93 protein-coding genes and 2 pseudogenes (1 of these 95 running past the window's edge) are annotated in these 115,343 nt (G+C 61.7%); 52 read left to right on the forward strand and 43 right to left on the reverse strand.

What is annotated here, in order from left to right; all coding sequences use genetic code 11:
* Nucleotides 1-206 precede the first annotated feature (206 nt).
* Together AC1D06_RS09885 and AC1D06_RS09890 are read left to right on the forward strand one after the other, a co-directional pair.
* Nucleotides 207-1,820 carry an ABC transporter substrate-binding protein gene (locus AC1D06_RS09885; protein WP_477882351.1) on the forward strand — a complete coding sequence of 538 codons (1,614 nt, stop codon included), beginning with the start codon at nt 207-209 and terminating at the stop codon, nt 1,818-1,820.
* Nucleotides 1,817-2,692, forward strand: a complete 876-nt coding sequence (locus AC1D06_RS09890) for an alpha/beta hydrolase fold domain-containing protein (RefSeq protein ID WP_477882353.1) — start codon at nt 1,817-1,819, stop codon at nt 2,690-2,692. Before AC1D06_RS09885 ends, AC1D06_RS09890 begins: the two co-directional genes overlap by 4 nt.
* Nucleotides 2,693-2,838: 146 nt before the next feature.
* Here AC1D06_RS09890 and AC1D06_RS09895 read toward each other — a convergent pair whose 3' ends face one another.
* From AC1D06_RS09895 to AC1D06_RS09935, 9 genes and pseudogenes are all read right to left on the reverse strand, one after another.
* Nucleotides 2,839-4,614, reverse strand: a complete 1,776-nt coding sequence (locus AC1D06_RS09895) for an adenylate/guanylate cyclase domain-containing protein (RefSeq protein WP_477986075.1) — start codon at nt 4,612-4,614, stop codon at nt 2,839-2,841.
* 202 nt (nt 4,615-4,816) lie between these two features.
* Complete coding sequence (locus tag AC1D06_RS09900; RefSeq protein ID WP_477986076.1) at nt 4,817-5,941, reverse strand: class II histone deacetylase; 1,125 nt, start codon at nt 5,939-5,941, stop codon at nt 4,817-4,819.
* A gap of 169 nt (nt 5,942-6,110) precedes the next feature.
* Nucleotides 6,111-6,920, reverse strand: coding sequence for a 3-methyl-2-oxobutanoate hydroxymethyltransferase (locus AC1D06_RS09905; RefSeq protein WP_477986077.1), 810 nt, complete (start codon nt 6,918-6,920; stop codon nt 6,111-6,113).
* Nucleotides 6,921-6,931: 11 nt separating this feature from the next.
* Nucleotides 6,932-7,714 carry a TIM barrel protein gene (locus AC1D06_RS09910; protein WP_477986078.1) on the reverse strand — a complete coding sequence of 261 codons (783 nt, stop codon included), beginning with the start codon at nt 7,712-7,714 and terminating at the stop codon, nt 6,932-6,934.
* Nucleotides 7,715-7,719: 5 nt separating this feature from the next.
* Nucleotides 7,720-8,031: a MocE family 2Fe-2S type ferredoxin gene (locus AC1D06_RS09915; protein ID WP_477986079.1), complete on the reverse strand. Its 312-nt coding sequence runs from the start codon at nt 8,029-8,031 to the stop codon at nt 7,720-7,722.
* A 287-nt stretch (nt 8,032-8,318) separates the two neighbouring features.
* Nucleotides 8,319-9,130: pseudogene (locus AC1D06_RS09920) on the reverse strand (ATP-binding cassette domain-containing protein).
* A pseudogene (locus AC1D06_RS09925) lies at nt 9,127-9,777 on the reverse strand (ABC transporter permease); the annotation flags it as partial. The pseudogenes AC1D06_RS09925 and AC1D06_RS09920, both read right to left, overlap by 4 nt.
* Before the next feature lie 213 nt (nt 9,778-9,990).
* Nucleotides 9,991-11,355, reverse strand: coding sequence for a sensor histidine kinase (locus AC1D06_RS09930; RefSeq protein ID WP_477986080.1), 1,365 nt, complete (start codon nt 11,353-11,355; stop codon nt 9,991-9,993).
* Entirely contained in the window at nt 11,355-12,044 is a 690-nt protein-coding gene (locus tag AC1D06_RS09935) for a response regulator (RefSeq protein ID WP_477882363.1), read from the reverse strand. Before AC1D06_RS09935 ends, AC1D06_RS09930 begins: the two co-directional genes overlap by 1 nt.
* Before the next feature lie 194 nt (nt 12,045-12,238).
* On the opposite strand from AC1D06_RS09935, the gene AC1D06_RS09940 reads away from it, so the two are divergent.
* The 4 genes from AC1D06_RS09940 (at nt 12,239) to AC1D06_RS09955 (ending at nt 18,492) form a co-directional block, all read left to right on the forward strand.
* Nucleotides 12,239-13,648 carry an efflux transporter outer membrane subunit gene (locus tag AC1D06_RS09940; RefSeq protein ID WP_477986081.1) on the forward strand — a complete coding sequence of 470 codons (1,410 nt, stop codon included), beginning with the start codon at nt 12,239-12,241 and terminating at the stop codon, nt 13,646-13,648.
* A complete protein-coding gene (locus tag AC1D06_RS09945) occupies nt 13,645-14,736 on the forward strand; it encodes an efflux RND transporter periplasmic adaptor subunit (protein ID WP_477986082.1) in 1,092 nt (363 codons plus the stop codon). The genes AC1D06_RS09940 and AC1D06_RS09945 overlap by 4 nt, the downstream gene beginning before the upstream one ends.
* Nucleotides 14,733-17,816, forward strand: a complete 3,084-nt coding sequence (locus tag AC1D06_RS09950; protein ID WP_477986083.1) for an efflux RND transporter permease subunit — start codon at nt 14,733-14,735, stop codon at nt 17,814-17,816. The genes AC1D06_RS09945 and AC1D06_RS09950 overlap by 4 nt, the downstream gene beginning before the upstream one ends.
* 91 nt (nt 17,817-17,907) lie before the next feature.
* Nucleotides 17,908-18,492, forward strand: a complete 585-nt coding sequence (locus AC1D06_RS09955) for a TetR/AcrR family transcriptional regulator (protein WP_477986084.1) — start codon at nt 17,908-17,910, stop codon at nt 18,490-18,492.
* 45 nt (nt 18,493-18,537) lie between these two features.
* Here AC1D06_RS09955 and AC1D06_RS09960 read toward each other — a convergent pair whose 3' ends face one another.
* Complete coding sequence (locus tag AC1D06_RS09960; RefSeq protein ID WP_477986085.1) at nt 18,538-19,695, reverse strand: LLM class flavin-dependent oxidoreductase; 1,158 nt, start codon at nt 19,693-19,695, stop codon at nt 18,538-18,540.
* A 105-nt stretch (nt 19,696-19,800) separates the two neighbouring features.
* Here AC1D06_RS09960 and AC1D06_RS09965 point away from each other — a divergent pair, with 105 nt between their 5' ends.
* Nucleotides 19,801-20,505, forward strand: a complete 705-nt coding sequence (locus tag AC1D06_RS09965) for a GntR family transcriptional regulator (protein ID WP_477986173.1) — start codon at nt 19,801-19,803, stop codon at nt 20,503-20,505.
* Nucleotides 20,506-20,515: 10 nt separating this feature from the next.
* Complete coding sequence (locus AC1D06_RS09970) at nt 20,516-21,628, forward strand: Gfo/Idh/MocA family protein (protein WP_477986086.1); 1,113 nt, start codon at nt 20,516-20,518, stop codon at nt 21,626-21,628.
* A gap of 17 nt (nt 21,629-21,645) precedes the next feature.
* Here AC1D06_RS09970 and AC1D06_RS09975 read toward each other — a convergent pair whose 3' ends face one another.
* Nucleotides 21,646-22,725, reverse strand: a complete 1,080-nt coding sequence (locus AC1D06_RS09975; RefSeq protein ID WP_477986087.1) for a LacI family DNA-binding transcriptional regulator — start codon at nt 22,723-22,725, stop codon at nt 21,646-21,648.
* A gap of 137 nt (nt 22,726-22,862) precedes the next feature.
* On the opposite strand from AC1D06_RS09975, the gene bglB reads away from it, so the two are divergent.
* The 8 genes from bglB to AC1D06_RS10015 all read left to right on the forward strand — a co-directional run bounded on the left by bglB (nt 22,863) and on the right by AC1D06_RS10015 (nt 32,682).
* Entirely contained in the window at nt 22,863-23,963 is a 1,101-nt protein-coding gene (gene bglB, locus AC1D06_RS09980; RefSeq protein ID WP_477986088.1) for a beta-galactosidase BglB, read from the forward strand.
* Between the two features lies 1 nt (nt 23,964).
* Nucleotides 23,965-24,795, forward strand: a complete 831-nt coding sequence (kduI, locus tag AC1D06_RS09985; RefSeq protein ID WP_477986089.1) for a 5-dehydro-4-deoxy-D-glucuronate isomerase — start codon at nt 23,965-23,967, stop codon at nt 24,793-24,795.
* An 8-nt stretch (nt 24,796-24,803) separates the two neighbouring features.
* Nucleotides 24,804-27,308: a hypothetical protein gene (locus tag AC1D06_RS09990; protein ID WP_477986180.1), complete on the forward strand. Its 2,505-nt coding sequence runs from the start codon at nt 24,804-24,806 to the stop codon at nt 27,306-27,308.
* 69 nt (nt 27,309-27,377) lie between these two features.
* Nucleotides 27,378-28,643: an ABC transporter substrate-binding protein gene (locus AC1D06_RS09995; RefSeq protein WP_477882382.1), complete on the forward strand. Its 1,266-nt coding sequence runs from the start codon at nt 27,378-27,380 to the stop codon at nt 28,641-28,643.
* A 103-nt stretch (nt 28,644-28,746) separates the two neighbouring features.
* The gene (locus AC1D06_RS10000) at nt 28,747-29,730 is read left to right on the forward strand and encodes a carbohydrate ABC transporter permease (RefSeq protein WP_477882459.1); all 984 of its coding nucleotides are present in this window, start codon (nt 28,747-28,749) and stop codon (nt 29,728-29,730) included.
* On the forward strand, nt 29,730-30,782 hold the full coding sequence (locus AC1D06_RS10005; protein ID WP_477882384.1) for a carbohydrate ABC transporter permease: 1,053 nt from the start codon (nt 29,730-29,732) through the stop codon (nt 30,780-30,782). The genes AC1D06_RS10000 and AC1D06_RS10005 overlap by 1 nt, the downstream gene beginning before the upstream one ends.
* A 10-nt stretch (nt 30,783-30,792) precedes the next feature.
* A complete protein-coding gene (locus AC1D06_RS10010) occupies nt 30,793-31,881 on the forward strand; it encodes an ABC transporter ATP-binding protein (protein ID WP_477986090.1) in 1,089 nt (362 codons plus the stop codon).
* Between the two features lie 18 nt (nt 31,882-31,899).
* Entirely contained in the window at nt 31,900-32,682 is a 783-nt protein-coding gene (locus AC1D06_RS10015; protein WP_477986091.1) for an SDR family oxidoreductase, read from the forward strand.
* Nucleotides 32,683-32,734: 52 nt separating this feature from the next.
* Here AC1D06_RS10015 and AC1D06_RS10020 read toward each other — a convergent pair whose 3' ends face one another.
* The 3 genes from AC1D06_RS10020 to AC1D06_RS10030 form a co-directional block, all read right to left on the reverse strand.
* A complete protein-coding gene (locus AC1D06_RS10020; RefSeq protein WP_477986092.1) occupies nt 32,735-35,161 on the reverse strand; it encodes a hypothetical protein in 2,427 nt (808 codons plus the stop codon).
* Between the two features lie 203 nt (nt 35,162-35,364).
* Entirely contained in the window at nt 35,365-36,507 is a 1,143-nt protein-coding gene (locus AC1D06_RS10025; protein ID WP_477986093.1) for an NAD(P)/FAD-dependent oxidoreductase, read from the reverse strand.
* Nucleotides 36,508-36,588: 81 nt separating this feature from the next.
* Entirely contained in the window at nt 36,589-37,254 is a 666-nt protein-coding gene (locus AC1D06_RS10030) for a peroxiredoxin (RefSeq protein WP_477986094.1), read from the reverse strand.
* Nucleotides 37,255-37,608: 354 nt separating this feature from the next.
* Here AC1D06_RS10030 and AC1D06_RS10035 point away from each other — a divergent pair, with 354 nt between their 5' ends.
* Nucleotides 37,609-39,330 carry a BTAD domain-containing putative transcriptional regulator gene (locus AC1D06_RS10035; protein ID WP_477986095.1) on the forward strand — a complete coding sequence of 574 codons (1,722 nt, stop codon included), beginning with the start codon at nt 37,609-37,611 and terminating at the stop codon, nt 39,328-39,330.
* A 54-nt stretch (nt 39,331-39,384) separates the two neighbouring features.
* Here AC1D06_RS10035 and AC1D06_RS10040 read toward each other — a convergent pair whose 3' ends face one another.
* Nucleotides 39,385-40,293, reverse strand: a complete 909-nt coding sequence (locus AC1D06_RS10040; protein WP_477882394.1) for a LysR family transcriptional regulator — start codon at nt 40,291-40,293, stop codon at nt 39,385-39,387.
* A gap of 80 nt (nt 40,294-40,373) precedes the next feature.
* Between AC1D06_RS10040 and AC1D06_RS10045 the strand changes: the two genes are divergently transcribed.
* A complete protein-coding gene (locus AC1D06_RS10045; RefSeq protein ID WP_477882396.1) occupies nt 40,374-40,895 on the forward strand; it encodes a hypothetical protein in 522 nt (173 codons plus the stop codon).
* Nucleotides 40,896-41,142: 247 nt separating this feature from the next.
* Here AC1D06_RS10045 and AC1D06_RS10050 read toward each other — a convergent pair whose 3' ends face one another.
* Nucleotides 41,143-41,577 carry a hypothetical protein gene (locus AC1D06_RS10050; protein WP_477986175.1) on the reverse strand — a complete coding sequence of 145 codons (435 nt, stop codon included), beginning with the start codon at nt 41,575-41,577 and terminating at the stop codon, nt 41,143-41,145.
* A gap of 282 nt (nt 41,578-41,859) precedes the next feature.
* Here AC1D06_RS10050 and nanR point away from each other — a divergent pair, with 282 nt between their 5' ends.
* The 9 genes from nanR to AC1D06_RS10095 all read left to right on the forward strand — a co-directional run bounded on the left by nanR (nt 41,860) and on the right by AC1D06_RS10095 (nt 55,040).
* Complete coding sequence (nanR, locus tag AC1D06_RS10055; RefSeq protein ID WP_477986096.1) at nt 41,860-42,600, forward strand: transcriptional regulator NanR; 741 nt, start codon at nt 41,860-41,862, stop codon at nt 42,598-42,600.
* 49 nt (nt 42,601-42,649) lie between these two features.
* The gene (locus AC1D06_RS10060) at nt 42,650-43,942 is read left to right on the forward strand and encodes a ribulose-bisphosphate carboxylase large subunit family protein (RefSeq protein ID WP_477986097.1); all 1,293 of its coding nucleotides are present in this window, start codon (nt 42,650-42,652) and stop codon (nt 43,940-43,942) included.
* A gap of 52 nt (nt 43,943-43,994) precedes the next feature.
* Nucleotides 43,995-44,840: a phosphogluconate dehydrogenase C-terminal domain-containing protein gene (locus AC1D06_RS10065; RefSeq protein ID WP_477986098.1), complete on the forward strand. Its 846-nt coding sequence runs from the start codon at nt 43,995-43,997 to the stop codon at nt 44,838-44,840.
* Nucleotides 44,824-45,723 carry a sugar phosphate isomerase/epimerase family protein gene (locus AC1D06_RS10070; RefSeq protein ID WP_477986099.1) on the forward strand — a complete coding sequence of 300 codons (900 nt, stop codon included), beginning with the start codon at nt 44,824-44,826 and terminating at the stop codon, nt 45,721-45,723. Before AC1D06_RS10065 ends, AC1D06_RS10070 begins: the two co-directional genes overlap by 17 nt.
* Nucleotides 45,724-45,801: 78 nt before the next feature.
* On the forward strand, nt 45,802-46,824 hold the full coding sequence (locus AC1D06_RS10075; RefSeq protein ID WP_477882404.1) for a substrate-binding domain-containing protein: 1,023 nt from the start codon (nt 45,802-45,804) through the stop codon (nt 46,822-46,824).
* A gap of 224 nt (nt 46,825-47,048) precedes the next feature.
* Nucleotides 47,049-49,490 (forward strand): ATP-binding cassette domain-containing protein, encoded by a 2,442-nt coding sequence (locus AC1D06_RS10080; protein WP_477986176.1) that lies wholly within the window; start codon nt 47,049-47,051, stop codon nt 49,488-49,490.
* Nucleotides 49,487-50,479, forward strand: a complete 993-nt coding sequence (locus tag AC1D06_RS10085) for an ABC transporter permease (protein ID WP_477986100.1) — start codon at nt 49,487-49,489, stop codon at nt 50,477-50,479. Before AC1D06_RS10080 ends, AC1D06_RS10085 begins: the two co-directional genes overlap by 4 nt.
* Before the next feature lie 275 nt (nt 50,480-50,754).
* The gene (locus tag AC1D06_RS10090; protein WP_477882408.1) at nt 50,755-51,873 is read left to right on the forward strand and encodes an efflux RND transporter periplasmic adaptor subunit; all 1,119 of its coding nucleotides are present in this window, start codon (nt 50,755-50,757) and stop codon (nt 51,871-51,873) included.
* The gene (locus AC1D06_RS10095; protein WP_477986101.1) at nt 51,870-55,040 is read left to right on the forward strand and encodes an efflux RND transporter permease subunit; all 3,171 of its coding nucleotides are present in this window, start codon (nt 51,870-51,872) and stop codon (nt 55,038-55,040) included. The genes AC1D06_RS10090 and AC1D06_RS10095 overlap by 4 nt, the downstream gene beginning before the upstream one ends.
* 18 nt (nt 55,041-55,058) lie before the next feature.
* Here AC1D06_RS10095 and AC1D06_RS10100 read toward each other — a convergent pair whose 3' ends face one another.
* A complete protein-coding gene (locus AC1D06_RS10100; RefSeq protein WP_477986102.1) occupies nt 55,059-55,709 on the reverse strand; it encodes a TetR/AcrR family transcriptional regulator in 651 nt (216 codons plus the stop codon).
* 223 nt (nt 55,710-55,932) lie between these two features.
* Between AC1D06_RS10100 and AC1D06_RS10105 the strand changes: the two genes are divergently transcribed.
* Both AC1D06_RS10105 and AC1D06_RS10110 read left to right on the forward strand, forming a co-directional pair.
* Nucleotides 55,933-57,135: an HlyD family secretion protein gene (locus AC1D06_RS10105; RefSeq protein ID WP_477986103.1), complete on the forward strand. Its 1,203-nt coding sequence runs from the start codon at nt 55,933-55,935 to the stop codon at nt 57,133-57,135.
* A gap of 39 nt (nt 57,136-57,174) precedes the next feature.
* Complete coding sequence (locus AC1D06_RS10110) at nt 57,175-58,773, forward strand: DHA2 family efflux MFS transporter permease subunit (protein ID WP_477986104.1); 1,599 nt, start codon at nt 57,175-57,177, stop codon at nt 58,771-58,773.
* A gap of 89 nt (nt 58,774-58,862) precedes the next feature.
* Here the strand turns inward: AC1D06_RS10110 and AC1D06_RS10115 are convergent, their stop codons facing one another.
* From AC1D06_RS10115 to melA, 7 genes are all read right to left on the reverse strand, one after another.
* Nucleotides 58,863-59,597, reverse strand: coding sequence for an SDR family oxidoreductase (locus AC1D06_RS10115; RefSeq protein WP_477986105.1), 735 nt, complete (start codon nt 59,595-59,597; stop codon nt 58,863-58,865).
* 3 nt (nt 59,598-59,600) lie between these two features.
* On the reverse strand, nt 59,601-60,377 hold the full coding sequence (locus tag AC1D06_RS10120) for a 2-keto-4-pentenoate hydratase (RefSeq protein WP_477986106.1): 777 nt from the start codon (nt 60,375-60,377) through the stop codon (nt 59,601-59,603).
* A gap of 216 nt (nt 60,378-60,593) precedes the next feature.
* Nucleotides 60,594-62,255, reverse strand: a complete 1,662-nt coding sequence (locus AC1D06_RS10125) for an ABC transporter ATP-binding protein (RefSeq protein WP_477986107.1) — start codon at nt 62,253-62,255, stop codon at nt 60,594-60,596.
* A 7-nt stretch (nt 62,256-62,262) separates the two neighbouring features.
* A complete protein-coding gene (locus AC1D06_RS10130) occupies nt 62,263-63,393 on the reverse strand; it encodes an ABC transporter permease (RefSeq protein WP_477882463.1) in 1,131 nt (376 codons plus the stop codon).
* 5 nt (nt 63,394-63,398) lie between these two features.
* On the reverse strand, nt 63,399-64,403 hold the full coding sequence (locus AC1D06_RS10135) for an ABC transporter permease (protein WP_477882420.1): 1,005 nt from the start codon (nt 64,401-64,403) through the stop codon (nt 63,399-63,401).
* 78 nt (nt 64,404-64,481) lie between these two features.
* Nucleotides 64,482-66,560, reverse strand: coding sequence for an ABC transporter substrate-binding protein (locus AC1D06_RS10140; protein ID WP_477986108.1), 2,079 nt, complete (start codon nt 66,558-66,560; stop codon nt 64,482-64,484).
* Between the two features lie 103 nt (nt 66,561-66,663).
* Entirely contained in the window at nt 66,664-68,121 is a 1,458-nt protein-coding gene (gene melA / locus AC1D06_RS10145) for an alpha-galactosidase (RefSeq protein WP_477986110.1), read from the reverse strand.
* Between the two features lie 190 nt (nt 68,122-68,311).
* Here melA and AC1D06_RS10150 point away from each other — a divergent pair, with 190 nt between their 5' ends.
* The 4 genes from AC1D06_RS10150 to AC1D06_RS10165 all read left to right on the forward strand — a co-directional run bounded on the left by AC1D06_RS10150 (nt 68,312) and on the right by AC1D06_RS10165 (nt 73,730).
* Nucleotides 68,312-69,187 (forward strand): AraC family ligand binding domain-containing protein, encoded by an 876-nt coding sequence (locus AC1D06_RS10150; RefSeq protein ID WP_477882424.1) that lies wholly within the window; start codon nt 68,312-68,314, stop codon nt 69,185-69,187.
* Nucleotides 69,188-69,215: 28 nt separating this feature from the next.
* The gene (gene xth, locus AC1D06_RS10155; protein ID WP_477986111.1) at nt 69,216-70,022 is read left to right on the forward strand and encodes an exodeoxyribonuclease III; all 807 of its coding nucleotides are present in this window, start codon (nt 69,216-69,218) and stop codon (nt 70,020-70,022) included.
* The gene (locus AC1D06_RS10160; protein ID WP_477986112.1) at nt 70,019-70,549 is read left to right on the forward strand and encodes a 3'-5' exonuclease; all 531 of its coding nucleotides are present in this window, start codon (nt 70,019-70,021) and stop codon (nt 70,547-70,549) included. Before xth ends, AC1D06_RS10160 begins: the two co-directional genes overlap by 4 nt.
* Before the next feature lie 241 nt (nt 70,550-70,790).
* The gene (locus tag AC1D06_RS10165; RefSeq protein WP_477986113.1) at nt 70,791-73,730 is read left to right on the forward strand and encodes a pre-peptidase C-terminal domain-containing protein; all 2,940 of its coding nucleotides are present in this window, start codon (nt 70,791-70,793) and stop codon (nt 73,728-73,730) included.
* Nucleotides 73,731-73,859: 129 nt separating this feature from the next.
* Here the strand turns inward: AC1D06_RS10165 and AC1D06_RS10170 are convergent, their stop codons facing one another.
* Entirely contained in the window at nt 73,860-75,329 is a 1,470-nt protein-coding gene (locus AC1D06_RS10170; RefSeq protein ID WP_477882430.1) for a xylulokinase, read from the reverse strand.
* 162 nt (nt 75,330-75,491) lie between these two features.
* Here AC1D06_RS10170 and AC1D06_RS10175 point away from each other — a divergent pair, with 162 nt between their 5' ends.
* From AC1D06_RS10175 to AC1D06_RS10200, 6 genes are all read left to right on the forward strand, one after another.
* Nucleotides 75,492-76,418 carry a substrate-binding domain-containing protein gene (locus AC1D06_RS10175; protein WP_477986114.1) on the forward strand — a complete coding sequence of 309 codons (927 nt, stop codon included), beginning with the start codon at nt 75,492-75,494 and terminating at the stop codon, nt 76,416-76,418.
* A gap of 210 nt (nt 76,419-76,628) precedes the next feature.
* Nucleotides 76,629-78,152 carry a sugar ABC transporter ATP-binding protein gene (locus AC1D06_RS10180; RefSeq protein WP_477986115.1) on the forward strand — a complete coding sequence of 508 codons (1,524 nt, stop codon included), beginning with the start codon at nt 76,629-76,631 and terminating at the stop codon, nt 78,150-78,152.
* Nucleotides 78,153-78,162: 10 nt separating this feature from the next.
* Nucleotides 78,163-79,128, forward strand: coding sequence for an ABC transporter permease (locus AC1D06_RS10185; protein ID WP_477986116.1), 966 nt, complete (start codon nt 78,163-78,165; stop codon nt 79,126-79,128).
* 190 nt (nt 79,129-79,318) lie between these two features.
* A complete protein-coding gene (locus AC1D06_RS10190; RefSeq protein WP_477986117.1) occupies nt 79,319-79,891 on the forward strand; it encodes a DUF4142 domain-containing protein in 573 nt (190 codons plus the stop codon).
* A gap of 16 nt (nt 79,892-79,907) precedes the next feature.
* A complete protein-coding gene (locus AC1D06_RS10195) occupies nt 79,908-80,837 on the forward strand; it encodes an NADP-dependent oxidoreductase (RefSeq protein WP_477986119.1) in 930 nt (309 codons plus the stop codon).
* 567 nt (nt 80,838-81,404) lie between these two features.
* Entirely contained in the window at nt 81,405-83,501 is a 2,097-nt protein-coding gene (locus AC1D06_RS10200; RefSeq protein WP_477986120.1) for a catalase, read from the forward strand.
* Between the two features lie 86 nt (nt 83,502-83,587).
* Here AC1D06_RS10200 and AC1D06_RS10205 read toward each other — a convergent pair whose 3' ends face one another.
* Nucleotides 83,588-84,928, reverse strand: a complete 1,341-nt coding sequence (locus tag AC1D06_RS10205) for a PQQ-dependent sugar dehydrogenase (protein ID WP_477986177.1) — start codon at nt 84,926-84,928, stop codon at nt 83,588-83,590.
* Between the two features lie 11 nt (nt 84,929-84,939).
* Nucleotides 84,940-85,401, reverse strand: a complete 462-nt coding sequence (locus tag AC1D06_RS10210; protein ID WP_477882444.1) for a DUF2231 domain-containing protein — start codon at nt 85,399-85,401, stop codon at nt 84,940-84,942.
* Between the two features lie 272 nt (nt 85,402-85,673).
* Here AC1D06_RS10210 and AC1D06_RS10215 point away from each other — a divergent pair, with 272 nt between their 5' ends.
* The gene (locus AC1D06_RS10215; protein ID WP_477882445.1) at nt 85,674-86,639 is read left to right on the forward strand and encodes an HWE histidine kinase domain-containing protein; all 966 of its coding nucleotides are present in this window, start codon (nt 85,674-85,676) and stop codon (nt 86,637-86,639) included.
* A gap of 12 nt (nt 86,640-86,651) precedes the next feature.
* Here the strand turns inward: AC1D06_RS10215 and AC1D06_RS10220 are convergent, their stop codons facing one another.
* The 6 genes from AC1D06_RS10220 to AC1D06_RS10245 form a co-directional block, all read right to left on the reverse strand.
* A complete protein-coding gene (locus AC1D06_RS10220) occupies nt 86,652-88,412 on the reverse strand; it encodes an acyl-CoA dehydrogenase C-terminal domain-containing protein (protein ID WP_477986121.1) in 1,761 nt (586 codons plus the stop codon).
* Nucleotides 88,413-88,584: 172 nt separating this feature from the next.
* Nucleotides 88,585-89,367, reverse strand: coding sequence for an SDR family NAD(P)-dependent oxidoreductase (locus AC1D06_RS10225; RefSeq protein ID WP_477986122.1), 783 nt, complete (start codon nt 89,365-89,367; stop codon nt 88,585-88,587).
* A 111-nt stretch (nt 89,368-89,478) separates the two neighbouring features.
* On the reverse strand, nt 89,479-91,071 hold the full coding sequence (locus AC1D06_RS10230) for an ABC transporter ATP-binding protein (protein WP_477986124.1): 1,593 nt from the start codon (nt 91,069-91,071) through the stop codon (nt 89,479-89,481).
* 1 nt (nt 91,072) lies between these two features.
* On the reverse strand, nt 91,073-92,215 hold the full coding sequence (locus AC1D06_RS10235) for an ABC transporter permease (RefSeq protein WP_477986125.1): 1,143 nt from the start codon (nt 92,213-92,215) through the stop codon (nt 91,073-91,075).
* Nucleotides 92,208-93,131: an ABC transporter permease gene (locus AC1D06_RS10240; protein ID WP_477986126.1), complete on the reverse strand. Its 924-nt coding sequence runs from the start codon at nt 93,129-93,131 to the stop codon at nt 92,208-92,210. The genes AC1D06_RS10235 and AC1D06_RS10240 overlap by 8 nt, the downstream gene beginning before the upstream one ends.
* A gap of 104 nt (nt 93,132-93,235) precedes the next feature.
* A complete protein-coding gene (locus AC1D06_RS10245; RefSeq protein WP_477986127.1) occupies nt 93,236-94,837 on the reverse strand; it encodes a peptide ABC transporter substrate-binding protein in 1,602 nt (533 codons plus the stop codon).
* A 236-nt stretch (nt 94,838-95,073) separates the two neighbouring features.
* On the opposite strand from AC1D06_RS10245, the gene yghU reads away from it, so the two are divergent.
* Nucleotides 95,074-95,952, forward strand: a complete 879-nt coding sequence (yghU, locus tag AC1D06_RS10250) for a glutathione-dependent disulfide-bond oxidoreductase (protein ID WP_477877860.1) — start codon at nt 95,074-95,076, stop codon at nt 95,950-95,952.
* 66 nt (nt 95,953-96,018) lie between these two features.
* Here yghU and AC1D06_RS10255 read toward each other — a convergent pair whose 3' ends face one another.
* The 6 genes from AC1D06_RS10255 to AC1D06_RS10280 form a co-directional block, all read right to left on the reverse strand.
* Nucleotides 96,019-96,267 carry a DUF2188 domain-containing protein gene (locus AC1D06_RS10255; protein ID WP_477877859.1) on the reverse strand — a complete coding sequence of 83 codons (249 nt, stop codon included), beginning with the start codon at nt 96,265-96,267 and terminating at the stop codon, nt 96,019-96,021.
* Nucleotides 96,268-96,445: 178 nt separating this feature from the next.
* The gene (locus tag AC1D06_RS10260; protein WP_477986129.1) at nt 96,446-96,712 is read right to left on the reverse strand and encodes a hypothetical protein; all 267 of its coding nucleotides are present in this window, start codon (nt 96,710-96,712) and stop codon (nt 96,446-96,448) included.
* 56 nt (nt 96,713-96,768) lie between these two features.
* Nucleotides 96,769-98,049 (reverse strand): MFS transporter, encoded by a 1,281-nt coding sequence (locus AC1D06_RS10265; protein WP_477986130.1) that lies wholly within the window; start codon nt 98,047-98,049, stop codon nt 96,769-96,771.
* Nucleotides 98,050-98,083: 34 nt separating this feature from the next.
* Nucleotides 98,084-98,545 (reverse strand): MarR family winged helix-turn-helix transcriptional regulator, encoded by a 462-nt coding sequence (locus AC1D06_RS10270; RefSeq protein ID WP_477986132.1) that lies wholly within the window; start codon nt 98,543-98,545, stop codon nt 98,084-98,086.
* 106 nt (nt 98,546-98,651) lie between these two features.
* Nucleotides 98,652-99,545, reverse strand: coding sequence for an aldose 1-epimerase (locus AC1D06_RS10275; RefSeq protein WP_477986133.1), 894 nt, complete (start codon nt 99,543-99,545; stop codon nt 98,652-98,654).
* Between the two features lie 97 nt (nt 99,546-99,642).
* The gene (locus AC1D06_RS10280; RefSeq protein ID WP_477986134.1) at nt 99,643-100,113 is read right to left on the reverse strand and encodes an NUDIX hydrolase; all 471 of its coding nucleotides are present in this window, start codon (nt 100,111-100,113) and stop codon (nt 99,643-99,645) included.
* 118 nt (nt 100,114-100,231) lie between these two features.
* On the opposite strand from AC1D06_RS10280, the gene AC1D06_RS10285 reads away from it, so the two are divergent.
* A complete protein-coding gene (locus tag AC1D06_RS10285) occupies nt 100,232-101,416 on the forward strand; it encodes a winged helix-turn-helix domain-containing protein (protein WP_477986135.1) in 1,185 nt (394 codons plus the stop codon).
* Here the strand turns inward: AC1D06_RS10285 and AC1D06_RS10290 are convergent.
* The gene (locus AC1D06_RS10290; RefSeq protein WP_477986136.1) at nt 101,392-102,120 is read right to left on the reverse strand and encodes a glutathione S-transferase; all 729 of its coding nucleotides are present in this window, start codon (nt 102,118-102,120) and stop codon (nt 101,392-101,394) included. The two genes, AC1D06_RS10285 and AC1D06_RS10290, sit on opposite strands and share 25 nt — an antisense overlap.
* 94 nt (nt 102,121-102,214) lie before the next feature.
* Between AC1D06_RS10290 and AC1D06_RS10295 the strand changes: the two genes are divergently transcribed.
* Nucleotides 102,215-103,030, forward strand: coding sequence for an SDR family NAD(P)-dependent oxidoreductase (locus AC1D06_RS10295; RefSeq protein ID WP_477986137.1), 816 nt, complete (start codon nt 102,215-102,217; stop codon nt 103,028-103,030).
* A gap of 6 nt (nt 103,031-103,036) precedes the next feature.
* Here the strand turns inward: AC1D06_RS10295 and AC1D06_RS10300 are convergent, their stop codons facing one another.
* Both AC1D06_RS10300 and AC1D06_RS10305 read right to left on the reverse strand, forming a co-directional pair.
* A complete protein-coding gene (locus tag AC1D06_RS10300; protein WP_477986178.1) occupies nt 103,037-104,536 on the reverse strand; it encodes a malonate--CoA ligase in 1,500 nt (499 codons plus the stop codon).
* Nucleotides 104,537-105,003: 467 nt separating this feature from the next.
* Nucleotides 105,004-105,489, reverse strand: coding sequence for a hypothetical protein (locus AC1D06_RS10305; protein ID WP_477986138.1), 486 nt, complete (start codon nt 105,487-105,489; stop codon nt 105,004-105,006).
* 245 nt (nt 105,490-105,734) lie between these two features.
* Between AC1D06_RS10305 and AC1D06_RS10310 the strand changes: the two genes are divergently transcribed.
* Nucleotides 105,735-106,514: an SDR family oxidoreductase gene (locus tag AC1D06_RS10310; protein ID WP_477986139.1), complete on the forward strand. Its 780-nt coding sequence runs from the start codon at nt 105,735-105,737 to the stop codon at nt 106,512-106,514.
* A gap of 147 nt (nt 106,515-106,661) precedes the next feature.
* Entirely contained in the window at nt 106,662-108,155 is a 1,494-nt protein-coding gene (locus AC1D06_RS10315) for a sensor histidine kinase (protein WP_477986140.1), read from the forward strand.
* 25 nt (nt 108,156-108,180) lie between these two features.
* Here AC1D06_RS10315 and AC1D06_RS10320 read toward each other — a convergent pair whose 3' ends face one another.
* Entirely contained in the window at nt 108,181-108,900 is a 720-nt protein-coding gene (locus tag AC1D06_RS10320) for an SDR family oxidoreductase (protein ID WP_477986142.1), read from the reverse strand.
* Nucleotides 108,901-109,012: 112 nt separating this feature from the next.
* Here AC1D06_RS10320 and AC1D06_RS10325 point away from each other — a divergent pair, with 112 nt between their 5' ends.
* The 7 genes from AC1D06_RS10325 to AC1D06_RS10355 all read left to right on the forward strand — a co-directional run.
* The gene (locus tag AC1D06_RS10325) at nt 109,013-109,867 is read left to right on the forward strand and encodes a helix-turn-helix transcriptional regulator (RefSeq protein ID WP_477877845.1); all 855 of its coding nucleotides are present in this window, start codon (nt 109,013-109,015) and stop codon (nt 109,865-109,867) included.
* A gap of 202 nt (nt 109,868-110,069) precedes the next feature.
* Complete coding sequence (locus AC1D06_RS10330; protein ID WP_477877844.1) at nt 110,070-110,702, forward strand: TetR/AcrR family transcriptional regulator; 633 nt, start codon at nt 110,070-110,072, stop codon at nt 110,700-110,702.
* 290 nt (nt 110,703-110,992) lie between these two features.
* Nucleotides 110,993-112,318 (forward strand): ABC transporter substrate-binding protein, encoded by a 1,326-nt coding sequence (locus AC1D06_RS10335; protein WP_477986143.1) that lies wholly within the window; start codon nt 110,993-110,995, stop codon nt 112,316-112,318.
* A gap of 114 nt (nt 112,319-112,432) precedes the next feature.
* Nucleotides 112,433-113,401: a carbohydrate ABC transporter permease gene (locus AC1D06_RS10340; RefSeq protein ID WP_477986144.1), complete on the forward strand. Its 969-nt coding sequence runs from the start codon at nt 112,433-112,435 to the stop codon at nt 113,399-113,401.
* The gene (locus tag AC1D06_RS10345) at nt 113,398-114,351 is read left to right on the forward strand and encodes a carbohydrate ABC transporter permease (protein ID WP_477877841.1); all 954 of its coding nucleotides are present in this window, start codon (nt 113,398-113,400) and stop codon (nt 114,349-114,351) included. The genes AC1D06_RS10340 and AC1D06_RS10345 overlap by 4 nt, the downstream gene beginning before the upstream one ends.
* Nucleotides 114,348-114,563: a hypothetical protein gene (locus AC1D06_RS10350; protein WP_477986145.1), complete on the forward strand. Its 216-nt coding sequence runs from the start codon at nt 114,348-114,350 to the stop codon at nt 114,561-114,563. Before AC1D06_RS10345 ends, AC1D06_RS10350 begins: the two co-directional genes overlap by 4 nt.
* Before the next feature lies 1 nt (nt 114,564).
* Nucleotides 114,565-115,343 carry the 5' portion of an ABC transporter ATP-binding protein gene (locus AC1D06_RS10355; protein WP_477986146.1) on the forward strand. 319 nt of this gene lie beyond the right edge of the window, so 779 of the gene's 1,098 nt are visible here — the first part of the coding sequence; the start codon lies at nt 114,565-114,567; the stop codon falls past the right edge of the window.

A 115,343-nucleotide genomic window follows, 5' to 3' on the forward strand; every position in this document is an offset into this window, starting at 1 on the left:
CACTCTCCCCCCTTGTGGGGGAGATGTCCGGCAGGACAGAGGGGGGTGTGCCACAAGCGATTGTCCTGGTCTTCGAAACCAAACCCTGCACATTTTTCACCAAATCCTGCTCATTCGAGACTGGTCACCACTCGTAGGATGATCGCCGCGAAAGACCTGAAAACCGGGCGCTCGCAGGGGAACCAATCAACAGGATGGAGACGGAAATGGCCGATACCGAAAACAAGTCCGCATTATCGGAACTTAAGGCACATGCGCTTTCCGGAAGGATCAATCGCCGCGGCTTCATGCAGGGCGCGTTGGCTCTGGGGCTGGGGGTCACAGCCGCTTCGAGCCTCTGGACGCGTGAAGTCGCGGCGGCCACGCCGAAGAAGGGCGGCACCTTCCGCGTCGGCCTTGATGACGGCAACACGTCCGATACGCTCGATCCGACGACCTACAATTCGCGCTTCATGATCACCATGGCCCATACGCGCAACAATTTCCTCACCGAAATCGCCCCGGACAATACAGTGACCGGCGAACTGGCGGAAAGTCTGGAAGCGTCGAAGGATGCGAAGACCTGGACCTTAAAGCTGCGCAAGGGCGTGGAATTCCACAACGGCAAGACTTTCGATGCCAAGGATGCGGCGGCCTCGCTCAACCTGCATCGCGGCGCTCAGTCGAAATCCGCCGCCAAGCCGCTGCTGTCGGCCATCGACGAGATCAAGGTCGATGACAACAATACGCTGGTGCTGAAGCTCAAGCAGGGCAATGCCGACATTCCCTTTGCGCTGACCGACTATCATCTGATCATGCTGCCGCTCGGCAAGGACGGCAAGATAGATCCGCTCGACAATGCCGGCACCGGCGGCTATGTGCTCGACAGTTTCGAGCCGGGCGTGCGCGCAACGATGAAGCGTTTCGCCAATTACTGGAAGCCGGACAAGGCGCATTTCGACGAGGTCGATTTCACCGCCGCCAATGACGTCGTCGCCCGGCAATCGGCGCTGCAATCGACCACCTTCGATGCGATCATCGAATGCGACTACAACACCGTCGACCTGATGGCCCAGGACGATGGCATCAAGGTGGACGAGGTGCCGTCCGGCACGCATGTCGGCATGCCGATGTTCTGTGACGCCAAGCCGTTCAGCAATCTCGATCTCAGGATGGCCCTAAAGCTCGCCACCGACCGCGAGCAGCTGATGAAGCGGGTGCTGAAGGGCCATGGCTCTATCGGCAACGACCAGCCCATCGCGCCGACTATGCCCTTCTATGACGCCGGCCAGAAGCAGCGGCCCTACGATCCCGACCAGGCCCGCGCGCTGATCAAGAAGGCCGGCCTCGACGGCCTGACGATCCAGCTCTCGGCCGCCGACACCGTGATTACCGGCGCCACGGACATGGCGGTGCTGTTCGCCGAAATGGCCAAGAAGATCGGCGTCAATGTCGAGGTCAAGCGCGAGGTCAATGACAGCTACTGGAGTGACGTCTGGCTGAAGAAGCCGTTCTGCATGGCCGGCTGGGGCCAGCGTCCGACGCCGGATATCATCTTCTCGCTCGGCTATGCCAAGGGCGCCGATTGGAATGAATCGCATTTCGACAATGACCGCTTCAACAAGCTCCTGATCGAGGCGCGTGCCGAGATCGAAACCAAGAAGCGCGCGGAGATGTATGGCGAAATGCAGCGCATCGTCAGCGACAAGGGCGGCACGATCATCCCGTTCTTCCGCAACTGGATCTATGCGCGGCGCTCCAACGTCATGCATGGCGAAAAGCTGTCCGCCAGCTGGCCGCTCGACGGCGCCCGCGGCGCCGAGCGCTGGTGGTTCGCATGACATCGCGGGAGCCTCGGCGAGAGGGCGAACCCGCCGCGGCTCCGCCGGCGCTCGATTGGCTGAATGGCGATGTGGCGATGCTGCGACGTGAATACGAGCGACAGCGGGCCAAGCCGATGCCGGCGTGGGCGGCGTGGGTGGAGGTCGGTGGCGGGAGTGCTCGGGTGTTGGCGCATGCCGCGTCGGGGCAGGGCGATGCAGCCATCGTCTATTTCCACGGCGGCGGCTTCATCGTCGGCTCGCCGCTGACGCATGCGGACATCACCGTGGCGCTCTGCCGGGAGAGCGGCTTGTCGCTTTATTCGGTCGATTATCGCCTGGCACCCGATTTCGTCGCGCCGGCGCCGGTCGAGGATGGCGTGGCTGCCGTCGCGCATCTGGTGAGGATGGGCGTCGGAAAAATCATCCTGTGCGGCGACTCTGCCGGCGGCGCGATAGCGCTGGCGCTGGAGGCCAGCCTGCCACAGGCGCTGCGGTCCAATGTCATTGCGGTCTGCAGTTTCTACGGCGCCGATGGCCGGCTCGACAGCCCGTCTCTGCTCGCACGCGGAAATCGCGCCGATGGAACCGATGCGGCCTGCGTGGGGCGCTATTTCGCTCTTGCCAACGGCGGCGCGGCGCAGAACGTCTATTCCTCCGCCCACATCGCTCGGCCTTCATCCGTGCCGGTTTACCTGATGGCTGCGGCCGACGACCCCCTGCTGGACGATAGCCTTGAAATGGCAGCGGCGCTTCGGGCTTGTGGACGGACAGTCGTTATCGACGTGGTCGAGGGGGAGGGGCACGGCTTTTTGCACAATGTCGATGTGTCCGCCAAGCCCGCGGCCGCGATGAAGCGCGTCGCGGCCTGGATATCGGCTAGGGTACGGTGAGCGTGCGAGCCTGAGCGGAAGGCCGCCTGGAGAAAGCGGTCGGGCTGTGCCCGCGGAAATTTGCGCTTTGTTCAGGACGGCCAAAGGAGCGACATAACCGGGAATTGGTATCTCAATGCCGCGCCCGTTCGCCCCTGAGATACCATTCAGTCCGTAAGCCCGGCCTTCGCCACGCCCTCTCGTATCCTGTCTCCATATTCCTGGTTCCGAAACGGCAGGCGAGCCAGGTGCCCCTCGAATGAATATTTCGGGTTTACGTCTTTCAGCTCTTGCCACACGCGCCTGGCCTCGTCGACCTCACCGAGGTGACCCAGTGTGGCTGCCAGGAAGGCACGCGAAAGGTCGGTCTTCGGCGAAAGGTGGATCCGTTCGCGAAAGGCTGCTGCCGCCGCCTCGTATTGACCGGCCACCAGATAGGCCGAACCGAGGAAATGCAGGTATTGTTGAGAGAAACCCGGTTCCAGGCGCATGGCGCGCTCAATATCCGGGACCGCTTCCAATGGATGGCCCAGATAGACCAGGGCTAGACCGCGTGTTCCATAAGCAAGCGCATAGTTCGGATTGAGCTCCAGCGCCTTCTCCACCGCGGATCTGGCACCGTCCAGGTCTCGCTTCCAAATCGCAATGACGGCGGCGGCATAATGCGCATAGGGTTCGTTCGGTCCTTTTTCTATGGCTTGTGCTGCGAAATGAGCGGCCAGATCAAGGCCATCTGGCGTGTCGGCCCAACGGTTCTGGAAGTCGAGACAATAAGCCATGCCGAGCCCTGCATAAGGCTCCGCGTAGTTGGGATCGAAGTCGATCGCGCGCCTTAGGATTTCGACGATCTGAAGGAAGACGTCGCGATTCTTGGTCGATCCCAGCAACAGTTCACGTCCGCGCAGAAAGCAGTCATGCGCCTCGATATTGTTGGTGCGATTGACCGCCAGCAGCGCCTTTTCAGATGGCCGGAGCGTCACTTTGAGCGCCTGGACGATCTGAAGGGTCACCTCGTCCTGGACCGCGAATATATCCGTCATCTCGCGATCGTAGCGTTCGGCCCAAAGATGCCCGCCGCTTGTTGCATCGATCAGCTGGGCCGTGATGCGGACACGGTTTCCGGCGCGGCGGATCGATCCTTCGAGCACGAATGCGACCCCGAGATCGCGCCCCACGACCCGTAGATCGGGACTCTTGTGCTTGTAGGCAAAGCTCGAATTGCGTGCCACCACCAGCATTCCGGCAATCTTGGAAAGGTCGGTAATGATGTCCTCGGTGATGCCGTCCGAGAAATATTCCTGCTCGGGATCACCGCTCATATTGTCGAAGGGCAGAACCGCGATCGATGGCTGCGGCTTCGCGGCCGGCCTTGCACTGACCGGAGCTGCAGGCGGATCAGGGAGGGCAATGTTGGGGAAGAGGTTGACGTTATAGACCCGCACCGGCCGCTCGATGTTCTTCAGCGTCTGCTCACCGGTATCCTCGAATGTAAGCTCAAGCTTGTTGCCGACACTGTCCCTGACCGAGCCGGACACGGCAACGCCGCCTGGCTTGGCTACACTTTCGATCCGTGCCGCGATGTTGACGCCGTCGCCGAAGATGTCGTTGTCCTCGAAGATGATGTCACCGAGATTGATGCCGATGCGGAATTCGAGGCGCCGGTCCTCAGGCACATCGCGATTGCGCTCGCGCATTCCTTGCTGGATGTCGATGGCGCAGGCGACGGCATTGACGACGCTCGGGAACTCAACCAGCATGCCGTCACCGGTATGCTTGACGATCCTACCCTTGTGCTCGGCAATCTTGTGGTCCAGCAATTCGCGCCGATGGGCCTTGAATGCTGCAAGGGTGCCATTCTCGTCGACGCCCATGAGGCGGCTGTAGCCGACCACATCAGCCGCAAAGATGGCCGCCAAACGACGTTGCGTCACTCCCTTGGTCATAGCCGGATGCGTCCTGATCTATGCGGCTCTCTCCCCGAGCCAGAGCCCATGACAGTAGCAGAAACGAAATCCAGAACAATCATGGTCCGGATACGATTGCCATCCTGCTGGATCGGAGCAACGAAGACTCAAACCTGGCCGGTCAATTCTTCCGACCCAGGAGGGCGTTCATTGTTGCGACGGAGCATGGCAGTTTTCGTTCTTATAAACTTTGCCCGGCAAAGATCTCGGCCATCTTGTCGATAAGACCCGTCTGGTAGGCGGTGAAATCGGCATTGGGCTGCTGGAAATCGAGCCGCACTGCGAGCGGATCCGGCGCCGTAATCGACGAGCCGGCGAGCGTGGCGATGACGGCATGGCCGCAGAACGGCACATGCGCTTCGGAATAGCCGCCTTCGTGGACGAGCAGCAGCCGGCCGCCGCAGAGATCGTCGGCGGCCTGCATGGTCAGCCGGGTCATCTCGGCGAAGGTCTTCGACGATGCCATCATGCGCGACAGCGGATCGACGCCGGAGGCATCGAAGCCGCAGGCGACGACGATCATGTCGGGCTTGTAGGCGTGAAGAGCCGGCAGCACGATGCGCTCGAAGGCATGCAGGTAGCCGATATGGCCGGTACCGGGGATCATCGGGATATTGATATTGTGGCCTTCGCCACGGCCTGAGCCGCGATCCTCAACGTGGCCGGAATCGCGCGGATAGTTGTTTTCCTGGTGCAGCGAGATCGTCAGCACATCGGCGCGGTCATAGAAGATCGCTTCGGTGCCGTTGCCGTGGTGCACGTCCCAGTCGATGACGGCGATGCGTTCGGCGCGCTTTTCGGCGAAGGCGGCTTCGATGGCGATTGCGATATTGGCGAGCAGGCAGAAGCCCATCGGCTTGTCGGGGAGGCAATGATGGCCCGGCGGGCGCGACAGTGCATAGGCATTGCGCTGCCGGCCGGCAAGCACGCTGCGCATGGCCTCGGTCGCAAGCCCGGCCGAGATCGCCGCGATGTCATAGCCGCCGGGGCCGAAGGGCGTGCGCTCGCCGAGCTCGCCGCCCTTGCCGTCGGACAATTGCTTGAAGGCCTGCAGATAGGCGGCGGGATGCACCCGGCGCAGTTCTTCTTCGGTTGCCGGCGGCGCGGAGGAGACCGATAATTCCTGAATCAGGCCGGTGACATGCAGGAGGTTCTTCAGACGCCGCTTCGTCTCTGGATTTTCCGGCAGGCCGCCCGCGGCGAGTGGCTGCACCAGCCCGCCCACCGGCATCAGGAAGGCATAGCTGCCGCCGGAATGCCAAAAGCACTTTTCGTCCCACCAGAAGCCGGTGCTCGATGTCGTCATGGATGTCCTCCGCTTGCGCTATCGCCGGATGGCGTTCAGGCAGAGCTATCGATGCCGACATATTTGCGTTCGGTAAAGGCCTCCATGCGGCAACGTAAGCTGCCGAGCATGAGATGGGACGGTTCACGGTGCCGAAGGGAGGCCAGTGTTGGTCGGGGCAAGGCGCGCCTCAGCCCGTGACGCGCTTCCTGAAACTCTCGAACTCATCATCCGAAATCGGCACCACGTGTTGTGTCGCCGGATAGGCGCCGGTCTGGACGTCGGAGATGAATTCCTTGAACGCCGAGACGCGTTCCTGCTGCAGCCGCTCGAATTCAGCCGCGAAATTGCGATAGGTTTTCGCATGCCGGGGCTTGTGGCCGCGCGTGTGGCCGAGGACGTCTTCGGTGAACAGATATTGCGCGTCCGCGCCGGGGCCGGCGCCCATGCCGAGCATGATCAGCGGTGTCGACCTGGAAATCAGTTCGGCGACGCGGTCCGGCACGACTTCGAGCTCGGCGCCGAAGCAGCCGATCTTCTCCAGCCGCTTGACGTGATCCCAGACGGCCTTGGCGCTATCTGCGGTCTTGCCGACTGCCTTGAAGCCGCCGGTCCAGGTGTTTTGCGACGGGATCAGGCCGACATGGGCGACGACCGGTACGGCATTGTCGGCGAGCAGTTTCTGGATGTCGAGCGACGCGGCGCAATAGAAGCAGTCGCCGCCGATGGCCATGAAGTGGAAGGCCTCGCGCAAATAGTCGTCACCGGTTGCCAGCTTGCCGGCGGGGCCATAGGGCAGGCCCACCTGGACGAAGCATTTTCCCGCTGCCTCGCGCATTTCCGGACTAAAATAGCGGCCCTCGATGGAGAGCATGTCAATGCCCGCCGCATCGGCCGCATCGGCCTCCTCCAGCGTCCGCACGAACAGCATCGTGATTTTCTGGCCGCGCGCCTTCATCGCCCGGATGTCGGCCACGGTCGGCCGTCTGCTATTGCCCATATTCCTTCACCTCACACTGTAAATGCTGCACGAAAGGCTTCGAGAGCCTGTTCGGGATCGCCAGAGGCATAGGCCTCCATGGCGACCGGACCCGAATAGCCCATGGTCTTTAGTGCCTTGGCGACACCGTGCCAATTGACTTCGCCGGTTCCCGGCTCAAATCGGCCAGGCACGTCCGCGACCTGGATTTCGCCGATCCAGGGCAGGCATTTTTTGCACATTTCGATCAGGTTTCCTTCGCCGATCTGCACGTGATAGAGGTCGAGATTGAGCTGCAGGCGCGGATGGTCGATGCTGGAGACCAGAGCCAGCGTGTCCTCGGCGCGGCCGAATGGAACACCGGGATGGTCGACCAGGAGGTTGAGGTTTTCGAGCGCGAAGGTGACGTTTTCCTCTTCCGCCAGCTCGACGACCCGCAGAAGGGTGTCGCGCGCCTTGAGCCACATCACGCCGGTGGCGACCTCGATCGGCTGGACGGGCAGTCCGCGATCTCCGAGGCCAGTGCCATGCAGGTTGAGCCGCTGCACGCCGAGCCGTTTGCCGATCTGAGCCGTTTCGCGCGCGGTCCTGATCAGTTCGTCCGCCCCTTCGTCATCGATGAGGCGGCCCGTGAGATAGCCGTTCATGATGGTGAAGGTGGCGCCGGTGGCTTCGAGCTTGGCGATGTCATGCGCAGGCCAGTTCCACAGGCCGACGCCAAAACCCATGTCCTTCAGTTTGCTCGCGCGCCATTCGATCGGGCGGTCGCGCCAGAGCATTTCCGCGCAGGCGGCGAGAGAGAATTGTGCGGTCATAATGTTCAGATCTCGATGAAGACGCGGTCGTTCTCGACCTTGGTGGGATAGGTTTTCAGGTTGACGCAGACCGGCATGCGCACGGCCTCGCCCGTGCGATAATCGAACACGCCGTTATGCTTTGGGCATTCGATCGTATAGTCCATGACGAGGCCTTCGGCGAGATGTACTTTTTCATGCGTGCAGAGACCGTCGGTGCAGAAATAGGCGTCGTCGGGGCTGCGATAGACGCAGAATGTCCGGCCCTGGTGGTCGAAGCGGATCACCTCTTCCGTCTCGACATCATCGACCCCGCAGGCCTCTACCCATTGTGGCATGTCTCGCACTCTCTTCGTCGTTGTCGTTCATCTGTAGGGTGCGGCCCGGGCGGACCCGGGCCGCAACTTTGTCCGCCGTGGAGGTGACGGACTTCGGGAGCAGGGCGATCGCATGTGGGATAAAGACCCTCTCTGGCCTGCCGGCCATCTCCCCCACAAGGGGAGAAGACTTGCGGCACGCTCCTTGCCTCAATTGGAGCACGGCGGAGCCGCAGGTTAAGCCCCGCCTCCTTGTGGGGAGGGGTCTTTGAGTCATATGCGATAGAGCTGGCAATTCTCCACTTACGCTACATGGCAGCCTCAGCCGCTTCCGACTGCGCCACCATGTAGCCCTCAATTTCCTTCTCCAGTTCGGCCATCTGCTCGCCACCTGCCATCGGATCGGTGATCTCCTCTCGGCTTTTCTCGCCCTTGCGGAAATCGGCTGCCTTGGCGCCGCGGATCAGCACGGCGAAATGATCGCCGACGGTCAGCGCATGCACGACATTGTGGGTGATGAAGATCACCGCAATGCCCTTCTGCCGCGCCTGCAGGACGATCCGCAGCACATGCGCCGCCTCTTTCACGCCGAGCGCCGCTGTGGGTTCGTCGAGGATCAGCACATTGGCGCCGAAATGCACTGCGCGTGCGATCGCCAGCGCCTGGCGCTCGCCGCCGGAAAGGCCGCCGACCAGGCGGTCGCCATCATCGATGCGGGTGATGCCGAGTTCGCGCATTTCCTTGAGGGCGATCTCGTTGGCCCGCTTGCGATCGTAGACGGTGAATGGTCCGACCCGCCTTGTCGGTTCCGCGCCGACGAAGAACGAACGCCCGATGCTCATCAGAGGAAGGTGCCGCCGAACTGGTGGACGGTGGCGATCCCATGCTCGCTTGCTTCCCTGGGGCCTTCGAACTCGACTGCCTTGCCACCGACTTCCATAGTGCCCGAGGTCGGCTTGTGGACGCCGGAGAAGACCTTGATCAGCGTGCTCTTGCCGGCGCCATTGTCGCGGAGCAGGCAGAGGACTTCGCCGGCGTGGACATCGAGCGAAATGTCGTTGACATCGATCGGTCCGAAGGATTTGCAGACATTGGTCAGTTTGATGAGAGGCGTCTTCATCCGGGTATCCCCTTCTTGATCCGCGGCGCGTAACTCAGCGCCATGGTGCGGAATGTGTTGTTCATCAGCACGGCCGCCAGCAGCAGCACGCCGATGATCAGCGAGGCCCAGTTGGCGTCGAAGCCGGTGTAGAAAATGCCCTGATTGATGATCGAGAAGGTCAGCGTGCCCAGCACGATGCCGACGACCGAGCCATAGCCGCCGGTAAGCAGCACACCGCCGACGACAACCGCGATGATTGAATTGAAGATGAAGGACTGGCCGGCCGCCACCTGGGCGCTGTTATAGAGCAACGCCTGGGAGAGGCCGACGAAGGCGGAGCACAGACCGCTGCCGACGAACAGCCAGATCGTCAGGCGTTCGGTCGGAATGCCGGCATTGCGGGCGCTCACCTGATCGCCGCCCATGGCGAAAATCCAGTTGCCGAAGCGCGAGACGTTGAGAATGAAGCCGACGATCGCGATGGCTGCAATCCACCAGAAGATCGTCACCTGGAATTTTCCGCCGACGAACTGGCCGAGCAGCATTTTGGCAGCCGGCCCACCCTTGAGCGCAACGCTGGTGCTTCCGGCCAGGATGACCGACAGGCCAAGCGTCAGCCCGGCGACCGCGAAGAGTGTCGCCAGCGTCACGACGAACGACGGGACCCGGGGCGCGTTCATCCTCTTTCATCTCGGTGCCGAACGGCAAGTCGTAGCCGCCAGTGGTGTCGGCAGAGGCAATGCCGTGGCGAAAGACATAAGGCTGGCGGAAATGCTGATCCTGGCGAGGGTTCGGCCTCCGGAACAGGAACTCGCCTCGACATCCGTGCGCCTCAAGTCGTTGCTTGCAGCTTAGGCCTTTTTCAGGCGTAAGAACCGTCAGGCTCCGGCCTTTTCTGCGCTTCTGGAAAGATGCAGGCGCACCGTCAGGCCGCCATTGCGATTGCTTACCGCCGAGACGCTGCCGCCATGTGCCTCGATGGCGCGGCGGGTGATCGCCATTCCCAGGCCATGACCGCTGACGCTGTCACTCGCATTGAGGCGCGTGAACGGATCGAACAGGCGGTCGACATCCTCCGGCGCGACGAAAGGCCCGAGATTGTGTATGGAGATGTTCAGCGTATCGATGCCGAGCGTCTTTGCCTTGATGGAAATGACACTGCCTTCGTTGGAATATTTGACGGCGTTGCGAACCACGTTTTCGATGGCGCGGTAGATCAATTCACCATTCACCTCCATGACGAAGCTTTCCGCGCCCTCGAAATCGATCCTTATGTCGCGCGCTTCGGCTTCGAATGCGGCGTCATCGATGATGACAGCGACAAGATCGAGTATATCAACCGCTTGCCGCTCCATGATAAAATTGTCTGGCGTTCTGAGCCGTGCAAGGGTGAGAATCTGTTCGACCAGCCCGTCGAGCCGCTCGATCTCGCGCTCCATGCGCGGCAGCATGGCATCGAGCTTGGCGGGATTTTTCCGGACCAGACCAAGGGCGGCCTGCATGCGCGATAGCGGCGAGCGCAATTCGTGGGACACATCATGGAAGAGCTGCTTCTGGTTTTCCTGCAGTGCTTCCAGCTTGCCGGCGGTCACGTCGAAATCGTGGCCCAGCGCGGTTATGCCGTCATTCCACCAGCCCCGGCGGGAGCCGACGCGCGCGGTGAAATTGCCGCCCGCCAAGGCGCTTAGCCCAGAACGCAGGGCGATGACCGGACGCGCAAGATAGCGCGTCAACACATAAGCCGAGACGATGCTGGTCAGAAACATGGCGGCCGGCGGCAGCATTTCGGGCGCATAGCTTTCGATGAAGCTGAGCTGTAGCTCCGGCACTTCGACATGATAGCAACGTCTGTTCTTCGCGTCGAATATCATTCGCTGCGTCCGGTTCTCACCTCTGCAAGCCGCTTCATCCATGATCTCGGGAGCAGGCGTGATCGTCACCAGCATCGGCTCGCGCCGTTGTCCCGGTGGCCCGTCGCCGAAATCGCCGGGCGGTGACATGGACTTGCCGAGCGTCGGCTCACGCGGTTGCGCCAATGCCGCGACATAGGTGCGCGCCGTGACGATCTCGCCCCGGGCGATCAACAGGGAAACCGTGTCGAACGCCTGCCACCGCTGCGATTCGAGCATTCCTCCCTTCGGCGGCAGCACTTTGAGATAGCTGTTGGCAAGCGTGATGAAGGCGATTGCGGCAAAGATCGTCAGCCAGATAGCGGCGAAGAACTGCCAGAAAATCCGCCCCATCAGCGCTCCGTCACCAGTTGATAGCCCTGGCCGCGCACGGTCCTGATCCAGGACTGTCCGTCGGGCTGCAGGCCGAGCTTCTGGCGTATGCTGGAAATGTGGACATCGATGCGGCGATCGAAGGCCGCCAGCGGCTGGCCGAAGGCCCGCTTGGCCATGTCGCGCTTGGACACAAGCTGACCGGCGCTGCGCACCAGCACTTCCAGGATATTGAATTCGACGCCGGTCAGTTCCAGCGGCTGGTCCTTCCACTCGGCCGTGCGCGTGCCCGGATTGAGCGCCAGGTCGCCGCTCTTCAACGCGCCGGTCCCGCTGTCGGCCGAGTTGCGCTGGGTGCGTCGCAGAATGGCCCGCAATCGCGCCACCAGTTCGTCCGGCGTGCAGGGTTTCGAGACATAGTCATCGGCACCGAGATTGAGGCCGGTGATACGGTCGATATTGTCACCGCGCGCCGTCAGCATCAGCACCGGAATATCGCTCGTCTTACGAATTCGCTGCAGGATTTCGATGCCATTGAGTTTCGGCATCATGATGTCGAGGACGACGATGTCATATTGGCGCGACTGGACTTCCTCGACGCCGGCGCGGCCATCATTGATGGCCTGGGCATCGAATCCTTCGTCCACGAGATATTCGGACAGCAAGGATGTCAGCTCCACGTCATCGTCGATCAGCAGCACTTTCGTCATCGTATCCTTCTCCGGCCGGGCAGGCCGGCTTCGCCCCGATACACTCTTTAGTCAGGCCGTCGAGGGATTTTACTCAACTTTACACTTGCTTGACAGCACTTAACGCTCGCCAGCCTACATGACCACCATCAGCTTCAGTTTCAGCCCCTGATGGTGAAATGTTCTTTTGTTCTAAAACTCTCGGATGCCGGCCGATGAAGGCCGCTCTGACACTCGTTCTCTCGGCCGCACTGTGCAGTTGCGTTTCGATGCCGCGCGTCACGCCGGCGGAGCCCTATCTAGCTTCGCATTGGCAGGGCAGGCTTCCGCATGCCGGCAAGACGGCCAATCTGGTCGACTGGTGGTCCGGTTTCCACGATCCGGCGCTGACGAAACTGTTGGCGCTATCGCAGGTCAACAACACCTCGCTCGACGTGGCGATCGCCAATATCGATGCGGCGCGCGCCACCTATCAGTCCGAGACATCGAGCCTGTTTCCGTCGCTGACCGGCTCGGCCTCGGCGCTGCGGTCGGGCACGAATGCCAACACTGTGCAGAAGGTCGCCGCGTCGACGACGCGCTCGGGCGGGCTCGATGCCAGCTGGGAAGTCGATCTGTTCGGCAAGGCCAGGAACAATGTGAAGGCCGCCGATGCCAAGGTGACGGCACGGATTGCCGATTGGCATGACGCGCGCGTGTCGCTCGCCGCCGAAGTGGCCGACGACTACGTGCAATATCGCGCCTGCCGCCAGCTCGAAGCGACCTATCGCGACGAACTGGCATCGCAACAGCAGACAATCAAGGCAACAGAGCTCTCCGCCGTGACAGGGCTGAAATCAACGGCGGATTTGGCGCTTGTGCGGGCGAGTGCGGCGAGCTCATCCTCGTCCCTCACCGCACAGGCAGCCGAATGCGAAGTCCTGATCAAGTCGATGGCAGAATTGGCCGGTGGTGACGAGTTGCAGGTCCGCGATATCCTGAAAAGCGGTCCGCAGCGCATCCCTCAGCCGCGCAGCTTCTCGGTCCGCTCGGTGCCGGCCGATCTGCTGCGCCAGCGGCCCGACGTCTATTCGCTGGAGAAGGAAGTCGCGGCAAATGCGTTCGCGGCAGGGGCGGCCGAGGGCGATCTCTATCCCAGCCTGTCGGTTTCGGGATCGCTGACGCTCAACCACAACAGCCTGGCCGGCGCCAACCTGCCCTGGTCGTTCGGGCCGTCGCTGTCGGTGCCGCTCTTCGATGGCGGCCAGCGTCGTGCCGCCGTCAAACTGGCGAAGGCGGATTACGATCTGGCGGATGCGAATTACCGCGCCGGCGTGCTCTCGGCGGTCAAGGATGTCGAGACAGCCCTGGTGCATCTCGACAGTGCTCATCGGCAGCTATCCGACGCCGCCACGGCGGCGCGGGAATACAGGACCTATTTCCAGTCGGTCGATGAGAACTGGCGGGCCGGCGGTGCGAGCGTGCTTGACCGCGAGGAAGCGCGGCGGTCGGCCCAATCTGCCGAAATCACCCTGATCGGCCTGCGCCGCGACGCCGTCGAATATTGGATCGCGCTCTACAAGGCGCTGGGCGGCGGCTGGAGCGCGGACGACATCGCTGCTCCGTCGAAAGGAGAAAAAGGATGAACACCCCCAGGCGGACATTGACGGCGGTATCGATCGCAATGCTGTCCATCGCATTTTTCCCGTCCTATTCGTTGCCGGCGAATGAGCCGGTGGCGACGCCGGCACTGACGGTGAGCACCGTCAAGCCCGAGACGCTGGCCTGGGCGCAGTCGATCCCTGCGAGCGGCTGGCTTGCCGCCTGGCAGGAAGCATCGATCTCGGCCGAAGCCAGCCTGAAGATCGTCGATATCAGGGTCGAGGTCGGCTCGGTGGTCAAGAAGGGCGACGTGCTGGTGCAGTTGGAACAGGCCAGCGTGCTGGCCGACCTGCACAAGCAGGAAGCGGCTGTCGCGACGGCGCAGGCCAATCTCAAGCAAGCGGAGGCGAACGCCGCCCGTGCGCGAAAAGTCAACGGAACCGGTGCGCTCTCCCAACAGCAGATCAACGAATACCTGATCACTGAAGAAACGGCGACGGCTTCGCTTGCATCGGAAAATGCGGCACTCGAAAGCCAGCGCATCAAGCTCGACCAGACGACGATCCGTGCCGTCGACGATGGCGTCATCTCGTCCAGTTCCGCGACGCTGGGTGCAGTGACATCTTCGGGATCGGAACTCTTCCGCATGATCCGCCAGCAAAAGATCGAGTGGCAGGCGGAAATATCGGCCCGCTATATCAACAACATGCATCCCGGCCTGAAAGCGCGGATTGATGTGCCTGACGGCACGCATGTCTATGGCGTGGTGCGGCGCGTGGCGCCGACCGTCAGCAAGGATACGGGCAGGGCGGTCGTTTATGTCGAACTGCCTCCGTCCGACAGGCCCAAGGCCGGCTTCAATGTCAGCGGTGCGATCGAGCTCGACACGACATCGGCGCTGACCATCCCCGAAAGCGCCTTGGTCTTCAATGACGGCATGAGCTATGTCTTCACCGTCGCCAATGACGATCATGTCACGCGCCGCAAGGTTGAGATCGGCCGCCGCTGGGATGGCCGTGTGGAAGTGTTGTCGGGCGTTGCCGACGGCGCTGCGGTCGTCGCTGCCGGCGGCGCATTCCTTTCCGATGGATCGCTGGTCAAGGTAGTGCCGACCGAAGAGGCCGCGCAATGAATATTTCCGCCTTCTCGATCCGCAATCCGGTTCCCGCCATCCTGCTCTTCGTACTGCTGACAGTCTGCGGCCTGCTGGCCTTCTCGAAACTGTCGGTGCAGCAATTCCCCGATATGGACCTGCCGACGATCACCATCTCGGCCTCGCTCGAAGGAGCCGCGCCGTCGCAGCTGGAAACCGAGGTGGCGCGCAAGATCGAGGACAAGCTCGCCTCGCTGAGCCAACTTGATCACATCGCCACCACGATCACCGATGGCGCGGTGTCGATCAGTGTCTCCTTCGAGATCGGCAAGGATACCGAGGAGGCGCTGAGCGAAGTGCGCAATGCCGTCGACAGCGCCAGCCCGGATCTGCCGACGGACATGGCGACGCCGCAGGTGTCGAAGAAGTCCGTGCAGTCCACAGCGTTGCTTACCTATGTCATCCAGTCCGACAAGCTGGATGAAACCGAACTTTCCTGGTTTGTCGACAATGACCTCACCAAGGCCCTGCTCACGGTCAAGGGTGTGGGAGAAGTCGATAGAGCCGGTGGCGTCGATCGCGAAGTCCATGTGGATCTCTACCCCGTCCTCATGACGTCGCTCGGCGTCACCGCATCTGATATATCGACCGCGCTGAAGTCCGTGCAGATCGACGAATCCGGCGGCAAGGCCGATATCGGCGGCCGGCAGCAGACCATCCGCCTGCTGGGTGCCGTGTCGTCCGTCGACGAGATTTCGGCGCTGTCGATCCCGCTGTCCGGCGGTGTCAGCGTCCGTCTCGACCAGGTCGCCAAGGTCAGCGACACGATCGCGGATCGCACCTCGCTTGCGACCTTCGACGGCAAGCCGGTGATTGCGGTTCAGATCAAGCGGTCGAACGGTTTTTCCGACACCGGTGTGGTGAAGGACATCCGGACCGCGATGCTGAGCTTCCAGGCCGCCCATCCCGGCGTCACCGTTACCGAGGCCAGCAACACCGTGGCGCCGACCCAGTCGAACTACAATTCGTCGATGCACATGCTCTATGAGGGTGCATTGCTGGCGATCGTCGTCGTGTGGTTGTTTTTGCGCGACTGGCGCGCCACGGTGCTTTCGGCCGTCGCACTGCCGCTGTCGATCATCCCCACCTTCCTGGTGGTCTATTTCGCCGGTTTCAGCCTCAACACGATCTCGCTGCTGGCGCTGTCGCTGGTGGTCGGCATCCTTGTCGATGACGCGATCGTCGAGGTGGAGAATATCGCGCGGCACCTGCGCATGGGCAAGACGCCGATGCAGGCGGCGATGGAGGCGGCCGACGAGATCGGGCTGGCTGTGATCGCCACGACCTTCACCCTGGTTGCCGTTTTCCTTCCGACGGCCTTCATGAGCGGCATTCCGGGCCTGATCTTCCGCCAGTTCGGCGTCACCGCGGCCGTCGCAGTGGTCGCGTCGCTGATGGTCGCCCGTTTCCTGACGCCGATGATGGCGGCTTATTTCATGAAACCGAGGGATCATGTCGAGCGGGATGGCGCCGTGATGCGCCTCTATCTCAAACTCGTCCGCGCCTGCCTTAACCATCGCAAGCTGACGGTGTTGGGCGTCGTTCTCTTCCTTGCCGTGTCGCTGTCGGCGATCCCGCTGCTCAAGACCGGTTTTTTCCCGATGTCCGACAACGCGCAGACCAGTGTCACCATCACCTTGCAGCCCGGTAGCCAGCTCGCCGATACCGAGAAGGTGACGGCTGAGGCGACCGGCCTGATCAGCAAGGTCAAGGACGTCAGGCATGTCTTCGCCTCGATCGGCACCGCCTCGACCGGCGACCCGATGAATTCGTCGGAAACGGCCGATCCGACGACGGCGACGCTGACCGTCGACCTCACCTCCGTCGATGATCGCAGCCGCTCGCAAGCCGATGTCGAGGCCGATATCCGCAATGCGCTGTCGGCGATCCCCGGCATTCGCCTCGAAGTCGGCACCGGCTGCAACGGCACCAAGCTGCAGGTGACGCTCGCCAGCGACGATGCCGATGCGCTCGACCTCGCGGCCAGTTCGGTCGAGAAGGATCTGCGCAGCCTGAAGGGCGTCGGCAACATCACCTCCAGCGCCTCGCTACAGGCTCCGGAAATCCAGATCATTCCGGATTTCCAGCGAGCGGCGGCGATGGGCGTGACGTCGGAGGATATTGCCAAGGTCGTACGCATCGCCACCAATGGCGACTATTCGTCCTCGCTCTCCAAGCTCAATCTGCCTGAGCGGCAGATCGCCATCCGTGTCCGGCTGGAGCCGTCGGTGCGCAACAGCATCGACGCCCTGTCGCAGTTGCGCGTCACCGGAACGAAGGGCGCCGTGTCGCTGGGATCGATCGCCACGATCCGGATCGGCGGCAGCGCTTCGCAGATCGATCGCCTCGACCGCTACCGCAACGTCACGTTTTCCATCGAGCTGAACGGCCGCGCCTTGGGCGACGTGATGAGCGAGGTGCGGAGTCTCTCGTCCATCCGCAACCTGCCCGGCAATGTGCATCTGGTTGAACAAGGTGAATTGGAGCGCATGTCGGAACTGTTCTCCAGCTTCAGCATCGCCATGGGCATCGGCATATTCTGCATCTACGCCGTCCTCGTCCTGCTGTTTCATGATTTCCTCCAGCCTGCGACCATCCTGATGGCGCTGCCGTTGTCGCTGGGTGGTGCGCTGGCGCCGCTGGTGATGACCGGCACAGCCTTCTCGATGCCGGCGGTGATCGGCCTGCTGATGCTGATGGGCGTGGTGACCAAGAACTCCATCCTGCTGGTCGAATACGCGATCGTCGCCCGCAGGCGCGGCCTGAACCGGATTCCGGCGCTTGTCGATGCCTGCCACAAGCGAGCGCGGCCGATCATCATGACGACGATCGCCATGGGCGCCGGCATGCTGCCGGTGGCGCTCGGCTGGAGCGGCGGCGATGCAAGTTTCCGCGCGCCGATGGCGATCGTCGTCATCGGCGGGCTGATCACCTCGACCTTCCTCAGCCTGCTGGTGATCCCCGTCATCTTCACCTTCATCGATGATCTCGGGCAGATCATCGCCAGCCCTTTCCGAAGCAAGCCAAACGCGGAGGCAAGCCTTGTCACGTCGCATTGAACAAAATCAACAGCTGATATCTCTGGGGACCGGGATGATGAGAAGCTTCAACGCCATACCTCGACCAAGCGCGGGACGAGGCCGTCCGAAAGTGCGTTCCGATCAGGAGCAGATGGACATCGTCATCGCCGCAGCCATGGATATTTTCCTGAGGGTCGGCTTTGCCGCAATGCGGATGGATGACGTCTCGTCGGCCTGCACGATCTCCAAGCGGACGCTCTATCGTCTGTTTCCCAGCAAGCTCGATCTGTTCCGCTCACTGGTCGCTGCGCATGGCAAGAATTCGCTGGCCTTTGCCCGGGCAATCGAGGAGACATGCCTCGAGACCGCCCTGGTGAAGCTTTTGCGGGTCGATGTCGATCCCTGCACGGATTTGCCGCAAATGCGCTTCATCCGGCTGGCGCTCGCCGAGGCACATGTGGTTCCGGAACTCGAGGCGATCGTCAACGTGGACGGGTTCGAACGCGACAAGAAGCAGCTTGCCTTCTGGCTCACCGATTGGAAGGAGCGCGGCGCATCGCAGCTTGGCGACCCCTATGCCGCGGCATCGCTGCTGATCGACGTGCTCTACGCTTCAAGCCGTTTCTCGACCAACGGTGAAACACCGTCGCCTGCCGCCAACCGGAACGACTATCTCAGGGAATGCATCCGGTATTTCGTCAATGGAGTGAAATGAGCCGAAACCGGGCGACGCATCAACGCGCATCGCTGGCGCATTGCATCAGCGGCGCGGCCCATTCCCAAGCGGCGTTGCCGGCGTGTCGGCGGGCACGCGGCCATATTCGTATGGCAGCGAACAGGTTTTCAGCTGCGGCAGCACTTTGGTGCCGAAATGCTCGGCCTCGTCGAGATGCGGGTAGCCGGAGAGAATGAAGGCGCGGATGCCCATCTTGCGATAGGCCTGGAGTTCCGAAAGCACCTGGTCGGTCGAGCCGACGATGGCCGCGCCGCAGCCGGAACGGGCGCGGCCGATGCCGGTCCAGAGATGTGGTTCGATATAGCCGAACTGGTCGGCAAGGTCGCGGGCGCGGGCCTGGTGGGCGACGCCGAGCGAGATGGAATCGTGCGCCCGTTCGCGGATCATGCGCCCATATTCGTCATTGAGCTTAGAGACGAGGTGTTCGGCATAGTCCCGCGCCTCCTTCTCGGTGTCGCGGACGATCATATGGACGCGCAGGCCGTAGTCGAGCGTCCGGCCATGGGCGGCGGCGCGTTCATGGACGGCTTTCATCCGTTCGGCGAGCTGCTCTTTTGGTTCCGGCCACATCAGGTAGACGTCGCATTGCGCGCCGCAGAGCTCCAGCGCATCCGGCGAATAGCCGCCGAAATAGAGCAGCGGACCGCCATTCTGCTGATAGGGTTTTGCCGGGTCGGTCGAAACGCCCTCGAAGCGATAGACCTCGCCGTCGAAATCGATCGTGTCACGCGTCCAGGCCTGGCGCAGGATTTCGACCACTTCATGGCTGCGCCGATAGCGAAAGGCGCTGTCGGCGACCTCGCCGGGAAAGTCGGAGCTGATGACGTTGAGCGTCAGCCGGCCCTTCAGCATGTGGTCGAGCGTGGCGACCGTACGGGCCAGCATGATCGGCTGCATTTCGCCGCAGCGGATGGCGGCGAGCATGTTGATCTTTTCGGTCAGCGGCGCACAGGCGGCGACGAAGCTCAGCGTATCCTGACCCACCTGGTAGGAGGAGGGGCAAAGGATGTTGCGGAAGCCGAGTTTCTCAGCCCTTTTTGCGATGTCGGAACAATGCTCGAAGCTCGATCGCAGCCGGCCGTCGGGGACTGCCAGATATTCATAATCATCGGAACAGAGGGCGGCGAACCAGGACACTTCGGCGGCATCGAGATCGGCGGATGTTATCGGAACGACCGTCATGATCTTTCTCTCGGACTGAACTTTTCTCTTGCGTAACATCAAGTTTAATGTAGATCAATAGTGTATCAATTTTCGTTCCAGCGCCCTGGGAGGGCGCCGATGGACATGATCCAGACCGCCGGCAGCCTGCCGATCTACATCCAGATCGCCGAACTTTTGGTCCGCGACATCGCGGCCAACCGGCTGATCGGCGGGGAGCGGCTGCCGCCGGAGCGCGACATGGCGGTTGAACTTGGGATCGCGGTCGGGACGCTGAGAAAGGCGTTGGCGGAGCTGGGGAAGCGCGGTCTTCTGGAGCGTAGGCAGGGTTCCGGCAACTATGTCCGCGCCATCAGCGATCCCGAGAGCGTGTATGCCATGTTCCGGCTGGAACTGCTGGAAGGCGGGGGCCTGCCGACGGCGGGGATCGTGAGCGTCGATCGCTGCCCCAAGCCGCCCGATCTGCCGCAATTCGGCACATCCGGCGAGGCGCACCGCATCCGCCGCATCCGCTGGCTTTCCGGCAAGCCCGCGGCGCTGGAGGAAATCTGGCTCGATGCCGGTTATGCGGAGGCGCTGAAGGCGGAGGAATTGTCGGAGTCGCTCTACCTTTATTATCGCCAGAAGCTCGGCCTGTGGATCGTGCGGGCTGAGGATCGTATCGGGCTCGGCACGGTGCCGGACTGGACGCCTGCCGAATTCGGCATGGTGGCCGGCGCGCCTGTGCCGCATGTGCTGCGCATCAGCCAGGAACAGCATGGCGCCAAAGCCGAAGTGTCGCACACATGGTTCGATCCCGCGGTCGCCCGCTATGTGGCGCGTTTGAAATAGGTTTTGCAGGATGACGTTGACTTACGGTCTGATCGGTTGCGGCATGATGGGGCAGGAGCATTTGCGCAACATAGCGCTTCTCCCCAACGCGCGGGTTGCGGCGATCTACGAGCCGGATGCCGGCATGCGCGCGATTGCCGGAGAAATGGCGCCCGGCTCGATCATGGCAGGCTCGATTGCCGAAGTGCTGGCGGTCGATGCGGTCAATTGCCTGCTGATCGTCAGCCCCAACTACCTGCATCTGCAGCAGCTGGAAGAAATTGCCGCGATCCGACCGCTGCCGATCCTGGTGGAAAAGCCGCTGTTCACCGCGCCGGAGGATGCGCCGAGGCTCGCCGCCCTTCGTGCCGCCTATCCGGCGCCGATCTGGGTGGCGATGGAATACCGCTACATGCCGCCGGTGGCGCGGCTAGTTGAAGAGGCGGAGGCGCTGACAGGCGGCATCAAGATGCTGACCATCCGTGAGCATCGCTTTCCTTTTCTGGAAAAGGTCGGCGACTGGAACCGCCTCAATCGTAACACAGGCGGGACGCTGGTGGAGAAATGCTGCCATTTCTTCGACCTGATGCGCTTCATCCTCGAATCCGATCCGATGCGGGTGATGGCGTCGGGTGGGCAGTCGGTGAACCATCTGGACGAAGTCTATGGCGGCGAGCATTCCGATATCTGGGACAATGCTTATGTGATCGTCGATTTTGCCTCAGGCGCCAGGGCGATGCTGGAACTCTGCATGTTCGCCGAGGGCGCGCGCTACCAGGAGGAGATTTCTGCCGTCGGGCCGAAGGGCAAGATCGAGGCGCATGTGCCGGGGCCGGGCCGGTTCTGGCCTGATCATCTCGGCGCGCCGCCGGTGCCGCAGGTCATCGCTTCGCCACGCGATCCCAAGGGGCCGCGCCTGGTGGAAATCCCGGTTGATCCGGCACTGCTTGCCGCCGGCGATCACAATGGCTCGACGTTTTACCAGCATCAGCGCTTCCAGCGTGCGGCGCTCGGCAAGCAGGCGGTGGAAGTGACGCTCGAAGACGGCTGGTGGGCCGTTGCCATGGGCATGGCCGCCCAGCATTCGGCGATGACAGGCGAGGCCGTGCGTTTCGACAGCGTTCCCTACGGTGTGGTGCGGTGAAGTGGGGCGGCGAAAACCTATCGCTCTGGATCCCCTTTCGGAGAGGCCGGGGTGAGGGGCTTTGGCACAGCCGCCGTCGATTTTCGTTCGACGATATGACAGGCGAGTTCGATGCGGCGGGCGGGCGCGGCATTGCCGCTGACGGCGTCGAGCAGCAGGTCGAGCGCGGTCGCGCCGATCTCGCGCATCGGCACATGGATCGAGGACAGTGGCGGATGGTAGAAGGCGGCCTGTGGCAGGTCGTCCATGCCCATGACCGAGACGTCAGCCGGCACGTTGAAGCCGGCCTTCTGCACGCCCAGCATGGCGCCGGCGGCCAGGCTTTCGCCGGCCGCGAGCACGGCGGTGAAATCAAGTCCGCGCCTGGCGATGCGGCTCTCGATGGCGTCGGCGGCAAGCTCGGGCAGCCAATCCTCCACCTCCATCACCAGGTCGTCGATCTCGCCTGTGCGGCTTGCGACAAGCGCGTCGCGCCAGCCCTCGAAGCGCCGCTCGATGGTGCGGCGGCCGCGACGCATGAGGAAGAGGATGCGCTCATGACCGAGCGACTGCAGATATTCGGCGCCGATCCTGGCGCCGGAACGGTTGCAGGGGGTGACGCTCGACAGCCGCATCAGCGGATCGTCGCCATTGATCAGCACGACCGGTTTGCCGAAGTCGCGGCTGAGCGAGAGGACGCTTTCGTCGTCGAGCGTGAGGAAAAGAAAGCCGGCGATCGCATCGTCTGCCAGCGTTTCGCGCAGGCCTTCAATATCCCCCGGCATGCCGGAAACCGGCCGGGTGACGATCTCGATGTCGAGCGTTTCGGCGCGCTGGTACAGGCCTTCGAGAACCTGTGCTGTGAACTGGTTCCGGACATAGTCGATCATCGCCACGCTGCTTGCCGCGAGGATGATCTTCTGTCCGGCGACCGAAGTCGGGATGTTGTAATTCAAGGCTTTGGCGACCTCGGTGACCTGGGCACGGATTTCAGCGCGCACGCCCTTTTCACCGGCAAGCGCCCGCGACGCCGTGCTCATCGACACGCCGCAGCGCGCCGCGATGTCCTCCAGCCGCACTTTGCGGCTGGGTTTACCTCTCTTGCCAATCGTGCTCATGCGCGGCCCTTGCAAAGCATTGTTGCGCGAGACTGCAAGAAATTTTCATGTTGCGCAAGAAAATTCGTTGTGTCACCTGTCCTGCAAGACGCCCGACTGCAATAATCCGGGTGGCGAGACACGGGAGGAGACGGCTCATGAGTCCTAGCGGACGCGTCCTGCGCGAGCGCCTCGAACGGCTGGTCCAGGGCATGACCGAGCTCAGCCATGACGGCCGCTACAGCGAGCCCAATCTCGATGGCTCGGCAGGCGACTATATCAGCTTCAATTCGTGGGAATGGCCGCAAGGCGTCGGCCTCTACGGCCTGGTCAGGCTGTGGATGCTGAACCGCGATCCCGCGTTGAAGGGCCTGATCGAGCGCTGGTACGAGGGTCGTTTCGCCGCCGGCCTCCCAGTGCTGAACATCAATACGACCGCGCCGATGCTGGCACTGTCGCTTCTCTGGCGCGAAACCCGCGATCAACGCTGGCAGGGCGAACTCGACCGCTGGGCAAGCCGGGTGCTTGCCGAAATGCCGCGGACGCCGGAAGGCGGCATACCGCATATCGTTTCCGACAAGATCAACGACCGCGAACTCTGGGACGACACGCTGGTCATGGTCGGCCTGTTCCTTGCCTGCTATGGCGAGACGAGCGGTCGGCGCGAACTGGTCGACGAGGCCTGCCGGCAATTCCTGCTGCATGCCCGCTATCTCGCCGATCCGAAATCCGGCCTCTGGTTCCATGGCTGGACCTTTGACGGCCGGCATAATTTTGCCGAAGCGCTCTGGGGCCGCGGCAATGCCTGGATCACGCTCGGCATCCTCGACTTGATCGAGATCGCCAACATTCCCGCTGCGCTGCGCAATTTCCTTCTCGGCGTGCTCGAAACGCAGATCGAGGCGCTGCTGGCGCTGCAAGCGCCGTCGGGCGCATGGCACACGCTGCTCGACGATCCCCAGTCCTACGAGGAAATCTCGGCGACGGCGGGTTTCGGCTATGGGCTATTGAAAGCCGCGCGGCTGGGCATCGGGCCGGCGGGTTGCCACGCGGCGGGCATGCGGGCGCTTGCCGCCGTGCTTGCCAATGTCGACGACAATGGAACCGTCGCAAACGTGTCCTACGGTACCCGCATGGGTCACGACCTGCAATTCTACCGGGACATTCCGATCGAGCCGACCGGCTACGGCCAGGCGCTCGCCATCCTGTGCCTGACCGAAGCGCTCAAGCATACCGAAACCGAAGCGGAGGCTGCGTGATATGCGTGTCATCTACGGCGTTTCGCCCCACGACATCTCCAGTTTCGATACCGCCCGGTTGAGGGCCGAATTCCTGGTCGAAGACCTGTTCCGGCCCGGCCACATCGAATTCGCTTACACCCATGTTGACCGCATGATCGTCGGCGCCGCCACGCCGGCCGCAGAGCCACTTTCCTTCGGCGACGGCGTGGAGATCGGGACGCCGCTGTTCTTCACCGCGCGTGAAATGGGCGTGGCCAATCTCGGTGGCGCGGGCAAGATCACGATCGACGGCGAGACTTTTGCGGTTGCCAACAGCGATGTGCTCTATATCGGCCGCGGCGCGGAGAAGGTGACGCTTGCAAGCGATGATCCGGCCACACCGGCGCGCTTCTATATGAACTCGGTTCCGGCCGGTCGCGATATCCCGCATCGCCTGATCACGAAAGACGAGTCCAAGCCGCTCGACCTCGGCGAGGAGAAGCGTTCCAACAAGCGACGGCTGAGGATGTATATCCATCCAGAGGTTGCCCCGTCGTGCCTGCTGCTGATGGGCATTACCGATCTCGCGCTTGGCAGCGTCTGGAACACCATGCCGCCACACCTGCATGAGCGGCGCATGGAGGCCTATTGCTATTTCGATCTCGACGCGGCCGACCGGGTGATCCACCTGATGGGCCGCCCCGATGAGACCCGTAACCTGATCGTCGCCAATGGCGATGTGGTGATTTCGCCGGCCTGGTCCATCCATATGGGCGCCGGCACCGGACCTTACGCCTTCGTCTGGGGCATGACCGGCGAGAACCAGGCCTATAACGATGTCGATCCCGTGCCCGTGGCGAGCTTGAAATGAACACGCATATGAACCCTATATCCGCCAAGGACCATCTCAAGCGACCGCTGCCCGCCGGTGCGCCGATCACCTATTGGCAGCTCGGTGTGACGGCCGAGGCGCGCTATGACGTGCCCGACCAGCCGATGAAGGGCGAGATGGACCCGTTCTTCTTCCTGACCAAGCACAAGAATTTTATTCCGCATGAATATCCGTGCCGCACCGCCTTCGGCTTGGCGCGGCGTGGCAAGCGCCCTGAGATCGGTGGCAGCTTCGCATCGCATCGCTTCTGGCTGCCGTTCGGCTCGCCGCGGGTCGATCTCTCAGGCTTCTGGTTCCGCCCGACGGTGATCGGCACCTGGGCCAGGACCGAAGTCTTCGCGGATGACGCAGGCGAAGCCGTGCTGAAACTCGGCACTTGCGGCGGCGCGATCCTGTTCGTCAATGGCGTGGAAATCGGCTTCATGGCGGACTATGTCCGCAATCTCGAAGCCAAGCAGGATTTTGTCGTTTCGCTGAAGGCGGGGCTGAATGAAATCCTGGTCTTCTTCGATGATCTTGCCGAGCGCGACGCGCGCTACTTCTTCCAGATGGATTATGTGTCGGGGCCCGCTGCGGAGCAGGCGCTTGCCGTTCCCGTCTCGGCCGCGACCGCCGCAGGCATCGAGGCCGCGCTCGACGACATGCATTTCGAGAAGCCGGTCTACAGTTCGGGTGAGGCAGCGCTGGTCACAGCCGCCTCTCTTGCCGAACCTGCCGAGGCGACGGTGATCGTCGAGGGCGATTTCATGTCGCGCGAAGAGCCGATGCGGCTTTCGCTGACGCTCGCAGCCGGGGCAACACGGCTTTCCCTCGGCGACAGCTCTGCCTTGCCCTCAGACTTTCGGCATTTCCATGTCAGCCTCAGCGCCGGTGGATTTACCGCCTCGCGTGTCTTCGGTGTCGAGATCTGCCATGCCGAACGTCAGGGCGTCGCTGGCGCGGACCTCGCAACCCGCATCCGCGAGACGCTGGACGAAGTCGCCGAATTCGGCGAGCCCGACAATGTCATGGCGCTGGCCCGCCTGGCCTCGGGCCGGTCAGGCGAAAAAACCGATGCGATGATCGCGGCGACCTTGCCGACCATTGAGGACTGCCACGACTGCGCCGATTTCGCGCTCGTGCCACTGCTCTGGTGCCGCACCGCGTATGGCCGGAATATCGCGCCGGATGTGGTGGAGAAGATCGATCATGCGATCCTCTCTTATCGCTACTGGATGGACGAGCCGGGCAACGATGTTCAATGGTATTTTTCCGAAAACCATGCACTGCTCTTCCACACCGCCGCCTATCTTGCCGGCACACTGCATCCGGATGCGCGTTTCGTTCGCTCCGGCCGCAGCGGCCGCGAACAGTCGGCCACAGGCCTCGCACGGGTGCGCGTCTGGCTCGACCATTTCGACACGTGGGAAATGGYGGAGTTCAATTCCGCGCCCTATTTCCCCATCGATCTCAAGGGGTTGACAGCGCTTTTTGCACTGGCGCCTGATGCGGATGTGCGCCAAAGGGCACGGAAGGCGATCCTGCGGCTTGTGACGATCGTTGCGCGTTCCGCCCATCACGGCATCCTGACCGGCGCGCAGGGACGCTCCTACGAGCATACGCTGCGTGCGGCGGGCTCGCTGGAACTCTCCGGCATTGCCCGTCTGCTCTGGGGAAAAGGCAATTACGGCCGCCGCGTGCACGCGCTGCCGCAAATGGCGATCTGCCTGCGCGACCATGGGCTTGAAATCCCCGCCGAGCTTTCGGCAATTGCCGACTGGACATCGCCGGACGCGCAGGAATGGGTCTTCGCCCAGGGCGAAAATCGCATCGCCCGGCTCTATCACTACAAGACCGCCGGTTATGCCATCGGCACGGCGGCGCATTATCGCTGGAATGAATGGGGTTACCAGGAAACGGTCCTTCAGCTGCGGCTCGGCGCCAATGCCGATGCACAGGTCTGGATCAACCATCCGGGCGAGACGATCCATTCCGGCTATGGCCGTCCGTCCTATTGGGGCGGATCGGGCACGCTACCGAAGCTTTATCACTATCGCGGCCTGGCAATCCTGACCTTCGATTGCGTTGCCGAACAGCCTGGTTTTTCACATGCTTGGTTCCCGCGCCAGATGTTCGACGCATCGACGATATCAGGCGACGTGGCCGTGGCCCGGTCGGGCGAGGGCATGGTGCTGCTTAAGGGCAGCGGGCCGCTTACCCTGGTCGAGACGGGGCCGACGGCGGGCAATGAACTGCGGCTCACGGGGCACAGGACAAGCTGGATCGTCCGCATGGGCGAGCGCGGCGTGGATGGTTCGGACGAGGCGTTCATGGCCCGGTTCTCAGGCCTTGCGGTCTCGGAAGGCGACGACGGCGCGCTGACGGTCGATGATCCCGATTATGGCCTGGTGGTCTGTCACGCCGACGGCAGGATCGTGGCCGAGGGCCGCACGGTCAACCCCGGCGAATGGAGCGTCGAGGGAGCGGCAACGCTGTTCTCCGGGAGGCATTGATTGCTGCGGTCGGGCAGAGGACCAAGCATGTTCAACTGACGGATAAACCGTCCATCGAAGGAGGAGACGATGAAGAAGAGCATAACCATTCTGGGCGCCCTTGGGCTTGCGCTGCTTTCCAGCACCGCGGCCTTTGCCGGCGACGTCCGCATCATGTGGTATTCCGACGGCGTGGAAGGTGAGGTGTTGAAAGACCTGATCAACCGCTTCAACAAGGACAATCCCGATATCCACGTGACCATCGACGAGGTCGCCTATTCGACGATCAAGGAACAATTGCCGGTGCAGCTCGCCGCCGGCAATGGTCCGGATATCGCCCGCGTCACCAATCTGAAATCGCTGTCGCAATATTGGCTGGACCTGACGCCCTATCTCAAAGACGCGGACTTCTGGAAGAAGAACTATGGCGACCAGCTCGACTGGATGCGCCCCGACGGGACAAACATCATTCCCGGCTTCATGACGCAGATCACGCTGACCGGCGGATTTGCCAACAAGACGCTGTTCGACCAGGCCGGTGTGGCGCTGCCGGGCGATAAGGCGACCTGGGAAGACTGGGTGGCCGCGGCCGACAAGGTCGCCAAGAGCCAGCAGATCCCTTACGCCTTCGCCATCGACCGTTCCGGCCATCGCATCACCGGTCCGGCGATCTCCTATGGCGCCAACTATATCGGCAAGGACGGCAAGCCGGCGCCGCTCGACGATGGCGCCAAGAAATATCTCGCGCAACTGGTCAAGTGGAATGCCGACGGCCTCAACGACAAGGATGTCTGGGTGTCCGCTTCCGGCACCACCTACAAGCCGGCGGCTGACGACTTCATCAACAGCCAGGTCGCCGTCTACTATGCCGGTTCCTGGCAGATCCCGAATTTCATGACCAAGATCGGCACGAATTTCGACTGGGTTGCGATCGGCAGCCCCTGCGGCCCGGCCGCCTGCACCGGCATGCCCGGCGGCGCTGGCCTAGTGGCGATCAAATCGACGAAAAATCCCAAGGATGTCGCCAAGGTGCTGGATTACCTCGCTTCGACCCCGGTCGCCAAGGAATTCGCCGAACGGACGCTGTTCCTGCCGTCGAACAAGGAAGTGATCGCCAGCGGGCTCGACTTCAAGACCGACAACAAATTCGCCAAGGAGGCGCTCAACACCTTCGTCAAGGCGACGTCGACGACCGCGCCGGAAGCGCTGAAGCTGCCGGGCTGGTCATGGTCCGACACCTATTACGGCGCACTCGTCAGCCGCGTCGGCCAGGCGATGGCGGGTGAGATGAGCCTTGATGATGCATTCAAGCGGATTGATTCCGATATCGCGGAGAAGGTGAAGGCAGCGCAGTAGAGTGTGTCGTCAGTGCCGGCGTGCGGATTGGCAGATCTGTGCGCCGGCCTCAGGGGAGGTTAAACGGGTGAAGGAAAACGGCATCGCAGTCGCGTCGCAATCCATGGCCATGGCTGTTGTCGGCCGGTTGATGGCTATTATCGACATTCCGCTCAGCCTCCTCCAGCGAAAGGCAGGGCAGACGGGCATGGCCGCCTTCTTCCTGGCGCCGAACATGGCGATCTTCGGCGTGTTCGTGCTTGTCCCGTTCGTCGTCAATTTCATCTATTCGCTGACCGGCGGCTCGGCCATCTTTCTCGACCAGCGGCGCTTTGCCGGGCTGCAGCAATATGACGAGATATTTTCCTGCGGCAATTACCTCGATCCCAACTCCTGCAAGCAGGACGTCTTTTGGATCGCGGCCGGCAATACCGCCTGGTTCGTGGTTATCCAGGTGACGCTGATGATCAGCGCGGCGCTGATCACGGCCCTGATCCTCAACCGCGAGATCATCGGTCGCGGCTTCTGGCGCGCCGTGTTCTTCTTTCCGGTGCTCTTGTCGCCAGTGGTCACCGGGCTGATCTGGCGCTGGATTTTTGAGCGCCAGGGCGTGCTCAACGCCGTCTGCCAAAAACTCTTCGGCATGGCGCCCTATGACTGGCTGACAGAGCGCACGACCTCGTTCTTTGCCTCCATCGGTGTGTCGATCTGGGCGCATGTCGGCTTCTACACGCTGATCCTGCTCGCCGGCCTGCAGGCGATCCCGAAAGACCTTTACGAGGCCGCCGAGATGGATGGCACCAGCCGTTCGCGCGTCTTCTGGCGCATCACGCTGCCGCTGTTGATGCCGAACCTCATCGTCGTCTTGGTGCTGGCGCTGATCCGCGCGGTGCAGATTTTCGACGAAGCCTTCGTGCTCACCCATGGCGGGCCGGGCACCAGCACGATGTACATGGTGCAATATATCTACGAGACCGGCTTTGCCTCGGAACTGCGCAATCCGGGCCTCGCGGCGGCGGCCTCCATCCTGATGGGTGCCGTGCTGGTCGTGCTCACATTGGCGCAAATGGCGGCATCGCGCCGCAACGAGAAGAAGGGAGCGCGCTGATGTCGACAGTCGTGCAATTCCTGACGCGTCGCCGGGGCGGCAAAGGCTGGCACTGGACGGATGTGTTCACCTGGATCTGGCTGATCGGCGGGCTCTTGTTGATGTTCGGACCGGCGGCATGGCTGGCGCTCTCCTCGTTCAAGACGCCGGCGGCGCTCTCGGAATTCCCGCCTTCGCTGCTGCCCTATGTCACCGAGACGGTGACGGTCGCCGGTTACGACAAGCCGCTGCAGCTATATGACGTGACCATGCCGGATGGCTCGAAGGCCAAGTTGGCGGAAGTCCGCCGTGTCGGCATCGTTTCCCAGATGGTCGATCCGCAAAATCCGCAGGCGATCGTCAAGGTCAATATCAGGAATCGCAAGCCGGTGCAGAGCATATCGTTCGAGACCTCGAACTATACCGAACCCTTCCTGCATTTCGATTTCCTGCGCTATCTCTGGAACTCGGTTTTCGTCACCGTCATGGCGACGCTGATCACGCTTGTCGTCAACTCCATGGCCGCGTTCGCGCTCTCCAAGTATAAATTCCGCGGCCAGAACATCATTCTCGTCCTGATCGTTGCCACCTTGATGGTGCCGCTCGCGGTGATCATGGTGCCGCTCTATTCGGTGGTCTCGACGCTTGGCCTGCTCGACAATCTCTGGGGCGTGATCCTGCCCACGGTGGCGACGCCGACCGGTGTGTTCCTGCTCAGGCAATATATGCTGACCATTCCCGACGAGTTGATCGACGCCGCGCGGATGGACAAGGCGTCGGAATGGCAGATCTACTGGCGCATCGTGCTGCCGCTCTCGGCGCCGGCGCTGGCCGTGCTTGCCATCTTCTCGGTCGTCTGGCGGTGGAACGATTTCTTGTGGCCGCTGATCGTGCTCAGCCGCTCATCGCTTTACACATTGCAGGTCGGGCTGAATGTCTATTCCGGCCAGCTGAACGTGCAATGGCATTACATCCTCGCCATGACCGTGGTGACGATGATCCCGGTGATCCTCGTCTTCGTGTTCCTGCAGCGGTTCATCGCGCGCGGCATTGCTACGTCCGGGCTGAAATAAGGGAAGCGACATGGGCCAGATCGTCCTCGAAAAAGTCACCAAATCCTTCGGCGCCATCGATGTGCTGCACGGCATCGATCTCGATATCGGTGAAGGAGAGTTCGTCGTCTTCGTCGGCCCGTCCGGCTGCGGAAAATCGACGCTGCTGCGCCAGATCGCCGGTCTCGACCGGCCGTCGAGCGGCGAAATCCGCATCGGCGGCAAGCTGGTCAACGATGTTCCGGCTTCTGATCGCGGGCTCGCCATGGTGTTCCAGTCCTATGCGCTTTACCCGCATATGAGCGTCCGCCAGAACCTTGCCTTCGGGCTGGAAAATTCCCGCATGCCGAAAGCCGAGATCGATGCGCGCATCACGGAAGCCGCGCGCATGCTCGATATCGGCGACTATCTCACCCGTCGCCCCGGCCAGCTCTCCGGCGGCCAGCGGCAGCGCGTGGCGATCGGGCGCGCCATCGTGCGCAATCCCACGGCCTTTTTGCTTGATGAACCGCTGTCGAACCTCGACGCCGAACTGCGCATCTCCATGCGGGCCGAGCTCTCGGCGCTGCACGCCCGGCTGAAGACGACGATGATCTACGTCACCCACGACCAGATCGAGGCGATGACGCTCGCCGACCGCATCGTCGTGCTGCGCAAGGGTCGGGTCGAGCAGGTCGGTTCGCCGCTGGACCTCTATAACCGTCCGACCAACCGTTTCGTTGCCGGCTTCATCGGCGCCCCCAGCATGAATTTTTTACCCGGAACCATCGCCGGGGTTACGGAGGCGGGAACGGACGTCAAGCTGCTGGGGCAGGAGGTCGTGACGGTGCCACGAAGGGCCGAACGGGCAAGCATGGGGGAGGCAGTCTCTGTTGGCATCCGGCCGCAGCATATCCGGCTGGCCAAGGACGGCGAGCATGGCGTCTCCGTCGCAATCGATCTGGTCGAGGCGCTTGGCTCGGAGACGGTCGTACATGCGCATGCTTCGACTGGTGAACTCGTCCTCGCGGTGCTCGCGGGCCAGCATGCACTTGCCAAGGGTCAGACGATGACCTTCGCCTTCGATGCGCGCGATCTACATCTCTTCGACAAGGACGGCCTTCGGCTTTCCGGAACCTGACAATGAAGGACGATCGCCATGGCAGCGACATTCGACTGGAAAAACGCTTTCTCGCTGGAGGGCCGGCGGGCGCTGGTGACCGGCGGCGCGGCCGGGATCGGTCAGGCGATTGCAGTCGCATTGGCGGCATCCGGTGCGGATGTTGCCTTCACTAGCCACAGCAGGCCGGGCGCTGAAACGGCTGTGGCCATCGAAGCCACCGGCAGGCAGGCGAGGGAGGTGCATGCGGATCTCGGCTTGCTCGATGCCCGCGCGGCCGAAGAGATGATCGAGCGGATCGAAGGCGAGTTCGGTGCGATCGACATTCTTGTCAACAATGCCGGCATCATCCGCCGCGCCGATCTGGCCGTTCACGCCGAGGAGGATTGGCGCGCCGTGCTTTCGACCAATCTCGACGCCACCTGGTTCCTGTCTCAGGCGGCGGCGCGGCGGATGCAGGCGCGCAAATCCGGCCGGATCATCATGATCGCGTCGCTGCTGTCCTTCCAGGGCGGCATCCGCGTGCCCGGCTACACCGCGTCGAAACACGCGGTGGCCGGCCTGACGAAGGCGCTTGCCAATGAGCTCGCGCCGCATGGGGTGACCGTCAACGCCGTTGCGCCAGGCTATATCGCCACCGACAACACGACGGCCCTGCGGGCGGATCCCGAGCGGTCGCGGCAGATTCTCGAGCGCATCCCGACTGGTCGCTGGGGCGAGGCCACGGACATCGCCGGCGCCGCCGTGTTCCTCGCTTCGCCAGCGTCGGCCTATGTGACCGGGGCCATCCTCAATGTCGATGGCGGGTGGCTGGCGCGGTAGCGGCGGAGCCCGGCCGTCCCCGCCGGCACATCCATTCGATGGTCTGGCCAGATCACCCGAAATCCGCGGACGTCAGATGCACGACCGTGCCCAGATGCAGGACGAAGTCTGCCTTGCCGTCGCTATCGGTGTCGCCATAAATGTAAGTATCCGAGGACGTCGTCTGGAAACGCAGCTCGCCGGCCGTCTTGCTGAAGGCGGATGTGCCGATGAAGTTGAAGGCTTGCTGGCCGTGGGAATGGATATCGGCATCGATCTGCGAGAGTTCGATCAAATCTTTCTCCGACTGCTTGAAGTCCATGATCGTATCGCACGCATTTTTCGACGTCCCGATGTCGGAAGCGTGGGCAAACCAGAACACATCTGCTCCGCTGCCGCCGTAAAGCACGTCCGCGCCGGCTTCGCCGTAGATCTGGTCGTCGCCGCCGCCGCCTTTGATGACGTCATTTCCGGAACCGGCTTGGAACAGGTTGTTGCCGGCGTCTCCGACGAGAACATCGGCGTGGGTCGATCCGACGAGCAGTTCGATCGAGGAATAGGTATCGCCCTTGGCGTCGCCGGTGTTGGACGAGGGCGTGTTCATGTTGGCCGTTACACCCTTGCTTGCCGTGGCATAAGACACGACATCGAAACCGTCGCCGCCGATGAGCGCGTCAGCGCCTGCGCCGCCGATGAGGAGGTCGTCGCCGGCGTCGCCGTCCAGCACATTGGCGCCGGCATTTCCGGTCAGCTCATCACCGAAGTTCGTTCCAGTAACGTTTTCGATCGAGGAATAGGTGTCGCCGGCGGCGTCACCGGTGTTGGCGCCGTGCGATGCGAGATTGGCATGAACGCTCGCCGTCGCATCGGCATAGGATGCGGTGTCGATGCCGGTGCCGCCGATCAGCTTGTCCGCGCCCGCACCGCCATTGAGCAGGTCGTTGCCGCCGCCGCCTGACAGCTTGTCATTGCCGGCACCGCCCGAGAAATCATCGGCTGTCGCCTTGCCGGTGAACGTATCGGCATGGCTCGATCCGACGAATTTTTCAATCGAGACGAAGACATCGCCCTTGGCATCACCGGTGTTGTCGACAGGCGCTGTCAGCGAGACAACCACGCCCTTTGCGGCACCGGCATAGCTGACCGTGTCGATGCCGCTGCCGCCGTCCAGCCGGTCGGCGCCTGCGCCTCCGACAAGCGTATCGCTTCCCTCTCTTCCGTTGATGGTATCGCCATAGGCTGTACCGGTGAGCATCTCGTCCGCCCCGATACCGGAGAGGATGACCTTCGATGTCGCCATCGAGGCATCGACCCCGGTGGTCGGGGCCGTATTGATCTTCGCCAGGTCGAAGGTTCCGCCTTCGCCGATGAGATTGAAGGACGTTGCAGCGATAATGAGCGAAAGCGAGCTCAACTGCGCAATACTGGCCGTGACAGCGTGGCCGCTTGCAGCTAGGGTTTCGACATGTTTGAAGATCGTGTGACCAAGATCATATCCGTTGATAAGGTCGCTTCCGGCGCCGCCGTCGATGGTGACGCTGCCGCGGCTGGCAGCAAATAGCTTGGTGGACAATACGATCGTATCGTCGCCAGCTCCGCCGCTGAGTGTGTCACTGCCCGAACCGCCGATCAAGCGGTCATCGCCGTTGCCGCCGTCGAGGACGTCGTTGGCGCCGCCGCCCTGGAGCGTGTCGTTGCCGTCATTGCCGTAGAGGGTGTCGCGTCCTTTTCCGCCCTTCAGGCTGTCATTGCCGTCGTCGCCGTTCAGAACGTCGCCGAAGTTCGATCCGGTGAGCGAACTGCCCGATGCGCTCGCCGTCAAAGTCACCATCGAGGTTGCGGTGGACGCATCGACAGCGGGATTGCTGGCGAGCGTCGAGAGGTCCAGCGTGCCGCCATCACCGACCAGGTAGAGCTTGTCGACGACGGTCACGGTCGCGAAGGACTTGATCTGGGCGACGGTTGCAGCGAGAGAATTGGCGCTGAGCGCTTCCACATTCGTGGTCACCAGCCCGCCGAGCGAGACCAGGTCGCCGGTGACGGTGTCGTGGCCGTCGCCACCGTCGAACGTACCGCTGCCCACGGTGCCATTCTTTATCTCCAAGGTGTCGTCGCCCATGCCGCCGGAGATGGCGTCACCGATGTGAAAGCCGCTGAAATGATCGGCCTGGCTGGTTCCGGTGATCGTGGAGGCGGATGTCAGGGCGGAGCCGTCGACATCGAGCAGCACCGCCGACGACAGGCGCGCCGAAAAATCCAGCACACCGCCGTCGCCCGTCAGCACGATCTTGTTGCTGAAGGACGGATCGTGCAATTCGATCGAGGAGAACGAGTTCAGTTGTGCAATGCTGGCGCTGAAATCGCCGGACCAGCCGAAGCTCAGCTTTTCGAAGCCGGCATAGGTGGCGGTTCCCAGACCGTCGCTGGCGTCGACCTCGTCCACGCCGTCGGTGCCGGCAAATGTTCCTGTGGCGCTCGTGTCCACGGAAATGGTGGTCATGATTTTGAAATCCTGATCAGAAGGGATGAGAAAAGGGGAGATGAATTAGAATGGCTGGCGCGTGTGGCGCCAGCCGGGCTTGTGACGTCGGACCGATGAACTGGCCGCACCTTGCCGAAAATTCCGGGCAGGACTGCCATGGCCAAGCCCGTCTATTATGGAATTGGCCGACCTGCAACGCCGACCCAGGCGAAACCTGCCACTCAGAGCCCGAACCAGCGGGCGCGGCGGCTGGAGCCGAAGAATTCCTTGTCCTTCCTCAGATCGACCGACGGCTCATAATAAGTGCCGGTCGGGCTGGGGCCGGAGAAGAAGTCGACCTCGACCTTGCCGATACGACCGGCGCCGAACTCGATGTAGCATGTGCCGAAGCCGTTATATTGGACAGCCTCTCCGCGGTTTGCCAGCTTGGCGATCAGCGCGGTCGCCACGGCACGCGCCGCTCCTTCGGCAAACACGCCTGCCTTCGGCGTGCCGGTATTGGCGCCGTCGCCGACGGCATAGACATTCTCATACTTGGTTTCGAGCGTCCGCGGGTTGACGGGGATCCAGCCGTCCACTGCCATGCCGCTTTCGAGCACGACCGGCGGCACGCGGTGCTTGGGCACGCCGAGGAACAGGTCGAAGGGCATTTCGGTGCCGTCATCGAGGACGGCAACATTCCTGGCATTGTCGACCGATGCGACGCGGCGGCCGGGGGTGAAACGGATATTGCGTTCGGCAAAAGCCGCGATCAGTGCGCGTGACGTGTCCGGTGACGGTGGCACCGGGCTCGGCAGCGGCAGGACGAGGTCGATTTCGCAGTCGTCGCGGATGCCGCGGCTGAGAAGATAGTCGTGCAGCATCAGCGCACATTCATTCGGCGCCGGCGGGCATTTGTAGGGCGCACCGCAGACGCCGACCAGCGCCCGGCCTTTCTTGAATTCCGACAGCACGTGCCTGAGCTTTTCCGCGCCCGGCACCGTGTAGAATTCGGTGGTGCCGGCGAGGCCGGGCGTCGCGTCGAAATCATACTCGGCGCCGAGCGCCACGACCAGGATGTCGGCATCGAAGACGCCATCGTCGGTGGTGACGCGGCGGGTGACAGGATCGATCTGGGTGATGGTGCGCTTCAACAGCTTCACGCCCGGCTTGGCATAGTTCGCATAGGGAAGACGGACTGCTCCCGGCTCCTTGTGACCGAACATCACGTCCAGCTTGGAAAAGCCGAAGACGAAGTGATCGCTCTTGTCGATCAGGGTGACGTCGATGCTGTCTCCAAGCGCTTCCGACAGAAGCGTCGTCAGCTCCAGGCCGCCAAATCCGGCGCCGAGCACGACGATACGCGGCTTGTTCATGGTGGTCATTGTTCTCTCCTGAATAGGAATTGGGGCGAGGATGTTTTGGGGTCGGCGAGGGCGGACTGGCCGCCCTCGCCAGTGGACCGATCAGGTCAGCACCGGCTGCGGCACGATGCGGATATAGGGCTTGGGCTCCTTCCAGCCCTGCGGATAGAGTTTCTTCGCCTCTTCGTTGGAAACCGAGCCGGCAATGATGACGTCGTCGCCGGGCTTCCAGTTGACCGGCGTCGCCAGCCGATGCTTGGCGGTAAGCTGCATCGAGTCGATCACCCGCATGATCTCATCGAAATTGCGGCCGGTGGTCATCGGATAGGAGATGACGAGCTTGATCTTCTTGTCCGGGCCGATGACGTAGACGTTGCGGACGGTCTGGTTGTCCGCAGCCGACCGGCCATCGGAAGTCTCGCCGGCCGCGGCGGGCAGCATGTCGTAGAGTTTGGAAACGGCCAGCGTCGGATCGCCGATCATCGGGAAGTTCGGCGCCGTGCCCTGGGTCTCGGCGATGTCGTTCGCCCAGCCGGAATGCCTGTCCACCGGATCGACCGAAAGACCGATGATCTTGACGCCGCGCTTGTCGAATTCCGGCTTCATACGCGCCATATATCCAAGCTCGGTAGTGCAGACCGGCGTAAAATCCTTGGGATGGGAGAAGAGCACGCCCCAGTCGCTGCCGAGCCATGCGTGGAAGGAGATCGGCCCCATCGTGGTTTCTGCGATGAAATCAGGAGCGATATCGTTGATTCTCAGTGACATTTTCAGTTCCTCTCGTGGTTGGATGTTGTCGGATAGGGTTGCGGAATCAGGTTAGGAATTCGGCGGTCCTCCGGCGTTGAACACCAGTCAGACCGTAGTGCGAATGTTGCAACGCTTGTTGTGGGCGTGAGCCGGAATATTCTTGGTGCCGACCGCCCTCCCAGAGAGCAACGTGCCGAAAATCTGGGTGGCAGAAGTATAGGAGGCATTCGGTAGCATTTGGGTCCGTTTCGCGTAACAAGTGATTGCGAGCGGACACTAGAAAAACTATGTTCCTCGCACGTTCCTCGAAAAATATTTCTCTGCGGGCGACCCCGCGTTCAGACTAAGTCACTGTTTCAGGCGGAGAAAAATGTGAAGGCGTCGATTGATCTGCTCGGCCGTTTCGTCGTTCGCATCGATGATCGGGAAATCCCTGCCGCCGATTGGCGGCGCGATCGGGCCGCGGCCTTGGTCAAGCTGCTCGCCGTGACGCCGCAACACAGATTGCACCGCGAACAGGTGATGGAGGCCTTCTGGCCCGATCTCGACAGCGAGCTGGCGAGCGCGAATTTTCGCAAGGCGGTCCACTTTGCTCGCAAGGTGCTGGATGCCCATGAGCTGATCAGCGTCAGCAAGGAAATCGTCTCGCTTTCCGACGGCATCGATCTGGTGATCGATGCCGGGCGGTTCGAGGCGGCGGCAAAGGTTGCACTGCTGAGCGGTGACGCACGCCAATGCGCTGAGGCGGCCGACCTCTATCGCGGGCCGCTGCTGCCCGATGATCGCTATGTCGAATGGCTTGACGCGCCGCGCGAGCGGTTGCAGCAGCTCTACGTCAAGGTGCTGCGCACCGGACGGCTGTGGTCGCAGTTGATCGCGCTCGATCCGACCGATGAGGAGGCGCAATGCGCCCTCATGCAGGCGGCGCTCGATGCCGGCAACCGCAACGAGGCCATCCGCCTGTTCGACCAGTTGCGCGAACGGCTGCGCATCGAGCTCGGCGTCGGGCCAAGCCCGGCCGCCATCGGTATCTATGAACGCGCATTGGCGCTTTCCGGTGTCGAGCCGGCTTCGGCCTCCGAACGCATCCGCGCCTCGCTCGCCTGGGGCCTCGTGCACCTGCAGAGCGGGGAGTTCGACAAGGCCAGCGAAATCGCCCGGGAGACCCGCGATCAGGCGCTTGGCGCCGGTCTGGCGCGCGAAGTCGGCGAGGCCAGCGCCGTGCTCGGCATCACCGCCAAGATGCAGGATCGCTGGCGCGACCTCTTCCGCAACGAGATCATCGACTGGATACGCACGAAGCCGAGCTTCGTTCCGGCGGTGTTCGACGGGCATCTTTGCCTTGCCGAATTCTGCCTCTGCAGCGCCAGCGGTCCCGCTGAAGCGGCCGAACTGGCCCACGAACTTCTCGACGTCGCCGACAATGCCGAATCCGGCGCCGGCCGCGGCCTGGCCTGCCTGATCCTGGGCGAGGTCGCCATTTTTGCGGGCGAACTGGATGAGGCGGAAAAGCTGCTGACCGAAGCGGAAAAGCTGCTGCTGGAAGCCAATGCCATATCGGGCCGGGTGCTGGCGCTGGAGCGTCTGGCCGAAGTGGCGCTGCAGCGCGGCCAGAAATGGCGCGCCAGCCGCCTCATCCGCCGGGGGCTGGCCGATGCCGATCAGTCATGGCTGTCGCCACACCTGGTGATGCGCATGCAGGCATTGGAAGTGCGCTCTGCTACGTCCCGGGAAAAGACCGCGGAGGCCATCCGCGAAGGCGACCGCCTGCTCACGCCCGGCTCCTGCCAGCCCTGTTCGATGGGCTTCCGGACCGCGTCGGCCATAGCGCTTGCCGAGGCCGGCGAGCTGCAACAGGTCGACCGGCGCCTCAACGACGCCGAACGCATTGCCGGCATGTGGCAGGGCGGCCCCTGGGCCGCGGCGCTCTGGGAAGCGCGCGGCGTCCAGCGCCAGGCGCAGAAAAACAGCGTCCGCGCCATGGCCGCCTTCGCCGAGGCCGCTGCCCGCTATGAGGAGCTCGGCCGGCCGCTCGACCAGGCGCGATGCCTGAACCGGATGGCGAGCGTGATGCCGGCGGCCAAATCCGCCTGAGCATGACCAGCGCGCAGCGAGCCCGTCGGCTGGCTCTTCATCTCACGCCACCATTCAGGCGGTCGATTTGATATGGTCGATGAAGGCGCGCAGCTTGGGCAGCATCTGGCGCTTGCTGGGATAGTAGAGGAAGACGCCGGGGGTCATGACGGCGAGGTCGTCAAGCACCGACTCCAGCTTTGCCTCGGCGATCGGCGCGCGCACGAGCGGCCCCGGCACCTGCGCCAGGCCTATACCCTTCACCGCCGCCCCGAGCAGTGTCGGATAGTCGTGCGCGATCAACGGGCCGAAGACCGCTGCCTCGATCCGTTCGTTGCCGTCGACGAAGGACCAATGGCCGATGGCGCCATTCGAACGGCGTATGCGCAGGCAGGCATGCTGGCGCAGGTCTGCCACGTTCTCCGGACGGCCATGGTGGGCGAGATAGTCCGGGCTGGCGACGACCATGAATGGGAAGGGCTGCGTCAGCCGCACCGCCACCATGTCGGGCGCGATGAACTGGCCGAAGCGGATGCCGGCATCGAAGCCGCCAGTGGCGAGATCGACCATTTCCTCGCTCGCGGCGATTTCCAGTTCGATGTCCGGATAGGCCTCGGCGAATGAGCCGATCACCGGTTCGAGGATCAGCGGCACGACGCCGCGGGGCACGGAGAGACGTAAGAGCCCGGCAGGCCGCTGACCGAGATCGCGGGCGAATTCGGCAGCAGCAAGGAGTTCCGCGAAAGCCGGTGATGCGCGATCGAAGAAGCGCTGGCCGGCCTCTGTCAGGCCGACGCTGCGTGTCGTGCGAGTGAACAGCGCCACGCCGAGCCGCGCTTCCAGGGCACGAATGGCCTGGCTGACCGCCGACGGTGTCACGCCCAGCTCTGCCGCGGCCCGGCGAAAATTGCCGTGCCGGGCGACAGCGAGAAAGCTCTCGACACCTTCGAGTGGGCTCTGTCGGATTGTGTAGATAGGCTTCATAGCCTGTGAACATTATGTCGGATTGTCGGGGAATGGTAGCGGCCTTAGATCATCTCCTGAAACCTGATCAGGAGGCTGAAATGCCGATAGGATTGCTTTTTCTCATCCAACTCATTCTTGGCTATGTCGTGTGGCTGCTTTGCTTCGGGACCTATCTGCTGCCCAGGCTCAAATCGATGGACCGCCTGCAGGCGCATCGGGTGATCGCCACGTTGCACAGCTTCCGCTTCTTCGGCCTGGTCTTCCTCGTGCCCGGGGTCGTTGGCCCGGATCTGCCTGCCGGTTTCGCGCCAGCCGCCGCCTATGGCGATTTCGCCACCGGCGTGCTGGCCATTCTGGCGCTGCTGACGGTGCGGATTGCTCCGCTCTTCTGGGGCTTCGTCGTCGCCTTCAATTTGGTTGGCGTCGGTGATCTCATCATCGACTACTGGCACGCCGTTCTCGGTGGACTGCCGGATCACGCTGGCGCGCTGGGCGCCGCCTATGTGATCCCGATCCTCTATGTGCCCTTGCTGATGATCACCCACGGGCTGGCGCTCTACTGGCTGGCGCGTCCCCGGACCAGTGCGGCGATGTCGCCGCCCGTCCGGAACATGCTTTGAGAGAGATATCCCTGAGCGTTCGCCCCTTCATTGTGATCGGATCGCTGCAGTGTATGGGCGCGAACCGGCGACAGTCACGACAGATCCTGCGAACAGGGATTGTGCAATGTGGCGCACAGGCGGTTCCCAGCAGCCGACGCGATCTCGGAGATCGTCGGTTACCATGAAAAAGAGTGTCTGGCGCGCGACAAACCATCCGCGCCGGCCGACGTGTTCGAGGATCGAACAGCGCCGACACAGGTGAATCTCAAAGGCCGAACACAGCGCCCAATCGCGTCAGGAAGCCCATCACCGGCCTCAGCATGGCGCGAATGCAGCGGGCGGCATCGGCGCCACGCACCGTCGTTCCGAAACGGCAGTAGCAGGTCACGTCGTGCAATTGCCCGTCGCTCAGCTCAAAGAACCGTTTCGCCTCGCCAAAGGTGTCATTTTGCAGACCGGCTGCACGCAGGATCGGGTCGCTGAAAGCGACCGAAATCGGTGACGTGTCGCAGCGCATCATCGCTCTTGTCTCGCGCGATTGATGTTCCGTTTCATGAAGGGTTTCGAAATGTTGATCGGGTGTCTTTTCGAGAAGCTCCGCCCAGCGTTCCAGGCGCTCGCGCCGGGACATTGCAGCAGGCTGCCAGGTTTGCTCAACTGCGCCCAGTTCTCGCAACTGTTCGAGTGTTTGGTGTTTCATTTCCGCCTCCTTGGAGTGCGCTGACCGCCGTTCTTGCCGGCAGGGATCTAACAGAGGCGATGCCTTGCTGGTTCCCATCAAGGGCAGCGATTTTCTCATCGTCATGCGAATGCCCAATGGGCTTTGACCAACGATCGACGCCATCGTGTGGAAAATATAGACGGCATGTCATCATATGAGTAGTGTTCGCGCGTGGGAGATATTTTCATATCCGGCCTTGTTTTTGTTCCGGCGGCGTGAATCCTGAAACTTGGCGTCGACCTGATGATGAAGAGGACTCCGATGGAGCCGGTGCAAAAGAAGAAGCTTTATGTCGAAGTGCTCGACCGGATCATGTCGGCGATCTCGACGTCGGAATTTCCGCCTGGCTCGCAATTGCCGTCCGAGAAAGAATTGATGGCAATGATCGGCGTCGGCCGTCCGGCGATCCGCGAGGCGATGCAGGCGCTGCAGCAGATGGGGCTGATCCGGATTTCGCATGGCGAACGTGCCCGGGTGATCAATCCGACGGCCGAGGTGATTGTCGCGCAAATCTCGTCGGCGATGATCATGATGCTGTCGACCAATCCACGTGGTCTCGAAGAATTAAAAGAAATCAGGCTCTTGTTGGAGGTCGGGTTGGCCAGGATGGCGACCCGGCGGGCGAGTGCGCGCGATCTCGACCGCCTGGCCGAGGCGCTTAAGCAACTCAAGGAGGCTCGCGGCGACAATTCTCGTTTCGTCGCGGCCGACATGAATTTTCATGTCGTCATCGCCGAGATGAGCGGCAATTCCATGATTGCGGCGGTGTCGAAGGGCATGCTCGACTGGCTGTCACGCTTCAAGCGCGAGCTGGTGTCGGTCAAGGGCGCGGAGCGGCTGACCATCGAGGAGCATGAGCGCATCTACAAGATGATCGCCGCCGGCGATCCGGAGGCGGCGGCCAAGGCGATGGAAGATCATATCGGCCGGTCCAGCGAACTCTACACCAAATATGCCGCAAAGCCCATGGCGACGGAAATGGATGATGACGACGGATCGTAGAACTCATATGATGACATGATTGGATTTTGATGCTAATCGCAGGCTCGGAGTGAGTGAGCATARTGGTGACGTCATGCCCAGCCGGTTCTATGCGACCTATCTGATCGAGACGCGCTACCCCCTCGAAGCGGCTGCCTCCGCCATGGCCGGAGAACAGTCGAGCGGAACGTTCAGGCCCCTGGCGCAGGAGACGCCGGAGCTCATTGCCCGTTTCGGCGCCCGCGTCGAAGGGATCGAGGATCTTGGCGAGGTGACCGGTGAAGCCCTGCCGCTGTCGCGTCCGCCAAGATTCCATCCTTCGGCACCGCCGCGTCGGGCCAAGGTGCATCTTTCCTGGAATATCGAGAACACCGGCACGGTGCTGTCGTCCGTCTGGTCGACGGTGCTCGGCAACCTGTTCGAACTGCATCATTTCTCGGCAATGAAGCTCACCGATCTGACACTGCCGGATGATTTTGCCGATGCCTATCCCGGTCCGGCATTCGCGGTCGAGGGAACCAGGCGGCTGACAGGCGTCGCCAAGGGGCCGGTGATCGGCACGATCATCAAGCCGAGCGTCGGACTGACGATCGAACAGACGGYGGAACTCTGCGATAGGCTGATCGCCGCCGGGCTCGATTTTATCAAGGATGACGAGTTGATGGGCGACCCGCCGCATTCGCCTTTCGCTGAGCGGTTCGAGGCGATAATGCAGGTCATCGACCGGCATGCCGATCGCACTGGCCGCAAGGTCATGTATGCGGCCAATATTTCCGGCGATATCGACGCCATGCTGCGGCAGCTCGACCTGATCGAGAAGCGCAGGGGCACCTGCGCCATGCTGGTACTCAATTCCGTCGGCCTCTCCGGCGTGATCGAAATCCGTCGCCATTCCGGCGTCGCCATCCATGGCCACCGGGCCGGGTGGGGCATGTTCAGCCGCTCGCCGGATATCGGCATGAGCTATATCGCCTACCAGAAATTCTGGCGGCTCGCCGGCGTCGATCACCTGCATGTCAACGGTCTCTCCAACAAATTCTGCGAGCCTGACGATTCCGTCATCGCCTCGGCGCGCGCCTGCCTGACGCCGATGTTCGAACGGCCAGGGCGGCCGGATATCGTCATGCCGGTGTTTTCGTCCGGCCAGTCGGCGGTGCAGGCGGCGGAGACTTATGCGCGGCTCGGCAGTGACGACCTGATCTATTGCTGCGGCGGCGGCATCATGGCGCATCCGGACGGCGTCGAAGCCGGGGTGCGCAGCCTGCGTCAGGCCTGGGACGCGGCAGCGGCCGGAATTCCGGCAGCAGACTATGCGAAATCGCATCCGGAATTGGCGTCTGCGCTCGCCTCCTTCGCGAGTTGAGCCAGATCATCTGAGTGCGCCCGAAGGCGCGGAGGAGAAAGGGAGTATCACTATGGCAATGTCAGTCGCCGTGCTCGGTGCCGGCGGAAAAATGGGCTTTCGGGTGACCAGGAAACTTGTCGATGCGGGCTACGATGTCCGCGCGGTCGAGATCGGCGATGCCGGCCGGCAGAAGCTTGCCGAGGCCGGCATCACGGCGGTCGGCATGGATGACGGCGTGCCGGGGGCCAAGGTGGTGGTGATGGCGCTGCCCGACAATCTGATCGGCCAGTTGGCGCGGCAGATTTCGCCCAAGGTCGCCTCGGGCAGCATGCTGGTCATTCTCGATGCCGCTGCGCCCTATGCCGAGGACCTGCCCAGGGACCGGCCGGACCTCACCTATTTCGTCGGCCATCCCTGCCATCCGCCGCTCTTTGGCGATGAGACGGAATGGGCGGCGCGGCGCGATTATCATGGCGGCATTGCCAGGCAATCGATCGTCTGCGCGCTGATGCAGGGGCCGGAGGAGCACTATACGCTGGGTGAGGAAATCTGCCGCGCCATGTGGTCGCCGATCATCGATTGCCATCGCGTCACGGTCGAACAGCTCGCAATCCTCGAACCGGGCCTGTCGGAAATGGTCGCCATGCCCTTCGTCGACACCATGGTCGAGGCGGTGGAGGAATGTGAGAAGAAATACGGCATTCCGCGCAAGGCGGCGCTGGATTTCCTCATCGGCCACCTCAATGTCGAGATCGCCATGTGGTTCGGCTTCTCGCCGAAAGTGCCGTCGGATGCGGCGCTCAGGCTGATGCGCTTCGCCAAGGGCGTCGTGGTGCGGGAGGATTGGCGCGAGGCGCTGTCGCCCGCCAAGGTCAAGGAAGCCTCGGAACTGATCGTCTATGGCAAAGGCACCTGAGAGCGAGGGAGGCGGTCGGATCATCTCGATTTCGACCGTGCTCTTCGATGGCTATCCGATGGAAGCGGCGATCGCCGAGATCGCCGGCTGCGGCGCACGCTATGTCGAGCCGGCCTTTATCAAAGGCTATGTCGATTTCGACGAGACCGCGTTTTCCTCCCGGCCCGCCCGGCAGCTCCGCACGATGATCGAGGCGGCGGGGCTCAAAGTGCATGCCGTCTCTGCCCACATGGACCTGTCTTGCGCCGACGCCATGGTCATGCTCGACCGGCGGATCGGATTTGCCACAGATATCGGCGCGCAAGTGCTGATCACCAATGCCGGACCGGCTCAGGGGTGCGACAGGATTATCGATGTCATCCGGTCGCAACTGCCCAGGCTCGAAGCCTGGGGCGGCATGCTGGCGCTGGAAAATCCGGGCCACGGGTCCGGCGACCTGATCGGCAATGCGGCGGAGGGCAGGGCGCTGGTCGATGCGATCGGCTCGCCGTATGTGCGGCTCAATCACGACGCTGCCAATGTCTTCACCTATAGCCGTGAAGCGCTGCAGCCTGCCGATGACTACCGTCGCGCGTCCGATGCCATCGGGCATGTTCATTTCAAGGACGTGGAGGCCACGCCGGAGGGCTGGTGGTTCTGCGCCATCGGCTTGGGCGACGTCGACCTTGCCTCCTATCTCGCTGCCATTCCGGAGAGGATGCCGCTCAGCCTCGAGCTGCCGCTCCGGCTCAAACGTCCTGGCCGTGGCGATCCGCGCCGGGCGGTTGAGCCAAAACCGCTTGGCGCGCTTCGTGCCGCTTTGGCGCAATCACTGGATTTCATCAACGATCGGGCCAATGGCCCCCGTCGAAATTTATCCATTGACGACAAGACGCTTACGTGATTGGTGTACTGGTATGATGTGTTAATGAGATGGTGACCATGGAGGATGGTCGCCAAACCCCAAACGGAGGAGAAACAAATGAAGAAACTACTCATGGCGTCGCTTGCTGGAGCGGCTCTCTGCCTGTCGATGGCGCTGCCCGCGGCGGCATCGAAGGACAAGCCGGTCATCGCGCTGTCGAACGCCTATTACGGCAATACCTGGCGCCATCAGATGGTCGAAGCCTTCGAGGCGGCGGCCAAGCAGGCCAAGACCGATGGCAAGATCGCCGACTATATCATCATGAACGGTGACGGTTCGGTGGCGCAGCAGAACAGCCAGTTGGGCGAACTGATCCTCAAGGGCGTCGACGTTCTTCTGGTCGACGCCGCCTCCGAAACCGCCGTCAATGGCGTGATCGGCAAGGCCTGCAAGGCCGGCATTATCGTCATTTCGTTCGACTCGGTGGCATCGGCCCCGTGCAATTACCAGCTTAATTTCGATTTCAAGGGCTATAAGGCTGAGCAGGCCGAAGCCGTGTTCAAGATGCTCGGCGGCAAGGGCAATGTGATCCAGGTGCGCGGCGTCAAGGGCTCGGCGCCGGACAACGACATGTACAACGCGCAGAAATCGACGCTGGCGAAATACCCGAACATAAAGGTCGTGGCCACGGTCTATGGCCAGGCGACGGCTTCCGTGGCGCAAGCCGCGATCACCAATGTGCTACCGTCGCTGCCGCATGTCGATGCCGTTCTCGGCCAGGGCGGCTCGGACGATGTCGGCATTGCCCAGGCCTTCCAGCAATACGGTGGCGAATATAACGGCCATATGCCTGTTATCGAAGGCGGCGGCGGCACCGATTTCGTCAAGTGGTGGGCCGAGGAGAACAAGAAGAACGGCTACCAGACCGTGTCGATGAACACGACGCCGGGCATTGGCGGCGCGGCCTTCTGGCTCGGTCTTGCGCTGCTCGACGGTGGCAAGGCGCCGAAGATGATGATCATGCCGGTCGCGACGGTTGATTCCTCCAACCTCGCCGACTACGCGAAGCTGCCGGGCGGCCAGATCATCAGCCCTAGCTATTCGCCGGATTGGGTGAAGCAGAACCTGCTTACCAAGTGATCATTCTCCCGAGGCGGCCGGTGCTCGCGCATGTCTCCCGAAAGTGGTCACCAGTTTCGGGATAAAGACATGCGCAAAACCAGAAAGCTAAAGCGCAAATGCGCTTTAGCTGGTCGCCTCGGCATTTCCAGCACCTGTTCACCTGCCGGCTCTGCGCTGGACGAGAAAGGGCGATGGCGGATATCCTGACCTTGAACCACAACGATGAAAGCACCGGCGCAGTCATGATCGAGCGTCAACCCGATCTCAGCGAACGTGCGCCGATCGTGTCGCTCAAGGCGATCGTCAAGGCCTACGGGCCGACGCTTGCCAATGCCGGCATCGACCTGACCATCCGGCCCGGCGAGGTCATCGGCCTGATCGGCGGCAATGGCGCCGGCAAGTCGACGCTGATGAAGATCCTCTGCGGTGCGGTGCGTCCCGATTCCGGCGAGATTGCCTTCGATGGTCGGCCGATCGACACCTCTGCCTATGGCCCCGCGGACGCGCAGAAACATGGCGTGCGCATGGTGCACCAGGAACTGTCGCTTTGCGGCAATCTCTCGGTCGCGGAGAATTTCTATCTCGAAACCCCTGAAAACACCGGCCTGCCGGGCTGGCGCGGGCGCTATCGCCTGCAGGCCGGCAAGATGCTGGCAAACGTCTTTGAAAATTCGTCCATCGATCCCAATGCCGAAGTCGGCCACCTGACCATCGGCGAGCGGCAGATGGTCGAGATCGCCCGCGCGGCGGCGACATCAGGCGTTCGCCTGGTCGTGCTCGACGAGCCGACCTCGTCGCTTGACCAGGAGCGTTCGCGCCAGCTTCGCGCCTATATCCGCAAGCAATCGGCGGCAGGCACCGCCATCATCTTCATTTCGCACAAGCTGCAAGAGGTGATCGATATCGCCACGCGCGTCGTGGTGCTGCGCAACGGCGCGCTTGCCTGGACAGGCGAGGCCGCCGATGCCTCAATCGAAAAGCTCGTGCAACTGATGGGCGGCAATGTCGAGGCCATCCGCGCAACCGGCGAGCGCCGGGCTGCCGCATCCGGCAGGGCCGTCATCCGCCTTTCCGGCGCGCTCACCGAGCCGCTCGGCCGCGATGTCGAGATCCGGGCAGGCGAGATCATCGGCCTTGCCGGTCTCGAAGGCAGCGGCCAGAAGGAAGTGCTGCACGCCATTTTCGCCCCGCATGGCCATGATATCAGCCGTACCGTCGGGGCGAGCTTCATTGCCGGCGACCGCGCCAAGGAAGGCATCTTTCCGCTGTGGAACGTACTCGGCAATATTTCGATCGGCCGCATCGCCGCGCGCCAGCCGCTGGCCCGTGTCTCCGACGAGGCGGAGCGGCGCGCAGCGCTCGATCCGGCGGCGGAACTGCGGCTGGCGGAAAGCCGGCTGCCGTCCAACATTCTCGAACTCTCGGGCGGCAACCAGCAGAAGGCTCTGGTGGTGCGAGTGCTGGTCGCCGATGCGCCGATCATCCTTCTCGATGACCCGACGCGTGGCGTCGACATTGCCACCAAGCAAGACTTTTATCGTATCTGCAACACGATCGCCGCCGCGGGCCGCACGCTCGTCTGGCTCTCGACCGAAGATGCCGAACTGCTGACCGCCGATCGCGTGCTGRTATTCTCCGGCGGCAGGATCGTCGATGAACTGGTCGGCGAGAACATTACCGAGGCGGCAATCGTCGCGGCCTCCTTTGCCCATCAGGGCAAGCAGGAGGCCGGCGACAATGCCAGGGCGGAAAGAGCGGGGCGCCTGGGCCGCTGGGCGGTCAACGCCGCGCCTTTTGTCAGCCTCGCGGTCGTCTTCGCCATCATGGCCTTCGTCAATCCGGCCGTCACCTCGGTCTTCGGGCTCGACCTGCTGCTGATGCCGGCTTTGTCGCTGGTGCTGGTGGCGGTGGCGCAGATGTTCGTCATCGGCGGCAGCGAGATCGATCTCGGTGTCGGCGCGTTTACCGGGCTGATCAGCGTACTGAGTGCGACGCTGCTCTATGACCAGCCACTTTATGGCGCGCTGGCGATTGTCGCGGCTCTGATCGCCTATGCAGGACTGGGCGTGCTGATCGAGGCCCGAAAAATCCCGGCGATCGTCGTCACGCTGGGTGCGTCCTTCATCTGGATCGGCATCGGCTATTCGCTACAGCCGACGCCCGGCGGCGCCAGCCCCGACTGGCTCACGCAGGCGGTCGGCTGGTCGATCGGCAGCCTACCGACATCGATCATCCTCATTCTCATCGTGGCCGTGATCGCCATGTTCATCGACCGGACGCCGCTCGGAGTCACCCTGCGCGGCTTCGGCGCCAATCCCGGCGCCATGGTCAAGTCGGGCTGGAAGCCGGTGCGTTACGCGCTGATCCGCTACCTGATCTCCGGCCTGTTCGCCGGCGTGGCGGGCATGTCGCTGACGGCGATCAACACCGCGAGCGACATCAATTCCGGCAATTCCTATACGCTGCTCAGCGTCGCAGCCGTGGTGATGGGCGGATCGAGCCTGATCGGCGGCATCATCTCGCCAGCCGGCGTCGTGGCCGGCGCGATCACATTGTCGCTGATCGGCGCGCTGCTCGGCGTGCTCAACGTCTCCAGCGACTACAATGCCGCAACGCAGGGTCTGCTGCTGATCGCGCTGCTCGCGTTCCGGAGCCTTGTGGCTGAGAGAAGGAGCAAGGCATGAAGGGCTTTTCCGACTTTGGCGGCTGGGCGCAGCAGAACCGCTGGATCTGGTCGGCCGCGGCTGTCGTCATTCTCTGGCTGATCCTGTCCTTCGTCACCAGCCGTTTCAGCCTGTCCAACCTGTCGGGCATCATCCTCTCCGCCGCCTTCCTGACACTGATCGGTCTGGGGCAGATGTTCGTGGTGACGACCGGGCGCGGCAATATCGATCTCTCGATCGCCTCGGTGCTGACGCTGAATGCCTATGTGGCGCTGATCGTCATCCACGGCGATGACGCCAACCTGTGGCTGGGCCTAGCGGCTGCCGCTGTGCTCGGCCTGGCGATCGGCTTGTTCAATGCCTTTTTCGTGGTCATGCTGCGTATTCCGGCCATCATCGCCACGCTCGCCACAGGCTATATCCTGGCGACGGCGACGCTGAAAGCCAATCAGGCGATCCCGGGCTTTGCCGTCAGCCCGGCGCTCAAATATATTGCCGGCACCCGCATCGCCGGCTTCCCGATCATGTCGATGATTGCTTTCGTGGCGGTATGCGTCACGGCTTACATCCTCAAATACACCGCATTTGGCCGCAAACTCTCGGCTGTCGGACAAAGCCGCGATGCGGCGCGGCTGGCCGGCGTACGCTCGGGGCGGATCATTACCTCGGCCTTCGTCATTTCGGCGCTGATCGCATCCTTCACCGGACTGCTGCTCGGCGCCTATGTCGGCGGCGCGTTCCTCGAAATGGGGCAGCCCTATCTGCTGCAATCCGTCGCCGCGGTCGTCCTGGGCGGCACGCTGATCTTCGGCGGCTCGGCGACGGCGCTCGGCACCCTGTTCGCCTCCATCCTGCTGATCCTGATCGTGACGCTGATGCAGATTCTGGGCCTGCCGCCGGGCGCGCAGGACATGGTGCAGGGCGTGGTTGTCATTCTGGTGCTGGCGCTTGCCGGCAGAGAAGCGGGCCGCCGGCGTGCAGCTCCGGCGAACGTGCAGAAGGCCGGTTGAAGCGACTACGCGGCTAAAGCGCAAGACCTTTTGTCCGCTTGGTATCAATCTGCCATTTTTGCGTGATCCGTCGCCAAAGGCGAGGCGCTGATAGCCGTCCTCTGTGATGACAATCCCGCACCGCAACATGCCCACTTGTAATTTTCCTTCAAGGCTTGCATGTTCTACGCGCTGGATTTGATTGCCGACGGCCTGATCTCACACGTGGGGGTATGGGAATGCGCAAGTGTCTGTTTTCGGCCTATAATTTACTTTTTCCGCTGCTTTTTTGTCTGATGGCTGTGCCTGCTTCGGCGCAGCAAGGCCCGCCGCCGGTGACTGTCGCCAAGCCGGTCGTGCGCGACGTCGTTGACAATGACGAGTTCGTTGGCCGCTTCGACGCGGTGGACGAAGTGGCCGTCAGGGCGCGCGTCGGCGGCTATTTGCAGGAAGTGCATTTCACCGATGGATCACTGGTCAAGAAGGGCGATCTGCTGTTCGTCATCGACCAGCGGCCGTTTACCATCGCGCTCGATCAGGCCAAGGCGCAGCTCGATGCAGCCAAGGCCAGCGAGACTTATGCCGAGGCGCAATACAAGCGTGCCGAGGGTCTGTCCAACAGTGCCGCCCAGTCGATCTCGACACTTGAGGATCGCCGGCGTGAATTGCTCTCCTCCCAGGCCAATGTCCGCGCCGCACAGGCGACGGCGGATCGCGCCGCGCTCGACCTCGAATATACCAAGATCACCGCGCCGATCAGCGGCCGCATCGACAGGAAGCTGATCTCGGTCGGCAATCTCATCCAGGCCGACCAATCGATCCTGACGACGATCGTGACGCTCGACCCGATCGATTTCTATTTCGATGTCGACGAGCGGCGTTTGCTCAATTTCGCCAACACGGCGCGCGGCAAGGGCGACGATATCCAGCTCGGCGGCGGTGGCGTCGATGTTCTCGTCACGATCGCCGACCGCACCGCCAAGCCATTCGCGGGCAAGCTGGATTTCGCCGAGAACCGGATCGACAAGGAAACGGGCACGATGCGGCTGCGCGCCCGTTTCGACAACCCGAAGCTTATCCTGCAGCCTGGCCTGTTCGGCCGCATTCAGGTCCAGGCCTCCAATACCTACAAGGCCGTGCTCGTTCCCGATGAGGCGATCGGCTCGGACCAGAATGAGCGCGTCGTCTATGTGGTCGCCGCTGACGGCACGGTCTCGACCAAGCCGATCCGGCCCGGCCCGCGTCTCTATGGCTACCGCGTCGTGCGCGAGGGCCTGGATGGCACGGAGACCATCATCGTCAATGGCCTGATGCGCGCCCGGCCCGGCGCCAAGGTGACGCCGCAGATGATCGAGCTGCCGAAGCAGCGCGACGATATCCCGCCGGAGGCGGCAAGCATGGAGCTTGCCCAATGAGGTTCGCCCATTTCTTCATCGACAGGCCGATCTTCGCATCGGTGCTGTCCTTCGTGCTGCTGATCGTCGGCGGGCTTGCCTATTTCCAGCTGCCGGTGGCCCAATATCCTGAGATCGCACCGCCGACCATCGTCATTCGCACCGCCTATCCGGGCGCCGACGCCGAGACGATCGCCAATACCGTGGCGACGCCGCTGGAGCAGGAGATCAACGGCGTCGAGGACATGCTCTACATGTCCTCCTATTCGACCGCCGACGGATCGATGGCGCTGACGGTGACCTTCAAGCTCGGCACCGATCTCGACAAGGCGCAGGTGCTGGTGCAGAATCGCGTCTCGATCGCCGAACCGCGGCTGCCTGAGGATGTGCGGCGTATCGGCATCACCACTGCCAAGAGCTCGCCCGACCTGATGATGGTGATCCACATCCTGTCGCCCAATCTGCGCTATGACCAGCTCTACGTTTCCAACTATGCCCGCAGCCGCATCCGCGACCGCCTCGTTCGCCTGGATGGCGTCGGCGACGTGGTGCTRTTCGGCGAACGTGAATATTCCCTGCGCATCTGGCTTGATCCGGAGAAACTGTCGGCCTATGGCATGACGGCGTCCGACGTCGTGCAGGCGCTGCGCGACCAGAATGTGCAGGTCTCGGGCGGCCTGATCGGCGCACCGCCGACAACAGACTACAACGCGTTCCAATATACGGTGACGACGCAAGGGCGCTTCACCGATGCGCGGCAATTCCGCTATGTGGTGGTCAAGGCGAGCGGCAATGGGCGACTGGTGCAGTTGCAGGATGTCGCGCGCGTCGAATTGGGCGCCAAGGACTATGTGACCAACAGCTATCTCGACGGCAAGCCGGCGGTGGCGCTCGGCATATTTGCCCGGCCCGGCACCAATGCGCTGGCCGCCGCGGCCGATATCAAGAAGACCATAGCGGATATTTCCAAGGATTTCCCGCCGGGACTTACCTACGACATCATCTATAACCCGACCGAATTCATCGCGGAATCGATCAGCGAGGTCTACAAGACCATCGGCGAGGCAGCGATCCTGGTCGCCATCGTCGTGCTGATCTTCCTGCAATCCTGGCGCACGGCGATCATTCCGATCGTCGCGATCCCGGTATCGCTGATCGGTACCTTCGCCTTCCTGCTCGCCTTCGGCTTTTCGCTCAACATGCTGACCCTGTTCGGCCTGGTGCTGGCAATCGGCATCGTCGTCGACGATGCGATCGTGGTGGTCGAGAATGTCGAGCGTAATCTGGCGCTCGGCAAGACACCGCGCGAAGCAGCACACGTAACGATGAACGAAGTCGGCGTTGCGGTCGTCGCCATCTCGCTGGTGCTGATTGCGGTCTTCGTGCCCACGGCCTTCATTCCCGGCATTTCCGGCCAGTTCTACCGGCAGTTCGCGGTGACGATCTCGGTGGCCACGGCCATCTCGGCGTTCAACTCGCTGACGCTGTCGCCGGCGCTCGCCGCTATCGTGCTTCGGCCGCATGAGGAGGGACACCATAGCCGCAATCCACTGAGACGCTTGGCCGATGGCTTCAACTACGGCTTCGACAGGTTGAGCACGGGCTATTCCTGGATCGTCCGGCATATGATCGGGACGGGGGCGGCGATCGCAGCATCGCTGTTGGTTTTCGCAGGCCTGCTGGCAGCGACCTATTTCATGGGAGCGAATGTGCCGCGCGGCTTCGTGCCGAGCATGGACCAGGGCTACGCTATCGTCGTCGTGCAATTGCCTGACGGAGCGTCGCTGTCGAGGACCGATGCGGTGATCAAGAAAGCGACCGAGATCATCAACACGGTGCCGGGCGTCAAGCATTCGGTCGCTTTTGCCGGCTTCAGCGGCGCCACTTTTACCAATGCGTCGAATTCGGGCGTCATCTTCACGCCCTTCGATTCATTCGAGGAGCGCCTGAAGAAGGGCGAGAGCGCAGGCGCCATTGTCGGCCAGCTCTATATGAAGCTGCAAAGCATCCAGGAAGCCTTCATCATCGCCATCCCGCCGCCGGCAATCGCCGGCATCGGCAATGGCGGCGGCTTCAAGATACAGTTGATGGACCTTGAGCGCTCCGACATGAGCCGCGTGCTGGCCACCGCCTATCAGCTGATGGGCAAGGCCAACCAGACGCCGGGACTGGCCGGCGTGTTCACCACCTTCTCGGCATCGAGCCCGCAATATTTCCTCGATATCGACCGTGACAAGGCCCGCGTGCTCAACGTGCCGATCCCGAATATCTTCGATACGCTGTCGACCAATCTGGGTACGGCTTACGTCAACGATTTCAATGCGTTCGGGCATGTTTATCAAGTGCGCGCACAGGCCGACGAACGCTTCCGCAACGATCGCGAGAGCATATTGGCGCTGAAAGTGCGCTCGGCCACCGGCGCACTTGTGCCGCTCGGCACGCTGGTCGATATCCGCGACATCAGCGGCCCATCGCTTGTCCAGCACTACAACATGTATGTCTCGGTTCCGGTGCAGGGCAATCCGGCGCCGGGTTTTTCGACCGGCAGCGCGATCGAGAAAATGGAGGCGCTGGCGCATGAATTGCAGCCGCCCGGCACGACCTTCGAGTGGACCGAGCTTGCCTTCCAGGAAAAGAACACCGGCAATACGGCAGTCTATATCTTTGCGCTGTCCGTGGTGTTCGTGTTCCTGGCGCTGTCGGCGCAATATGAAAGCTGGGTTCTGCCGCTGGCGATCATCCTGATCGTGCCGCTCGCCATCCTAGCGGCGCTGATCGGCGTCTACCTGCGTGGCCAGGACAACAATATCCTGACCCAGATCGGCCTCATCGTGCTGATCGGACTCGCGGCAAAGAACGCCATCCTGATTGTCGAATTCGCCCGCCAGGCGCAGGAGAGGGGCGAGAGTGCCGTCGAAGCTGCGATCGAGGCCTGCCGGCTGCGCCTGCGGCCGATCCTGATGACCGCGTTTGCCTTCATCTTCGGCGTCGTGCCGCTGATGATCGCCACCGGACCAGGCGCCGAAATGCGCCAGGCGCTGGGCACGGCGGTGTTTTCGGGCATGCTCGGCGTGACGTTGTTCGGCCTGTTCCTGACGCCGGTCTTCTATGTCACGCTGCGTGCGCGGCGCAGGAAGTCGGAAGAGCCGATGGAGGCGGAGGAGACGGTGGCAGAGAAGCCGGTGTGATCGCTCCTGGCTGCACTGTTACCTCACAGCACAGCCGTCGAGGAACAGCTTGCAGCATGCACGGGCACGGGCGATTATCTCGTCGTCCGATATCTCGCCGCGTTGGCCGAGCATCACGGCCCGTTGCGGCTCCATGGTCATCATGCCGCGCAGCATGCCGGTCGCCATCGCGACGTCGTCAAGTGCGATGGCATTCTTGTCTTGTTGAGTGGAAAGCCACTGTTCCATGGCTCGGGCGGTGCGCACGATGGCTCTATGGTAAAACACTGTCGCAAGCTCGGGAAATCTGGCGGATTCACTCATCACCAGGCGGATGATCGCGATCGTATCTTGAGAGAGCGTCAGACGGCCATAGGCGATCAGCAGCCTTTCCAGGCCTTCACGCGGTGTCAGGCCTTCCAGATTATGTTCGTCGATGCCGACCAGAAACCTGGCGATCTGGCGTTCGACGACTTCTGAGAACAGGTCTCCCTTAGCCGGAAACAGCCGGTAGAGCGTCTTGGTCGACACACCGGCTGTTTGCGCGATGGCGGTAATATTGGCCGCGGCGAAGCCGTCTTTCTTGAAATGTTCGTTGGCGGCGTCGATGATGACCGATTTCGTGTCGTCGTCGCATCGCACCTGCGGCCGCCCACGCGAGCGTTTGGTTGGCTCTAATTGGATATCCATGTCGGTTTCCTCAGTTTCATCTACCCTAGACCATATTTAGGAAAATTGCAACTTTCCTTAAATTGTGGTGCCGGCTGTCGGCTTAAATAAATACGAACATAAATATTTTCCAAATTCCCATTGACTGCGGGGCAAATGCTCCTATTTTGGAAAATAGAAATTTTCTTTAACGCCGACGATGGTCCGGAAGTCGATGCATCGCCCGCCAACAGGAGCGAAGGAAATGGAACAGAATGTCATCGCACTGAACGACAAGATCTCCGCCAAGGCACCGGAGCCGGCTAAGCAAGTCGCTGTTCCGAGCGCAGACGCGGGCGCCACTTTGCGGGCGACTGAACCGGTCGCACCGACCGCACCAGCGGCGGAAACCAGGTCGCCGGCCAAGCCGCGCGGCAGGGGTTGGCTCAAGAAGGGCTTGCTGATGGCGACGGCCGCTGTGGTCATCGCCGCCGCCGGCTATTTCGTCCATCAATACTGGACCGTCGGGCGCTTCTTCGTCTCCACCGATGACGCCTATGTCAAGGCAGATAGCAGCGCCGTGGCACCCAAGGTGTCCGGCTATCTGAAGACAGTGCTTGTCGGCGACAATCAGCGGGTCAAGGCAGGGCAGGTGGTGGCCGTCATCGATGACGCCGACTATGCCACGGCGCTCGAACAGGCCAAAGCCGACGTGGCTGCCGCAAAGGCGACCGTCGAAGCGAAGAAGGCATCGCTGGCCACACAGCAGCAGGTCATCGCTGCCGCGAGTGCGTCGGTTGACATCGACCGTGCCAATGAAAAGTTCGCCGAGCAGAACGACAAGCGCTATGCCAAGCTCGCGGTAGACAAGATCGCGCCCGTGCAGACGGCGGAACTGGCTTCGTCGTCGTTCGCCGCCAACCGAGCCACGACTGCGAGAGACACCGCCTCGCTGGAGGCGGCCAGGAAGCAGGTCGTGCTGCTGCAGGCCGAAGTCGCGCAGGCGCAAGCCGCGTTGTCGCGCAGCCACGCCCTGCAGCATCAGGCGGAATTGAACCTCTCCTACTCGAAGGTGATCGCGCCGATCGACGGCGTCGTCGGCAACCGGACGCTGCGTACCGGCCAATATGTCCAGGCCGGCACGCAGTTGATGACCATCGTGCCGACGCAGGATGCCTATGTCGTCGCCAATTTCAAGGAAACGCAACTGACCGACGTCCGGCCGGGACAGGCCGTCGATATCGAAGTCGATATGTTCCCCGGCCAAGTCTATCACGGCCATGTCGACAGCATTGCGCCGGCCAGCGGCCAGGAATTCGCGCTGCTGCCGCCGGACAACGCGACCGGCAATTTCACCAAGGTCGTACAGCGCATCCCGGTCAGGATCATCCTTGATCGCAATGCCGCGATCTCGGATCTGTTGCGGCCCGGAATGTCGGTTGAGCCGAGCATCGATACCAGAACGTAAGACAGAAACCTTTGACCCGTGGTCGGGGAGGATCAAGTCATGTCGAACAGTGCAATCACGGCTGATGTCCAGGTGCGTCCCGCCTCGGCCACTCCGAAAGCCGGAACGAGGGAATGGATCGCCGTCCTCGCCGGCATGATCGGCGCATTCATGGCGATCCTCAACATCCAGATCACCAATGCCTCGCTGCTGGACATCGAAGGCGGCATCGGCACCGGCGTCGACAACGGGGCGTGGATTTCCACCTCCTATCTGATCGGTGAGATCATCGTCATTCCGCTGACGGCCTATTTCAGCAGCGTCTTTTCGTTTCGCCGCTACATGCTGATCAACACGGTGCTGTTTCCGCTGTTTTCCATGGCCTGTGCCTTCGCTCACGACCTCAACACGATGATCCTCTTGAGAGGATTACAGGGCTTTGCCGGCGGCGTGCTGATCCCGATGGCCTTCACCATGGTGCTGACCAAGCTGCCCAAGCAGCAGCAGCCGATCGGGCTGGCCATTTTCGCGCTGTCCGTCACCTTCGCACCGGCGATCGGCCCGACCATTGGCGGCTATCTGACGGAAAATTATGGCTGGCAGACCATTTTCTTCATCAACACCATCCCGAGCGCGATCATGACCCTGGCGCTTGCTGCCACCCTGGACAAGCAGCCGATGAAGCTCGGCCTGCTCAGGGAAGGCGACTGGGCCGGCATCGTCACCATGTCGATCGGTCTTGCGGCATTCCAGACCGTGCTCGAGGAAGGCAACAAGGACGACTGGTTCTCGTCGCCATTCATCCTGAAACTCAGCATCGTCGCCTTTGTTTTCCTTGCCGCTTTCATCTGGATCGAGCTCAGCGTCAAGAAGCCGCTGGTCAAGCTCAGCCTGCTGACGGAACGGAATTTCGGGCTCGGCGTGGTGGTCAATGTGCTGGTCGGCGTGGCGCTGTTCGGAACGGTCTATATCCTGCCGCAATATCTCGGCCAGGTGCAGCGCTATAATGCCGAGCAGATCGGCAGCGTGCTGGCCTGGACGGGCCTGCCGCAGCTGCTGCTGATTCCGCTGGTTCCCATGCTGATGAAGCGGTTCGATGCGCGCTATATTGCCTTTGTCGGCATCAGCATTTTCGCGCTCAGCTGTTTCATGAACATCGCGCTGTCAGCCGACAATGGCGGAGACCAGTTCTGGATTCCGAACATCGTCCGGGCGATCGGCCAGGCCCTGGTGCTGACCCCGATCACCGCGATCACCACCGCCGCGATTTCGCCGGCCGATGCTGCCGCGGCCTCGGGGCTGAGCAACATGCTGCGTAACCTCGGCGGTGCGGTCGGCACGGCGTCGCTGGGCACCATCCTGACCAAGCGCGAGCAGTTCCATTCGAACATTATCGGCCAGTCGATCACCGCCGGCCGTGCGGAAGTCCAGACCCGCATCGATCAGTTGACGTCCTATTTCATGGCGCATGGCGTCACCGATCATGCCAAGGCAACCAGCGAAGCGTTCGTGACGCTCGGCCGCATCGTCAAGCGCCAGGCGTTGATCCTGGGCTTCGGCGACACATTCGCCGTGATTGGGGTTTTGTTGGCGCTCGCCGCGATTACGGTGCTGTTCACCAGAAAAGCCGGTGCCGGCGGCGGGGCAGGGGCGCATTGAGTGGCGCCTCGGCGTGTCAAATGCGAAGAAGGGATATCCGCCCGCATTCCGAATTGATCGGGACGCGGGCGTTATTTTGCTCGCATCCCTTATATCGAATGCAACAATCCGCCATCGCAGGCGATGGCCTGGCCGGTGATATAGCTGGCCCGGTCGCTCGCCAAGAAACCAGCAAGGGCGGCGAATTCCCTGGGCGTCCCGAGCCGTCCGGCCGGGATCTGGGCGGAGATCTTGGCTTCGTCGACGCCGACCTCGATCAGCCGCTCCGTCAGTGTATAGCCGGGCAGGATGGCATTTACCGTCACACCCTTCGACGCATATTCGCGGCTGATCGTGTTGACGAGGCCATGCAGGCCGGCGCGAAAACCGTTCGACAGAGCGAGATTGGCGATCGGCTCGCGCGCGGCGACGGAGGTGATGACGATGATCCGTCCCCAGCCCTTGTCGCTCATCGAGGGCAGGGCCGCCCTGATCGCGCCGACACTGCTCATCCACAGACCCTCGAAAGCATCGCGCCAATCCTGTTCGCTGGCCTCGCCGAATTTGCGGGGCGGCGGGCCGCCGGTATTGACCACGAGGATGTCCAGCGATCCCATGTCCACAACGCTTTGCTCGACGACGCGGCCGGCTTCGCCCGGCTTGGAGAGGTCGACTGCATAGCCCCTGGCGCCGATCTTGGCGGCAGCGGAGGTGACCCTCTCGGCATCGCGGGCGCAGATGGCGACAGTGGCGCCTTCGGCTGCAAGCTCGCTCGCGACGGCAAAGCCGAGGCCGCGCGAGCCGCCCATCACCAGCGCATTCTTCTTGGCAAGCCCGAGGTCCATGGCTCAGTCCTTCACGTCGAATATGACGACGCCCAGTCCCTGCAGGTCGTAACGGAAGGAGCCGGCCTGTTTTGGAAATTTCGTCGTCACCAGGCTGCCGGTCAGGATGATGTCGCCAGCCTTGAGCGCGCTGCCCCGGTCAAACAGATGATTGGCGAGCCAGGCGAGCGGATTGAACGGATGGCCGAGAACATCGCGGCCATAGCCGCTGTCGAGTTCCCGGCTATCGAGGCTGACCGTGCCCTTGAGATCTTCCAGCTCCGGCCATGGGCTTTGCCAATCGCTGAGGATGATGCCGGCGTTCCAGGCATTGTCGGCGATCAATGACAGGGCATCGAGCGTGGCATAGTCGGCATTGCGGTCGTCGACGATCTCGACGGCAGCGCAAACGCCGCCGACCGCCGATGCGATCGACTGGCTGGTAAACGGGCCTTCCGACGGATGAAGATCACGCGCCATCCGCACGCCAATTTCGAATTCCACGCCGAGGCGGCCATAAAGCTGGCGCTTGAGGTGAGCGCCATTCCGCTCCACCCGGTCGGCGAAGATCACGCCGGCCACCGGTGAATCGATATTGCACATCGTCTGCATTCTCGCCGATGTGAGACCGATCTTGTAGCCGATGCCTTTGCCCTGATCGCGGATATGACTGACATAATGATCCTGCACGGCATAGGCATCGTACTGTGTCCGCACCCCATCATCTGTCCGCAGCGGCACGAATTGCCTCGATGCCAGATGATCGTCGTAAAGACGCTTGCCGGTTTCAGAATAATCCATGGCTCCCCCATTCCGGCCTTGGGCCGACAGGGATGTCGATTCCAAGCCTGTGCGACTGCATCGAACCCAATCCTCCGTGTGAGCCCGCCATGCACATATCCAACGTCTGCGCGGCAAGCGTCAATGCCTGAATCATTTCAGGTGCCGTGGTCGTCCGATCGATGAAGCTTGGAGCGCGTGACCACCAGGCGTCGCGCGCAATCTGGCCTGCCGTTCCTAGATCTTCACGTCAAAGGCCGCTTTGACCAACCGACTGGTATAGTCCGTCTGCGGGCTCGACAGCACCTGCTCGACGGGGCCTTCCTCGGCGATGTTGCCGTGCTGCATGACGATGACCCGGTGGCACAGCGCGCGCACCACTTTGAGGTCATGCGAGATGAACAGGTAGCTCAGGCCACGTTCGGCTTGCAGCTTGCGCAGGAGGTCGATGATCTGCGCCTGGACGGAGAGGTCGAGCGCCGATGTCGGCTCGTCGAGCAGGATGAATTCCGGTTCGACGGCGATGGCCCGGGCGATGGCGACACGCTGGCGCTGGCCGCCGGAGAATTCGTGCGGGAAGCGGGAGAGGATGTTGGTCGGCAGGCCGGCGCTGGCAAGCGCGTCGCGGACGCGCTCCAACCGCTCTGCCTTGGTCGCGCCGATGCCGTTGACCACCAGCCCTTCCTCGATGATCTGGCCGACGGTCATGCGCGGGTTGAGCGATGAGAACGGATCCTGGAAGACGACCTGCATGCGGCTGCGCAGGGGCCGCATTTCTTCGCGCGATTTCTTGGTGATCGGCGCGCCGTCGAACAGCACCTCGCCGCCGTCCATGTGGATCAAGCGCAGCAGCGCCTGGCCGAAAGTGGTTTTGCCAGAGCCGGATTCACCGACAAGGCCAAGCGTCTCGTGCCGTCTGAGCGAAAGGCTCAGATTGTTGACCGCCACCAATTCCTTATATTGCGGATGGAAGAAGCCGCCGGATTTGAGCGTATAGGCGACCCGGACATTGCGGCCTTCCAGCACGATCGGGGAGTCGTCGGGGATGGGGTTGGCCTGTCCGCGCGGCTCCGAGCCGAGGAGGTGGCGGGTGTATTCGTGGCGTGGATTCTGGAACAGCGCTTCGGTGGTGTTGTGTTCCTTCACTTCGCCACGCCGCATCACATAGACATAGTCGGAGAACTGCCTGACGACGGTGAGGTCGTGGGTGATCAGGATCACGGCCATGCCATGGGCCTTCTGCAGATCGCGGATCAGGTTGAGGATCTGCGCCTGCACGGTGACGTCGAGCGCCGTGGTTGGCTCGTCGGCGATCAGCACGTCGGGATTGTTGGCGAGCGCGATGGCGATCATCACTCGTTGCCGCTGGCCGCCGGAAAGCTGGTGCGGATATTGGTCGAGTCGCGCTTCCGGATCGGGAATCCGCACCTCGTTGAGAAGTGCAAGTGCCCGCTTGCGTGCCTCGGCGCGGCTGACGCGATTATGCACACGGATCGCCTCGATGATCTGACTGCCGATCGAATAGACCGGGTTGAGCGAGCTCATCGGCTCCTGGAAGATCATCGATATGCGGTCGCCGCGCAGGGCGCGCCGCTCGCTCTTCGAGCATTTCAGCACGTCGCGACCCTTGAAATGGATCTCGGCGCCGCGCGTGATCGAGGCGCGCTTGGAGAGCAGGCCCATGATCGAGCGGGCCGTCACCGACTTGCCCGAACCGGATTCACCGACCACAGCGATGGTTTCGCCGCGATAGACATCGAAGGACACGCCTTTGACCGCCTCAACCTGTCCTGCCTCGACCTTGAAACTGACGGCGAGGTTCTTGACCGAGAGGATGGGAGGCTCGGCGCTTCCGATCTTGTCCTGCCGTTCTGGGGGTACGAATTCTTCCGTCGACATGGGCGCCTCAATAGGGATCGATGGCATCGCGCAGGCCATCGCCCAGCGCGTTGAAGGCAAAGACAGTCAGCAGCACGGCGCCGACCGGAGCGAGAATCCAGGGATAGGAACCGATCACCGAATAGGTGGACGTGTCCTGCAGCATCAGGCCCCAGGAGATCAGCGGCGGCTTGACCGCGAAACCGAGGAATCCGAGGAAGGATTCGAGCAGCACGACATTGGGGATGTTGAGCGTCACGGCGACGATCACATGGCTCATGACGTTGGGGAAAATATGCTGGAAGATGATCCGCCGATCGCTCGCGCCGATCGCCATCGCCGCCTTGACATAGTCGACACGGGCGAGCGCCAGCGTCTTGCCGCGCACCTCGCGCGACAGCTGCGCCCAGCCGAGTGCCGAGAGCAGGATGATGACGAAGGCGAGGAAGACATTGGTCGGCGCCGTCACCGGGATCAAGGACGTGAGCGCCAGGTAGAGCGGCAATTGTGGAAAGGCGAGTACCAGCTCGACGAAACGCTGCATCCAGACATCGAACCGGCCGCCGAAATAGCCCGAGACCATGCCGACCGTGGTGCCGATGACGGTGATGAAGAACACCACTGTCAGCGCGATCATCAGCGAGACGCGCGAGCCGTAGATGACGCGCGATAGCACGTCGCGGCCGAATTTGTCGGTGCCGAGGAAATGCGCCGGATCGCCATTGGTCGCGCCGAAGAAATGCCGGTTAAAGGTGAAGAGGCCCAGCACCGGATAGTCTGCGCCCTCGACGAAGAAGCCGAGCTCGGTTGGGTGATCATAATCCGGCTTCAGCAGCGGCTGGAAGGTGACGGGGTCGAGATCCTCGCTCTCGGCCAGCGGATAGATGCGCGGCCGGAAAGAAAAGGCGCCGTCCTTGCCGGTGAAATAGATGCCGTCGGGCGGCGCGTACCCGGTATCGGTGGCCTTCGGGTCGAGCGGGGCGAAGAAGGGTGCGAAGATCGACATGATCAGCAGGAGCACGACCAGGACAAGGCCGAACATGCCCGTCCAGGAGCGCCGCAGCCGACGCCAGACCAGCGCCAGATAGGTCTCGTTCTTGTGGTCCGCATGCGCCTCCGCAAGCGGTTGCTTCAATGTGTTTTCCGGCGGTGCCAGCATGGTCATCAGTTGGCTCCCAGTCGGATGCGTGGGTCAAGGGCCACGAGCAGCATGTCGGCGATGATATTGCCGACGATCAGCGTCGCCGACAGCACCATCATGAATGTCGCGGTCACATAGACGTCGCCGACATGCATCGAGCCGACGATTGCGGGGCCGACGGTCGGCAGGGCGAAGATGATCGCGGTCTCGATCTCGCCGGTCAGCATATAGGGCAGCACCACGCCCTGATACATGACCAGCGGATGCAGCGCATTCGGCACGGCGTGCTTGAGCACGACACTCGTCTCCGACAGGCCCTTGGCGCGCGCCGTCTCGACATATTGGGCGTTGAGCGTGTCGAGCAGGTTACCGCGCATCACCCGCATATTGTAGGCCAGTCCGCCGAAGGTCGCGATGGCGACGACCGGCCAGATATGCTGCACAAGGTTGACGAACTTGTCCCAAGACCAGGGCTGGCCGCCGTATTTGGCGGAGAAGAAGCTGTTGACTTCGCTGACATTGAGATGAAACACCAGAATATAGACGATGATCAACGCCATCAGGAAGCGCGGCACTGTCATTCCGAGGAAGGAAACTGCCGATATCAACTGGTCGATCCAGCTATATTGTCGTGTCGCGGCGATGACGCCGAAGCTGATGCCGAAGATCGACGCGAGGATGTGGCAGGTGAGCGCGAGCAGGATGGTGCGCGGCAATCGCTCGGCCACCACATCCGCCACCGGCTTGTTGTAGAACATGCTCTGGCCGAAATCGCCGCGGGTGAAGATGCCCCACATCCAGTTGACATATTGGACGGGAATGGGCCGATCAAGGCCGTGTTCCCTAGCATAGGCCTTGGCCTGTGCATCCGCCGCCTCGAACGAGGCGCCGCCCTGGTTGATCAACTGCGAGCGGATATAGTCGCTATAGTCGCCCGGCGGCGCCTTGATGATCCCGAATGTCACGACGCTCAGGATCAGGAGGACCGGTATGGCGGAGGCGATCCGCACGAGAAGAAAGCGCAGCATGTCGACCTTTCAGGTGGCATACGAGAAGCAGGCCCCGGAGCCTCCGAGGAGGCATCCGGGACCCACCCGGGAGAACCGTTATTGCAGCGGGTTGCCACCCGGCTGGCCGACCAGCATGTCCTTGTGCAGTTCGAAATCGGACTGCTTGTCCTTCGGCACGAACACCCGTTCACGGATGATGTTGTCTTCAGCCCAATTGAACATGAAGATCGGCGTGCCCGGCGGAATGTTGGAGAAGCGCTTGTTGATGATCAGCGCGCCCGGATATTCGGTCAGGCCGACACCGTTGATGTTCTCCGTCGAGACATGCTGGTAGTCTTTCATGATCTTGGCGCGTTCAGCAGGGTCTTGCGACTTGATGAAGGCGCTGACCAGGTCGACCATCTTCTGTTCGAAGGGCATCAGGTCGAGCTTGTCATCCTTGCCGGCGCGGTGGAACCAGCTTGTCTGCGGACCGGTTGCTGCCAGCGCCGCGGTGTTCTGCACCGTCGAGGTGAGCTCGGAGTCATGGCGGCGGATCACCCAGTCGAACTTGCCGGCATATTCGGCATTGTCGCGCTTGGTGCCGTCGAGCGTGTTGAGGACGATGCGCAGGCCAAGCTTTTCCATCTGGCCGACGACGCCTTCCGCAAGGCTCTTATCGGTGGTGTAGTCGCCGTTGACCAGCAGCGTGATCTCGACATCCTTGCCGCCCTTGTCGGCGGGGAAGTTGACGATGCCGTCGCCGTCAGTGTCCTTCAGGCCGGCCGCAGCGAGCTCCTTCTTCGCTTCCTTCAGGTTGAAGGGATAGTAGACCGTGGACTTGCGGTCATAGAAGTTGTTGCCCGAGGCGAGGCCGCCAGGATAGATCGAGGTGAACGGACCCTTGACCAGCGACTGGCCGAGCTTGGCCCGGTCGACCGCCATGGTCACCGCCTTGCGGAAGTGAAGATCGCGGTCGAGTTCGCGGATCGCCTGGCCACGCGCATCGGGATCGCCCCAGCCGTTGGCGGAGAAGTTCATATAGAGATTGTAGCCGATCAGGCGGGCGCCGAAAGCAAGCCGTGCGGGGGCCTTCGGATCGGCCGCGCGCTTGAGCGACTCGACGAAGTTTTCCGGCTGCTCCAGGTTGGAGAAGTCGCCCGAGCCAGCCACGGCCTGCACGTCGCGGTCCGCCCAGGTCGAGAGCTTGTATTCCAACTCGTTGAGATAGGGCAGCTGGTTGCCCTTCTCGTCGACCTTCCAATAGTAGGGATTGCGGCGCAGCACGATAATGTCGTCCGCCCGGTATTCCACCACGCCCCAGGCGCCCATGGTCGGGAAGCCCAGATAGTTCGGCGGGAAGGCGTTCTTGTACTGCTCGTAGGTGTTCTTCGAATATTTCGGATGCTGGGGTTTCAGGATATGCGCCGGGCCGGGGCAGAAGGTGCCATAGGCCATCGCATAGATATATTGCTTGGGGAACGCCTCCTTGAAGGTCCATTCGACGGTGTAGTCGTCGATCTTCTTCAGCGTCGTGCCGGCGCCGAACGTTTCCGGTGTGGCGCCGTTCAGCGGGCTGACATTCGGGTCGACGACGTTGTCGTCCCAATAGAACATCACGTCTTCGGAGGTGAAGGGCACGCCGTCGGACCATTTGGCGCCTTCGATCAGGTGCATGGTCAGCTTGTGGCCGTCCTTGGACCATTCCCAGCTCTTGGCGAGGTTCGGCAGCGGCTCGAGCGCTTCGGGCTTGACCTGGAAGAGCGGTGCGGTGCGCGTCAGGCATTCGGAAAGGCCGATATCGATGCCGCCCCAACCCTGGGTCTGGCCGGCTTCATAGTTCCAGCCTTCCGGCCGGCCGCCGATGACATGGCGCATGACGTCGCCATAGACGCCGACGCCATCGACCATGTTCTTGGTCTTGAAGACCATCGGCTCCTTCGGCAGGCGATCCTTGACGGCCGGCAGCTTGCCGGTCTTGACGAATTTCTCCGTCACCCAGTCCGGCTCGTGATATTGCGGCAGCGCCTTGAATTCGAGGATGTCGGTCGGCAGCACGTATTTGATCTTGCCCTGTGCGGCAAAAGTCTTCGGCTCCGGCGGCGACTCGGCAAAGGACGACGCAGCGCTGATCGCAATCGCGGACGCGCTGATGGCGAGCACAAGGCTCGACCGGATCGCAACTTTCTTGTTCATCTCATCTCCCACTTTCTGTGGCCGGTCCATTCCGGCCGTTCCCTACCTATATGACCGCGGACACGAGCCTCCTCAGGTGTCCGCGGTATTCCGTCGATCTGCTTCAGCTCGCCTTGGCGAGTTTCTCGGCCTTCAGTTCCTCGACCGAACGCACCGCGCGGCGCGCCGAACCCGCCCATTCGCGGGTCTTGACCTTCGGGTTCTTCAGCCGCTCGCGCGCAGCCGGAATGGCATCGGCATATTGCGGCAGCCAATTGGCTTGGGCAACAAGCATTTCATCGACCATCTGCCAAATCTCATCCGGCGAAGCGATGGCGCCGACCAGCGGGTCATGCAGCATGGAGAGCTTCAGGAGATCGACATCACCGGCAATCGCGGCATGCACGCTCATCCGCTGCACGTTGATCGAGGAGATGCAGGTGGCGGCACAGGCTTCCGGTAGGGTGATGCCGGCGCTCATGTTGAGGCCGAAGCGATCGACGAAGCCGGGGGATTCGATGATCGCGTCCGACGGCAGGTTGGTGATCACGCCCTTGTTCTTGACGTTGAAATGGCCGCGATAGACGCGCCCCGTCTCCAGTGCTTCGAGAATGTGGCTGGCATGTTCGTTGGAGCGCTTGTACTGGCTGAACGGCTTTTCGGCTTCCTTGAGGAATTCCGGGAATTCCGTCTCGAACCAGTTGCGGTTCTCGGTCGTGTAGCGCAGGTAGCCGCCGGTCTCGCCGTGGATCCAGTCGGACATGTCGATCCACTTGGTGATCTCTTCCGGCCGCTTGCGATACCAGGGCAGGTATTCGGAGAGATGACCGTTGCTTTCGGTCGAATAGAAGCCGAAGCGCTTCAGCACATCGATGCGCACCTTTTCCTGCTTGGAGAACACCGGATGCGCCTCGAAGGCGGCGACCAGTTCGTCCTTGCCGATCTTGCGGCCGCGCAGGCGGATGTCGACATACCAGGTCTGGTGGTTGATGCCCGAGCAGATGAAATCGAGTTCGCCGTGCTTGGCGCCGAGGATTTCTTCGATCTGCTCGCCGCCGTGCTGGACGCCGTGGCAAAGACCGATCGTGTCGACCTTGCCATATTCGATCGCCGCCCAGGTGTTCATCGCCATCGGGTTGGCATAGTTGAGGAATTTCGCGCCGGTCTCGGCCACAGCATTGATATCGCGGCAGAAATCCAGGATCACCGGGATGTTGCGCTGGCCGTACATGATGCCGCCGGCGCAGATCGTGTCGCCGACGCATTGGTCGATGCCATAGGAAAGCGGGATGCGGATATCGTCGGCATAGGCTTCGAGACCGCCGACCCGAACACAGGACAGGATGTAGCGCGCCCCTTCGAGCGCCTTCTTGCGATCGGTCGTCGCCGAAATCCTGACCTTGAGGCCGTTCGCATCCTTGATCTTGTTGAGCAGCGTGCTGATGAGGGAAAGATTGTGCTCAGACATATCGGTCAGGGCAAACTCGACGTCCTGAAATTCCGGCACGGATAGAATGTCGGTGAAGAGCTTGCGGGTGAAGCCGACGCTGCCTGCGCCGATGATCGCGATTTTGAAGGTCATTCTATTTGCGTCCATTAAATTTCGCAAACGCAGCATTTGCGCTATGCGAATCCGGTTTTGGAACTGAGAAGGGAAATCGTGCGCCATGCCTCCCGTCGGCAGCGGCTGCCTCTCTCCCTAAGCCTGCATTTGAATATGCCGTCAATTCGTGCAATGAAAAGAGAATGATTGTGCTATCGATAGTAAAATTATGCTCTCAAATCTGATCGAAAACGGACGCGCCTTGAAAGCCATCTCCGTGCCGCGTGCGCGGCATCCTCTGCACGCCATGCCGACCTCGGCCGGCTATGACCTGCAATCCGATCCCAACTATTTCTGGGATGGCCGTTTGCGGGGGCAGGTGCCGTTTACGGTGCTTCAACACACGATCAGCGGGACGGGGACGCTGAGATACGAGAACCGGATCATCAAGCTTCGCCCGGGGGAATCTTTCCTCGTTCTTGTGCCGCACAATCATTGCTACTGGGTCGAGAAGGGGGACAAATGGGAATTCTTCTGGATATCGACGAACGGGACGGAAGCGCTGAGAATCCACGAGGCGGTGCTGAATGCGCATGGTCCGATCCTGCGCCTGAAGAGCAATTGCATCGACAAACTGGCATCCTGCGTGTTGCGCCTGGTTCAGGGCAAGGCCGAGACGCCGGGAGAGGCATCCGCGATCGCCTATGAAGCGACGATGGCGCTCTACGACGGCGCATTCGGCCCCTCGGAAAGACTGCTCGACTCCGAAAATGCGATCAACCGCGCCATGCAATATGTGTCCACCCACCTCGACAATCCGCTGCAGGTGGACACGCTTGCTGGGGTTGCAGGCCTCAGCCGGGCGCATTTTTCACGCAGCTTCGCCAACCTGACCGGCCTGGCGCCGGCCGAATATGTCATGCAGCAGCGGATGAAGCGCGCCGCGAAACTGCTGACCACCAATCGCGAACTGCCGGTCAAGGAAATCGCGGCCCTGGTCGGCATGCTCGACAATAATTATTTTTCCAAAGTCTTTCGCCGCAGTTACGGCGTTACTCCTACCGAGTTTCGCGAGACGGCGATGTCCTCGACCGGGCGGCGGTGAGGGCGATTGCCGGGAGTGCTGCAAGCATATGAAAATAGCGACCTACAACGTCAATGGAGTGAATGGCCGGCTCGACGTGCTGCTCAAATGGCTGGCCGAGGCCGCGCCCGATGTTGTCTGTCTTCAGGAACTGAAGGCTCCGGACGAAAAGTTTCCGATCGCGGCGATCGAGAAGGCCGGGTACGGCGCCATCTGGCACGGACAGAAATCCTGGAACGGTGTCGCCATCCTGGCCAAAGATGAGCCCCCCATCCTCACGCGCAAAGATCTGCCTGGCGATCCGGATGACGTGCACAGCCGATACATCGAGGCGGCGGTGCATGGCATGATCATCGGGTGCCTATATCTTCCGAACGGCAATCCTTGGCCGGGGCCCAAGTTTGACTACAAACTGGCCTGGTTCCGGCGACTGACCGCCTATGCCGCCGAACTCCTGGAACTTGGCGTGCCCATCGTGCTTGCCGGCGATTACAACGTCATGCCGACCGAAATCGATGTCTATAAACCGGAGCGTTGGCTCGACGATGGGTTGTTTCGCATCGAAGTGCGGGATGCCTATAGGAATCTGGTGGGGCAGGGCTGGACCGACGCATTGCGGACGCTGAACGGCGACGCCCGCGTCTACACATTCTGGGATTATTTTCGGAACGCTTTCGCGCGCAATGCCGGACTGAGGATCGATCATTTTCTCCTTAGCCCGGCGGTTGCAGCTGATCTCGCTGCAGCCGGGGTGGACAAGCACGTCCGCGGCTGGGAGCACACGAGTGACCACGCGCCCGTCTGGATCGAGCTTGCGGGCGACATCGGCGGGCTTTCGACGGGGCCGCATTCATGATCGTGTTCCTGGACTTCGAAGCATCGTCGCTCGCCAGGAACAGTTATCCAATAGAAGTGGCGTGGGTCTTCGAGGATGGCCGCTCGCGAACCTGCCTGATACGGCCGGCCGATAATTGGACCGACTGGTCGTCCGAAGCAGAAAGGATTCACGGGATCGGGCGGGATATCCTGCTTGCAGAAGGTGTGTCCGTCGAGGTGCTTGCCGCCGAAATGGTCGAGACGCTTTCGGGGCATGACCTCTATGCAAGTGCGCCTTCATGGGATGGCAAATGGCTAAGCACGCTTCTGCGCGCCGCCGGCTTGCCGCGGCATGCACTTCGGTTAAGAAAATCCGACGACGCATTCCTGGATGCTGCGCGTGCAGCAATGGGGCCGGATTCCCCTGAAGCTGAGGTCGCAAGCCTTGTCGCCAGTGTTATTGAGACAACGGAGCCAGTGTCGCTGCCGCACCGGGCCTTGCCGGATGCGAAACTCGAACTTGAGCGCTGGACTCTGGTTCGACGGCGCGCCGGGTCGAAATTCTAGGATTGCGGAACGCGGGCGCAATCTTCTCCGGTAACGATCGTTTGCCGAACCTGAGGTTTCGGCTTTGCCGGTGTCGACTTAGGCAAGATCTTCCGAAGCAAGAAGCAAAGAGGCGCATCAAAAACGCCCTCAACAGGCGTGCGTCTGTCATTGAATATGTAAATAACGTATGTATAAATTGGCTTGATAAGGGTCAAAAACAAGTTCTCCATGTCGAAGCAGTGCATCTGTGGAGGTATTTATGGCAGACATACCTGGAAATTCGACAACGACTGCGTCCATGGATGTCGACGGTGAGCCATTCCACAGCAGTATCGAGAAATCGGGCGATAGTGATTGGATCAAGGTCCATCTCGATGCAGGGCAGAGCTATTCGTTCAATCTCGTATCAGCTGCATCCAATGACGACACATCTTTCAATCCCCTGCTGTCGCTTTATGGTCCTGACGGCCAGCTGATCGATTCAAACGATGATGTCGGCGCCGGCTTGATCGTCAATCCGCTGATTGGCAGCGACAATTTCAAAACCGCCTCGTATCTGCATTTCACTGCTGCGGAAGAGGGAACCTACTATCTTGCCGCTTCAGGCTCCGGCAAGTCCACTGGCGACTATATGCTGTCAGCCTATCAGGAAGACATTCCCAACAGCGCATCGACGCCCGCGACGCTCGAAATCGGCGGTTCGGTGACCGGCCAGGCAAGCCCGGTGAATGCATCCAGTTACGACGACGATTACTATGCGGTCCAGACCGTTGTCGGCCAGTATTATACGGTGACCGTTTCCGGCAGTGGCGACAACCCGCTGCATTCGACCTATGTCAACGCACGCACGGCGGATGGCAACACCGTCATCACAGAGGCCGGCGACTGGGGTTTTGGTGTCAGCCGGATCACCTTCCGGGCGATCGATACGACGACGATACTCACCGYGGGTGAAGGCACGGTGGGCGCGAGCGGCCAGTATACGCTGCAGATCGATAAGGCGTCGCCGCTTGACACGGTGGAATGGAACGTCACCTCGCCGAAGAACATCAAGGTCTTCTTTGTCGGCGATGGCACCGTCACCGCTCCAGCTGGCGAAAATTTTAGCGCGAAGGCCTGGACCCAGGACGAGATCAATGCGGCGATGAAGGCCTATGGCACGTGGAGCGATGTCGCCAACGTCCATTTCACCCAGGTCTCGGACCCCAGCCAAGCCAATTTCTTCATGTTCAAGGCGCCAGCGTCAGCTTTCAGCGGTAACGAGCTCGCGCATTGGGATGTGGATGGTGGGACGGCGACCCTCGGAAGCACCAGCTATCAGATTGACGGAGCCGGAATATACAATGCCGATACGACCGAATGGACCAACCTGCAGCCGGGCGGCGACGGCTTTCTGACGCTTATCCATGAGATCGGCCACGGCATGGGGCTGGCCCATCCTTTCGACAATGGCGGCGGCTCAGCGGCCCTGCCTGGCACCACCGATCCCTTTGGTCAGTTGGGCGCGTTCAGCCTCAACCAAAGTGTGGATTCGATCATGGCCTATAACCGAAGCTTTGCTCAGGCCTTTGGAAGCGCCTACCCGCTCGATTATGGCGGGGCCGCCAGTCCGATGGCGCTCGACATCGCCGCGATGCAGGGCATGTATGGGGCCAACACCGATCACAACGGCGCCAACGACACCTATGTGCTGCCGACAGCCAATGCGAAAGGTACCTATTTCCAGGGAATCTGGGATATGGGCGGCAGGGACACGATTGTCCAGAATGGTTCGGATTCGGCCGTCATCGATCTCCGCCCCGCATCGCTGCACTATGATTCGATCGCAGGCGGCGGCATTTCCTACGCCGTTGGCATCCGCGGCGGATTCACGGTCGCCAACGGCGTCGAGATCGAGAATGCCGCCGGCGGTGCGGGCAATGACCACATCGTTGGCAGCGACAAGGTCAACACGCTGCATGGCAATGGCGGTACCGATTTTCTCGCCGGCCTTGGCAGCAACGACAAGGTTTACGGCGACGACGGCACCGATACGCTCTATGGCGACGGCGTTCCAGCCGTCGCCTCGGGGGTCGGCACGGGGACGGGCGCGGTCACAAAAGCCGCAGGCGCGGGCAACAACGATTATGGCACTGCGCTCGACATCACCGGTGATTTCGCGCTGACCGAGAATGCCAATATAGAGAATTCCACGACCGACCCGCATGTCACCATCTCAGGCACCGCCGACAGCGATGCGCGCGATTGGTACAAGCTGACTGTAGCCGCAGGGTCGACAATCACGCTTGACATAGACGGCATGTCAGGTGGCTCCAACGATAGCAATGTGCGGATTTATGGCGCCGATCCGACCAGCTATCTGAGCCAATTCAATGATGGCTCCGTTCTGGATGGAGCCGGTGGTTCCTCGTCGTCGACGGACAGCTTCGGCAGCTTCACGACGGTAAGCGCCGGAACCTATTATATTCGGGTGAGTGACTGGAACAACGGAACCATGTCCGCTGGCACGACCTACACGCTGCAAGTCTCGGTTTCTGATCCCCAAGGGATCGATGCTGGCGCGGGCAACGACACGCTCGATGGCGGCGGCGGCGCCGATCACATGGTCGGCGGCGGTGGCAACGATACCTACATTGTCGACAACCAGGGTGACACGGTCACCGAACTGGCGGGCGGCGGCAAGGATACGGTGAAGAGCAGCATCGCCTATACGCTGACCGATCAGGTCGAGAGCCTGGTATTGACCGGATCGGACGGCATCGGAGGCACCGGCAACAGTCTCGCCAACCACATCACCGGTAATTCCGGCGTCAACAAGATCGAGGGCATGGACGGTGACGATAGCCTTCTGGGCGGCGGGGGCACGGACCAGCTCTATGGCAATGGCGGGGTGGATACGTTCGTATTCGACACCGGCGATAGCGGCAAGACACACGGCTCGGCCGACACGATTTTCGACTTCACCAAGGTCGACCATATCGATCTGACCGGCTGGGATGCGGATTCGAAAAAAGGCGGCGTTCAGGCTTTCGACTTCATCGGTGCAGATGCGTTCAGCGGCCAAGCCGGCGAGCTCCACTATGTGAAGGGAAAATCCGACACCTGGATCGAAGGCGACACCAATGGCGACAAGAAGGCGGATTTCGTCATTCACCTCGATGACGCCGTGATGATCAAGGCGAGTTATTTCGACCATTGAGAGACAAGTGGCAGGCGAGGGAACCCGGCGGCTTCGGCCGACGGCGTCAGGGATCAACACCTCAGGCAGGCACGCAGATTGAAGCTGGCGGGATCGCCTCTTCCCGGATGGCTCTCTACAATGGCTTTTCTACTGTTTGCGCGCGACGAAGTCGGCGTTGAACGTTTCGAGTTGCCGGTAGAGTTCGAGATATTTGCCGTAACCATAGGCATAGCGGTCCGCCAGCCTGGAGTCGGGTTCGAACATCCGGTCCGTGACCACCAGCCGGCTAGCCGCCTCTGGCAGTGAGGAGAACAGACCCGCGCCGGTGCCGGCGAGGACGGCGGCGCCGAGGACGCCTGCATCGAGGTTTTTCAGCCGCCGCAACGGCTTGCCCAGGATGTCGGCGCGGATCTGGCACCAGATGTCGGAGGCCATGCCGCCGCCCGCTGCGTTGAAGACTTTTGGGATGCAGTCGGCCGATTGTTGCAGGCTGTTGACCGCGAGCCGCACAGAGAATGCGACACCTTCCATCGTCGCGACCGCGAATTCGGCTGGCCCCATCGAGGAATCGACACCGGAAAAGGAGGCGCGGGTATTGATGTTCCAGATCGGCGCCCGCTCGCCCTGGAGATGCGGCAGGAAGATCGGCGTAAGCCGGCTGCGATCGACGGTCTCGGCGAGCGCCGAAAGGTCTGTCGGCGATTTCGACAACAGGTTGGCGAGCCAGGCGATCGAGGCGCCTCCGGCTTGGGTCGGTCCGGCATGCAAGGTGATGTCTTCGCAGCGCGGGAATGCGATGACGCCGGGGATCGGGATTTTGTGTTGCGAGACGATGCCGAGGATTTCACTGGTGCCGCTGAGATACATGCCGTCGCCATCCTGCAGTGCACCGCAGCCGAACAGGCCGGACCATGCGTCCATCGTGCCCGTCACCATCGGCGTGTCGGCGCCCGGAAGGCCGTCGCGGATGCGACCGGCGGAATCGGCAAAGCGCCGGAGTGGGGCGAGGCGTTCGCGCGCGCCGTCGACAAGTCCGACAAGGCTGTCGATATAGGTCAGGCTCTGGTCGATGATGCCGAAGGACGCCATCGGGTCGGCGACCGCCTCGCCGGTCAGCTGCAGGATGCAGTAATCCTTTGGCGCCATGACCCATCGCGTTTTTCGCCAGATATCGGGACGGTGCCGCTTCACCCATTCCATCCGAGCCAGGACGTGGCTGGCGTCGATGGGCAGCGGTGCGCCCCACCAGCCGATCTTGTCAGCCTCGGAAACCTTGGCGTCCAGTTCGGCGGCGACTTCGGCGCAGCGGCCGTCCTGCCAGATGATCGCCGGCATCAGCGCGTTGCCGTTTTCGTCGACGAAAACATGCGTGTTGACCTGGGAGCATAGGCCGATGCCGTGCAATTGCTCCGGCTGCAGTCCGGCCGTGAGTTCGGCCAGCGCTGCCTGGACGTGTATCATCCAGTCATCGGGATCCTGTTCTACCACGTTCGGTGGGCGGCGATGGGAGGGGTAGGGGCGAGCAAATGTGCGCTCTGCATTGCCGTCGATATCATAGAGGGCGGCCTTGACTGCCGTCGTGCCGACATCGATGCCGATCAGCATGGGTTTGCTCACGATATCCTCCGATTTCGTCAATGCGTCGCCATCCTTAGCGGGGCATTTTCAGGCTGACAATCGCCTTTGCAAACGGGCAGGCATGTCTATTGAAATGCCGGTCAAGCTCGGCTAACCTCCCGCCGGAATTCGAAAAATTCGAAAGTTGAGGGGGAGGTTTCCATGACGTTCAGATTGAAAGCCGGCGTGCTTGCCAGTGCTTTTGCGGCGCTGATGATGGCGGGTGCGGCCCATGCTGCGGCGAAGATCGCGGTGGTCACGCCCTATCTGGCGCAGCCCGGCACGCAATTCTATGTCGAGGCCTTCCAGGCTGAGGCCAAGGCGAATGGCTGGGACGTCAATGTCATCGATACCAAGGGCGACGTGGCTGCTGCCATCAGCCGTCTCGAAGACGTCAGCAACCAGAAGGTCGATGCGATCGTCATGAATGTCGATCCGGCACAGGTCGCCGCCGGCCTGCAGACCGCCAAGGATGCCGGCATTCCGGTGTTCGGCATGGATGCCGGCGCGAGCCCGCTTCTGGTCACCAATGTCACCTCGAACGGCTATTCCATGGCCGCCGACACGGCCGCCTATGTCACCAATCGCATCAATGGCAAGGGCAATGTCGTGATGTTCGTGTTCGACGCCTTCCCGCCGGTGCAGGCACGCGGCGTCATCGCCGATGCGATCTTCAAGAACAACCCGGATATCAAGGTGATCGAGCGCGTCACGCCCAAGGTCGATGACGGCGGCATTGCCGATTCCCGCGCCAAGATGGAGGCGATCCTCGCCGCCCATCCGGACAAGGGCTCGATCTCGGCCGTCTGGGCGGCCTGGGACCAGCCGGCGCTCGGCGCATTGCAGGCCATCGAGGCTGCCGGCCGCCAGAACGAAGGCATTGTCATCACCGGCATCGACGCCAATCCGCAGGCACGCGATGCCATCGGCAAGGGCACAAATTTCGAAGCCTCGATGGCGCAGGATTTCAAGGGCATCGGCAAGACCACAGCCGATGCCGTCAAGCGCTACCTCGCCGGCGAGAAGATCAAGCAGAGCGTAATTTACGTGCCGACCAAGCTGATCACCGCGGCCAACGCCAAGGATTGATGGATCGCCGGGGCGCGGTTGCGTGAAGACCCCGCCCCATATGGCGCAAAGACCCCGCCCCAAACCCTTCCCCACAAGGGGGAGGGGCTTAACCCAGCCGCATCGCTGATGCCTCAACTAGGTCGAGCGGGTCGCCGCAAGTCTTCTCCCCCCTTGTGGGGGAGATGGCCGGCAGGCCAGAGAGGGCCTTTCGTCTTGTTTGAAACGCCCATGACCGAACCATTACTCGACATCCGCCATCTCGCGAAGGCCTATGCAGGCGTGCCGGCCCTCAAGGATGCGTCGCTTTCGGTCGAGCGCGGCGAAGTGCATGCGCTGATGGGCGAAAACGGCGCCGGCAAATCGACGCTGATCCGCATTCTCGCGGGCGCCACGACAGCCGACAATGGAGACATCGTGCTGGACGGCAAGACGGTGACGATCGGTCATCCGTCGCAGTCGGCGCGGCTCGGCCTGCGCTTCATCCACCAGGAACTCAGCATCATCCCGGAACTGTCGGTCGCCGAAAACCTGTTTCTCGGCAGGCCTTATCCGCGCCGGCTTGGTATCCTGGCCGATTGGCGGGCGCTGAACCGTCGTGCTCTGGAGGCACTCAAGGCGCTCGACATCTCCACGATCGATCCGGGGCGCAAAATGGCGCGGCTCACTGTCGGCGACCAGATGCTGGTGAAGATCGCCGCGGCTTTTCTTGACGAGGGCGGCGAGGCCGCACGGCTCTATGTCATGGACGAGCCGACGGCGGCGCTGACCAGCGAGGAATCCGAACGGCTGTTCAAAGTCATCGGCAATCTGCGCGCCAGCGGCCGCGGCATCATCTACGTGTCGCACCGCATGGACGAGGTGATGCGGATTGCCGATCGCGTCACGGTCCTGCGCGATGGCGAGACCGTGGCGACGAAGGCGATAGGAGATTGCAGCAAGGCGTCGATCATCGAGATGATGACCGGCCGCACGCTGGCCGAGGCCTATCCCGTGCGGCAAGTGGTTGCCCAATCGGAGGTCGTGCTCAAGGTTTCCGGGCTTGGCTCGACAGCGGTCAGGGACATTGGCTTCGAACTGCATGCCGGTGAGATCCTCGGCGTTTCCGGACTGGCCGGCGCGGGTCAGAGCGAGCTTCTGCGCTTGCTGATCGGCGCCGAAAAGGTGACCAGTGGAAGCATCGAGCTGAAGGGGCGTCGGCTGAAACCGGGCGATGCGGCAACGCGCTGGCACGAGGGTTTTTCCTATGTGCCGCGCGAACGGCGCCGCGAAGGGCTGTTGCCGCGCGCCTCGGTGGCCGACAATACGGTTCTGTCGCATCTCAGCGCACTCAGCCGCGCCGGCCTGTTCCGCAACCGGCGCCGCGAGCTTGCGCGGTCGCGCGAACTGGCCGAACGGGTGAAGCTGAAATCGGTCGGGCCACGCCAGCCAGTGCTGCAGCTGTCCGGCGGCAACCAGCAGAAGGTCGTCTTTGCCCGGGCGGTGCTGGGCGCCCCCTATGTGCTGCTGCTCGACGAACCGACCCGTGGCGTCGATGTCGGCGCCAAGTTCGATATTCACAGCCTGCTGCGCGAGCTGGCCGCCAGCGGTGTCGCCATCGTGCTGGCATCTTCCGATCTGCCCGAACTGATCGGCATGGCCGATCGCATCCTCGTCATGCGCGAAGGCCGCCAGACGGCGATCGTGCCGGCCGAAGGCCTGACGCAGGCGCGGTTGCTCACCCTTTCATTCGGCGAACCCGCCGTCACCCCTTGAGGAATTCGTTTTGGCTCTGGCAATCCGCAGATATGGAACCCTGATCGGCATCGTCGCAGTGATCCTGTTCTTCTGGATCGCGATCCCCGACACGTTCATGACGCTACGCAACTGGCTCAACATTTCGCAGCAGGTCTCGATGCTCGCGGTAACTGCGTTTACGATGACCATCGTCATGGTCATGGGAGATTTCGATCTCTCGGTCGGCTCGATGGCGAGCCTTGCGGGTATCGTCGCAGCACTCGCCTTTCAGGCCGGCTTTCCAGTGCCGGCTGCACTGGCTCTGGCGCTGCTGGTCGGGCTCGCCGGCGGGCTCTTGAACGGCGTACTGGTCAGCTATGTCGGCATCCTGCCTTTCGTCGCCACGCTGGGGACGCTGACGATTTTTTCGGGCCTCGCCTTTTTCGTCAGCGACGGCAAGACGATCTTCGGGCGCGACATTCCAGAGAGTTTTTCGAGCTTTGCCCGTGGCGGCATCCCGCTTTTCCAGGCAGGCGATCAATGGGTGACGCTGCCCTATCTGACGCTCGTCGCACTCATCGTGCTATTYGTCGTCTGGATCCTGCTGGAACACACCGTCTATGGACGACAACTCTATGCGATCGGCGGCAATGCCGAGGCGGCACGGCTGGCCGGCATCCGCGTCCGCATCCTGAGGCTCTCGGCCTTCGGCCTGACCGGCCTGGGTGCGGCAGGGGCGGGGCTCATGTATGCAAGCCGCGTCGCCTCGGCCAACCCGACCCAGGGCAGCGGCCTGATGCTGTCGGCGATCGCCGCCGTCTTTCTCGGCATGACGATGAGCGAGGAGGGCGAGCCGCGGGTGCTCGCCACGCTGTTCGGGGTGTTGATCCTCGGCGTGCTCGACAACGGCCTGACGCAGATGAGCGTCGACTCCTACGTTCGCGACATCCTGATCGGGACGATCATCGTGCTGGCGGTCGCGGCATCGAGCCTCAGCAAGCTCAGCCAGCGTTAGGCGGCAGGTCGGAACTGCCGTTGTTTCCTGCCTCAGGACTGTCCGAGAAGGTGCGGCGATCTGCCTTCGCGATGGCCTCTTCAGGAGGCTTTCAGCTCGTTGAAATAACTAAAGTCAGGCAAGTTTTCATCGACCTTCGGAACGATTTTTCCGCTCGGCGGTTACTTCATATCGCCAAGAGGAGATCGCCATGACAATTCCAGCCTTCAGATGGAAGCTTGCAACCGCCTTGACTGCTGTTGCGCTTATCGCCGCCGCCCCCGCCGTCGGCATGGCCGCCGAGCAGCCCAAGGCCGCCACGGATACCGCTCAGTCCGATACGGCTGCGGCGAAGGTCGACAAGACCATGTTCGTTTCCACGGTCGCGAGCGCCGGCAAGTTCGAGATCGATTCCTCCAAGCTTGCGCTCGACAAGGCAAAATCAAAGGACGTCAAGGCTTTTGCCCGGATGATGATCAAGGATCACACCAAGGCTGGCAAGCGGCTCGCGGCCATCGTCAAGAAGGAGGGCATGGCGGCGCCTGCCGATACGCTTTCGCCCGGGGATGATGCGGCGATGAAGCAGCTGACCTCAGCCAGCGATGCCGATTTCGAGAAGACCTATATCGCGCTGCAGACCAAGGGACACCAGGACGCGGTGGCCTTGTTCAAGAACTATTCCTCAAATCCTGACGACAAGCGGCTCGGCCGCTTTGCCAAGAACACGCTGCCGACGATCGAAATGCATCTCGAACATGTGCAGAAGCTCACCGCCTCGCAGTGAGCCAAGGAGAATTGAGATGAGAGCGATTCAAATACGGACCTTCGGCGGGCCGGAGGTTCTTGAGGTGCGCGAGATCGACAGACCCGAGCCGCAGCCCGGCGAAGTGCTGGTCAAGGTGCATGCGGCGAGCGTCAATCCGGTCGACTGGAAGATCCGCAACGGCGGCTATCCGGCTGTCAAGGAGACGGACCTGCCGATGGTGCCGGGCCGTGACATGGCCGGCGAGGTTGTGGGGCTTGGCGACAGTGTCGGCAAGTTCTCGGTCGGCGATCAGGTCTATGCCTTCCTCGACGTCAAGCATGGCGGCTACGAGGAATATGTTGCCGTCCAGGAGAGCGAATTGGCGCTGAAGCCGAAGAGCATCAATATGACCGAAGCGGCTGCTGTTCCGCTTGCGGCCATCACTGCCTGGCAGGGCCTCTTCGATCATGGCGCGGTGCGAGCAGGGCAGCGCGTGCTTATCCATGGCGGCGCCGGCGGCGTCGGGCACTTTGCGGTACAGTTTGCCAAGGCCAGAGGTGCCTGGGTGGCGACCACCGTCTCGGCTGCCGACTTGGATTTCGCCAGCAGCCTCGGCGCCGACCAGGTGATCGACTATAAGGCCGAGCGCTTCGAGGACGTGTTGGAGCCGGTCGACATGGTGTTCGACCTGATCAGCGGCGAGACGCGCGAGCGTTCCTTTGACATGCTGGTCAAGCACGGCATTCTGGTTTCGACGCTCGGTGAGCCGGATCGCGACAAGGCGGCCGATCACGGTGTGCAGGTCGTGGGCTATATGGCGCAGCCGAGCGGTGAGCAGCTTTCCGAGATCGCAGGCCTGATCGACGCGGGTAAGGTGCGGGTGGAGGTGCAGCGCGTCTTCCCGCTCGCCGAGGCTGCCAGAGCGCAGCGCACGCTGGAGGAAGAGCACAATCGCGGCAAGATCGTGCTGAGGGTCGTCAGTTGAAATGTGGACTGAAGCTCGGAGGGCGCGCTCTGCTTCAATGATATTTTTCAAGGACGATCACACGCTCGGTATCACGCCCTTTCCATTCTGACGCGGCATAGAAAAAACCGCCTGGATAGTCTTCCAGATACGGTTTCGCGGATACATGAAGATTTTGACGTACCGAATCCCAGAATTCAAAACGTCGCTTTGATGGTATCCAGCGGAGGGGATCGCCCGTGTTTACCTCAACGAACCTGACGGGCCTTATCTGAAGTACGCTTAATATGTCGGTTTCCGTGTCTAAATATCGAACGAACTCGCCGAACTCTCCATCGTCATCCCAGAGTTTTCCAGCTGCCCGCCGTTATATCTTCTCATCGACATGTGCCTCTTGTTGGCGACATCTGAACCAAACATGAGATTTGATGCCCAATCCCGGTCGCAACCTACAAACAGACGGGCAGATTTTCAGCAAAGACCCGCTCTTGCAATCTGGCTCGGCTGATACCGGCATTCCGGCCCACGAACAGGAACCTTCAAACAACTCTGCCGTTAGGCTCCGAACAATCCGGTACGGAGACCATCATGGCAGATCAGACAAAATTCGACACCGATCGTGGCAGCGGCGGTGAACTTCATCAGCATGTTCCGATCAAAGGGCCGCATCAGGCTGAAGTGCACCTGACCACCAACCAGGGCATCCGTATCTCGGATAACCAGAACAGCCTGCGCTCAGGTGAGCGCGGACCGACGCTGCTCGAAGATTTCGTGCTGCGCGAAAAGATCTTCCATTTCGACCATGAACGCATTCCCGAACGCATCGTGCATGCACGTGGCTCCGCCGCGCATGGCTATTTCGAGCTGACGCAATCGCTATCGGACCTCACCAAGGCCGATCTCTTCCAGCGCAAGGGCGAAAAGACGCCGGTCTTCGTGCGTTTTTCCACGGTTGCCGGTGGCGCCGGTTCGGTCGACACACCACGTGACGTGCGCGGCTTCGCGGTGAAATTCTACACCAAGGAAGGCAATTGGGATCTGGTCGGCAACAACATTCCGGTCTTCTTCATTCAGGACGCCATCAAGTTTCCGGATCTGGTTCATTCGGTGAAGATGGAATCGGATCGCGCCTATCCGCAGGCCGCGAGCGCTCATGACACATTCTGGGATTTCGTGTCGTTGATGCCGGAAAGCACGCATATGCTGATGTGGGCGATGTCGGATCGCGCCATACCGCGCTCCTTGCGGATGATACAGGGTTTCGGCATCCACACCTTCCGCTTCGTCAATGCCGAGGGCAAATCGACCTTCGTGAAATTCCATTGGCGGCCAAAGCTCGGCATGCAGTCGACGATCTGGGAAGAGGCGCTCAAGCTGCAGGCAGCCGACAATGATTTCCATCGCCGCGACCTGTTCGAATCGATTGCCTCCGGGAATTTCCCCGAATGGGAGCTCGGCCTGCAGCTCTTCGATGAGGAATTCGCCAATAGCCAGCCCTATGATGTGCTCGATCCGACCAAGATCATACCCGAAGAGGTCTTGCCGCTTAGGATTGTCGGCCGGATGGTTCTGGACCGCAATCCGGACAATTTCTTCGCAGAGACCGAGCAGGTCGCCTATTGCCCAGCCAATATCGTGTCCGGCATCGACTTCACCAATGATCCCTTGCTGCAAGGCCGGCTGTTCAGCTATCTCGACACGCAGAAATCTCGCCTCGGCACTGCCAATTTCCACCAGCTGCCGATCAACGCGCCGAAATGTCCAGTGATGAATTTCCAGCGTGACGGCCAGATGCAGATGATGGTGCCAAAGGGCCGCGCCAACTATGAACCCAACAGCCTTGGCGGGCATGGCGAGGATGGCGGCCCGCGCGAATGTCCGGTCACCGGTTTCCAGACCTATGCGGGGCAATCCGGCGAGGAAGAACAGGGTGACAAGCTGCGCATCCGCGCCGAACTCTTCGCCGATCACTATAGTCAGGCGCGACTCTTCTGGAAGTCACAGACGCCGTCGGAACAGGCGCATGTCGCATCCGCTTTCGTCTTCGAGCTCTCCAAGGTCAACTTGGAGCATGTGCGGCTGCGCACGGTCGGCAATCTTCGCAATGTCGATGAGGAGCTGGCAAAACGCATCGCCGATGGTCTCGGCATCGATCTGCCACAGAAAAATCCCGCCGCCCGCGAGCCGATCGAGATGGACGCGTCGCCGGCCCTGTCGATCCAGAAAAACATGCGCGAGACGATCGAAGGTCGCAAAGTCGGCATCCTCATCGCTGACGGCAGCGATGCCAAAGTGCTGAAATCGCTGGTCGATGCGGTTGGTAAGGCAGGCGCCACGCCATTCATTGTTGCGCCGAAAGTTGGTGGGGCGACGCTGTCGGACGGCAAGATACAGAAGGCTGATGGCCAGCTCCTCGGCTCGCCGTCGCAGATTTTTGACGCGGTGGCGGTGTTGCTGTCGGCAGAGGGATGCAAGGTGCTGCTCAAGCAGGGTGCGGCCGCGCAATGGGTGGTGGATGCCTTCGGTCACCTGAAAGCGATCGGTTATTCGGAAAGTTCGAAGCCGCTGCTCGACAAGGCAGGCGTGACCCCGGATGCCGGCGTCGTCACCCTTGATGGCGCCTTCGTCGCGGCAGCCGGGCGGCGTTACTGGGATCGCGAGCCAAATATCCGCATGCTGGCCTGAAGCCCGACGATGAAATGAGAATGGCGGCGAACTCGGTTTGCCGCCATTCTCAGGCGTCTGGTGCGCGCGTCAGCGGATGAGCAAATTCACGGCTTGGCTGCCGTCACCTTCCAGATCGTATTGCCGACATCGTCGGCGATCAGCAATGCGCCTGACTTGTCGAGCGCGACGCCGACGGGACGGCCGCGGGCCTGGTTCTTCTGGTCGAGGAAGCCGGTGACGATATCCTGGGCCATGCCGGCCGGCTTGCCGCCCTTGAAGGGTACGAAGACGACCTTGTAGCCGTTGAGTTGCGGCCGGTCCCAGCTGCCGTGCTCACCGATGAAGGCGCCGCCCTTATAGTTCGCCGGCAGGCTGTCGCCGGTGTCGAAGACCAGGCCGAGCGGCGCGACATGCGACGACAATGCATAATCCGGCGGGATCGCCTTGGCGACGAGATCCGGGCGCTGAGGCATGACGCGGGCATCGACATGTTGGCCGTAGTAACTGTAGGGCCAACCATAGAAGGCACCATCCTTCACCGAAGTCATATAATCCGGCACGAGGTCGGGGCCGAGTTCGTCGCGCTCGTTGACTACCGTCCAGAGTGTTTTCGTTTCCGGTTCGAAGGTCAGGCCGTTGGGGTTGCGCAGGCCGGTGGCGAACAGGCGCCAGCGGCCGGTTTCGCGATCGACTTCCCAGATCGCCGCGCGATTCATTTCCGCCTGGATGCCGTTCTCGGTGATGTTGCTGTTGGAGCCGACACCGACATAGAGCAGCTTGCCGTCGGGGCTGGCGACGAGGCTCTTGGTCCAGTGATGGTCGATCGGGCCGCCGGGCAGGGGCGTCAGCACTTTGCCCGGCGTGGTGATCTTCGTCGCGCCGTCCGTGTAGCTATAATGGAGGATGGCATCGGTATCAGCGACGTAGAAGTCATTGCCGACCAGCGCCACGCCGAAGGGCGAATGCAGGTTGTCGAGGAAGGTTTCGCGGACTTCCGGCTTGCCGTCGCCGTCGGCATCGCGCAGCAGGATGATACGATTGCCGGGCGGGTCGCTATCGGCGCCGGTCGAGGTGACATAGCTCTCGATCAAACCCATGACGATGTCCTTCGGACGCTTGACGGAGGCTTCCGGCGGCGCACCGGATTCGACCACCAGCACGTCGCCATTCGGCAAGGTGTAGATCGAGCGCGGATGCTTGAAGCCCGTGGCGAAGGCGGTGATCGACAGGTCCTTCGGCACATCGGGCTTCTCGCCGTCCTTCCAGCCCACGACCTTGGCCAGGTTCATCGGCGGCGCGAGAAATTGCTGCGGATCGGGCAGTTTCGGATTGGGACCGATCTGGTCCTTCGGGTTACCGCCCTTGTCGTTGCAGCCGGCGAGCGTGAGGGCGGTTGCGCAGAGGAGGACAGCGGCGATGCCGCGGCGATATGATTTCGACGACATGATGCTGCGGGTCATTCTTCAACCACTCCTACGGCCTGGACGACGCGCCGGAAAACCAGCGTCGTGCTGAGCAAGCCGATGAAGAACATGAGCACCACGGTGATCGCCGATAGGGCGAGCCCCTCTGGCACGACGGATGCCCAGGCATCGCGCGAGTGGATCAGCGTGTTAAAGACGGCGAAGATGAGCACCACAAGATGACCAAGCAATTGCAGCCAGGCGGCCCCCATTCGCCGCAGCAGGGGATGGAGAATGAGATCGAAGAGTTCGACAATCCAGGCGAGCACACCGATCACCAGCCCGACGGCGAGCAGCCAGGCCGAGAAATTGGTCCAGGTCATTTCGGCCGTTTGCCAATAGGCGATGTCGGTTGCCAACGCGCAGGTGAAACAGGCGATGGGGAAAGAACTGAGCAGATTGTAGAGCGGACTTCTGGCGATGCGGATGGTTGCGAGAGGATAGTCGGTATACATCGGGGACAGCCTTTCGCGCGCGTGAAGGCGGGCGTTGTTTCAACTGCGGAGAAAGTGAAAAGTTCCTGGCAGATTGTCGCATGGGATCCGCCGGACGGCTGCGACGGCCGGCTTGGCCATCGATCGTGCCAGCGAATCCAGGTCTGGCTGACCGGGCGAAATGCCTAAGGCGGGATTTGGCTCTATTTCCCTAGCGCGGGCGACAAGCTCTATGCTATCGCTTTGTCTCGACAGAGATAAAGTCGTCAGGATCAATCCACCGGGACAGTGAAATGATCGAGACATCTCTCGACACACACGAGGAATTTGTCGAGGCTTTGGCCGAGAACTCGCCTGCCATGCTTTGGTTGGGCGATGAGAATGGCAAATGCGTCTTCCTGAACGCCGCCCTCAGGACGTTCTGGGGCGTGGAGAATCAGAGCCTCGCTGATTTCGACTGGAGCAGCACCCTGCATCCCGACGACGTCGCCCGACTGTCCGGCCCGTTCGGGCAGGCGATGGCCAAACATACGTCGTTTACTGTGGAGGCGCGGTACAAGCGCGCCGATGGCGCATACCGGACGATGAGGACGACCGCAAATCCGCGCTTCGACAAGAATGGCCACTTCCAAGGCATGACCGGGGTCAATATCGACATCACCGACCAGATCGTCGCCGAAGAACATACGCGCCTTCTCTTGGCGGAACTCAACCATCGGACGAAGAATATCCTCGCCGTGGTGATGGCCATTGCCCGCACGACCGGGCGCCAGGGGGCTTCGCCTGAATTCATCACCTCCTTCAGCCATCGCCTTCAGGGCCTGTCGGCCAGCAACGATCTGCTGGTGCGGACCGACTGGGCCGGCGTGGAGATCGACGAGCTTCTCAAGGCGCAACTGTCCTATCTGAATGACTCGGTCGGGGACCGGCTCAGCCTTGACGGTCCGGCCTTGCGGCTCTCGTCGCATTGTGCCCAAATTCTGGGAATGGCGATGCACGAGCTTTCGGCCAATTGCCTGAAATACGGTGCTTTCTCCGATGATATCGGGCGAGTACGCGTCGTCTGGCGTCTGCTTGAAGACGAGAATTGGGAAATCGAATGGCGGGAATTCACCAGCGGCCCGACAGTCGCGCCTGATCGCAAAGGCTTCGGCCATACCGTGACCGTCGACATGGTGGCCTCGGTGCTCGGTGCGAAGGTGACGATGGATTACCTCCCCGACGGCCTTCGCTGGCATGCCGTCTGCAGCCGGCGATAGAATTGGAGCCCGTCAGAAAAGCTCTGCATCCATCGCCATGATCGAGACGCAGCCGCCGGCTATGGCGGCCTCGATACCGGCAGCATGCGGCAGCATGCGATCGGCAAAAAAGCGTGCCGTGGCGAGCTTTTGCTGTTTCAGTGGTTCGTCTGCGGCATCGGCAGTGGCCGCCATCTTGGACCACATCCAACCGAAAGAGACGAGCGCGAAAAGCCTGAGATAGTCCGTGGCGGAAGCGCCGGCAAAAGACGGGTCATCGCGCCGGTCGAGTATGAGCGTCGTCGCGCGCTCGAGCCGATCAAGCGCTACGATCGTTGCCCTGGCGACAGGATCGGCGTCGGGCTGCAGGGACGTGGCCGCAAGATCCTCCTTGACGATCGCAAAGAAGCGGAAGGCCAGGTCGCCGTTTTCCATCGGCAGCTTGCGCGCAACCAGGTCCATGGCCTGGACGCCGTTTGTTCCTTCATAGATCTGGGTGATGCGGGCGTCGCGGACAAACTGTTCCGCGCCCGTTTCTCTTATATAGCCGTGGCCGCCGAACACCTGCTGCGCCAGCACGGTTGTCTCGAAGCCGAAATCGGTGAAGGCGGCCTTGACCACCGGGGTCAGCAGAGCCACCAGACCATCGGCGGCCTTGCGTGTTTCACCGTCCGGATGGCGCGTGGCGATATCGATCTGCATGGCCGTCCAGATGGCGAGCGCCCGGGCGGCGTCGGTGAAGCCGCGGCCGGTCATCAGCATCTTGCGGATATCGGCATGTTCGATGATCGGCACCGGTCCGTGCGCGCCGTCGGCGGAGCGTCCCTGCAGGCGCTCGCGGGCATAGTTCGCGGCCTTCTGGTTGGCCGCTTCGGCGAGGCCGAGGCCCTGGATGCCGATGAACAGGCGCTCGGCATTCATCATCGTGAACATGGCGTTGAGGCCGCGCCCGGGCTCGCCGAGCAGCCAGCCGGTAGCCCCGTCATAATTCATTACGCAGGTCGGCTGCGCGTGGATGCCCATCTTGTGTTCGAGCGCGCCGACCGACATGCCGTTGCGCGCGCCCAGGCTGCCATCGTCGCGAACGAGGAATTTCGGCACCAGGAACAGGCTGATGCCTTTGACGCCCTTCGGCGCATCGGGGAGGCGGGCGAGCACCAGATGGATGATGTTGCCGCCAAAATCCTGGTCACCGGAGGAAATGAAGATCTTTGTGCCAGTGATCCTGTAGCTGCCGTCACCGATCGGTTCGGCGCGGGTCGACAGCAGGCCGAGGTCGGTGCCGGCAGAGGCTTCGGTGAGCGCCATGGCGCCGGTCCATTCGCCGGAGATCATCTTCGGCAGATAGGTTTGTTTCTGCGGATCGGAGGCGTGGTGATAGATGGCTTCGACCGCGCCGCGGGTCAGGCCCGGATAGAGGCCGAAGGAGAGGTTGGCGGAGGAGAGCATCTCGTCGAGCAGAATTTGCAGCACACGCGGCAGGCCCTGGCCACCGAATTCGGCAGGGCCGGACAATCCGCTCCAGCCGGCCTCGGCAAAGCTCTTATAGGCTTCGGCAACGCCTTTAGGGGTCGTGACCATGCCGTTTTCCAGGCGGCAACCCTCTTCATCGCCGGGGCGGTTTAGCGGCTCCAGCACGCCGGTGCAGAACTTGCCGGCTTCTTCGAGGATGGAGACGACGAGTTCGGCATTCACGTCCTCGTAGCCGGGGAGCGCTTGCATCTGGCCGTCGAAATCGAGAACATGGTTGAGGAGGAAGGAAATGTCGTCGATGGGGGGATTGTAGGACGCCATCCTGTCTGTTCCTCCTGCTTGCTGATTCGCCGTCTGAGGAGGCGATGATCGAGCATCCTTCGCCTACGGTTTGGCATGTCGTGGCGAGGTTCTTCTGCGAGTCAGGGATAGCACAAAACGGACGATTGTCGAATTCGCCGCTACGATGTCCAGGAATTCGCAGGCTGTGGGATCAGTCTGGCAGCACGATACCAAGCTTGGCCATCGCGCCGCCGTCGATCTTGACGTCGGCACCGGTGATGAAGCGGGCTTTGTCGCTGGCGAGGAAGGCAACGAGTTCAGCCACTTCCTCCGGCCGGCCGACGCGGCTGAGCGGGTGGCCCTTGCCCCATTGGGCAATCATCTCGTCTTGCGTCATGTCGCCCTTGTAGAGGTCCGCGCTCCGGCGCAGCATGGGCGTGTCGATCGAGGCGGGGCAGACGGCGTTGACGGTGATGTTGTCGGCGGCGTGGTCGAGCGCCATGGCGCGCACCAGCGCGTTGATCGCGCCTTTGCTGGCCGTATAGGCGGCGACGCCCGCCTGCGAGGCGTAGGATTGCACCGAGGAAATCGCGACAATGGCGCCGCCGCCACGCTTCTTCATTTCCGGAATGGCATATTTCGCCGCGAGATAGATGCCCTTGAGATTGATGTCGAGCACGTCGTCCCAGACATTTTCGGGCGTGTCGACCACGGTGCCATAGCGCTGGATGCCGGCACAGCAAGCAAGGATGTCGACGCCACCATGGGCGGAGACGGCCGCCTCGACGGCGTGTTGCATGTCGGCTGCATTGCGGACATCGCCGACAAAACCGACCGCCTTGCCATCGATATCTGCAACGGCCCTGTCGATTGAATCCCTGTCGTTAGAGACAATCAGCACCTGACCGCCGGCCTTGGCGAAACGTTCGGCCGTGGCCCGGCCCATGCCCAGGCTGCCGCCGGTGACGATAATGCTCTTGCCGTCGAATTCCATGTCTGGACGCTCCTCCGTGCGGTTGACGCAATTAACGTTTCACCATGCCCGTCCGCCGCCGGCCGCGGACATGATCGCCCGGCAGGATATCGCTGCTAACCATCGGCTTGGCTATTCCCCCATCGCAGCGGCCATCAGTTCCTTCGTGTAATCCATGCATGGATTGCCGAAAATATCTTCAGTATCCCCCTGTTCGACCACTTTGCCGCTCTTCATCACCATGATGTAGTCAGACAGTGCTCGGACCACGGCGAGGTCGTGACTGATGAACAGGTAGGAGAGCTTGTGCCTGGCCTGCAGSTYGCGCAGCAGTTCGACGATCTGYTTCTGSACGGAGCGGTCGAGCGCCGAGGTTGGCTCATCCAGCACCAGGACTTTCGGTTTCAGGATGATGGCGCGGGCGATGGCCAGGCGCTGGCGCTGGCCGCCGGAGAATTCGTGCGGGTAGCGGTTGCGGCTGGACGGGTCGAGCCCGACCTCCGTGAGTGCGTCCACGGCGCGGCGTTCGCGCTCGGCGCGGCTCAGTTGTGGCTCATGAATGAGGAGGCCTTCGGTGATGATTTCGCCCGCGGTCATGCGTGGGGAGAGCGAGCCATAGGGGTCCTGGAAGACCAATTGCAATTCTCTACGCAGCGGTCGCATCTCGGCCTTGTCGGCCCTGGAAATGTCCTTGCCGCGGAAGTGGATCTGGCCGTCGCCGTCAAACAGTCTGAGCAGGATGCGGCCAAGCGTCGACTTGCCGGAGCCGGATTCGCCGACAATGCCGATCGTCTGGCCTTCGCGCAGTTTCAGCGACACTTTGTCGACCGCGGTCAGATATTGCGTGCCCCGGCCGAGAAAGCCGCCGCCATATTTGAACCGGATCGACAGGTTGCGGCCGTCGAGCAGGATCGGTGCGCTGTCCGGCGGCGCGGCCTTGCGGCCGGTCGGTTCGGCGGCGAGCAGCATTTTCGTATAGTCGTGCTGCGGGGCGGAGAAGATTTCGGAGGCCTTGCCGGTCTCGACGACTTCTCCCCGGCGCATCACGGCGACACGATCGGCGAAGCGGCGGACGATGCCGAGATCGTGGCTGATGAAGACGATGGCGAGGCCCAGCCGGGTCTTGAGTTCCTTCAGCAGGTTGAGGATCTGCGCCTGGATGGTGACGTCGAGCGCGGTGGTCGGTTCGTCAGCGATCAGCAGTTCGGGATCGTTGGCGAGCGCCATGGCGATCATCACGCGCTGGCGCTGCCCGCCGGACATTTCGTGCGGATAGGAGCCGAGCCGGCGTTCGGGGTCGGGGATGTGGACGAGTTTCAGGAGTTCGAGGGCGCGTTCGCGCGCCTTGGATTTCGAGACCTTGCGGTGATAGCGGATCGGCTCGGCGATCTGGTCGCCGATCGTGTAGAGCGGGTCGAGCGAGGTCATCGGCTCCTGGAAGATCATCGTCATCTTCACGCCGCGGATGTCGTTGAGCACCTTGACCGRCTGGCCGATCAGTTCCTGGCCGCGATAGCGCGCCGAGCCGGTGACGCGGCCATTGGTGGCGAGCAGGCCCATGACTGCCATCATCGTCTGGCTCTTGCCGGAGCCGGATTCGCCGACAATGGCCAGTGTCTCGCCCTTGGCGACGGAAAGACTGACGCCTTTGACCGCATGGACTTCACCGTCCTCGGAGGCGAAGCGGACGTCGAGTTTGTCGATATTGAGCACATGATCGCCCATGTCAGCGGTCCTTCGGGTCGAATGCGTCGCGAAGGCCGTCGCCGATGAAATTCAGCGCGACGAGGGTGACGACGAAGAAGAGGGAGGGATAGAGCAGCAGCCAGGGGCTGGCCTCGATGGAGCCTGCGCCCTCAGCGATCAGCACGCCCCAACTGGTCAGCGGCTCCTGCACGCCGAGACCGAGGAAGGAGAGAAAACTTTCGAGCAGGATGACCTGTGGAACCAACAGCGTGACGAACACCACGACGGGCCCTATCGTGTTGGGGATGATGTGCCGGCGGATGATTTGGCCGTCGGTGAGGCCCATGGCGACAGCGGCGCCGACGAATTCGCGCCGCTTGATCGCCAGCGTCTGTCCCCGGACGATGCGGGACATGTCGAGCCAGTTGATCGCGCCGATGGCGATGAAGATCAGCACAATATGCCTGCCGAAAAATACGACCAGCATGATGACGAAGAAAACGAAGGGCAGCGAATAGAGAATTTCGACGAAGCGCATCATCACATTATCGACGCGGCCGCCGAGATAGCCCGAAATCGCGCCATAGACGACGCCGATCAGCAGCGAGACGATGGTGGCCATGATGCCAACCAGCAGCGAGATCTGCCCGCCGACCATGATCCGGGCGAGCATGTCGCGGCCGTTGCGGTCGGTGCCGAGCAGGAAATATTGGCCGTTCACCTTGCCGGTCGCGACCGCCGTCTTGCCGTCGGCCGCGATCTCCAGCTTGGCATCGTCGAATTCGTCGGGCCGGTCGAGATAGCGGGTCACACGCGGGTCGATCTTCTTGTCGGTGCTGATCTTGGCTGTGTAAGTCGAGCCGCTGACATCGAAACCGTCGAGTTTCAGGCGGGCATGCTCGACAGCATCCTTCATCACCGACTCCAGCGTATCCTTTTCCGGATAGGGCGAGAGGCTGGGTGGGACGGCGACATAGCTCGGATAGATTTCGGCATAGCCATGCGGGTTGAAATACGGTCCAAAAAAGCAGATCAGTGTCACCAGGAAGAGGACGATCAGGCCCGCGACGGCCGCCTTGTTGCGCTTGAGGCGGATGAGCGCCAGTGCGGTCAGGCTGCGGCCTTTGCCAGCCTCTGTTGGCGGGCGTGTTTCAGGTTGGATCAGGGATGCATTTTCACTCATAGCGCACCCTCGGATCGATGAAGGCGTAGATGATATCGACCAACAGGTTCAGCACGACAATGAACACCGAGATCAGCACCACTGTTCCCATGACCAGCGTATAATCGCGATTGAGCGCGCCGAGGACGAAATAGCGGCCGACGCCGGGCAACGAAAAAATCGTCTCGACGATGATCGAGCCGGTGAGCACCTGGGCTGCCGTCGGGCCGAGATAGGAAATCACCGGCATCAGGCCGGCGCGCAGCGCATGCCGGCCAACGACGCTGGAAAACGGCAGGCCATAGGCGCGGGCAGTGCGCACATGGTCGGTGCGTAGCGCCTCGATCATCGATCCTCTTGTCAGTCGCGCGAATACGGCGAGCTGGGGCAGGGACAGCACGATCACCGGCAAAGCGAGGTTTTGGAAGCTGCCAGAGCCCCAGCCGCCGGTCGGCACAAGCCGTAGCGAGACCGCGAAGATCATCGACAGGATCGGGCCGACGACGAAATTCGGGATCGTATTGCCGAGCGAGGCGAATGCCATCAGGAGATAATCAGGCCAGGAATTCTGGTGCAGCGCCGCATAGACGCCCATGACGATGCCGCCGAGAACAGCGATCGTCAGCGCCCAGGAGCCCAGCGTGATCGAATAAGGCAGCGCCTGCAGGATGAGTTCGGAAACAGTATAGTCCTTGTAGATATAGCTCGGGCCGAAATCGCCGTGCAGGACATTGCCGAGATAGTAGAGATATTGCGCCCAGAGCGGCTGGTCGAGATGATAGACCGCCTTCAGGTTGGCGAGCACCTGTGGCTCCAGGGGACGTTCGAGATTGAACGGCCCGCCGGGTGCAATGCGCACCATGAAGAAGGAGAGGGTGACGACCAGGAAGATCGTCGGCACGGCGGAAAGAAGCCGCACGAAAATGAAACGCAGCATGGGCGCCTCCTCGAATGCGAATAGGCCGATATTCCGCCGTCAACCGGCGGCGGACAGAGGGCCGCACCCACTCCGTTGAGGGATGCAGGCACGGCCCCGACGGATCACTCGATCGAGAGGTATTTGGTCATGTGTTCGTTGACGGTGTTTTCCTCGAAACCCTTGACCTTGTGGTTGACGAGCCAGAGGCTGGCGGAGTTCATCAACGGCGTCACCGAATAGCCCTTGAGCATGATTTCCTCGGCCTGTTCCATGATCTTCATCCGCTTGGCCGGATCGCGCTCCGCATAGGATTGCTTCATCAGGTCGTCGAATTTCGGATCGCTCCAATGACCGTAGTTGAAGGTCTTGTTGCTTGAGAGAAGCAGCGTGAGGAAATTCTCGGGGTCGGCATAGTCGGCGGCCCAGGCGGCACGGGCGACGTCGAATTTGCCGCCTTCCTGCAGGTAGGCGTAGTGCGCCTTCACGTCGAGGTTCTGCGTCGTGACATTGGCGCCGATCGCCTTCCACATATCGGCGACGGCGATCGCCACCTTCTTGTGGTTCTCATTGGTGTTGTAGCGGATGTCGATGTTGAGCGGCTTGCCGCCCTCGCCATAGCCGGCCTCCTTCAGCAGCGCCTTGGCGGCGTCCTCACGGTCAAGCTGGTCCATGTCGGCGATTTCCGACTTCGGCTGGGTATAGCCCTGAATGCCGGGCGGAACGAGATTGTAGGTCGGCAGCTGGGCGCCGCCATAGATCTTCTCGGCCAGGAAATTGCGGTCGACCGCCATGGACAGCGCCTTGCGCACGCGCACGTCGCTGAACGGCTCATGCCGGCCGTCGAACACATAATAATAAGTCGAAAGCGCCGGGCTGGCATAGACATGCTCGTTGCTCAGCTTCTTCTTGAGGAAGTCGCGCTGGTCGGCAGGATAATTGTAGACGAGGTCGAGTTCGCCATTCTCGAAGGCGCGTTCGGTCGCGGACTGATCCTCCGAAGGGTTATAGATCACCTTGTCGATCTTCACATTCGCCGCATCCCAGTAATAGGGGTTCTTGACGGCGGTGATGTGGTCGTTGGCGACATATTCGGTCAGCATATAGGCGCCGTTGGAGACCATCTTGCCGGGCTTGGTGAAATCCTTGCCATATTTGTCGATGCTCGCCTTGTTGACGGGGATCGCGGTGTAATGGACCAGCAGCTGGAGGAAATAGGGAGTGGGACGTTCGAGCGTGATTTCCAGCGTCTTGTCGTTGACTGCCTTAAGGCCGAGGTCGGAGGCCTTTGCCTTTTTCGAATTGAACGGCTCGGCATTCTTGATCGGGAAGAGGATATTGGCATAGCCGGCCGCCGTGGCGGGATCGAGAAGGCGGGTCATCGAATAGACGAAGTCGGACGCCGTCACCGGCGAACCATCGGACCATTTGGCGTTGTCGCGGATCTTGAACGTGTAGACCGTACCGTCGTCGGAGATCTTCCAGCTTTCCGCTGTGCCCGGAATGACATTGCCCTTGGCGTCATAGACGGTCAGGCCCTCCGAGAGGTCGCGGACGATAAAGCCTTCGATATCGATCGAGATTTGCGCCTGGTCTAGCGATTGCGGCTCGCCGCCATTGCCACGGTGGATGACCGTTTCGGCGAGGGCCGGAAGGGCGATCGCTGCCAGCAGGGCGCCGGTGAGGACTGCAAGTCTGAAGTTTTTCATCGATGGTTGGACGCTCATTTTTAGCTCCTTTTTATTCCGCCAGTTTCCCCTCTGACGAGTTGCGAGACTATTGGCTCGCTGCGAAAATGCAAACGAATTGCTATGAGGCGAACAGGGACAATTGCCGGATGAGGTGAAGACGACGACCGGCAGACATTGTCGTAGGGCGATCGTCGTTGCTATATATGATCAGTAGCCCATACATTTGCCGGAACGCCACCGGCACCGGGTTTTGCAAGCGCAGGAGCATCACATTGACCGAGACATCCGAATACGTCCCCCCGAAAGTCTGGACCTGGAACAAGGCCAGCGGAGGCCAGTTCGCCAATATCAACCGGCCGATTGCTGGTCCGACGCATGACAAGGAATTGCCGGTCGGCCGCCATCCGTTGCAGCTCTATTCGCTGGCCACGCCGAATGGCGTCAAAGTCACGATCATGCTTGAGGAACTGCTTGCGGCCGGCCATACCGGTGCCGAATATGACGCCTGGCTGATCAAGATCGGCGATGGCGAGCAGTTCGGCAGCGGCTTCGTTGGGGTCAATCCGAATTCAAAGATCCCGGCGCTGATGGATCATAGCGGCCCCGAACCGATCCGCGTTTTCGAATCGGGTTCGATTCTGATGTATCTCGCGGAAAAATTCGACGCTTTCTTCCCCACCGAGATCAAGGCCCGGACGGAAGCGCGCAACTGGCTGTTCTGGCAGATGGGCAGCGCGCCCTATCTCGGCGGCGGCTTTGGGCATTTCTATGCCTATGCGCCGATGAAGAATGAATATGCGATCGACCGTTTCTCCATGGAGGTCAAGCGCCAGCTCGATGTGCTCGACAAGCGGCTCGCCGAAGCCGAATATCTGGCCGGCAGCGAATATTCGATCGCCGATATGGCGGTCTGGCCCTGGTATGGCGGCTTGGTGAAGGGTTGGCAGTATGGCGACTCCGCCACCTTCCTGTCGGTTCATGAATACGAACATATCCAGCGCTGGGCCGAGCAGATTTTTGAGCGCCCGGCCGTCCAGCGCGGCCGCATGGTCAACCGCATGTCGGGGGAGCTTTCGAGCCAGCTGCGCGAACGCCATGACGCGAGCGATTTCGAGACGAAGACGCAGGACAAGCTCGAGAGCGCTGCCTGATTTTTCAGGTTTGAAACGAGAGCGGCGGAGGCGATCCGCCGTTCTACCGCTCAATTCCCAGATGGCTCAGGCCGGCGTATCTTCGACATCGGCTTCCGGCCGGTCGCCGCCATCGGCATGTTCATAATGCCATTCGCCGTTCTTGTCCTGATAGGAGATTTCCGTGGGCTCGCCGCCGACCTGCTGTTCGAGCGCGACGAGGCGTGCTCGCCGGATCGCTTCGTTATGCGTCGCGAAGGCTTCGGAGTAGACGTCGCCGAGCTTATAGGCCCAGCCGCCATCGTGCTGGACGATATGGTAGGTGACCTTGGTCATGCTGCGCTCCCTTGCTGATTTGGACGATTTTTCACCGGCAAGCCGCCGGGCGTCAACCGCAGCGGTTGTTGAAACGTCTATTTTTTAAGGCAAATGCGCCGAGGCACCGTAAAAGTGGAGCGGCCAACTATTGGCTTGCCGCGGAAATCACCCGCGGGGAGATCCGCTCCGCGGGTTGCTAGTGCAGCACGCCCCAGGCCGCATCCCAGCGGACATCTTCCCGTAACTCGATGTAAATTGGCGCATTCGGATCGTTGACCTGCTTGTTTTCAGCAAGGCGCAATGCCGTCTGCACTTCCAGCTCTTCGCTTGGCAGGATGGCTTCCCTTTCATCGGCTTCGACCTCGCGGATGAAGYCGCGGATCTGGCCGTCGGAATTATAGAGGCGCACGACAATGGCGCCGACCGGCACAAGGCTCTTCTGGTAGCGTTCATAACTGTGCATGTCTTCCTCCTATGCGGGGAGGAAACCGTGCCGCTCATGGAAAGTTCCGCCTTCCGTCACCCGCCGGGCGCGGCGGGCGGATCCGGGCTGCCGGCATGAAATCGCAGGCGTCCGCCCGAAAGCGAAAGCGGAAACTGGCCATGACGCAGGAGGTAACGCAGCGCCACCAGAGCCGCGACGAAACCGCCCGCCGCGGCGACTGACAGTGCCCAGCGCGGGCCGTATGTGTCTGCCACCCAGCCGACGATCGGGGCCCCGATCGGCGTGCCGCCCAGGGCGACGGCGAGGCGGATCGCCATGACGCGGCCGCGCATATATGGCTCCGTCGAGAGCTGCATCAGCGCGTTGGAGGAATTGGTCAGTGTCAGCGCCGAGATCCCGATCAGGACGAGGGCGGCGCCGAAGAGGTAATAATTCGGCATGACGGCGGCGAGCGCGCATCCCGACCCGAACAGCAGTGCGCCGCCCATCAGCAGCGCCATGTAAGGCTTTTCCCGCCGGGCAGCGAGGAGGGCGGCAGTGACCGTGCCGATTGCCATGACCGAGTAGAGCACGCCATACCGGCTTGGCCCGACATGGAAGACGACCACCGACATAGTTGATATGAAGATCGGGAAATTCAGGCCGAACGTGCCGATCAGAAACAGCATGATCAGGATCGTTCTCAGGTCATCGCGGTGCGCCACATAGCGGAAACCCTCGGTGAAGCCTGCCGCACGCCCGGCCGCCCGGCCGCCTTGATGCAGTTCGTTCTTGCGCAAAAGGAAGAGCGAGGCCAGGACGGCGACAAAGGAAAGACCGTTGAGCAGGAAACTCCAGCCAGTGCCGACAGTGCCGATGACGATGCCGGCCACGGCGGGGCCGATCATGCGGGCTGAATTGAACGAGGTGGAGTTCAGCGCCACGGCATTCGGTAGATCCCCGTCGCCGACGAGATCGGAGACGAATACTTGCCGTGCTGGTGCATCGAAAGCGGAGGTGCAGCCGAACAGGAATGCGAAGACGTAGACATGCCAGAGCTGCACCAGACCGCTGACGGTCAGCAGGCCGAGGGCGATGGCGAGCCCCGCCATCGTCGCTTGTGTCACCATGATCAGCCGGCGGCGGTCGAAATAGTCGGCGGCGACGCCGGTCAGTGGCAGGCAGAGGAATTGCGGGCCGAATTGCAGCGCCATGACGATGCCGACGGCCGAGGCATTGTTATGGGTGAGCTCGGTCAGGACCAGCCAGTCCTGCGAGGTGCGCTGCATCCAGGTGCCGATATTGGAGACGATCGCGCCGCTCGCCCAGATGCGGTAATTGCGGTTGTTGAGGGAGCGGAACATGCCGTTGAACATGTCCGTCAAATCCCGATGGTGCAGTGAATGGGGGTCATTTCCGGTCCGAGTCCGCCAGGCGGTTGAGGAGGGCGATGGCGTCAATGACCCGCTGCTGCTCTGCATCGGAAAGTTCGGTGAGGATCGTACGGTGCAGCCAGTCCTGGCGGGCGGCGCGGCCGTCGCTGATCCACGCCATGCAGTCCGGCGTCAATGACAGGATGGTCTGGCGGCCATCGTCGGGATCGGGGGCGCCGGTGATCAAGCCAGCACTTTGCAGTGCCGCCGTGGTCGCGCCCATCGATTGCGGCCGCATGTTTTCGGCCTTGGCAAGCGCCGTCACCGTTGCCGGCCCATCACGGTAGAGGCGGCGCAAAACTGCGGCCTGCGATCGTGTCAAATCGCCCAGCGATGCCTGTTCGCGCAGCCGCTGCCGGAATTTGCCGATCAGCATATGCAGTTCGCCGGCAAGCTGCGATGCCAGCGTGTCATCCACTGTGGTCGAAAGCTCTTCCATCGGCAAGCTCATATATGAAGGTAAACTGTGTAGTTTGCCTTCATATATGAGCGGATGGCGTCGAACGTCAATGCGACGAATTGGTTGCGGCCGTAGCGCAATCTTGTCAGAGAGTGAATGGCAGAAAGCCAACTGTGCCGGACAGGCTTTCGCCCGGTTCGAGAACATGGCCGCCGAATAGATCGCCGCTGCGGCGGTTCATGCGGTTGAACGCATCCGGGGCGTGGCTTTGCGGCTCCAAGCAGAAGAATGGCTTTGTCGGGTCAGCGTAAAGCATCAGGTGCCCGAAGACCGGATCGGCTTCGATCACAAGCCCGAGCCCGGTTTCCGGAAAACGGATCTCCGCCTTGCCGTCCCAGCCGCCATAGTCGTTGTTGTGCCAGGTGTCCGGCAACGGACGGTGGGCGGCAAAATCGAGTTCGGGTGGCGTTGCGATCACTTCGGTGACGAGGTGGTCAGGGCCTTCCATGAAGAAATGGCTGGAGCGGAAGGCGAGGTCTGTCCCGGCGCTACGCGGGAACCACGGATGCAGGCCGAAGCCGAAGGGCATGGCGAGTCCGCCATGATTGGTCATGCGCATCGTTATCGTGAGGCCATCCGGCGAAAGCTCGAAATGCTGGGTCGCGTCGTAGGAATAGGGTTCTTCCGGGGCGATATGGTCGAGACTGAGCAATACGCCGCTCCCCTCGCGCTGCGCCTGCCATGCGGATTTCCAGCCATCGCCGTGCGAGGCCAGCGGGTCGGGTGGATTGTTGGGAGAGAAATCCCATCGCCGTCCGCCGAATTCGAATGCGTTGCCGGCGATGCGGTTGACATAGGGCAGCATTGGAAACATGGCCGCGCCCAGCACATTGCCGGCCTCCAAATCCACCCGCGAAAAAGGCCGCATCAGATCGATACCACCGTGCCGGAAATAGGCCAGGCTGCCGCCGATTGCCGGCGCCAGCCCGATCGTCAGCGGTCCAGCAGAGAGTTCGATGAGTTCAGAATGTGCGTCCACGGTCCCGATGGGTTCCTTTTTTCGGCGGCAGAGCGAAGCTGAGGTCCTACTACGATTCGGGGCAGCAAACAGGCAGACCTAACGTGAAGGCCGGATTTCACGGCATCGCAAGATGAAGGTGCCGCGCGAGCGCATCGAGGATAAGTGCCTGGCCCTTCAGGATTTTCGATCTCGCCTGGGTAAGGTCGAACCAGCTGGCGCGATCGACCTCGGGGAAGTCTTGCATGCGCCCGGACTTTGGCGGCCACTCCATCTGAAACACGTTGCTGACGATGGCCGAGACATCGAAATCCGCCTCCACCGCCCAGGCGACGACGATCTTGCCGCCCGGCTGCTTATATTCACCAAGCGGCTTGAAGGTGCCATCGACTGCAACACCGATCTCCTCTCGAGTCTCGCGCCGGGCGGCGGCCAGTTCGTCTTCGCCGTCTTCCACCAGGCCCTTCGGGATCGACCAGGCACCGTCGTCCTTCTTCACCCAGAACGGACCGCCGGGATGGACGAGAAGGACGTCCGGCCCGTCCGGTCTGTGACGATAGATCAGAAGACCAGCGCTGCGTTTGGCCATTTCAGGGTTCCGTTGCGGGAGACGTGGCGACTGTTGCCATTAGTTGTCCGGACGATAGGCAATCCTGTAGCTCTGGCAAGTGGATATGCCGTGAGTCGTAGAACCGTCGGAGGGATCATTGGGAAAGACGTCGCTGCCGGTGCCGATTTCGAAAGCGCGTGCGATCTGGATCGCGGCGCAGAAGCTCGATGTCGAGGAGCCGTTCGGGGCTGGGCCGGAGGCGGTGCGGCGCACGGTCGAGCATCTCGGCTATGTGCAGATCGATACGATCAACGTCATCGAGCGCAGTCATCACCACATTCTCTATTCCCGCATCCCGCGCTATCGCCGCGAGGATCTGGAAGAGGCGCAATCGAACGAAAAATCCGTGTTCGAATATTGGACGCATGCGCTGGCCTACGTTCCTTCGCCCGACTATCGCTATTTCATCCCGGCGATGAAGGAGTACCGGAAAGATCCAGGCCGCTATCTCCAAGTTGATCCCAAGGATTACAAGGCGCTGATCAAACGCATTCGCGACGAGGGCGCGCTCTCCATCCGCGACATCGAAGACGACGTACTGGAAGAGAAGATGCATCTCTGGGCCAGCCGCAAGCCGTCGAAGCGGGCGCTGCAATTCGGCTTCTACACCGGCGATCTTGTGATCGGCAAGCGCACCGGCATGCTCAAAACCTATGAGTTGACCGACCGGCATTTCGGTTGGGCCGAGCGGCCGAAGCCGGCCAGCGACACCGATTATGCGAAATATCTGCTCGCCCGGGCGCTCAGATCACAGGGCGTGGTCAGCCTCGATTCGATCTGCTATGGCGACGTCAAGTGGAAGGCGAACGTGATGCCGCTGATCAATGGTGCTTTGCGGCGCAAGGATCTCGTGCCTGTCCAAGTCGATCCATTGGCAAAAGTACCGCATTGGGTGTCGCCCGAACTGCTCGATGCGCCGCCCCAATCCCCGAACCCGGCGACGGTGCATATTCTCTCGCCATTCGACCCGTTGATCATCCAGCGCAAGCGGCTGCAAATGCTGTTCAATTATGAGCACCGTTTCGAAGCCTATGTGCCGGCCGACAAACGCGTGCTCGGTTATTTCGCGCTGCCGGTGCTTGCCGGCGACGAGATCGTCGCTGCCATCGATCTGAAGATGGACCGCAAGAACGGCAGATTGCAGCAGCAGAAATGGACCTGGTTCGTCGATGACAGACGGGAGGGACTAAAGCCCGCAATCGAGCGGGCGCTGGAGCGTTTCGAGACTTTTCAAGCCGGAGCGCCGGTGGCTGGATTTCAGTCCGAATCCAGTTCCGGATAGTGACGAAAGATTCCATCCTCGTTGAACGCCAGTCGCCGCGGTGAAGCGAGGTAAGCGGCAATGTTCTTGCGTTCCTTGACCCTGTCGTGAAGGGCAACAAGCAATGGGTAATCCTTGGACGCGCCTCGCATTGCCTTGGGGAAGGCATAGCGCAGGCCCTCGATGATCTGGAACAGCGACAGGTCGACATAGGTCAGCGCATCGCCGGTGACATGCTTCTGGCCGGATGGGTTCTGCTCCAGCACGCGCTCGAAATAGCCGAGGAATTTCGGGATGCGCTCCTCGATGAAGGTGGTCGAGCGTGCCTTGGCCGCGTCCTTCTGGTCTTCGTAATAAAGCGACGTGGCGATCGGGTGATGGGTATCATGCACCTCGGCGACAAAGTCGGTGATTGTCAGCTGCAGGCCGTTGGTGATGTAGCGCAGCTTCTCGTCCTTCGGCGCGAGGCCCAGTTTCGGGCCGAGATAGAGCAGGATGTTGGCGACATGCGAGATGATCAGGTCGCCATCCCTGAGGAAGGGCGGAGCGAAGGGGATATGCGCCTCGGCTTTGCTCTTCATCAGGTTCATCATTGCGCCGGTGCCGCGTCCTGAGCCGCTTTCGCGGGTCATGTCGACATAGCCGGCGCCGGCCTCTTCGAGTGCCAATCGCACGAATTCGCCGCGGCCCTGGATGCCGTCCCAGTAGTAGAGCTCGTAGGTCATCGGATATCCTCGTTGATGTCGGTCGCAGCATAGTCCAGGTCACGGCCCGGAACTATCCTTATGGTAACGGCAGAGAAGCGTAGGAGGTTCGATCATGCGGTTCAAGGACAGGGTGGTGCTGGTCACCGGCGGCAATTCCGGCATCGGTCGGGGAATCGTGCACTATTTCGTCGGCGAGGGCGCGCGCGTGGTCTTTGCCGGTCGTGACGAGGCCAAGGGGCTCGCCGTCGAGACTGAGATTCGAGCCATGGGCGGGCAGGGGCGGTTCCTGCCATGTGATCTGGCCGTCGAAGCGGACGTGGCGCGGCTGATCGGGGCTGTCACTGATTGGGGTGGGCGGCTCGACGTGCTGGTCAACAATGCTGGCGTCGGTTCGCGGCGATCGGGGATTGTCCCCGAGGACGGCCCCGGCCAGCGCTGGGACAAGCTGCGCGGCCCCAATCTCGACTCGACCTATTTCGCTTCGTCCTACGCGCTGCCGGTGATGAAAGCGGGTGGCAGCGGAGCAATCGTCAACATTTCTTCGACAGCGACCCTGCACGGCAATTGGGGTCTCTATTGTGTCGCCAAGGCCGCTGTGGAGGCGCTGACGCGGTCGCTCGCGGTCGAGGCTGCACCGCACGGTATTCGCGCCAATTGCGTCAGCCCCGGCTGGATCGCCACCGACATGGATGCGGCGGAAAACCCGGCCGGCACGGCTTCCGGCGACTGGGAACTGCCGCCCGGCGTGCTCAATCGCATGGGCTCGCCAAAGGAGATCGCCGCGGCCGTCGCCTTCCTTGCCAGCGACGAGGCCTCGTTCGTCACCGGCCAGACGCTGGTGGTCGATGGCGGGCTCTCGATCCTCGACCATACCTCGCTCAAACTCCTGGAAAAGCGCGGTTCGGCGCTGTTTTCCGGAAAGGTTTGAGGCAGCTCAGGCCTTGAAAACATCCTTATAGGTGTCGCGCAGCATGTTCTTCTGCACCTTGCCCATCGTGTTGCGCGGCAGGTCGGTGACGAAGGCTGTGAAGCGCGGTTGCTTGTAGCGCGCGAGCTTGTCGGCGAGGGCGGCGGTAACAGCCTTTTCGTCGATTGTGCTGCCGGGTGCGCGCACGATCACGGCGGCCACTGCCTCGCCGAGATCGGGATGCGGCAGGCCGATCACGGCGCTTTCGATGACGCCTGGCAGGCTGTCGAGTTCGGTCTCGACCTCCTTGGGATAGACGTTGAAGCCGCCGGCGATGATCAGGTCCTTGCCGCGACCGACGATCTGCAGATAGCCGCGCTGATCGATCGTGCCGAGGTCGCCGGTAATGAAGAAGCCATCGGGGCGGAATTCGCTCGCGGTCTTTTCCGGCATCCGCCAATAGCCCTTGAAGACATTGGGGCCGCGCACCTCGACCATACCGATCTCGCCAGCCGCGACCGGAGTGCCGGTCTCCGGATCGACGGTGCGGATCTCCGTGCCGGGCAGCGGCATGCCGACCGTACCCGCAATGCGATCGCCGTCATAGGGGTTCGACGTATTCATATTGGTTTCGGTCATGCCGTAGCGTTCGAGAATGGTGTGGCCGGTCTTTTCGCGCCAGGCGTTGAATGTCTCGGTCAGCAGCGGCGCCGAACCGGAAATGAAGACGCGCATGTGCCGCACCGCTTCCGGCGACAGGTCCGGCTCCCTCAGCAGGCGGACATAGAAGGTCGGCACGCCCATCAGTGCCGTGGCATGCGGCATGGCGGCCATGATCTCGGCTGGGTCGAAGCGCGTCTGGAAGATCAGCGAGGCGCCGGCGAACAGCGTGACATTGATCGCCACGAACAGGCCATGCGTGTGGAAGATCGGCAGTGAATGGATCAGCACGTCTTCCGGCGTGAAATGCCAGAGTTTGACCAGCGCCTCGGCATTGGAGGCGAGATTGTCATGCGTGATCATCGCGCCCTTCGGCCGGCCTGTCGTGCCGGAGGTGTAGAGGATCGCGGCGAGATCGTCCGGACCGCGAGCGACGTCGTCTGTGCGTGGCGCAGTTTGTGCGAGGTCGATGAGCGAGCCACCGTCGGCTCCGAGTGTTTCGACTTTCGCGCCGGCGGCGATGCCGCGGATTTCTTCTTCCCGGCCTGGGGCGCAGACGAACAGGCGAGGTTCCGCATCGCCGCAGAAATAGCTCAGTTCCGAGAGCGTATAGCCGGTGTTGAGCGGCAAGAGTACGGCACCGCTGCGCAGGCAGGCGAGGTAGAGCGCGATGACCTCCGGCGTCTTTTCCACCTGCACCGCGATCCGGTCGCCCGGCGCGACGCCGAGCGCTTTCAGCGCCCCGGCGAAAGCGGCCGATTGCTCCAACAGGTCGCGATAGAGGATCTGCTCGTCGCCGACGAAGGCGAAGGGTTTTTCCAGCGACGGGATGGCGGCGCGGATTCGGTCGAACATATGATTGGCCACGGATTTCCTCACGGCAACGCTGACGTCTCTACCGTCAGGCAATGCGATGGCCGCCGGGAATTTGCAAGACCGTGCACCATGCCACCACAGATTTTGCTGCAGCCGCCGGCCTCGATTGATGACGGTTCGAGGTGCCTGTTTACCGTTCCTTATGGAATGCGAGCTATCCCTATCATTGCGTATTGCGTCGGATATGGCGCCTGCAAGTACCCTGCGTCAGGCGCCATATCAGCCATCCCCTTGCCGCTCAGGCGACGAGCAAGTGCGTCCTTCGATTCGCGTTTTCGGCTTCGTTCGACATCTCAAAGACGTCTTTTCCCAACCTGTTGAATCGCTTGGCGACGTCGGTTGACACGCTGATTCAAGATTTGTCGCGGGACACAAGCAACTGGCAACGCCCGCAGCACACCCTGGCGCAGAGCGCGCATTCCACACAATTCACGAAGAAATGAACAGATGCGAGCGGTTCACTCCGGCGAGCGGAATCGGAACCATGAACGGAGGCGAAGCATGGCGGCGTCCCGGGCGGCCAACAACAGATTGCGCACGAAAACGACGCGATCTATGCCCCATTTGAACCAGGCATAGGTCAGAAGCTTGTCCCGGCCGGCATGATAGATACGCTCGACGATCAGGAAGCTGACGAGATAGGCGAGTGCCATCAGGACTACGCCGCTGACCACCATGCCGATGGCCATGAGATAGACGGCAAACACTTTCAGCGGTTCGGCGACGATAAACGGTACGGCAAAGAACACCAGGATCAGAAACCGCGGCAGTGTCGCGATCCAGGCCTCGAAGCGGTGCATCACGGTGAGGCTGGCGAACCAGTTGAGCAGCGGACGGTAAAGCGGCCGCGCCACCGCGTCGACCATCAGGATGATGGCCGCGAAGATTTCGAACAGCCACATCAATATGCGCATGATGAGATTTTTCGTCTGGGGTTGGTTCACGATCGCCACTATCCGTCTTCGGTGCCTGCTGGTCTCGCGTCCTATTGAAGACGTTTGATGGGACATTTTCAATGACTGAAATAGATATCCGACACCGGCCGCGCAACAGGGGCGATTATTTAGGTCCTTGGTCGAGGCCAGCCGCTGCGTGCGGAAGCGAAGGTTGGGCCGAACAAGGTCTATGACGGCGGAACCACTGGGCATTGCAGTCGTTGGGTGTCGGACAACGAGGCGAGGATCTGTAAATGACCGAGTCAAAGGTGGCGCTGGTGACGGGCGGCGGTTCCGGCATCGGCAAAGCGACGGCGCTGGTGCTTGCCCGCAACGGTTTTTGCGTTGGCGTGCTGGGCCATACTCCGCAGGAGAACGACAGGACTGTCGCCGACGTCGTTCAGGCCGGTGGAACAGCAACGTCGCTCGCCGCCGATGTTTCGAATGAGAAGCAGATGCATGATGCCGTCGAGACGTTGATCAAGGCATATGGTCGGCTCGATGTCGTGGTTGCCAATGCCGGCATCAATGGCGTATGGGCGCCGATCGACGACCTCAGGCCAGAGGAATGGGACAAGACCATTGCGGTCAACCTGCGCGGCACGTATCTGACGCTGCATCTGACCGTTCCGCATCTTAAGAAGGGCGGCGGCGGGGCGATTGTCGTCGTCTCATCGATCAACGGAACCCGCACATTCACCACGCCCGGCGCTACCGCCTACACCGCGACCAAGGCGGCCCAGGTCGCGATCGTCCAACAATTGGCGCTCGAACTCGGCAAGCATTCGATTCGCGTCAACGCCGTCTGCCCCGGCGCCATCGAGACTGAGATCAATGACAGCACGCATGTTCGCGGCAAGGAGGAGACGGAAATCCCCGTCGATTGGCCGGAGGGTCAGGTGCCGATCACCGGCGGCAAGCCCGGCCGTAGCGAGGATGTCGCCGATGTCATCGCTTTCCTGGTCTCGGACCGGTCCCGGCATGTCACGGGAGCGCCGGTCTGGGTGGACGGTGGGCAAGGCCTGCTGCGTTAGGGCGTACTGTCAAACTCCCGGAACGGCCGACACTCTCCAAGAGCAGGTCGCTTCAACTTCGGTGCATTATCGCACAGCCTTTTCAACAGCGCTTTCATTCCTGCTGGTCCGTGTCTAAAAAGATGGTTCGCCCCAAGGAGCACCCGGATGAGATCCAGCGCATCCTTTCTGCGCTTTACATTGATCATGCTCGCCCTCGGTGTCGTGGTGCTGGTGACCATTGTCGGCACCTCGATCTGGCTCAGCAAGGCCAACAGCACCTATTCGGAGGAGACGCTAGCGTTGCGCCGCGTTCGCAGCGGTATCGTAGATCTCTTCCGTGTCGTGCAGGACGCCGAGACCGGGCAGCGCGGCTTTATGCTGACAGGCGACCAGCGCTACCTGGCGCCTTATGACGGCGCAGTTATCGATATTCCCGTACGAGAGAAGAAGCTTGACGGCTACATCCAGAATTTTCCGGAATACAGGGCCAGGCTCGCGACGCTGAACAGCGACATAGCCGGGAAGATGGTCGAACTGAAGAAGACCGTCGATCTCGCGCGCGGCGGGCACATGGCCGACGCTTTGGCATTGATGAAAACCGATGTCGGGCGGAACTATATGGTCGATATCCGCGACACTCTGGATGATACACTGGCCTATACCGATGGCCGGCTGCAGATCATCGTCCGTGATCAGCTCGATGCGGCAGGCACGCTTTATTGGGTCATCCTCGGCGGCGCGGCTGCCATCCTGATTGTCGTCGGTGGTGCAGCCTACGTCATTTTCGAGTATGTCCAGAGCCTGTCGTATGCGCGCCAGGAGCTCGATATCCTCAACAAAGGACTTGAATTGCGCGTCAACGAGCGGACACGCGATCTCATCCGCGCCAATCAGGAAATCCAGCGCTTTGCCTATATCATCACCCACGACCTCAGGGCGCCGCTGGTCAACATCATGGGCTTCCTCAGCGAGCTCGATGTGGCGTTGAAGGAGGTCGGCGGTTACGTGCTTGCCGATGAACGCCAGCCGACCCCGGACGAGATCCTGCAGGCGCGAACTGCCGTCAGCGAGGATGTGCCGGAAGCGATCGGCTTCATCCGCGCGTCGACGAAAAAGATGGATGGCCTTATCAACGCGATTTTGAAGATTTCCCGCGACGGCCGGCGGAAGCTGGCACCCGAACGACTCGATGTCGAGACGGTCCTGCAGGCCAGTGTCGACAGCATCCAGCATCAGGTGACATCCTTCGGCGGCGATGTGAAGGTCGTCGCCAAGGTCAAATCGATCGTCACGGACAAGATTTCGTTCGAGCAGGTCTTCGGCAACCTCTTGGACAATGCCGTGAAATACCGCGCGCCGGATCGCCCAATTGAAATTGTCATCGAGGCTCGGCCCGACGGCCCCGGTCAATGTCTGATTTCGGTCAGCGACAATGGCCGAGGCATAGCGCCTGAGGATCACGACCGGATTTTCGAACTCTTCCGCCGGTCGGGCGAACAGAACCAGCCYGGCGAGGGCATCGGGCTGGCTTTTGTGCGATCGCTGGTGCGCAATCTCGGCGGCGACATCAACGTCCAGTCCGCGCTCGGCAAGGGCAGCACCTTTATCATCACCCTGCCGACCGATCTCAACAGGATTTTGCAGCACGCCCAGGCGTGACGTAGATCGGGAGCGCGCGCCGGCCCTATGCCGCGCCGTGGCGCACGCCGCCGTCGCATGTCAGCACATGCCCGCTCATGAAACCATTGCCGATCAGGAAGGCAATTGCCTGGGCAATCTCTTCGGCTCGGCCGACGCGGCCGACCGGGGTGCGGGCGGCGAAGCCTTCGAATGTCGCGGTGCGCTGAGCATCGGGCATGAAACTCCACCATGCGGTATCGATGACCCCAGGCGAAACCGCATTCACCCGAAGCGGCTTGAGTTCAACCGCAAGCACCGGCACCATGGCCTCGATCGCGGCATTGACGGCCGCAAGCCCGGCCGTGCCCGGCAGTGCCGCCTGGGCGCTGACGGCTGAGACGAAAGTGATGCTGCCGCCATGATTGAGATGGGGCAAGGCGGCTTGCGCGGCTGCCGCATGTGCGACGGCTTTCGTCTGGAAGCCCTTGAGCAGATCGGCCATATCGAGTGTGGCGAAAGCCCCGCCGCCAAAACCGTTGCCGAGTGCCAGTACGATATGGTCGAACCGGCCGGCACTTTCGAACGCGCGATGGATGTCTTCGGGCTTCTCAGCGTCGGCGAAGGCCATGCGGACGCCCGATGGCAGCGACTGTGCTGCGGCCTCCAGCTTTTCCTTGTCGCGGCCGATGATGGTGACAGTCAGTCCCTGTTGCAGAAGCGTGGCTGCGGTGGCGAGGCCGATGCCGGACGATCCGCCGAAGATGACCGCATGTTGGGATGCCATTTGAATTCTCCTTGATATCGATTGTGTGCAGTTCTGTTGCCGGCACGGGCGCACAATGGATCGGTGCGGAAAACTCAAACAGTTCCTGTTTTATCCTGGTATCGATACTGATATGATTGGCTCTATGGAGCAGAAATTCGATCCCTACGAAGCCCGCCGCCGCGAATTGGCGGCCTTCCTCCGTTCCCGTCGCGAGCGGCTGAGGCCGGCCGAAGTTGGCCTGCCGGACGGCTCGCGCAGACGGACGCCGGGGCTTCGGCGCGAGGAGCTCGCCATGATCGCGGGTGTGGGCACGACCTGGTATACCTGGCTGGAGCAGGGCCGGGATGTGAGGCCGTCACCACAGGTGATGAAGGCGCTGGCCGATGCGCTCAAGCTGGACGAGACGGAGCGGCAGCACCTGTTGATGCTCGGCGCCAGGGAGGGAGGACACGCGGCAAGCCTGCCGCCGGAGACGGTTGGCGAGCCGTTGCGGCGCATGCTCGACAATCTCACCCATCAGCCGGCGCAAGTGCTCGGCCGCCGATGGGATGTGCTCGCCTGGAACCGGGCCGCAGACCTTTTGTTCGGCGGCTACGAGACCCTCGACCGCGACGAGCGCAACACCATGCATCGGGTGTTCGCAGACCCCGCGCACCGTCGGCTGCTGGTGGATTGGGAGGCGGTGGCGCGCAATTCGCTGGCAATGTTTCGCGCCGACAGTGCCCGTTATGCCGGCGACCCGGATTTCGAGCGGCTGATCGGTATCCTGCATCGCGCCAGTCCCGAATTCCGGCAATGGTGGCCGCGACATGAAGTGTTGAGCCCGCTTTCCGGCATCAAGCGCATCGACCACCCCATAGCGGGTCGCATGGCCTTCGAATATACTGGGCTCAGCCTGACCAGCCAGCCCGATATCAAGCTCATTGTCTACACGCCGCTCGACGAGGACGGCACCAGCCGTAAGCTGGCCGAGCTGCTCGCCTGATTGTCTCGTTCTCACCCCGGTGCCCTGATCTGCATTCGCCGCATCGCGCCTTGACATATCGTCGCATGTCCATGTTTGGCGGGTTGACGATGTTTACGAAACTCATCAGTACCGATATGGTCCAGGCGATTGATGAACGTCAATGAATGGGGTGGTCATGCAGCAGTCAGCGCGACAATTTGGACCGGAAGATGTCCATACCTTGGGCAAAATTGTCGCACGTGGCAGGGGACGTCCGAAGGTTCACACGGACGAGGAGCAGCGGGCGAAAATCGTCCGGCTGGCCCTCGATCTCTTCGTGCGCAACGGTTATGGCGCGACCTCGATGGACGATATCGCCCATGGCTGCCATATCTCCAAGCGCACGCTTTATCGCTTGTTTCCGCGCAAGATCGATCTCTTCGCCGCAATGGTGGAAGAACATCGCCATAGCATGCTCGACTTTCCGCCGCATGATTCCGAGGTGCCGATGGAAACCCAGCTCGAGCGGGTCTTTCTGGTCGATATCGGTCCGGAGGCGGAACAGCAGCGCGCCGGCTTTATCCGCATGACCCTGATCGAGTCACGGCATTTCCCGGAATTGCGGCAGGTGGTGCGCAAGGAGGGCGGCGACAAATCGAAGGCTTTGCTGGCCGATTGGCTAACCGAAGGCAAGGCGCTCGGCCTGATCGCGGTCGAGGACACGAAGGTCGCGGCCGGCATCCTGATGGACATGATGTTCGGCGCCGTCGCACTCAAGACTGGCCAGGGCGAGGAATGGCCCGGTGACACCGACAGGCCCGCCTATATGCGGCAATGCATTCGCTATTTCGTCAACGGCATCCGCTATCGCTGAAATACCGATGAGCATGGAGGGATAGCGGGCCGCGTCATGCGGCATGGCGCCCTTATCCAAGGGAATCGCATGTTGCGTACCCCCCTCTGCCCTGCCGATTCATGATTTCTCCGATACCAAGAAGCTCTCATGCGCAATGCTGCGTCGCAGCAACGATTGTTGCTTGCTTGTTGAGTAAAATGAAAGTAACTAAACAAATAACTCAACATTGGTAGAGCGAGGACCATGTCGGGTTTGGGGCATACCGGGGAGGGGGCGTGACGCCTGCCTCCGTTTTTTGGGAGGATAGGATGCAGATGAAGTGGAAGTCCCTGATCGGGATTGTTGGCGCGACCGTGATGTCTTCGGCGCTGCCGAACCTGGCGAAGGCGGAAACGCTGACGCTTTGCTGGGCCGCATGGGACCCGGCCAATGCCTTGGTGGAACTCTCCAAGGATTTTACCGCCAAGACCAAGATCGACATGAAATTCGAGTTCGTCCCGTGGACGAGCTATGCCGACCGCTTCCTCAACGAACTCAACTCGCATGGCAAGCTCTGCGACCTGATCATCGGCGACAGCCAATGGATCGGTGGCTCGGCAGAGAACGGCCATTACGTCAAGCTGAATGACTTCTTCGACAAGAACGGCATCAAGATGGATGACTTCGTGCCGGCGACGGTGCTGGGCTATTCCGAATGGCCGAAGAACTCGCCGAACTATTGGGCGCTGCCGGCCATGGGCGACGTGGTCGGCTGGACCTATCGCAAGGACTGGTTCGAAAAGCCGGAACTGCAGAAGGAATTCAAGGAAAAGTACGGCCACGACCTGGCGGCGCCAAAAACCTACGACGAACTGATGCAGATTGCCGAGTTCTTCCAGAAGCGGCAGATCGATGGCAAGACGGTCTATGGTGCCTCGATCTATACCGAGCGTGGCTCGGAAGGCATCACCATGGGCGTCACCAACGTGCTCTACGACTGGGGTTTCCAGTACGACAATCCGAAGAAGCCCTATGACATGCAAGGCTTCGTCAATTCCGACGATGCCGTCAAGGGTTTGGAATTCTACAAGAAGCTCTATGACTGCTGCACGCCTCCGGGCAGCTCCAACGTCTACATGGTGGAATCGGCCGACGCTTTCAAATCCGGCCAGGTCGCCATGCAGATGAACTTCGCCTTCACCTGGCCCGGCCTCTACAAGGACGAGAAAGTCGGCGGCGACCGCATCGGCTTCTTCCCCAACCCGGCGGAGAAGGCGCATTTCGCCCAGCTCGGCGGGCAGGGCATCTCGGTGGTCTCCTATTCAGACAAGCGTGACRCTGCTCTTCAATACATCAAGTGGTTCGCGCAGCCGGATGTGCAGAAGAAGTGGTGGGAACTCGGCGGCTATTCTTGCCTGAAAGCGGTCGTCAACGCGCCTGACTTCGCCAAGAGCCAGCCCTATGCCCAAGCCTTCCTCGACTCCATGGCGATCGTCAAGGATTTCTGGGCCGAGCCAAGCTATGCGACACTGCTGCAGGCCATGCAGAAGCGCGTCCACAACTATGTCGTGGCCGGCAACGGCACCGCCAAGGAAGCGCTGGATGGCCTTGTGAAGGACTGGACCGAAACCTTCCAGGACGATGGCAAGCTCTGAGCCTTGAACCGGCTTTGGAATATCGCGGATTGCGCGTTATTCTCTCCCCTGGCGGCCCGGACCGGCAATGGCCGGGTCGCCAGATGCCTCATGTCCATACGATCAGGTGACGTCTTGAGCATTTCCAACCCCTCGATTGTCGACAAGGCTGCCAATGCGGCAGCACATGCGACACCACAGCCGGTGGCGAGCCGGATCCGCGGTTTCTCCGACCGGACGATCGCCTGGCTGTTCATCTCGCCGACCATCATCCTTCTACTTGCGATCAACATCTTTCCGCTCATCTGGGCGATCTATCTGTCCTTCACCAATTACCGCGCCAACCGGCCGAATGTGCCGCTGCAGAATGTGGGCTTGCGCAACTATGAGCGTGTGCTCACCGACAGCGATATCTGGGCTGCGATGCAGACGACGGCGCATTTCGTCCTCTGGACGATCCTGCTGCAGACGATCATCGGGTTTGGGCTTGCCTATCTGATCGACCGGAAATTCCGCGGCCATGCCTTCTGGACGACGATCATCCTTATCCCGATGATGCTGTCGCCGGCTGTGGTCGGCAATTTCTGGCGCTTCCTCTATGAGCCGCAGATCGGGCTGTTCGCCTATGTCGTGTCGTTCTTCACCGGCCTGCAGCCCTCCGACATCCAGATGCTCGGCAATGTCGACCTGGCGCCCTGGGCGATCGTCATCGTCGATACCTGGATGTGGACGCCCTATGTGATGCTGATCTGCCTCGCCGGGCTGCGTTCGATCCCCGACTATATTTATGAGGCGGCCGAAGTGGATCGCGCCTCGTCCTGGCGGCAGTTTTGGTCGATTACCGTGCCGATGGCGCTGCCCTTCATCATGCTGGCGGTGCTGTTCCGCGGCATCGAGAATTTCAAGATGTTCGACATGGTGACGCTGCTGACCGGTGGTGGACCTGGCTCGACGACGGAGGTTGCCTCGATCACGCTCAAGCGCGAGGCCTTCGAGAGCTGGGCAACCGGCCGTGCCTCCGCCTTTGCCATCGTCCTCTTCGTCGCGGTGTTTGGCCTCGCTAACATCTATGTCAAGGCCCTTAACAAGGTGAAGCAGAGATGAGCGCCGTCAATTCCGCCCATTCGGTCGTCGAACCGAGCATGACCTCCAAGCGCATCGCCGCGACGCTCGTCATCCTCTATGCGCTGATCACCATCGTGCCGCTGGCCTGGATCTTTCTCACCAGTATCAAATCGCCGCCGGATTCGATCAGCTATCCGCCGAAGCTGGTGTTCCAGCCGTCATTGGAAGGTTATTGCAACCTCTTTACCACGCGCACCCGGCAGACGCCGGAATATATCCAGTCGCTGGGCGCGCCGCAGGGCATCTGCGACCAGGTGACCCGCAAGCGCAACATGGTGATTGCCGGCCCGTCGAATTTTCTGCCGCGCTTCATCAATTCGCTGATCATCGCTTTCGGCTCGACTTTCCTCGCGGTTTTCCTCGGCACGCTGTCGGCCTATGGTTTCTCGCGCTTCAAGGTGCCGCTGGCTGACGATCTACTGTTCTTCATCCTGTCGACACGCATGATGCCGCCGATCGCGGTGGCGATCCCGATCTATCTCATGTATCGCGAGCTGGGGCTGTCCGACACTGCGGTCGGCATGATCCTGCTCTACACCGCCGTCAACGTCTCGCTTGCCGTCTGGCTGCTCAAGGGTTTCATCGACGAAATCCCGCGGGAATATGAGGAAGCAGCAATGGTCGACGGCTATTCACGGCTGCAGGCCTTCTGGAAAGTCGTGCTGCCCCAGGCGACCACCGGCATTGCGGCAACAGCGATCTTCTGCCTGATCTTCGCCTGGAACGAATATGCYTTCGCGGCACTCCTGACCTCCGGCGAGGCGCAGACCGCACCGCCCTTCATCCCGACGATCATCGGCGAAGGCGGCCAGGACTGGCCGGCCGTGGCCGCCGGCACCACCATCTTCCTCGTGCCGATCCTCGTCTTCACCATTCTCCTGCGCAAGCAATTGCTGCGCGGCATCACCTTCGGAGCGGTCCGCAAATGACGACAACATCCGAACCAACGCCGAAATCCCGGCGCAGGCATCCGTTCTTCTTCCGGCGCGGGCCGATGGAGAACGTCGCCACGGCGCTAATCGCGCTCGGCTTCCTGATGCTGTTCCAACCGTCTGCGCTGGTGCTTTACACCTATTCGCTGATCGTGCTGCTTGCCGGTACGGCCATGTTCATCATCGTGTCGAAATTCCCGGAGCACTGACATGGCGGAAATCCGGATACAGAATCTCAGGAAAGAGTTCGGCGATTTCGTCGCTGTGCAGGACTCGAGCTTTGTCGTCCATGACGGCGAGTTCCTGGCGCTGCTGGGGCCGTCGGGCTGTGGCAAGACCACGACGCTCCGTATGATTGCCGGCCTCGAACTGCCGACCAGCGGCGCGATCTATCTTGGCGGCGAGGATGTGACGTTCAACCGGGCAAGCGCTCGCGACATCGCCTTCGTCTTCCAACTCTTCGCGCTCTATCCGCATATGAATGTGCGCAAGAATATCGGCTTTCCGCTGCTGTCGCAGGGTGTGCCGCGCGCCGAAATCAAGGCGCGGGTCGAGGAGACGGCGCGGCTGCTGCAGATCACGCATATCCTCAACCGGTCCGTTTCAGGGCTGGCAAGCGGTGACCGGCAGCGTGTCGCCCTGGGGCGCTCAATCGTTCGCCGGCCGAAATGTTTTCTCATGGACGAGCCGCTCGGCACGCTCGACGCCGAATTCCGCGACGTGATGGTGCATGAACTGCGCGAACTGCATAACCGCATCCATGCCACGACCGTCTACGTCACCCATGACCAGTTGGAAGCCATGGCGATGGCCGACAAGATCGCGGTGATGAACCATGGCGTCATCGAACAATTCGGCACGCCGCAGGAAATCTACAATCGCCCGGCCAGCATGTATGTCGCCGATTTCATCGGCTCGCCGCCGATGAATTTCATGCGCTTCCAGAGCGGCTTGCAGAAGGGCGCGCGTTCGGTTTCCGTCGCCGGGAT

It is taken from the genome of Rhizobium sp. P2_G2, assembly GCF_056403555.1.

What these genes read in the sequence shown, in the direction of transcription:
- AC1D06_RS09965 (WP_477986173.1), top strand. Translation starts at nt 19,801, where the DNA reads ATGATCCAGACCGCCGGCAGCCTGCCGATCTACATCCAGATCGCCGAA.
- AC1D06_RS10280 (WP_477986134.1), bottom strand. Translation starts at nt 100,113, where the DNA reads ATGGCCAAACGCAGCGCTGGTCTTCTGATCTATCGTCACAGACCGGAC.
- melA (WP_477986110.1), bottom strand. Translation starts at nt 68,121, where the DNA reads ATGACCTTCAAAATCGCGATCATCGGCGCAGGCAGCGTCGGCTTCACC.
- AC1D06_RS10120 (WP_477986106.1), bottom strand. Translation starts at nt 60,377, where the DNA reads ATGGATTATTCTGAAACCGGCAAGCGTCTTTACGACGATCATCTGGCA.
- nanR (WP_477986096.1), top strand. Translation starts at nt 41,860, where the DNA reads ATGGAGCCGGTGCAAAAGAAGAAGCTTTATGTCGAAGTGCTCGACCGG.
- AC1D06_RS10210 (WP_477882444.1), bottom strand. Translation starts at nt 85,401, where the DNA reads ATGTATACCGACTATCCTCTCGCAACCATCCGCATCGCCAGAAGTCCG.
- AC1D06_RS10015 (WP_477986091.1), top strand. Translation starts at nt 31,900, where the DNA reads ATGGCAGCGACATTCGACTGGAAAAACGCTTTCTCGCTGGAGGGCCGG.
- AC1D06_RS10235 (WP_477986125.1), bottom strand. Translation starts at nt 92,215, where the DNA reads ATGAGTGAAAATGCATCCCTGATCCAACCTGAAACACGCCCGCCAACA.
- AC1D06_RS09945 (WP_477986082.1), top strand. Translation starts at nt 13,645, where the DNA reads ATGAACACCCCCAGGCGGACATTGACGGCGGTATCGATCGCAATGCTG.
- AC1D06_RS10000 (WP_477882459.1), top strand. Translation starts at nt 28,747, where the DNA reads ATGGCCATGGCTGTTGTCGGCCGGTTGATGGCTATTATCGACATTCCG.
- AC1D06_RS10255 (WP_477877859.1), bottom strand. Translation starts at nt 96,267, where the DNA reads ATGACCAAGGTCACCTACCATATCGTCCAGCACGATGGCGGCTGGGCC.
- AC1D06_RS10190 (WP_477986117.1), top strand. Translation starts at nt 79,319, where the DNA reads ATGACAATTCCAGCCTTCAGATGGAAGCTTGCAACCGCCTTGACTGCT.
- AC1D06_RS10295 (WP_477986137.1), top strand. Translation starts at nt 102,215, where the DNA reads ATGCGGTTCAAGGACAGGGTGGTGCTGGTCACCGGCGGCAATTCCGGC.
- AC1D06_RS09935 (WP_477882363.1), bottom strand. Translation starts at nt 12,044, where the DNA reads ATGACGAAAGTGCTGCTGATCGACGATGACGTGGAGCTGACATCCTTG.
- AC1D06_RS09915 (WP_477986079.1), bottom strand. Translation starts at nt 8,031, where the DNA reads ATGCCACAATGGGTAGAGGCCTGCGGGGTCGATGATGTCGAGACGGAA.
- AC1D06_RS10265 (WP_477986130.1), bottom strand. Translation starts at nt 98,049, where the DNA reads ATGTTCAACGGCATGTTCCGCTCCCTCAACAACCGCAATTACCGCATC.
- AC1D06_RS10245 (WP_477986127.1), bottom strand. Translation starts at nt 94,837, where the DNA reads ATGAGCGTCCAACCATCGATGAAAAACTTCAGACTTGCAGTCCTCACC.
- AC1D06_RS10215 (WP_477882445.1), top strand. Translation starts at nt 85,674, where the DNA reads ATGATCGAGACATCTCTCGACACACACGAGGAATTTGTCGAGGCTTTG.
- AC1D06_RS09895 (WP_477986075.1), bottom strand. Translation starts at nt 4,614, where the DNA reads ATGACCAAGGGAGTGACGCAACGTCGTTTGGCGGCCATCTTTGCGGCT.
- AC1D06_RS10010 (WP_477986090.1), top strand. Translation starts at nt 30,793, where the DNA reads ATGGGCCAGATCGTCCTCGAAAAAGTCACCAAATCCTTCGGCGCCATC.
- AC1D06_RS10025 (WP_477986093.1), bottom strand. Translation starts at nt 36,507, where the DNA reads ATGACCACCATGAACAAGCCGCGTATCGTCGTGCTCGGCGCCGGATTT.
- AC1D06_RS09995 (WP_477882382.1), top strand. Translation starts at nt 27,378, where the DNA reads ATGAAGAAGAGCATAACCATTCTGGGCGCCCTTGGGCTTGCGCTGCTT.
- AC1D06_RS10110 (WP_477986104.1), top strand. Translation starts at nt 57,175, where the DNA reads ATGTCGAACAGTGCAATCACGGCTGATGTCCAGGTGCGTCCCGCCTCG.
- AC1D06_RS09905 (WP_477986077.1), bottom strand. Translation starts at nt 6,920, where the DNA reads ATGGGCAATAGCAGACGGCCGACCGTGGCCGACATCCGGGCGATGAAG.
- AC1D06_RS10130 (WP_477882463.1), bottom strand. Translation starts at nt 63,393, where the DNA reads ATGCTGGCACCGCCGGAAAACACATTGAAGCAACCGCTTGCGGAGGCG.
- AC1D06_RS09950 (WP_477986083.1), top strand. Translation starts at nt 14,733, where the DNA reads ATGAATATTTCCGCCTTCTCGATCCGCAATCCGGTTCCCGCCATCCTG.
- AC1D06_RS10020 (WP_477986092.1), bottom strand. Translation starts at nt 35,161, where the DNA reads ATGACCACCATTTCCGTGGACACGAGCGCCACAGGAACATTTGCCGGC.
- AC1D06_RS09885 (WP_477882351.1), top strand. Translation starts at nt 207, where the DNA reads ATGGCCGATACCGAAAACAAGTCCGCATTATCGGAACTTAAGGCACAT.
- AC1D06_RS10205 (WP_477986177.1), bottom strand. Translation starts at nt 84,928, where the DNA reads ATGTCGTCGAAATCATATCGCCGCGGCATCGCCGCTGTCCTCCTCTGC.
- kduI (WP_477986089.1), top strand. Translation starts at nt 23,965, where the DNA reads ATGCGTGTCATCTACGGCGTTTCGCCCCACGACATCTCCAGTTTCGAT.
- AC1D06_RS10220 (WP_477986121.1), bottom strand. Translation starts at nt 88,412, where the DNA reads ATGGCGTCCTACAATCCCCCCATCGACGACATTTCCTTCCTCCTCAAC.
- AC1D06_RS10040 (WP_477882394.1), bottom strand. Translation starts at nt 40,293, where the DNA reads ATGAAGCCTATCTACACAATCCGACAGAGCCCACTCGAAGGTGTCGAG.
- AC1D06_RS10070 (WP_477986099.1), top strand. Translation starts at nt 44,824, where the DNA reads ATGGCAAAGGCACCTGAGAGCGAGGGAGGCGGTCGGATCATCTCGATT.
- AC1D06_RS09960 (WP_477986085.1), bottom strand. Translation starts at nt 19,695, where the DNA reads ATGACGGTCGTTCCGATAACATCCGCCGATCTCGATGCCGCCGAAGTG.
- AC1D06_RS10290 (WP_477986136.1), bottom strand. Translation starts at nt 102,120, where the DNA reads ATGACCTACGAGCTCTACTACTGGGACGGCATCCAGGGCCGCGGCGAA.
- AC1D06_RS09930 (WP_477986080.1), bottom strand. Translation starts at nt 11,355, where the DNA reads ATGGGGCGGATTTTCTGGCAGTTCTTCGCCGCTATCTGGCTGACGATC.
- AC1D06_RS10085 (WP_477986100.1), top strand. Translation starts at nt 49,487, where the DNA reads ATGAAGGGCTTTTCCGACTTTGGCGGCTGGGCGCAGCAGAACCGCTGG.
- AC1D06_RS10090 (WP_477882408.1), top strand. Translation starts at nt 50,755, where the DNA reads ATGGCTGTGCCTGCTTCGGCGCAGCAAGGCCCGCCGCCGGTGACTGTC.
- bglB (WP_477986088.1), top strand. Translation starts at nt 22,863, where the DNA reads ATGAGTCCTAGCGGACGCGTCCTGCGCGAGCGCCTCGAACGGCTGGTC.
- AC1D06_RS10125 (WP_477986107.1), bottom strand. Translation starts at nt 62,255, where the DNA reads ATGTCGACGGAAGAATTCGTACCCCCAGAACGGCAGGACAAGATCGGA.
- AC1D06_RS10075 (WP_477882404.1), top strand. Translation starts at nt 45,802, where the DNA reads ATGAAGAAACTACTCATGGCGTCGCTTGCTGGAGCGGCTCTCTGCCTG.
- AC1D06_RS10175 (WP_477986114.1), top strand. Translation starts at nt 75,492, where the DNA reads ATGACGTTCAGATTGAAAGCCGGCGTGCTTGCCAGTGCTTTTGCGGCG.
- AC1D06_RS10150 (WP_477882424.1), top strand. Translation starts at nt 68,312, where the DNA reads ATGCTCTCAAATCTGATCGAAAACGGACGCGCCTTGAAAGCCATCTCC.
- AC1D06_RS10195 (WP_477986119.1), top strand. Translation starts at nt 79,908, where the DNA reads ATGAGAGCGATTCAAATACGGACCTTCGGCGGGCCGGAGGTTCTTGAG.
- AC1D06_RS09900 (WP_477986076.1), bottom strand. Translation starts at nt 5,941, where the DNA reads ATGACGACATCGAGCACCGGCTTCTGGTGGGACGAAAAGTGCTTTTGG.
- AC1D06_RS09910 (WP_477986078.1), bottom strand. Translation starts at nt 7,714, where the DNA reads ATGACCGCACAATTCTCTCTCGCCGCCTGCGCGGAAATGCTCTGGCGC.
- xth (WP_477986111.1), top strand. Translation starts at nt 69,216, where the DNA reads ATGAAAATAGCGACCTACAACGTCAATGGAGTGAATGGCCGGCTCGAC.
- AC1D06_RS10325 (WP_477877845.1), top strand. Translation starts at nt 109,013, where the DNA reads ATGATTGGCTCTATGGAGCAGAAATTCGATCCCTACGAAGCCCGCCGC.
- AC1D06_RS10160 (WP_477986112.1), top strand. Translation starts at nt 70,019, where the DNA reads ATGATCGTGTTCCTGGACTTCGAAGCATCGTCGCTCGCCAGGAACAGT.
- AC1D06_RS09970 (WP_477986086.1), top strand. Translation starts at nt 20,516, where the DNA reads ATGACGTTGACTTACGGTCTGATCGGTTGCGGCATGATGGGGCAGGAG.
- AC1D06_RS10135 (WP_477882420.1), bottom strand. Translation starts at nt 64,403, where the DNA reads ATGCTGCGCTTTCTTCTCGTGCGGATCGCCTCCGCCATACCGGTCCTC.
- AC1D06_RS10320 (WP_477986142.1), bottom strand. Translation starts at nt 108,900, where the DNA reads ATGGCATCCCAACATGCGGTCATCTTCGGCGGATCGTCCGGCATCGGC.
- AC1D06_RS09940 (WP_477986081.1), top strand. Translation starts at nt 12,239, where the DNA reads ATGAAGGCCGCTCTGACACTCGTTCTCTCGGCCGCACTGTGCAGTTGC.
- AC1D06_RS10310 (WP_477986139.1), top strand. Translation starts at nt 105,735, where the DNA reads ATGACCGAGTCAAAGGTGGCGCTGGTGACGGGCGGCGGTTCCGGCATC.
- AC1D06_RS09890 (WP_477882353.1), top strand. Translation starts at nt 1,817, where the DNA reads ATGACATCGCGGGAGCCTCGGCGAGAGGGCGAACCCGCCGCGGCTCCG.
- AC1D06_RS10350 (WP_477986145.1), top strand. Translation starts at nt 114,348, where the DNA reads ATGACGACAACATCCGAACCAACGCCGAAATCCCGGCGCAGGCATCCG.
- AC1D06_RS10140 (WP_477986108.1), bottom strand. Translation starts at nt 66,560, where the DNA reads ATGAACAAGAAAGTTGCGATCCGGTCGAGCCTTGTGCTCGCCATCAGC.
- AC1D06_RS10115 (WP_477986105.1), bottom strand. Translation starts at nt 59,597, where the DNA reads ATGGACCTCGGGCTTGCCAAGAAGAATGCGCTGGTGATGGGCGGCTCG.
- AC1D06_RS10200 (WP_477986120.1), top strand. Translation starts at nt 81,405, where the DNA reads ATGGCAGATCAGACAAAATTCGACACCGATCGTGGCAGCGGCGGTGAA.
- AC1D06_RS10270 (WP_477986132.1), bottom strand. Translation starts at nt 98,545, where the DNA reads ATGGAAGAGCTTTCGACCACAGTGGATGACACGCTGGCATCGCAGCTT.
- AC1D06_RS10030 (WP_477986094.1), bottom strand. Translation starts at nt 37,254, where the DNA reads ATGTCACTGAGAATCAACGATATCGCTCCTGATTTCATCGCAGAAACC.
- AC1D06_RS10065 (WP_477986098.1), top strand. Translation starts at nt 43,995, where the DNA reads ATGGCAATGTCAGTCGCCGTGCTCGGTGCCGGCGGAAAAATGGGCTTT.
- AC1D06_RS10050 (WP_477986175.1), bottom strand. Translation starts at nt 41,577, where the DNA reads ATGAAACACCAAACACTCGAACAGTTGCGAGAACTGGGCGCAGTTGAG.
- AC1D06_RS10105 (WP_477986103.1), top strand. Translation starts at nt 55,933, where the DNA reads ATGGAACAGAATGTCATCGCACTGAACGACAAGATCTCCGCCAAGGCA.
- AC1D06_RS10045 (WP_477882396.1), top strand. Translation starts at nt 40,374, where the DNA reads ATGCCGATAGGATTGCTTTTTCTCATCCAACTCATTCTTGGCTATGTC.
- AC1D06_RS10100 (WP_477986102.1), bottom strand. Translation starts at nt 55,709, where the DNA reads ATGGATATCCAATTAGAGCCAACCAAACGCTCGCGTGGGCGGCCGCAG.
- AC1D06_RS09975 (WP_477986087.1), bottom strand. Translation starts at nt 22,725, where the DNA reads ATGAGCACGATTGGCAAGAGAGGTAAACCCAGCCGCAAAGTGCGGCTG.
- AC1D06_RS10180 (WP_477986115.1), top strand. Translation starts at nt 76,629, where the DNA reads ATGACCGAACCATTACTCGACATCCGCCATCTCGCGAAGGCCTATGCA.
- AC1D06_RS10240 (WP_477986126.1), bottom strand. Translation starts at nt 93,131, where the DNA reads ATGCTGCGTTTCATTTTCGTGCGGCTTCTTTCCGCCGTGCCGACGATC.
- AC1D06_RS10225 (WP_477986122.1), bottom strand. Translation starts at nt 89,367, where the DNA reads ATGGAATTCGACGGCAAGAGCATTATCGTCACCGGCGGCAGCCTGGGC.
- AC1D06_RS10005 (WP_477882384.1), top strand. Translation starts at nt 29,730, where the DNA reads ATGTCGACAGTCGTGCAATTCCTGACGCGTCGCCGGGGCGGCAAAGGC.